This window comes from Nodosilinea sp. AN01ver1 (genome assembly GCF_050565655.1).
Taxonomy (GTDB): Bacteria; Cyanobacteriota; Cyanobacteriia; order Phormidesmidales; family Phormidesmidaceae; genus Nodosilinea.
Map to the genome: position 1 here is coordinate 1 of NZ_JBNXVS010000012.1, position 114,259 is coordinate 114,259.

Sequence of the window (114,259 nt, forward strand, 5' to 3'; positions counted from 1 at the left end):
TGTATCGAGATCCACCGATGGGGTAGTCATGACCTGCCGAAGTTCATGCGATTCAGGTGCCGAGGTTCATGCGATTCACCTGCCGAAGTTGGCGCGATTCAGGTGCCGAAGTTCGTGCGATTTTGCAGTAGACACCCCGTCTACCGTTTCCTCAAATCTGTCTACCGTGTCTACCGTTGCCCGCCACTGCAGCCGATTCCCCATCCCCTGGGTCTCCCCATACCCCATCGCCTCTAGCTCCAAGAAATGAGCCCGAATCACCTCCACCCCCGCCTTCCGTAAACTGCGCTCATAGTTCCGCACATCCTTTGCCCGCAGCCAGCCCCGCACCCGCGACAGCTGAATCAGCTTCGTATAGACCGGCTCCAGCGCCCCATCTACCGTGTTCCCATCCGCATAGAGCAGCTTCACCTGACCAATGAACCAGCGTCCCAGCTTAATCACCGCCTGCATCTGGCCCACATCCACCGCATTATTCGGCAAACGCCCCTCCACCGCTGCATTCAGGCAATGCAGAATCAGCGCCAGCCGCCCCGTGTAGCCCTGCATCTTGGAATACACCGCCTGCAAGCCTGGGTGCGTCTCCGTCACCCGCAGCTGATCCAACTGGTCATACCAATCCGCAAATAATGCCTTAGCCTCAGGGCTCAGCCGGTAACACTGGGCCGTCAACCTCTCCAGCTGTTGGTAGAGACTATAGAGCCGCTCCGACACGTCATGGCGCACCGTCCGCCGAGGAAACGGCGCAGGCTTCAGGGGCAGCAGACACCACAAAAACCTGGCCCACTGGCCACTGGCATCCGAGCAATCCCCCATCATCTCCCGCAGAATATCGGGCTGAATCGTCCCCGTCAGGCTCAGACTGGTGCGCGGTAGGCTGATGCGCAAACCGCTGGCCCGATCCACCTTTAGCCCCGAGCCATCAAAGGCGGTCAGTAGCGACTCCTTATCGTTACCCCGACCATTGCGGTACTGGTTCTGCCCCTTAAATAAGCCCGCCAGCTCATCCGGCGTCACCAAAATGCCCCGCTCTGGTTGCTGGGACTGGATGCGGGCGATCGCCTCCCGTGTCGCATCCGAGGTGTGATACTCCCGTGGCATTGGCTTCCTCGGGCGAATGCCCCTATCCTCAGCCCTAGTCTGCTCCCAATCCCGCAGGTCAACCTCATACTCCGAGGCAGCATACTCATACTCCTGATCCGCCTCCGCCTGAAGCAGTGAAAGCGGCCCCAGAATCTGCCGCTGAATTGGGCTCTTCTTACTGCCCGAGGGTGCCACCAGCCCCGTAAATACAATCGGCGGCACCGAGAACCCCATCCCGGCATCAATCTCTAGCTCCGTACCCACCCGCAGCAATGACGCCGCCACCGGCAGCAGCGTCACCAGCATCGCCGCTGGCGTCGCCCCAATCCAGTCAGCAATTTGCTCTAGGGGTTCTGCCAGGTCGGCATGGAGATACTCCCCCAGGCACAGCTGGTAGTCGCCAATTTTGAGCAGCTGGTGAATCTCAGCTCGGCGATCGTCCCGTTCCTCAGTCTGCTCCAGCTCCGCCTGCACCAGGGTGACCAGGTTACCAATATCCCTGGCTGATATCCCCGTCTCCTGGTGCCATTGCACTACCTGCGCCGCCAGAGCCAGTTCGGTGGGGCTGGTGACTAGATAGGTGCGAATCTGGTCTTGCAAGGCCTGCACCGACAGTCGCTCGGAGCTTTGAGTAGAGCTGACCTCCAGCTGCCGTCGGTCTTGCACCGCCGCTCGAATCTGCTCCGCTGTAGCCCCGTCATGAATCCAATCTGCCACGTCCAGCCCGCCATGCTTCGGCAGGTTGTGCCAGCGCAGGCTATCCGGGTAGGGGTAGCACCACTGGGCCGAGGGAAAGTCCTGGGCGACTTCTTCCATGTGGGCAATGCCGACCTGGTCGCGATCGGGGCACAGCACCAACTGGGCCGTCTGCAAATCCTCAGCGTAATCGCCATAGCTGCGGTACTTCTTCGAGCCCCCCAGGGTAGTGGTCGAGGGAATGCCGATCGCCCACAGGGCATCGGCGCAGCCTTCTCCCTCCACCATCCAGATAGGTTGACCGATGGATATGGCATTCTGAACATCCCGGTAGCGGTAGATCGGCACCTGGGCTCTAATCTCAGGGGTCAGACCCTTGGCCCACTGCTGCCCGTTCCAGTGGTACTGCACAAAAAACTTTGCACCGTTGCCCCGATCTACCCGCATCACCTTTACCAACGGTTGCCCGGCCCGGCTGGGATAGAAGTAATCCTGCCGCTGCTGGGGGCGAACCGACTTCTCGGGAGAGGCGGTGGCTGCAAAGTATTGCCCCCACATGCCATCGGCTGTCGCGCCTCGGTAAACGTAGCCGTCTACCGCCCCATCCCGGTCTACATGGGTGTGGCAGAACACCACCTCCTCATTCCAGCGGCAGTCTTGGTCTTTAGTGCGTCCACAAATAGGACAGGGGCGCGATCGCCCTGAGTAAACATACTGTGCCATGGTTAGCTCCTGAGGTTAGGAGCCGGGCCACCATAATTAACCTGCTACCGGGCTCAGTCAATTGCCCAATCAGCTTCGTAGTCTTGGACATTGCCCATGACTTTGCTATAGTTGGAAGCACGTGTTTCAGTAGCAGGGTAATGAGTGAAGCGGTTCTGACCAACCACTTCAAGGTGTTGATTAACCCGGCTGTGAAAAATCAAAAAAAGAAACTCGACACCCTGGCTAGCAAGTAGTTGGGGTGTTTTTCAATCAAGCTTCAGATCAAGAAATGAGGGTAGAAAGCTATCAACAACTTGATTAAACTCTGACAGCTCTATTTGCTAGTTTTCCGCTTCGGCAGCTTATTTCGAGTACTGGGCTGTGATGGCTTTTTCCGATTGCTCAACAAGCTGGCCTGGTAAATTCTGATAGCTCGCTGGTGAGCAACTGGATCATGGCGGTTGTGCAGCCAGTCTTGCATCAGCTCCAGATTGTAGCGAATGCAGCGACTGTTAATGCGCACCCAATGAATGCCCTCGATCAGCACCCCCTGCAACCGATAACGCTTCAGTGTCGTATCGCTGAGCTTGAGGTATTGGGTAGCCTCCCGCTTGCTGATGAATTGGGCCATGATTTACTCTTCCTCGCTTATATCGCTGGGGCCAAATCTCATGGGGAGGCAGGCCAAGTTTGCTCGCCACCACTTGCTCGATACGGCGCGATCGCTGTCGAGTCAAGGCATGGGAGACTGCCGAGGTGCCAATATTCAGTTCTTTCGCAATGCTGGTCAGAGTCCAGCCCTGCTTGCGTAGAGCTGCTTTAATGTCTTCTACATGCATAGAATTGTCTTAGCTCCATCAATATATCGATGAAGCTAGCAACAAATAAATTGCATGTCAAGTGTTATAATTTGCATCTGCAATTAATGTAACCCTTATGACTAATCCATTACCTGATGAGGCGCAGGCGGATGCCAAGGATGTTGATCAGTTTCCAGTCCGTTTAAAGCAGGCGGTTGGAGACAAGAGCGTAAGAGGCTTTGCCAGAGACTGCGGCTTTTCTGACACTGTGCTCCGCCAATATCTTAATGGTCAAAGCGAACCCACCCGACCGGCGCTGCTCGCTATAGCCCGCACGGCCAATATCAGCGTAGAGTGGCTGGCAACTGGACAGTCTAGGACGGCTCCTCATGACTCACCTCAAGTGTTAGCTGAGAAGTACATTCAGAAGGATCCGCTGGCCTTTGAGACGGCTTGGCTACGGACAGAGTTCCCTGATTCGTTTGAGCACCTGATGCTGACCCAGGTGGCCGATGACAGTATGGAGCCAACCCTGCCGGTAGGAGCGCTGGTGCTGGTAGATACTACAGACCGAGATCTGGAGGCGGTGACCCATGGCATCTATCTACTCAAGCTGGATGACCGAATTTTGGTTAAACGCCTGCAATATGTTGCGGAGAAGACGATTCGAGTTCTGAGTGATAATGCAGCTTATGAAGCTTTCTCCCTCGTCTTGCCGAGCCAAGCCAGTGGATTAAGCCTTATGGGTAGGGTTATTTGGGTTAGCCACAAATTACATCTCGTATGACCTTTGTGAGGATTGGCATTTACTTGCTGATGCCTGTCAGGCTGGATATTATTCCTTCTAGTTCTGCCAAGCTAAGATCTTTTGCAGTGCGGTATTGGCTTCGGATTGTGTCACCTTAGGCAGACGATTCTGAACATAGTCTTCAGAGATTCCCGTTTGATTGGCAAACTCCTCCTCAATGCCATCTAGCAACTGAGGATGGTTGTAGGTGACCTGCCAGTCGCGATCCCAAAAGATGCGATCAGCCAGCTCATCAATGCAGTTTTCCCATTCCAGCGAGTCCTCACAGTCCACCTCAATGGGCAAAATGTCCTCCTCCTCCTCAAACTCAGCTTCTAAAACCTTGAGCATTCCCAAGGCGTTCAGAGTTTCCCAAATCAGTCTTCGCCAGTAAAACGGATCGTCATCCTGCTTAATACAGTCAGCGAAGGCAATTTCATCCTCCACCCGTTGGGTCAACCAGGCGAAAGGGAAATAGGCTGCCGCTTCTAGCACATTGGTGAGGGGTGGCACCAGCACCTCTGGCTTGAGTAACGCCTCCAGGCACCGATGCCACAACACCACCCGTTGCTCAAAGCTGGCGCTGTCGAAGATGCGATCTCCAGTGATAACCTCTACCTCGTCGAATTCAACCGCTTCCTGGCTGAACTCAACCGCCGCCTGGAGAATGTGCAGGTAAAACTTAGCCTCTGCCCCCTCCAGCACGCGCTTGCCAAAATTGGTGTTCCAGGCCATGACAAAGAGCGCTCCTCGACAACTACCAACCCCTAAAAGAACGTGGGCACCTCGATCTGACTAATCAGGCCAGCATAGTGCTCCAACAGAACTTTAGGATCATGGCCGGTCAGCTTGGCCACCTCAATCACCGACATCCCCTTCGCCAGCATGTGGCTAATGAACGTGTGTCGGGTGTTGTACTGGGTGCGATACAGCCCGTTTTCTTGAGTCATGCCGCACTTCTTCAAAATGCTTTGCCAGGCCCGGTTTAAGAAGTTCGTCGCATCAATCGGTTTGCCCTTGGGGCTGGGGAAGACCAGGGTATCGGGCTTGTAGTCTTCAGGGCGAATGGCTAATAACAGGTTCTGTAGGTCAACATTGCACGGGAAGAACCGAGCCCGATTCGTTTTGGTGGCTTTTCGCAGGCGAGCCGTGCCGGTGCCCTTACGCACCAGGGTTTCGTTAAACGTAATCCCGGTACAGTCGCGACGAATATGCTTCCACTGGAGGCCGATGGCCTCACTGGTTCTACAGCCCGTCATAAACAAGAACCGCACATAGTCGGTGTAGTGGGCGTAGTAGCGATCGTCGCGAAAGGTACCGATAATTTGCTTAATTTCCGCCTCGCTGAAGGGAGGTACTTTGATCGGCGGTACCGGGTGGCACATCTCCGTCAGCCCGGTAAACGGGTTTTCCCAACCTGCGTCCACCAGTTTATTCTGCTGCACCCAGTTGCCAAAGTCATTCAGGATGATTATCTGTTTCTTAATGGTGGCAGGAGAAGCACTTTGCAGCATAAACGTGACGAACTCTTGGGCCTCCCGACGGCCAAGGATCTTGCGCCCGAAATTACGCACTTTCTTGGGAATCGGGTTGTACATGCTCACGATGGTGAAGGGGCTCTCTAGCCGCTGCCCCTTATCCTCCACAAACTCATCCCAGTGCTGCTTAAAGACATTGGTATAGCTCTGAGATGTCTCAGACCCAGCTGCAACCACTGGAAGTGGATCCTCCGGCTTGTATTTTTGCAACGTGGGGTCAAAATTGCCGCTCAGCATGTCTAACTCGATCTGCTGAGCCTTTTGCGTTGCAACCCTGCGGTTGATAATGCTGTCTGGCAAGCCAACCGACAGGCAGTAGCGCTGGCTCCGGTGACTCCACCGCAACCGCAAGCGTTCGGAATAAACTTCGACTTTAACTTGTCCTTTAGCCATAGTTCGGAGTGGGGGTAAAGTACATCGCCTGCACCCTTGCCGTCATCTACGGTTATTCCAGACCCCATCAATCCGCTTTTCGTGCCCGGAGGTTTATACCAATTTCGTACCAGTTTTTACCCCCAAACTGCCCCAAAGTGACCCAACGTCAAGGCCACTTTGCCAAAAAGTAATCAACACTTTGATGGCTGAATCCCTTTCCGGGAGAGCGTTTGAGGCTGAATCTATTGAAAGCGGGTGATCGGACTCGAACCGACGACATTCAGCTTGGGAAGCTGTGAATCACTTCTTATTCAGCAAGGGTTTCAAGGCCATGAATTTAGCGTTACCCCAAACTTACCCCGATTTGGACATGGTTAAGAATTCCTACGACCTTATCTCTGGGGTGCTGACGGTCGTCTGCTGGATAGGAGCTGATCCAACGACCTTCAAGCTGCGCCACACTTGCCCACTGCTACAATTGAGGCAAGCTTGCCTAAAACCTTTCGTCCTGTCTTCTATGGATATTCGGCAACGAGCGATTTCCCTGATTGAGCATCTGCCTCAGAACAAGCTTGGAGGTCATGGTTCAGTTGTTAGAGGTCTTAGCGGAACCCGTCCATCAGGCGTCAATGCCGCCTGAGTACGATCGAGGGCCTCAACAACTCAGACGAGAGGTAGCTCAAAGAGCTCAGCACCTTGTTCGCTAGCCATATGATGATGGGGCCACCTGACCATGACTCAAGCAACGGTAACCACGGATATCTATCCCGACTCCGATGGTCAGCCCATGGCTGATAACACGAAGCAATACCGTTGGATTGTGCGGTTGGTCAGCAATCTAAGAAATCTCTTGCAGGGCCAAACAGCTTTTGTCGCAGGGGATTTGCTCTGGTATCCGGTTCAGGTGGATGCTCCCCCCGTTCCTTCCCAGGCCCCTGATGCCATGGTGGTGCTGGGGCGTCCGGATGTTGACCGTGGCAGCTACAAGCAGTGGAAAGAGGACAACATCCCGCCCCAGGTAGTTTTTGAGATTATCTCTCCCAGTAATTCAGCCACTGAGATTTCACAAAAGCAAGCGTTTTATGACCGGTATGGGGTGCTGGAAATGGTCTTCTACGACCCCGACAATTTTGAGTTTTGGGGACTGACGCGCCAGGCCCCAGATGAACGGCTAGTGCTACTAACCCGCCTCAATTTGCCCTGGACATCCCCGACCCTAGGGGTCACATTTGACATGTTTGAGGATGGACTGGCGCTGTTCTATCCCAATGGGGAGCGCTTCAAAGACCCTGAGGAGCTGTACCAGGAACGGAACCAGACCCAGCGCAAATTAGATCGGGCTATGGAAAAACTACGGGAACTGGGTATCGACCCTAGTGAGTTGGAAGAATAGGTGGGGGTTTAACATCCTATTCGATTCACAACGTCCTCACAGCTTATGAATGATGCAATCCTAGCTGAACAACTGAGCAGAACAGGCAACCTGATGGACTTGCTCAATGATGAGGATTGGGTTCGGGAGGCAGATGTCGATCGCGCCAGTGAGGAAGGGAAGGTTGAGGCTGGTCTAGGTCTACAGCCGTATGTGGAGTTACTCAAGGAGGTTTCGCCGGAAGCTCTGCAGCGGCAGCGGTGGACTGTGCGAGTGCTATCCATTTTGTTACCGGAGTTGCAGGGGTGGTTAGAGTCGTGGCAGCTCGGGCGGAGTCTAGAGGCTGTCTACATGGAGGCGCAAAAATGCTTATACGGTCACCTGAGGTATCTCACCCCCGAACAAACGGCATGGATTGAGGCGCTGTTGGCAGAGGAAGAGCAGGCGTTACCCAACGAACAGAAGGGGGTTCGGGCTGAGGCGATCGCTATACTCGCTCAGATGTTCACTACAGAAGACTGGCAGAGCGTTGGCGTAGCCGCCCCAGAGGGGCATCGCGAATGTGGCCTCTCAAACAATGGCGAAAGACATTCTACAAATGGGACAAGAAGCGGTGGTTCCTACTCTCACTATCCAGGTCTAAGCCATTAGATAGGGTTGAGAACGGTATGGTGCTTTTCTCTCCCCTCAGGCAAACACCTCCCCATGCCCCTCGGGAGTGAAGCAGTGGCTGGATGGAGCTGGATCAAACATAACGGTGTACTGAGCTGAGGGGCTCAGCCGCTGCATAGCCCTCAAATGGGCATCAGCATCATTGCGCCGTCGAAACCGCGCCACCGTGCGCCGCTGCATGTGGGGGAGGAGTTGAACAACGCACCAGGGATGGAGCAGCTGGTTGTAGGCCGTAGGAGCTTCCACCTCGTAGGCCGCATATGAAGAGTACTGCTGGCGCTCTAAACGGTGAGTCTCCTGCTCGCTGACAGCATCCATTGGGTAAGACTGCACGCTCTCTCCGGCACTGGCCGCGCTGGGCTTCAATGCCTGCTCAATCTTGCCCAACAGTTCAGAAGCTTCTCGATCTGGGGGATGCAGCGTCCAAGCGTTAATCGGGGCAGGCTGGAAGGTTAGCCGGTAGGTTTTGCTGTTTCTACAGTGAACTAGCCAAACAGCCTGCCGAGGAAGCTTTTGCAGACGGTACGAGCCCTGCCCTGGCGTTGCCAGCGCCGCCCGGATACGTTTGATATCGGCCATGATTCGGTGCCCTTGGCTCATTTGACTGTCCTCCCTGATGCTTCGATTCAGTGCAGTTGATGCCACCCTATCTGGGGGAGATTTACCAAAACAGAGCACGGTGATATTGACAATTTCGGGTTAGGTGTGATCGTCTTCCTGCTCGGTGGTGCAGAGGGCCTGCCGTAGGTCTGCCGGAATCTGGTCAAAGTTGTCGAGCAGAAAATCCATTAGGGCCAAATGGCGCAGGTCTACAGGGGTGGGGCGACGATAGCTGCGACCTTTGCGAAACCAGCCCCGCACCGTCGAAACTGATCGGGAGCAGATCGCCGCCATGTCTTCCTGGCTCACCTGCCACTTGGCGTAAAAACGCTGGGGCGTCATGCCCAATTGGCAGTAGCTGTACCGCTCGATTAGGCGCTGCTCGCGGGGAGAAAGGGGGCGAGGATTCATCGGATAGGCTCCTCATCAAGGGGTTCGAGGTCGCCTTCCCAGGCGATATCGGCTCTGACCCAGGTGGCACTGGGGGAAGCAAGATCGAGCCAGATCAGGTAGCACCACTGCCAGCGGCGGCTGTGGGGAGCGTAGCTGTAGAACTGGCCAATAACCAGGCCCCAATCGGTCGCGTTGCCATAGGGAATCCAGCAGAGGCGATCGCCGTAGTGAAAGCGGGGCGCTTCGACCTGGGGGAAGGCGGCGGGCAGGTTAGTGGTTGGTGGGAGGTGCAAGTGGCCAGGGTTAAGGGCGTACCCAAAGGCTCGATAGATGACCTGAAGCTGGCGCGATCGCTGTTTTGGAAAAGGTTGAGCCATAGGGATAGCACCTCCTGGGCGCTGGCGAAGGTCAGCCTGGCCGCTAAAAAAGCTGAGGTGGCTTGAACTAGCGAATATATCTATCTGTATTAGATTAATCTACTCTAACCTAGAGTAGATTACCCTTGAGCGCAATGCTTCACCTAGGCTTGCTCTAGAGCTAAATAGAGCGGCTATGACTACCCAAAAGCGTCAGACCAGCATTTACCTGCCAGACCCGATGAGGGAAGCTATTCAGGCGATCGCAGACAGAGAGCAGCGATCGTTTACGTTCGTGGTTGAAATGCTCTTGAGGGAGGCGTTAGAGGCAAGGGAGTCCGCTGGGAAGAATGGCTAGATAAACCCAGCAAGGACTTTTATCGATGCCTGCCATCATGATCAAGCTTGAAGAGGCTAAGCGTGCGATCGCGTTTCCTGATTTTCACAGTGACGAGTTACTTAAGATCGCCCTTACGGATCCCTGCACTATCAATGAGTTGGGACTGCCGCCCAGCCAACAAGTCACACTCAAGCAAGAATACCGTCGTCTTGCTTTTCTAGGTGACATGCTGATAGACGCTATTCTGGCGGATTTTCTCTATGGCACCAGGCGCGAATTAACTCACGAAGGTTTTGATAACTATCGGCAAAATTTAGTGAATAGACCGTTTTTGGCTAACTTTGCGATCGCCCTTGGCCTACCCGAGATTAGCTCTTCTTGGAATCGGAAAAACCAGAAACCTCCTGAAGATGAACCTGGCGTCTGGGGAGAAATGTTTGAGGCGGTCGTAGGGGTACTGTTTTTGGATGCTGACCGCGATTTTGACAAATTGGCTAAGTGGCTTTGTAACCGATTTCTTTGGGAAGCTGTTGATGACTATGAAGAAGACCCCACGCTAGTGACGGGGGACGATTATGCCGAGATACAAGGTCTACCAAGTTCTTTCGGCATTTTGTTTTCAACTAGCGATGGCAATGACTAAGCTAGGATTTTGGGTTACTTGCTATTCCAGGAGAAATTCACCGCAGCAGGCTGAGCGTCATTTTTCCTACCCCAGCCGTGAGCTTGACAGGGCAGTGTTGCAGCAGTTCGTCACCCTCTGGGGCCTATCAGTGCTTTTTGCTCTCCGGGGTATTTCCCAGTAGCTTTTCACTCGATCTGTCTAGCCTGTGCCAGAGCTACCCCCTAGGTATATCCTCTCCCAGAAGATTTCTTCCCATCAAATGTCGATCTTCGCCCTGGTAACCCAGGCACCGGAAACGATTTTCACCCCGCCGCATCATCCGTTGGCCCAAAAAAGGACGCCAACCCCTCAACTGCCAAGACAACCACCTCCTCGATCGCCTCAGGGTTCAGCGCATCCCCGATCGCAGCAGCACCGGCTTCAGTCTCAAACTCGCAGATTTTACCTCCCACGCCATAGCCCGCCTCCGCTTCCAGCACGCTGATGTGGGTAATCGGAACCAGCTGATCGACCTCGCCCGGCTCAGCGATATTCAGCGCCAGGTGGCAGCCTTCGCGAAAGGTAATTTTCTCCAGCAAGTCCTGCACTCGTTTGGGCGCACCTGAGCGCCACGCTTCTGGTTCGCTGTCCTCGGCTGGATGTGCCCCCAGTAAATGCCCCTGCCCCAGAGCCTCCACAATTCTGTGGGCAATGGCCGGGGTCTGTAAGTGGGGCGCGACCCAATAGGTCTCCAGCTCTCGCCTGAGATCCTTCCAGGGCTTGAGCTGTCGTTGGCTTAGCCCCATGTCAAAGTAGGCTGGAGCAATGCCGACGGTTGCTTGGATTTCCTGATTTTTGAACTGCAACTCCAGAACCGCCGCATCGGGCAATTCAGGATGGGAAGAAGGCAGACTGATCAGCCAGTCGTGATCTTGAAACAGGCGATCATCCATCAGGTAACTTTCAATCAAGTCTTCCCATTTCTCGATGTCCGTTTCCTGGGGTGACTTCGGGATCCAGGGCAGAAAGTCTAGATAGGTTTTCTGGTCAATCGCCTCTTGCGCCCGAGCACTGCACGATTGAATCAGGGCTTCAGACAGTTCACCCGGCTCACCGGCCTCTTCATAGAGAATGCTCTCAACCATGTCTACCAACGACAAGCCATGGAGAGCGTAGAAAAAGAGGAGCACCTGCCGCCGCCAGAAGTCGCCCCATTTTGAGAGGCCAGGCTCCACAGACTCAAGCTCCTGGGTCGTTTCAATCTCCATGACAATGAGACCTTTCATGCACTCAAACGGAATCGCCCCCGCTTCGGCAAGCAGGGCATTTTGCCCCCCAAGGGAAGACAACGGATCCATAATCGCGATAGCCGATTCACAGACTGCCGCTAGCTTTGTTTCGCTAGGTAGGGCATCAAACTGCTCGGTGGCATCGATACACTCAAACGGATCGTCAACGTCGAGGTCGCGCAGCTCGTCAAATTTCTCAAAGAATGCTGCTACAAAGTTGGCGTACATCCACCGTTCGATTTCGTTGGCATAGGGTTGCCCGTGTTTGACTGGCCACATGATGAATTCCCCCTTGGGAAGTTGATTACAGCACGTCAATGATGCAAACATGGTGAGAGCAAGTACTAAAATCTTTGTGCCTCACGGCACTTCTCCAGCGCGACTCGGAGATACTCCCTGGAGCACCAACAGCGACTCCATCACCCGTTTAACCAGAGGAGCTGCTACCGTCGAGCCGTAGGCGTTCTCGCCAGTGGGCTCATCAATGACCGCTAACACCACATAGCGGGGGGCTTCTACGGGCGCAATGCCTACAAAGCTAGTGATGCGGGCAGAACTATAACCGGTTGAGTTGTTAACTTTTTGGGCTGTGCCCGTTTTTCCAGCAACCCGGTAGCCCTCAATTTGGGCAGGTTTACCGGTTCCCTCAGCGACCACTGCTTCCATCATGGCGAGCACCTGTTGGGTGGTTTGTAGGGAGAAGACGGCTTTAGGATCGGCATGTTCGGTCTGCCACAGATAGGTACCGTCTTCTGCCACCATACCCTCGACAATGTGAGGAGTTACCAGGTTCCCACCATTGGCTAAGGTGGCCAGCAGTTGCAGCATTTTTACCGGTGTCAGCGCAAACCCTTGACCAAATGAAGTAGTGGCCGTTTCGACCTGACTGTTGATGAATTTGTCTCGGGGTTTCATTTGCCCAGAGGCTTCCGACGGCAAGTCAATCTCTGTAGGCTGCCCCAGGGTCAGGCGTTCTAGCCAGCTAAAGTAGTTGGAAGCCGCCATTTTTTGCATGATTTGCACCATGCCTACATTGCTGGAATATTTGAGGATATCGGTAATTGAAATGGGGCCTCGGGCACCGACCTCGCCGTAGTCGCTGTTTTTAATCAACCACTTACCAAACTGCATACGTCCGCTGTCGTTGATGACGTCATCAGGGGAAATCACTTGATCTTCTAGGGCGATCGCAACATTGATCGGCTTAAAAGTCGAGCCGGGTTCGTAGGTGTCGCTCACTGGCCAAGTGCGAAAGGCGCTGATGTCGGCATCGTAGTAGCGATTGGGGTCATAGGTGGGCACGCTGGCCAGGGTTAAGATTTCTCCAGTTGGGGCGTCCATAACCATTACGGTGCCTCGCTGGGCGTTGTATGCCTGAACCACCGCCTCTAGTTCTTGCTGGGCAATGCGCTGTAGGCGGCTGTCAAGCGTCAAGCGTAAGCTTGCGTTTGGGGATGACCCACGCGCTAACGACGGCACCGCTGGATCGACAGCTGGGGGCGCGGCGATCGCGAGTTGTTCGGCGTAGGCCATCTCTAACCCGGCCTGGGGTTTCCCATCGAGATTGATGAACCCTAGGATCGGGGCAAAGAGTTCCTGCTGGGGGTAAAACCGCTGCTGCTGAGGCACCAACTCTAGGCCATCGATGCGTAAGGATCGAATGCGATCGCCCTCCACCTCTGACAGTTGACCCGGAAACCGAATACCGGTGGATTGCTGGTTAAGTAAAGCCAAGAGTTCATTCTGTGGCATAGCCACCACAGAGGCCAATGCCTCGGTTACCTCGGCGACAGACTGCTTAAACAGCTTGGGATGCATGTAAAGGGTATAAGCAACCTGGTCAGTCGCCAGCACGCCACCGAAACGATCGACAATTGGGTAACGAGCTTGGCGAATCAGCGTCGGTAGTGTTCGCTGCTGTTCGGCTAGAGCGCTCAGGGTCTCCCCTTGCAGCAGCTGTAAGTAGACCAGCCGCCCGCCAATTCCGACTAAGGCCAGCACCAACAGCAGCCAGACGACAACGATGCGCCGCCACGCCACCACCTGCATTTTGGCGGCCAACAGTTGACGTTGCTGAACTAGTCTCTGGTTGCGCCGAGCAGAAGCACGATTAGGGGTGGCCATCGCTGCAAAGGGGAAAGGGCTTTTGGACATGACAGATGCTGTAGCCAGGGCACTAGCTGGCGTTTGGCTGGGCCGGGCGGAAGGGATAGTCGGCGGGAGCCGCTGCGCCACTGGCTTCACCAGCGGTACCCGCTCCCAATGCCTGCAAGGGGTTGTTGATAACGTTGAGCAGGTCAGCAATGCCGTCGTCTAAGATATCTTTGGCATCTGCTGCTATCCAGCCCTGACTAGTTAGCTGGCGGATTTCAAAGTGCAGGTTTGGGCCAGTCGCCGTGCCGGTGCTGCCCACCAGACCAATAACCTCCCCTTGCTCAACCCATTCTCCAGCCTGCACGGCCAGCTTGGACAAATGGGCATAGCGAGACTCCAAATCCCCATCATCGTGGCGCAGAATTACCGTTAGGCCATAACCACCAAGGTAATCGGCCACCGCAACCTTGCCTGAGCGGGTGGCTAAAACCGGGGTGCCAGCAGGAGACCCCAAGTCGGTGCCAGCGTGAAATCGCCAGTTTTGATGGACGGGATGCATCCGCCAGCCGAACAGCGAGGTGATTGGGGCTGGAATAGACAGGGGGAAAACATATTCCTCATTGCCGCGACGGAGGATGTTTAAGGGCCGCAGTCTTTCATTTAACTGGGCTCGGCTAACGATGGTGGTATCGCCCAAGCTAACACCGCGCGAGCTGATAGTAACAGGCCCCACTTGAATGCCATAGCCACTATCCGCAGGTGGGCTGGTAGAGTTTGGGGCGGTTGCTTGACAGGAAGACTGGGGAGGGGTTTGCGACCCTGCTACGGTGATTTGACAGCCCGTTGCTCGTTCTGCAAACACGAGATTAGGAGAAGCCCCTCCTGGAGCCGCTGTCGCCCCAAGGCTGTAATCAGTTGGGTCAATAAAGACGCTGTTATAACCAGCCGGAACAGAGTCATTAGCAGGCACTTGATTGGGTACAGTCCGTTCGGGCGGTTGAGCAGGTGCGCTAACGCTTGCACTGGGTAACGCTTCTACCGAACCCTGTATTGAAGCAGGAGCAGGAGCTTGGGGTCCGCTTTCGACTCCGGACGGACTGGCTGCGGCAGGGAGCAACGACTCTGCTGAAATGGGGGTTGATGGGTCTATCTCAGTTGTGGCCAGGGCTGGTACAACCGCCAACCCGCTGCTTAACCCACCCACAAGCAGGACAACACGCCCTAGCTCTACCAGCCGCCTAGAGTAGCTGTACCCCAAGAACGGGTTAAATTCCCTTTTGCTACTGTCAGTCGCCATAGTTCAACGTTCCGTAGTGCAGCAATGTGGTTATCGGCGGAGTTTGTGGAAAGTGCAGTCTGTTTAGCTTGGGCAGGCTACGACGATTGGAGTTTTTGCAGCAGCTCGTCAACAATCTGGGCGTCTTCACCGTTTTCTTGCTCCAGGAGTAACGTCTTTGCCCGTTGCAGCGCCGCGATCGCTTCTGCCCGGCGGCCCCGCGCCTCTAGCGCAACGCCTAGATGGTAGTAACCAGGGGCGTGGTCGGGGGCCATCTCGAGCACCTCGCGATGGGCGACGATGGTCATCAGTACCTCTTGCTGCTCGAAGTAGAGATCGGCGATCGCATCGTGGGCAATCACCGAGTCGGGCTGAAGCCGGGCTGCCTGCTGATAGCTTTCTAGGGCGGCGTCTAGATTCCCCTGCTGCCAGAGCAGGTAGCCAATCTGCATGCGAATATCGGCGTTGCGGGGCTCTTCTGCCGCTGCCGCTCTAAACGCAGTTAGCGCCGAGGCCATATTCCCTGCTTTGAGGTGGGCAATGCCCAGGTTCAGCTGAATTCGGCTGGCCTGGGGGGCCAGGATAGCGGCTCGTTCTAAGGCGGCGATCGCCGCATCGGTATTGCCTTGCTGGAGCAAAATCAGGCCGATAGATTCGGCGGCTTGTAGGTTGTTGGGGTCTTGCTGCAAAAGCTTGGTGTAGATCGCCAGAGCCTCTTCAAAGGCTGCGGTTTGAAACAGCGCCGCGCCTAGCCCCAGTTGAGCCGCCTGGTTATCGGGCTGCAATCGTAGGATTTGCCGGTAGGCATTGCCTGCCGCTTCATACTCCCCCAGGTTGCTATGGGCATGGGCCAAACCAAAGTAAACAGCCAGATTGTTAGGCTCTAGCCCAATAGCGGTTTGAAAAGCGGCGATCGCCGCTTGAAAATTGCCCTGGCGAGCCTGAAGGTAGCCAATGGCCGAGAAGATTTTGGCATTGTCCTCAGCTAGACCAGCCGCGTGCTGGTAACGAGCGAGCGCCTCAGCCAGATCACCGGCTTCGACTAGCTCTGCCCCCGACTCTAGCAAGTCGGCCAGTTCATCGCGCTGGGCCTGCTCGCTCAACGCCTGGCCGGGGCTGTGAGCACCCGCCGGAGTGGCCACTATTAGCAGCCCTCCCATCGCCATACCCGCCAGGCCCAATAGTTTACCTGTACCTCTCAAGGGATTCTCCTTCGCGCTAAATTGAATTTTGAAATGTGGTGGGGCCGGTATAGCCCGAGAGCTGGGCAAGTTCCTCTAGGGTTTGTGTCCCCGACAGGCGCTCACCATTGATTTCCCAGGTGGGATAGCCGGTAATGCCAGCTTCCTGACACTCGGGGGTTTGCTCTTGCCCCTCGGGGGTAGCGCACTCTACGTAGGGCATAACCTGGCTGGCTTCTTGGCCAAACAGCTGCTTTTGGTCGTGGCAGTGGGGGCACCACCAGGCTCCGTAGAAAATAGCACCAGTGTCGGCCAGGTGCTGAGCCAAAGCCATTTCAGCCGGGCCAGATTGGGTGGTGATGGCAGGCCCCAGCTGATCGCCCGAGCCCTCGGCAACTGGGTTGTTGACATTGGCATAGACGCCCAGGGTGCCCACCACCACCAGAAATGCTGTAATGCTGCCAATAAAGAAGGGTTGAGATAGATCAGACCAATTTTGGCCGATGAGGGCAAGCAAAAACAGGCTGGTAGAGAGGAGCGCTGAGCCGATGCAATAAAGACAGGCCGCCTGGATTTCTGCGGTAAGCAGATACATGAGGTAGCCGCTAAAGACCATCATGGCGGTGCCGCCGATCAGCAGCAGGGGTTGGGTCAATCGGGTGAGTTTATCCCTGAGGTCTTTTTGCCCAGACCCATTGACCAGCAGGGGGGCGATCGCCATCACTGCCATACCCACGTAAGCCAAAAATCCAAACAGGGCCAGCGGCTGGCCAAACACCGTGGCATAGGGGCTAGAGAGCACGATGTCACAGCCCTTGGTAGGGCAGGCCGTGGCGCTACCCGTGAGCTTGTTGATCGTTAAGTAAGCGGTGACGACAGCGCCAACCGCCGCTAACCCCGCCATCAGAGGGCGGGCATAGCGATGAATCCAGGGAGTTGATTGTTTACGCGGCATGACTACACATCAATAAAAAACGTCAAAAAACCCAGAACTACGAGGACTAGACCTGTTGAGGTATGGCCACTGAGATTCCAGGTAGGGATTGCGGCAGACAACGATTTTGCCCGCTGCCAGCTCCAGTTCACGACCAACACCATGCCCAGTACCGTAACAACGGGGTACACCCCGGAGACCAGGGCAATGCCTTGCCATCCGAGCGCCCCTGCGGATAGGTAAAATGCACCAATTTCGAGGCACGGTGAGAAAAACATCGCGCTGGCAATGGCTACGACCGCTGCTACCTTACTGCGGCCAGAGGGGCTAACTGTGGCTACAACAGGGTGAGATTCGTCCGGAGAGCAGCATGGGACGCAGCGTTGACGCAGCGGTTTACTCAGGTAAACCAAGCCCAACCCAATCAGCACCGCCGGAGCGACCAGGTGCGTCACGATGTCGTAGTAGTCGGCAAACTGGTAGCCCAATAGCCCTACGGCCACCCCAATTAGGAGAGTGCTAACGGTGTGGGCCGAGCCGGTTAGGGCTGTAATCCATAGGGTTTCTTGCCGCGACCATCCTTCGGCCTTGCCCAACGCTACGAACGGTAGCCAGTGGCTGGGAATTAGCGGATGAATCAGGCTCAGGGCTAAGGTGCCCAGCACGATTTGAAGGGAGGCAGACATAACTAGAAATGGGTCTCGGTCAGGACATGAACTAGGGTGACATCCTGTGACGAATTGCTCAGATGAGGGTTTTGCCCCCACCTGAAAGCTAAGATTAGAGTATAAATACTCAGCACATAAGGAGGATGCCATGACACGGATTTCTATGGTTAGTGCAGTTGTCGCCGCTACGATCGCGATTTCTATGCAAGCTGTTGCATGGGGGCAGGGTAATCCTGCTGCGGTTAACTCCTCAGACATCGCTGATACTGTGATAGTCAACCACCACAACGGCACTCACGGCGGCCACCACCACGGCGGGTGCTGGTAACGGGGGGACGCTGCAATTCTCCGGAGAATGCTCATCTCAACCCGTTATCGAGGGTTCCGAATAATTCGACCCGCATTTAAGATGGCGAGCAGGGCAACGCCTACATCGGCAAACACGGCCTCCCAAAGGGTGGCCAAGCCGATCGCCCCCAGGGCAATAAAGAGGGCTTTGACGGCCATGGCAAGACTGATGTTCTGCCAAACAATGCGCCGGGTTTTGTGGGCGATTTGAACGGCTTCGGCCACCTTTGAGGGCGCATCGGTCATAATCACCACGTCGGCGGTTTCGATCGCCGCATCGGAGCCCAGCCCGCCCATGGCAATGCCCACATCGGCCCGAGCAATCACTGGGGCATCATTAATGCCGTCACCGACAAAAGCGACTTTTCCCTTGACTTGCTTGGCTTGATGGAGAAACGCCTCCAATGCCTCTACTTTGTCTTCCGGCAGCAGCTCGGCTCGATACTCGTCGAGGCCGAGCTTTTTGGCGATGCTGTCGGCCACTGACTGACTATCGCCAGTGAGCATGGCAGTGGCAATGCCCTGGGCATGGAGCGCCCGGATAGCTTCGACAGCATCCTCTTTCAGCTCATCGGCGATGATGATGCGGCCACTATATTCGCCATCCACGGCCAGGTGGGCCACGGTGCCGTCTACCACACAGACATCGTGGGGAATGGCTTCGCGGTGCAGGAGCCGATCATTGCCCGCCAGCACCACCCGACCGTTCACCGTGGCACGAATGCCGTGACCCGCAATTTCTTCGTAGTCTTGCACGCCGGAGGTATCGACGGTCTGTCCGTAGGCTTGACGAATCGACTGCGCCACCGGATGGTTAGACTGCGACTCGACCTGGACCGCTAACTCCAGTAGTTGGTGCTTCTTCAGGCCGTTGTGAGTCACCACATCCGTTACGCGAAAGTTGCCCTGGGTGAGGGTGCCGGTTTTGTCGAACACAACCGTTTTTACCTGGGCCAGGGTGTCTAAATAGGTGGAGCCTTTGACCAAAATGCCGCGTTTGGCGGCACCGCCCACCCCGCCAAAGTAGCCGAGGGGAATGCTGATCACTAACCCGCAGGGGCAGGAGATCACCAGCAGCACCAGGGCGCGATAGACCCACTGGGCCTGGGTAGCCCCCTCAATGAACAAGGGCGGCAAAATCGCCACCGCCAGAGATAGAAACACCACTACAGGGGTGTAATACCGCGCAAAGCGGGTGATGAATTTTTCAGTGTCGGCTTTTTTGCTGCTGGCGTTTTCGACCAGTTCCAAAATTCTGGCGATCGACGACTCACCAAAGGGTTTGGTCACCCGTACCGTGAGCAGCCCCGACTGGTTGATCATCCCGGCCAGCAAAGTTTCACCGGGGGCAACGGTGCGAGGCACCGATTCGCCCGTTAAAGCGGAGGTATCAACTAGGGATTTGCCCTCCAGAATGTCGCCATCCAGGGGCACTTTTTCGCCGGGGCGCACCACAATCACATCCCCAACCCGCACGGTCTCGGGGGCAACGGTACGGATGTCGCCGTCAACACTGAGGTTAGCGGTGTCAGGCCGCACCTCTAGCAGGGCTTTGATCGAGCGGCGCGATCGCCCCACCGAGTAGCCCTGAAATAGTTCTCCCACCTGGAAGAACAGCATCACGGCAACGGCTTCGGGAATTTCATGGATGGCGATCGCCCCCAGAGTTGCGATCGTCATCAGAAAGTTTTCGTCAAAGACGCGCCCCCGCAAAATGTTGCGCCCCGCCGTGGTCAGCACAGTCCAGCCGCTGATTAGATAAGCCGGAATCAGCACCGCGTATTCAGCGATGGCGAAGGAGGTGTTGTGCAGCGCCTCGTTGAAAATTAGCCCGATGAGGAAGAGAATGGTGGCGATCGCGATCGGCGTCAACTCTTGCCGCAGGCTGAAGTCACTTGAATCTTGGCTGTGGCCGTGGTCAGACCCACAGCAGTCGTCATGGGCGTTTACCGCAGCTTTAGGGGTGGGGCCGGGGCTGTCGCAACAAGCCTGGGAGTGAGAGTCTGCCATAGCGGCACCTTTGAAAAGCTATTGAACATCTGAAAGACTATTCAGATGGTACAGTAAGTATCGTACGCTGTCATGCTCTTTGCAAAAGGCTAGTCTTAGAGGTAAGGCACCCGTCGTTCCCGGCAGGGATGGAAACATCTGACGTAGACCCACCAGCCGTTAGGATTAACTGGCGAGTGTCTCCCACAAAATTTTCTGTACGCCCCGATGAGTTCTATTGAGTCAACGGTTACAGACCAGTACAACCAGATCGCCAATGTCTACGATCGGCGCTGGAAGCGATATGTCACGAATACGCTGAACTTTTTCAAGGCATGGGCTGAGATTGCCCCGACGGCAGCAGTATTAGATATTGCCTGTGGCACAGGTGAGCTAGAGCGTTTGCTTTTACAAAACAACCCAACTCAAATCATCACTGGCATCGACATCTCTGAGCAAATGTTGGTTCAAGCCCAGCAAAAACTCGAACGCTATCCAAACATTACCTTTAAAGAGGCATCAGCATCGGATTTACCGTTTCCAGCTCAGTCGTTCGATGTTGTAGTTTCTGCCAATGCCTTTCACTATTTTTCAGATCCACAGGCTGCTTTAGCTGAGATGAAGCGCGTGCTCAAGCCAGAAGGAAAGCTAGTAATTTTAGACTGGTGTAGAGACTTTTGGTTTTGCAGACTGTGTGATTGGGTACTGCAAAGAATTGACCCGGCCCATCAGCAATGCTATAGCGAGGCTGAACTGCACACTCTCTTAGAAAATGCCGAATTTTGTATATCGCGTGCTCAACGAGTGCGATTTGATGTAATTTGGGGCCTGATGGCAGTAGCGGCTCTGAGCGCTTCCCCAGTACAAGAACTTTAGTCTGCCTCGAAAACCAAGGCATCGAGAGACAAACTGTCGAGGATCTGAGACACCGACTCAACTTGATGCATAATTGGGCGATAAATAGGCCGTTGACTGTGCCTGTGCAGAGGAGATATGTCGTGACAGCATTGAGCAAACTGGGTCATCTCTGGCGTCGTGCGAGGTTTTTACGGATAGCGTTTTGCCTCGGCCTGGGGCTCTTTCTGACCCTGCACTGGCCTGGTTCATCGGCTCCTGCCTTCGCCCAAGACACGGTTGCGTTTTGGCGGCAGGCGTCCTTCCCCGTCGAAAATTTTCAGGCTTACACCTCCGCATTTGGCTATAGAACTTCTCCCACTGGCGGCGGGGAATCTCAGTTTCACTACGGGCTAGACCTGGCCGCACCCCAGGGCAGCTTTGTGCGCAACTGGTGGAACGGCAAGGTGATCGAAGTCTCTGACCACACCACCTGTGGCACCTCTGCCGTCATTCGGTCGGGCCAGTGGGAGCATCGCTATTGTCATATGAGCGGTCGGGTCGAAGTCTCAAATGGCAAGCGCTATTTGGTTGATCCAGACGGGGGCATTCGCTATGAGCAGGGGCAAGACTTGTCCACTGGGGCACGACTGGGCCGCGTCGGCATGACGGGGCGCACCACCGGCCCACACCTCCATTGGATGCTGAAATACGACGGCAATTGGGTTGACCCTGGGTTGGTGCTAAGGGCCATGTATGACGCTCAGCAAGCGGGTTAAACGGGCACCTTTGGCATGATTCAACTGCATAAGCTGGTTCACTATCCTGCCCCGGTGAGGATTTTCTGCTTTCTGCTACTGCTAGCGCTAGTTTGGGTGCCCATCGCCCTACCTCTCTACGCGTGGCTGGGCACTGATGGCTCCCTGAGCGTTATTCCCTTAGTTTTGCTCTACGTCTTGTTTATGGTATGGCTGGTACCGTGGGGTCGCCGCGTGCATGGCCAAGCTCAACCGCTGCGCACCCACGGTCTAGGGGCATCGGCCCGCTATGGGCGAGAGCTGGCAATTGGGGTAGTTGTGGGCCTGGTGAGCCTGGGGCTGCTATTTACCCTAGAGGGCGGGTTGGGTTGGCTGACCTGGCAACCGGCACCGCCCACCCTAGGGCGAATTGCCCTGGAGGGGTTGCTGGTGGGCCTGGGTGTTGGCCTGGCCGAAGAGCTGCTCTTTCGTGGCTGGCTGCTGGATGAACTGCGCTACGACTGGGGCTTTACTCCGGCACTGTGGGCCAGCGGCACGATCTATGCGGCGCTGCACTTTATCAAACCCTGGGAGGCCATTGTGAAAGAGCTGCCTAGCTTTCCGGGCCTACTGCTGCTGGGGCTGACCCTGGGCTGGGCACGCCAGCGCACTGCCGGACGCCTGGGGCTGGCCATTGGGCTGCATGGGGGGCTGGTGGCGGGCTATTACCTGATCGATGTGGGCGATTTAGCGATCTACACCGGGCGAGTGCCGGAATGGGTGACGGGTCTGAACCAAAACCCGCTAGCCGGAGCAATGGGAGTTCTGTTTCTTGCCCTGATTAGCGCTGGTATTCGGTACATTCCAAGCGCTTCCCGATGAGGCTTTCGCTATTGTGCTCTTACCGCCCGTGGGCCTGGGCTCTGCCGATTGTAGAGCAGGATAAAATCCGCTGGGGTTTGGGCTTGCCCGAATGAACGGCTGCAAAACTGCCTACCAATATCTCAACTCACCATGAGCTGGAAATCTCGCCTGCTGCGTCTAAGTCTCTGGGGATTGCCCCTCCCTCTAGTAGTTCTCAATGGCTAGGCGCTACTGCTGCTATTTGACTACTTTCGCAACATTGTCACCGTGGTGATAGTACAACTGCCTCTATACGAGCAAAAGAAGCTAAAACGTAAATTAGCATTGACCTCTTGATCTAGGCACTGAAGCTAGCTTACTTGCTTAACTTCTCAACAGGCGCAAACCACTGAGGGTGACGATAACAGTAGAGCCTTCATGGCCCAACACGCCCATTGGTAGGGTGATATGCCCGCTCAAGGTACCCGCGATGAGTACCCCAATCAGCCCAAGGGCAAAGCCGATGTTTTGTCGCACGATCGCCCGTGCCCGCCGCCCTAGGCCAATAGCGTGTTCTAGCTTTTCTAGGCGATCGGCCATGAGCACAATATCGGCGGTCTCTAGGGCCACATCGCTGCCCGCAGCGCCCATGGCAATGCCGACCGTGGCCAGAGCCAGGGCGGGGGCATCGTTAATGCCATCGCCGACCATCGCCACGCTGCCATACTGCTGCTGCAATTGCCGTAGAACCGTGACCTTATCTTCAGGCATTAAATCGGCATGCACCTGATCTACCCCCAGCTGTTGGGCCATACTGTGAGCCGTGCGGGCATTGTCACCCGTTAGCATTACCACTTGCTCAATGCCCAGGTGCTTAAGGCGGGCGATCGCCCTGGCCGCCTCTGGACGCACTCGGTCGGCCACCGCAATCAAGCCCAGCACTGGGCCGCCGTGGGCCACCCAAACCACGGTTTTGCCCTCTGCCTCCCACTGCTGGCTTTGCTTCGCTAGATGAGAGGAAACGGCCTGCCCACGAGCTTGAACCTGGGCACTAACAAAGGCTGCTTTACCTACCACCGCAGACCGCCCAGCTACCTCCCCTGTGATGCCCTGACCTACCTGGGCTTGTCCGTTAATCGCCGCTGGCCAGGTCAGGGCTCGGCGCTGCGCCGCTTGCACAATCGCCGCACCAATGGGATGCTCCGAAAGGCTCTCGAGGGCGGCGGCCACGGTGAGCAGCTCATCCGGATCGTCAGCCAGCACATTCACCACGTCGAGCTGTCCGGTCGTGAGGGTGCCGGTTTTGTCAAAGGCGATCGCTCTGATTTGGCCCATCTGCTCCAGCTGCGCCCCATTTTTGAATAAAATGCCCTGTCGCGCCCCGTTAGCAATACCAGAGAGCAGGGTCGGCATGATTGAGGCCATCAGCGCACAGGGGGAGGCCACGACCAAAAACACCAGGGCGCGGTAGATTGTTTCCTCCCAGCCCCAGCCCAGCAGCAGGGGCGGCAGCGTGGACAGCAAAACGCCCACCGTCACAATCACCTGGGCGTAGCGACGCTCAAACCGCTCCATAAATTTTTGGGAGGGAGGCGCTTCGGTTTGGGCCTGCTGCACTAGGCGAATCACGCGTTGAATCAAGCTGCTTTCCGGCGGCTGGTGGAGCGTTAGGCGCAGCGCACCGTAGCCGTTGAGGGTGCCCGCCAAAACCTCGTCGCCCACGGTTTTCTCTACAGGAATAGATTCCCCCGTAATCGACGCCTGGTTCACCGTGCTGAAGCCTTCGGCCACGACCCCATCGGTAGGCACCAGTTCCCCCGGTTTGACCAAAACCTGATCGCCGACTTGCAGCGCTGAGATTGGCATGATCTGCTCTTGCCCCTGGCGAATCACCGTTGCGGTGTCAGCCGTCAGGCTCATTAACCCTTGAATATTTCGCCCCGTTCGTCCCATGGCATAGCCCTCTAGGGCACCACTAATGGCAAAAATCAGAATCAGGACGGCCCCATCGACAATTAAGTTGTACTCCCGCTGCCACAGACCCAGGCTGGCGGCCCCGAGGGCAGCGATAATCATTAGCAGGTCTACATCCAGCTCTTTTTCCTGCACCAGCGTGGTCAAGCCCTCACGGGCGCTCTCAAATCCACCAATGACGTAGGCCGCCGCTAGAAACAGCAGGGCACCCCCCACCCAGCCCAGGGCCAGGGTTTGCCAGCCCAACCCCACTAAAACCGCACAGGCGATCGCCGCCACCGCCTCGGGGTGCTCGTCAAACAAACCTTTGCACAGGTGGCCGAATCGAGACTTCGACAGAGCATTCAACGGGGCAGTAGACACCATAGGCCAACCTGAGAAATCTTCACTCTGTCAGGCTAAACCTTGACATTGACACCAATGTCAAGGTTTAGCGTAAGCTAAGCCTATGACGACTGAATTTCTGACCATCAAAGAACTCACTGATGCGGTAGGCGGAGGCGTCACCCCTCGCATGGTGCGGCACTATCACACCCTGGGGTTACTGCCTCCCGTTCCCCGCTCAGAGAGCAACTACCGACTTTACACCCAGCGGGATATACAGCGATTACAGCGAGTGATAGCGCTTAAACAGCAGGGCTTTCAGCTCTCTCACATTGGGCAAATTCTAGAGAGTGACTCTGAAGCCACCGCAGACGCGAGCCTAATGACCCAGCTACAGCAGCAGTATCAGGCTGTGATGCAGCAGATTGCCCGCCTGCGCCATACCGCTTCGGCCCTGGAGGGGCTGCTGGGGCGCGATCTAGATTGTCAACGCACCCAGGCTCAAGCTCTGGCTCAGCTCAAGCAGCTCGATGTAGACACCCAGGCGGGTCTAAGCCAGATCGATCAGCTCTGGGCTAGCCTCGATGCCGAAACCACCGCCCACCCCGAAGCCTTTCAGGAATCGCTTCAGCGCCTGCTGCCTAACCTCTCGCACTATTCTGAAATTACCCAGCATTTGATCCAACAGCTGGTGCTGGCCTGCGGTGATGTGAGCTTAGTTAACCTCATCCAAATTAGTGGCGATGCGATCGCCGCAGCACGCACCGCTCTCAGCAGTGGGTGTGAGATCATTACCGATGTGCCTGTGGTAGCCACGGCGATTGATCAAACTCGGCTAGCCGCTTTGGGCTGTCCGGTTACAACCTTGATTGACGATCCTCACATTACCGCCGCCAACGAGGCTGAACAGGCTTTTTGGCTCCAGAAACGCTGGCAGCAACCATTACATGACTGTCTATCCGGTAGTGTGCTGGTCATTGGCTATGCCCCTTCAGTGCTGCTCACCGTCTGTCAGTTAATAGAGCAACAGCGTTTTCAACCGGCTCTGGTAATTGGTATGCCTATTGGCTTTAATCACGCCCCTGCTGCCAAGCGGCGACTGATGGCAACATCCATCCCTTACATTACGATTCAAGGAAGCCTTGGCGGCGGGCTCTTGGCTGCTGTAACTTTGAACGCCTTAATCGAAACACTGCTTGAGAAGCCAGATTGCCACTGCTATCTGACTCGGCCCTAAAAGCTATAGATAGCCCTAAGCAACGATACTTCGTTTAGTTTTAGTACTCATGCTTAGAGCGTCTACAACAGATAAAGGGGCATAGGACAGATCCTGATCGCTACTGCTGCGTAAACGCGTTTAACTGCTGTAGGCTTACTCAGTAGAGCTTGGCTTCTCTGCTGCATTCAAGATTTACCATGGGAAACCGCTCGGCTCGGTTTTACACGCTGCTCTCCATCGGGGCTGCTGTTTTAACAATTTTGCTGAAAACAACGGCCTACCTGCTGACTGGTTCGGTGGGACTACTGTCTGATGCTGCTGAATCGGTGGTGAACCTGGTGGCTGCGATCGTCGCGACCTGGGCCGTGACGTTTGCGGCTAAACCGCCGGATGAAGACCATGCCTTTGGGCATTTCAAGGCGGAATATTTTTCTAGCGGCGTCGAGAGTGTGTTGATTTTGGTGGCGGCGGGCAGCATTGCCTTTGCTGCCTGGGGTCGGCTGTTTGACCCGCAACCCCTAGAGCAGGTGGGCATTGGCTTAGCCCTATCGCTGGCGGCAACGGCGATCAATGGGACGTTGGCTATCGTTATGCTGCGGGCCAGTCGGCGGCTGCGCTCTATTACTCTGCGGGCAGATGCACACCATCTACTGACCGATGTCTGGACATCGGTAGGGGTCGTGGTGGGGGTAATTCTGATTCCCACTACGGGTTGGCTAATTCTTGACCCGATTATTGCCTTGGTTGTCGCGGCAAATATTGTTTGGGCGGGGCTGAGATTGCTGCGCGAAACGGGAATGGGTCTTTTAGATACGGCCTTACCGGCTGAGGAGCGTCAAATTGTTGCCGATACTTTGCAGCCTTTTGAGGCTGAGGGAATTCAATTTCATGCATTAAGAACTCGGGTGGCTGGTGCCCGGCGGTTTGTCTCGGTACATGTGTTGGTGCCAGGTAGTTGGACGGTCAAACAGGGACATGACCTCTGTGAAGTAATTGAGCTGGCGATCGCCCGCTCTCTACCCGGCACATTTATATTCACCCATCTAGAACCTTCAGAAGACCCGGTTTCGTGGGCAGACCAGTCCTTGGAACGTTAACCACTTGAGGTTTAACCGACCACGCTAGCCTGCCTAAAACTGTTTTCATCACCCCTCTTCCGCATTCAAACAACTATGGAAGAGGACTTTTAACTTTTACTTATTTTGCTTCATCAACCATCTGGATAGTTCTTTCTTCAACCTCTTCAGCAATTCGAGTTAATTCCGGATCCTGAGACAGAGCTGCAAGCATTTGGGCAGGCTTGATCAAACCGATCTTCGTTGTACCTTTTTCGGTAAAGACCGAGATCCGACAGGGTAATGCCATATTCAGTCGCATATCCGTTGCCATGACGGCGGCGGCTTGCTGCGGATTGCAAACCTCAAACACCTTGCACTGCGCTTCAAACTCAATGCCTTTACCACGCAGTGTTGCCCCCAAGTCGTGAATATGGAGAACGCCAAAGCCATGATGCTTAACGGCCAATTCAAGATCGGTGGCGGCCTGTTCAAAGGGTTTTGTCGTTTCGACTATGTAGTACATGAATACTTGCTTGGGGGTGAGAGTGAACATTTTTGCCTACAGATCGTAGTGAAGTCACCGTGACTCGATAACCTTCAAAAGAGGGATTACGTCACTCATCTAGGTGCGCGGCGACTTCCCGGTAGAGGGACATGATGTGATCGTCAGCCAGGCCATAGTAGACGTTGCGGCCTTGGCGACGGTAGGTGACTAGACGCTGCGATCGCAGCACCCGCAGTTGGTGCGACACCGCCGATTCACCCATTTTCACCGCAGCGGCCAGATCGCACACACAGAGTTCTTGCTGAGCTAGAGCCGACAGTAGCTTGAGCCGGTGGGGGTCAGAGAGGGCGCTAAAAAACTCCGCCATCCGCTGGGCCTTTGCGGTGCTGAGCACCTCGGGCTGAACCTGGCGAACGTTGTCTAAATGCACCAGCGACTCGTCACAACTGACGTCACAACTGGGGGCATCAACGGCTTGAATTGTAGAGTTCTCTGTAGAGCGAGAATGAGCCATCGATTAGGTTTCCTGGCTTTTTCTCTATGATACTGAGAATCGTTACCACTGAACATCTGTTCAGAGGATTGAGGGCGTTGACCTCACGGGGTTTGCTCACTCCCCTGCTGCACCTGCTGCATGAAGTACAGGGTTTGCTGATAGCCTTGGCGATCGCCCTGGGCCTGAAACAGCGCCGCCGCCTGGCGCAAGTCGGCCATGGCGGCTTGGGAGTCGCCGAGCTGGTACTGCAAGATACCGCGATTGCCGTAGGCTTCAGCTAGCTCAGGGTTGAGGCGGAGCGCGGTATTGAAATCTGAGAGGGCGGCTTCGCCATTGCCCAGCTCGGTATAAATTTTGCCTCGGTTGTAGTAAGCATCGGCGTTGTCGGGGGCCAGGGCAATTGCGGCGTCTAGGTCGCTGAGGGCCTGGGGTAAGTTGCCGGTGGCGGCCAAGACAAGGCCGCGATCTAGATAGGGCTGGACAACATCAGGGGCTAGCGCAATGGCCTGGGTCAGATCGGCGATCGCCGCCTCGGCATTGGTCATGTGAGCGTGGGCTTCTCCCCGGTTGTACAGGGTTTCTGGATGGTCGGGGCGAAGCTGAAGCGCTCTGGAAAAGTCAGCGATGGCGAGCTGATAATCGCCCAGGTCGTGGTAGGCAATGCCGCGATGGAAATAGGCATCAGCACTGCTGGCATCGGCTTGAATCGCCTGGCTGTAGGTGGCGATCGCTGCCTCTAGCTGCCCCTGCTCCGCCTGCTGGCGGCCTTGATTCAGGAGATTGACGGCAACTTGCTCTACCGCGTGGGCAGGCCTTATCCCCACAGCACTTCCAGGGGCTACCACAACGGCCATTCCTAGAGCGATCGCTAACATTCTTTGGATCTGCATGGCTTCTCTCCTAACCGCACGACTGAGCTATGGGTCTTAACCGTGAGCCTGTACCGTAAGGCCCAGGCACGACTGCAAACCAGCGCCTTGTGACGCTTTACAAGCTGAGCTAACCCCATGAATCCGAGCCCCCATGAATCCGAGCCTATGGCGTTTCTGAGGCGAACCTTCACGCTTGGGGTAGAGCCTGCCTCCTACAGTGTAGCGACCGTTTTGAGGATGAGATTTTCTCTGAAACAAGATGAAAGGGGCGATCGTGATGCCGTAAAATCAGGCAAAATCAAAGGCTGACCCAGCGCACTGTGAGATGCTGCATGAAACAATACCGACCTCTGGTGAGCCTAATCGGCATGGTAGGTGGGCTACTGCTGGCGCTTCCAGTCGAAGCCGCTCAGTTTAGAACCTGGCGCTTTGACCCTCAGCAAAACCGGCTAGAGTTTTCGACCGATGCCGCCGTGCAGCCCAGGGCGCAGCTTCTCTTTAACCCCACCCGCATTGTGGTGGACTTGCCCGGCACCACCCTAGAGCAGCGGACGATTAACCAGGCCGTTGGCGGCGCTGTTAAAGCTATTCGCATTGGGCAGGTTGATGCTCAAACTACCCGGCTGGTTATTGAGCTAGCCCCTGGCTACACCCTTAACCCAGACCAGGTCGTGGTACGGGGGGAAACGCCACAGCAGTGGGTAGTGCAACTGCCCCCGCCCCAAGGTGTAACGCCTCCTCAGGCTACCCCCAGCCAAGTCAATGCCACCCCAGTCGCTGGAGCCGCTACCCAGGTTGAAGGCATACGCACTACCCCCGATGGCTTTTTCATCCGCACCTCTGGGGCAAGCCCAAGGTTGACGGTCGTGCGCAGCAGTGGCACTCAGGTAGTGCTTCAGCTCGAAAATGCTGCCGTGGCGGCAGCCCTAACCGGGCAAACTCTACCCGCCAATCAGTTTGGGGTCACCGCTTGGGATATTCAGCCGGTGAGCGCAGCGGTGCCGACTCTGCAAATTACCCTCACGGTGCCCGCCAACAGTGCCGAATGGCAAGCCTCGGTGAGCAACGGCAGCGGCATTGTGATTTTGCCGCCCAGGGGAGTCGCGATCGCCGCTGTCCCAGCCAGCCCAGTCGCGGCATCGGCTCAGGCACCCGCAGCTGTGTCGCCCCCCATTGCCGTACAACCGCCGTCTCAAGCTCCGGTGGTGCCCCCCCAGCCTGAGCCCATGATACCGGCTACCCCAGCGGTGCCCCCACCGAGTAGCGGCATTCCCAAGCAGGCGGTCACCATTGTGATCGACCCAGGCCATGGCGGGCGAGATCCGGGGGCGATCGGCGTGGGTGGCCTGCGCGAAAAAGATGTGGTCTCGGCGATTGCCTACGAAGTCGCCAGAATTTTAGAACAAAGCGGTGCGCAGGTGGTTCTGACTCGCTCCGACGATCGGGAGATGGACTTAGCCCCTCGGGTGCAAATTGCCGAGCGGGCCAATGCCGATCTCTTTGTCAGCATTCACGCCAACTCCATCAGCCTGAGTAGGCCCGAGGTAAACGGGCTTGAGACCTACTACCACAGCTCAGGGAATCGTCTCGCCCAGGTGATTCATCAATCTATTTTGCGTCTGGTGACCATGCCCGATCGCGGGGTGCGCCAGGCTCGTTTTCATGTTCTCGTAAACACCTCTATGCCATCGGTTTTAGTCGAGACCGGGTTTGTCACTGGGGCTCAAGATGCCCGTAATTTCAACGACCCGGCCTGGCGCAGCCGCATGGCTCAGGGCATTGCCGCAGGCATTTTGCAGTACGCCCAGCGATCGCTCTAGCTCTCAACTCTCCCTGCTGCGGGGCAAACCATCGCCAGGGCGAGAGCGCAGCAGCAGATGGGCCACCAGCGCCATAATCGGCAGCTCTAGCAGCGGGCCGATTACCAGGGTTAGGGCAATCAAAGGGCGATCGCCAAAGGCTGCTGCTGCCACCGCCAGCGCCACCGGAGAATTCCGCGCTAGGGTCGTGCAAGTCAGGCAAACTACCTCTGGATACGCCAGCCGCAACCGCCGCCCCAGCCATTGAGCCAGCACGAAGTTAATCACAAAAAACGAACCAATAGGCAGCAGCAACCACAGCAGCAGATCTAGACGCTGAAGTAACGCCTCGCCTTCGGCGGCAAAGATAGCCACAACGGCCAAGTTCAAACAGAGGAGCTGTACCATCGCCACCTGCGGCAGCTTTTGGTGGGGCCTGGTTGGCCCCCTTAGCCAGCTTATGCCGTAGCGAGACAGCAGCGCCAATGCCAGCGGAATCAGCAGAACGGTGGCTATTTTGCCCGCCAATACCCCAAGATCGAGTGAGACCAGCGCCTGGGCAAATAGGGCCAGATAGACGGGCAACAGCACCATCTGCAAGACAAAGTTCAGCGGTAGTAGAGCCGTCGCGAGGCTGACATTGCCCTTGGCAATGCCGGTAAACACCAGATACCAATCAGTACAAGGGGTCACCATCAACATCAGCAGGCCCACCCGCAAATCGGGCGCATCTCGCAGAAACAGCGCCCCCAAACCCCAAGCCAGCAGGGGTGTCCAAACAAAGTTGACCGCCAGGCTGGCAAGGGTCACACGGTAGTTGCCAAAAGCTCTACCCAGGTGCCGCAGCGGAATTGGCAGAAACGCCGCGTACAGCATCCCCATCAACAGCGGTGTAATGAGATGGTCTGCCAGGGCAGCAACGTCGCCAATCTGCGCCAGACCTAGCCCCAGTAGCACCGAAAGCAGAATTAGCAGGGGCTGCGATCGCTCAAACCAGGTCATGGTTAGGGTATCTGTGGTTGCAATTTTGCGGTCGATTAGTGATTATGCCGCAGTGACTCCTGCATTTCTCCCGTGGGGTCATCGCAACACTCAGACCAAACTATCTCATCTACAGGAGTCTCACCATAACGCGTAAGATTCCCCATAGCAAAGAAACCTGTATACCTCATTATCATGAGCCTTGTAATATTCTCAGCGACTCTCTTCCAGAAAGGTTAGCAACTATGTACTTCACCATGAATCTGGGACAGTATTAGTTATCCTTCGCTCTGGTTAAATCTCGAACGATTGGATCTGAATGTTATGACCTTACAGGCTGAATTTGACGCCTGGCAAACCAAATGGTGAGCGGAGGCACTAGAAACCACATTGACAATGGCACTAACCCAGTGCCTAAAATCGGAATTGTTGGCATGGACTCGGCATAAGTCCACCGATTGAGGGGGCCAGTAGCCAAGGCTTCGGCAACAACGGTGATAACCACTCCTACGAGGATAAAAACACCCATTTGGCTACGGTTTGGGTAACGTAACCATTGACGAGACTTCGATAGAGCTGCAACGGCCCAAAATGCAATCAATATAATTACGACATCTCCGACTGTAGCGAGGGTGCAATTTCTGACTATATCGAAGTGGGAGTATCCAGCCGGAATTTGGTAAAACCGCATTTGCTGAATTTCCCAAAAGAAAGACAGCAGATAAGAGAATATGGCAATATTGACCTCGGGTAAATTTAGCCAATTCGAGGGACTATAATAGTTCATGGCTTTAAGCTTATTTGTAATAAATTAGGCTTGATCGGACAGTTTCTCAAATAGCCTCTAGACAATTCAGAGCCAGGCCCACTTCTTCAATCAGGCTGCAAATTTTAACGTCGGATGGCTTGTCTAGAGGACGGGCGGCCCAGCTCGTGCGGTAGGTTTCTAGCATGGTTTTACGGGCGGTGGCCTGCTGAATTTCTTGCTCCAGGGTCGCAATTTTGCAGTCGATTAGCGTTTTAACCAGGGTGCAGACCGGCTCCCCCTGCTTGCGAACATCAAACACCTGCTGAATTTCTGCCAGGGAAAACTGCAATGTCTGGGCCTGCTTAATGAATAGCAGACGAGTAACGGCTTCGTCATCGTAATAGCGATAGCCATTCTCAGCTTTGCTCACCGATTCTAGTAGGTGCAGCGACTCGTAGTAGCGAATGGTGGCTACCGTCACGTGGGCCTGTTTGGCCAGCTCGCCTATTTTGAGGAGTTTCTTCATTGTCTGAGCAGGCCATCCTTTTAGAAAAAGACCGATTGGGGATGCGCGACCATTGTCGCTAGAGCTAGCTTAGTGCAAGTTTGGGGGGTTGACTCTCAAGCCAACCTCAGGGTTTACCTTATGGAAAGTCTCGTCTAGAGGCCGTTTGATTCACCATTCTTACCAAAGAGGTCAATTCCGATGCTCAAAGTTCCTCAGATTAAGAGGCTCTCCCTGGCGGCTGTTTCTGCCCTTGTTCTGACCGCTGCCGTGGCTGGCGTTGCTGCTGCCGCCCCCTGCCTGTTCCCCACCCCTGATTGCCCCCCCTCTAACTGCGACTAAGCTAAAGACGATAAGGCTGTTTTAGAGACCAGATAGCCTCTCAAGCCGCCCGCAGTGCCCATGCTAAAAGCGTCTTTCCAGCTTGGGCAGTACACGGACTCATACCTGTACCAGCAACCTAGCCCACACCAGATCTAACGCGCTTGTAGCGCTCAAACAAGTGGTGGCTAGGTTGTCTGGCTAAAATTTTACCAGCAGCGCGGTGCTGTACATCACAAGTAGCCCGGTCGTAAAGCCAGCCAAACTCAGCCCTGCCAAGCCAGAGAGGCTTGACCGATGCAGTTGCTGCTGTAGGTAAGTGCCTAGTTCTACAATCACCTGCAAAATCGCTCCTGCACCAATGCCCAAGAATAGGGCCGCCCAATGGGGAGAAAAAGCAAAAGCCCCCACCCACAGCCCCACTACAGCAGGGAGTCCAGCCAGGGCGGCCAGCGCCACACAGGTCTGCCAGCGCAGTTTTTGCTTGAGCAGCGGCGCGACAATGCCCAGTCCTTCAGTCAGGTTGTGGAGCGTAAAGCCAATCACCAGAAATGAACCCAAGGCAATTTCCCCCAGGGCAAAGGCGGTGCCGATCGCCAGCCCTTCGCCCAGATTGTGCAGGCCAATACCTAGGGCCATGTAGGTAGAGAGCGCAGAGCCTTCGGGCGGTTTGCCTCGGCGTCGGCCCACGACAAATAGGGCCAGACCAGCCACTGTAGCTGCAAACCAGACCAGGGCTTGGCCTTGAAACGCGATCGCCGCCTTTCCGGCCAGCTCCAGCCCTTCCTGCAAGGTGTCTACCAGCAAAAAGGCTAGCATCCCCAATGTCAGGGTTAAAACAAAGGTCAGCCCCCGCTGGCCCAGCACTTTCAAATAGGGGTAGCACAACATGCCTAGCCCCACCGGCACCAGGCCCACATAGAGCCCCAGCCAGCCATAGCCCAGCAGCGTTGCCAGAGACAGAGCGGGTGTAGGTAGAGCAACGTCAATGGGGTGGGCAACGACAACACCCGTGTTGGTCAAGAACTGAACGTGATGCGCTTCACCCTCTACCCAGGGGTATGGAATTTGCACCGTTGCCGTCGCCAGTCTCCGGATCGGGCCAGGAGGCTGCTGGGTAAATGCCCAATAGGCACCATCCACTTGAACCTGGGCAATGGTCATGGGAGCTGAACCCTCCGCCCGCACCTTGAGGGTGATGCCCCGATCATTGAGCACGGTACGCTCCACAATCAGGGACTCCAGCGGCGGTGCATTCAAGTTGAGCAACCGGGCCGGGCTCAGGGTCAGCAGCAGGGCTGCCAGCCCGGACAACAAGAGGGGCGGCAACACCCAGCGCCAGGGCAAAGCCTTCATGCCACCACCTCAAAGGCACTCATCCAGCCCAGTTCGGCAAATTCGGCTTGGTGAGCGTGAAACATATAGAGTCCTGGCTCAAAGTCTACAAAGGAGCATTCGATGATGCCCCGCTGCGCCTGACAGAGCATGACGGTATCAACGGTGCGGTGGGTAGGGGTTAGGGTGGTGCCATGGTCGTAGTAGTCGAAGAAATTGGCGTGCAGGTGAAAGGAGTTAATCGGGTCAAACTCGGTCACGTTAATTAGATAGACGCGCACTGGGCGATCGCGCTCAATGCGAATCGGCTGCTTCATATAGGCGTGGGGAATGGAATTAACCGCGTAGACTTCGTTCTCCTCATCAAAATTGGTGTCAAAGGCGTTCATCACCATCATCAACTCCTGCCAGCGCTGGTTTTCTGGGGAGCCCAGCAGGCGCGATCGGGCAACATCTGCCTGGTCGGGGTGCCACTGAGGGTCAGGGTCAACGATAAAGGCCCCGTAGAGCCCTTTGTGGAGATGGCGCTTAAACGGCACAGAATGACAGTGGTAGAGGTGGCAGCCAAAGGGTTTTGCATCAAACTCGTAGGTCACTGTTTGCCCCGGCGCAGCCTCCATCACTCCTGGAATGCCATCCTGCCTGGCTCCATGAATGCCGTGAAAGTGCAGGGTGTGTAGGTGAGTGCCCTGATTGGTAAAGCGAATGCGAATGCGATCGCCCTCCGTGACCCGAATGGTTGGCCCCGGCACTTGGTCGTTGTACGTCCAGGCGGGATAGAACACCCCCGGAGCCACCTCAATTTCTCGCTCGACGGCAGTAATGTCGTACTCTCGCAGTCGCTGCCCAGTAGGCAGCATTGAGACATGTCCTCCATTCCACTGGGTCAGCAGTACGTGAGGGTCAAAGCCATTTCTAAGGTGATCAACCTCGCCTAGGGTAGTCATGCCCTGGTGATGAAGATCCGGAGCAGTCTGGGCACGCTCCTGAGCCAGTGCCGGTTGGCTAAACCGTCTACCCAACCAGGTGCCAGCCCCTAGAAGCCCGGCTCCAAGGAGCGATCGCCGCTGTACATGCCAATCCATTGCTTTTCATAATTGTTTCATAATCACAAGCATAGTGGATGGCGAGGACTTTTCATATTTATTTCATAATTGAGACGCCGCAGTCGCTAGGTTAGGGCTGCGGCTAGCTCTGGGTTATCGGCGATGGCTCTCTACCGCGTCCATCCTGGCATGGCAGCCCATACCGGTGGAGCCGCCAATTAGCGACATACCGAATAGCGCGACCAAAATTACTGCCGCCATCGCACCGCCCTTAGCTAGCCAAGAGAAGCTGGCAGGGCGTAATGTCGCCTGAATCTGTTGTGATTGAATCTGTTGCGCTGCCTGACAAATATACTCCGGCCCAATGTTAGCCTCGGCTCCTGTGTCAACTAATTCCTCCAGGGAGTAGCTGCTTTGCTGCTCAGCCTGTAGTCGTGCTGCCAGCGCCAACACTTCTGAGGCCAAGTCTGCTGAGATTCTAAGATCTGAAGGGTTTATATCCAAAGGATCCACAATAGAGGCCTCGCATCAGTTGCCGCATTAACCGTCATCTCAGGCTAAACCCTAAAGTCGTTAGAGAGTCAAGGGCGTTTGGTAAATTGTCATACCGAATCGGAGTTTAGCCTCCCCCTTGACCTTGAAGCTAGGTTCAAGGTTTAGAGTGAACACAACTTCCAAGGTAATGAAATGACTCAACGACAAGTTGAAATTTTTGTAGCCGGTTGCCCTCGGTGCGACGAGGCCGTGGCTCTGGTGCAGCAGATGAGCTGTACAGCCTGCCAGATTCAAGTTTGGGATGTGCGCAGTGAGCAAATCACGGCCACCGCTCGTCAAAAACTGGAGGACTACGGCATCCATCGGCTTCCCGCCGTGGTGGTCGATGGCGAATTGGTGGACTGTTGCCGTCAACAGCAGCCGATTTCCCGCGACGCTCTGGCGGCGACGGGGATAGGGCAGGGGTAGAACCACCGTCATGTTAATTCGCGATCTGAGTCGGGCCGCTGGGGTGCCCGCTTCCACCATTCGCTATTACGAGCAGCTGGGGCTGCTGCAAGCCCCCCAGCGCAGCGCGGCTCAGTATCGCCTCTACGGAACTGCCGATGTGGAGCGGCTGCGCTTTATCCAAAAAGCCAAGCGGCTAGGGCTATCGCTGACGGAAATTGGTCAGCTGATTGCGTTGCGTGCCGGGGGCACAGCGCCCTGCCAACAGCTTAAAGCGATGGTGTCCAGCCATCTCCAGCAGCTCGATCAACAAATTGCCGAGCTGCAAGCCCTCCGCCAGGAACTGGCTACCTACTACGCTAACCTGGCGGCACAACTTCCCGACGATGCTACTGTTCCAACCGAAACCCTTTGTCAGGGAACCATCTGCGGCTTTATTGAACAGGTATCCCATGCCCCCTAGAAACACCTTGATCGCTAGTCTAATTGGCACCGTAGTGGTGGCCCTCTGCTGCTTTACACCGATGCTGGTGATTCTACTCAGTCCCCTAGGATTGGCGGTCTGGGTAGGCTATCTCAATGTTGTCCTGCTGCCGCTGTTGGGCGTCTTGATTGCTCTAACAGTGGTGGCCTATCGACAGCATCGCCGCTGCTGTGCGAAGTAGATCAATTCAGGAAAAGTCCATTTAGGAGACCACTGATGAGCGACTGTTGTACTGACCAACCAACTACCGCCACGCAATCCCCTCAACACTGCCCCCGCAATAGGGCTAAGGGCAAACCCGTGCCGCTGATTACCCTTAAGAGTTTGCTGGTGCCCAGTGCTCTGGCGCAGCTCAACGCCCAGCAGAGCTACCGATTTTGCGCTAGCCCTGACTGCCCGGTGGTTTACTTTGGTGCCGACGGGCAAACCTTTGAAACCGATCGCCTCAAGGTGCCGGTCTTTGCCAAAGATCCTGGCCCGGAAGTGCCGGTGTGCTACTGCTTTGACTGGCGACGGCAGCAGCTCCGCAATCCGACCAACCGACGCGCCCTTGACGACATTACGGCCCATATTCAAGCCCAGCGCTGCGGCTGCGAGGTGAACAATCCCCAGGGACGCTGTTGTTTGGCAAATGTGCGATCAACAATGGCTGTATCAAGTGAAATGGATTCTGGATCATGACAGAGTCCTGTCATTTTGCTCAGACCTGTTCCATTTCACCCGCATTTCATTTTTGAGTGTCAAACTTAGAACCGACAGTTGTGCCGGGCGCGTCAGCGCGCTTGAAAGCGAGCAATCGCCTTTGTGATGAAAAAGAGGTTTGACATCCGATGACTCTGAGACGACTATTAGCTTCGTGGATAGTAGTGGGCGGACTGGTGTCCCTACCTGTAATGGTGAGCGCGTGCGGCACGTCATCCCCGGCACCTAAAGAATCAGACTCTGCCGCTATGCCCATGGGAGATGAACCCATGGCCGACCATTCCATGATGATGGATCTCGGCCCTAGTGACGAGGAGTTCGACTTACGGTTTATTGACGGCATGATTTTGCATCACCAGGGTGCAGTCATGATGGCTGAATCGGCTTTGCAAAATTCGCAGCGTGATGAAGTCAAGCAGTTGGCAGAGGAGATCATCGCCGCTCAGCAGGTCGAGATTGACCGCATGCAGCAATGGCGACAAGCGTGGTACCCAAATGCCAGCCAAGAGCCCGTCATGTACCATGCAGCCATGGGACATTCCATGGCTATGACGCCTGATATGCAGGCCACCATGATGATGAGTGGCGACTTGGGCGCTGCCGATGATGAATTTGACCTACGTTTTATCAATGGCATGATTCCCCACCATGAGGGGGCATTAGCTATGGCGCAAGATGCCCTAGAGAAAAGTAGCCGACCAGACGTTCAACAACTCGCCCAAGATATTGTATCGACCCAGCAGGTCGAAATTGATCAAATGGAGCAGTGGCGAAAAGACTGGTACGGCCAGTAATTTCGTTGACGAATAAAATTTGGCAGGCCTCACTCCAAAAACTGAGGCCTGTTTTTCATGGAATATTTTCTGGCCTTAATTTTTAGAACTCAACAAGCAAAAAACTGTCGATGTGACTAAATAATCAGATGCGGGAAACCTATTGCAGCACCTTATCTAGATGCCATCTGGCCAACAATACTAAGCTTTTTCCGCAATCGCCTTAATCGCAACGACTGGACGAGACAAAAAAACACTTTCTGAATTGAGTAGAGTTTTCACGTTCATTTCATTTTTACTTGCCATACTGTAGCGACAAACACTGAAAGACTCAGAAAGCTTGATGCTAAGAGTGTTAAGAAGAGCCTATGTTCTAGCGCCTAGAATAGGCTTTATTTTGCCCTGCTTTCTGGTGCTTTCACTTTAGAGAGTGAGGTGGGTTTATATGGCCAAACATATTCTTGTCATAGAAAATGAATCTAGCTTTTCTCGTTTAATTGAGTCCGAGCTAATCCAAGAGAGCTACCTCGTCAGTGTTTATCAAGATGGTTTTAGCGGCCTTGTCAACGTTCGCCAAATTGAGCCAGACGCGCTAATTATTAGCTCGTCTATTTCTGATTTAACAGCTATTGATATATGCAGAAGGCTAAGGACTACAGGCAATCCAATTCCCATTCTCTATATCGATAAGGACACTACTCCTCAAAAGCAAGCGGCTGTTCTAGAAGCAGGGGCTGATGCCTATGTCACTACACCCATAAGTCTAGATTTAGTTTTGGCTCACATTAAAGTTTTTTTAAGGAGAAACAATAGCGAAGATGCATCGAGAATACTTGTCTTCTCTGATGTGACACTCAGCCACTACAGCCGGACGGTATATCGAGGCGGTCATGAATTAACCCTGACAGCCAAGGAGTTCGATTTACTGGCTTACTTTCTTGAGCACCCTAAGGAAGCGCTTAAAAAAACACAGATCATTGATGCTGTTTGGAGCTACGACTGCGATCTTGGCCATGAGAGCAACGTGCTCCAGTTTTACATTTGCTCTCTGCGAAAAAAGATGGAAGACGGTCAAAAAGAACGGCTAATCCACACCATTCGAGGGTTTGGATACATTCTCAAGACTGCTGCTAGGGGGCGATCTAGAAATTCCCTCTCTCTAGCTTTGGCGTAGTTTATTTGTTGATTTAAGAGCACTCATTTCTTTGTTAAACATGCGTCAAAATTGTCGACTTTCTACATCTACCCTAGCCAGTCTGGCCATGGTGATTGCGTTGGATGTTGCTCCCCTGACTGCATCTAGAGCCCTTGCTCAATCTTTGCCTCAGCCAGGAGAAGATACCTCACGACTTGACCGTCTTTCCCCTGAGCCTAGTCCGCTATTTTTGCCAACTCAGCCAGAAGTTGTTGAAATTACTACGACAGAGACTCTCTCTATAGAAGAAGCTTTTGAGCTAGCATTGCGCAACAACGAAGATCTTCAGATTGCCTTACTAGAGCTAGAACGCAGTCAGTTTGCCCTTAGAGAAGCTAGAGCAGAACTGTATCCAACCGTTGGTTTAGCATCAACATTACAAAGTAATAGCGAAGAGAATGACAACCAAACGACTTTAAGAGGAGACCTTGAGGCCCTTTATGACTTGGGCTTGTCAGGGGGTAGACAAGCCAGAATACAAGTAGCCGAAGAGCAAATTCGGGTCGCTGAACTAGATATCAACCGGCGTAGGGCTCAACTGCTGCTCGATACCGCCAATGATTATTACGCCTTACAGCTGACCGTTGAGCAAATTCGGATTAGCCAGGCCTTTTTAGATGAAGCGGAGCGCAATCTACAGGACACAATTTTAAGAGAGCGTGCTGGCGTAGGCACTCAGTTTGACGTGCTACGGGCAGAAGTGCAGGTGGCCAATGCCCGCCAAGACTTGACGCAGGTTCAAAGCCAACGACAAATTGCGCAGAGACAACTATCACGCAGGCTAAATTTACCAGCTTCAGTAAATGTTGAGACGTTGCCTGTCGAAATTGCTGGAGGCTGGCCGCTGACCTTAGAGGAAAGTATTGTACTGGCCTATCAAAGTCGCGTTGAGCTATCGCAGGTTTTGGCCCAACGCACGATTGCCCAACGCCAGAGACAAATTGCCCTGGCAGCGGTAAGACCTAACCTTAGCTTAGTTGCCAACTACGGCCTTCAGCAGGCTTTGAGCGGCAATTCAACGGCACTGAATGATGGGTTCAGCGTGGGCGCTAGATTACAGTGGCAACTCTTTGATGGGGGTGCTGCTTCAGCATCGGCGGCTCAGCAAGATAAGGAGTCTGAAATTGCAGAAACTCAGTTCTCCCAAACTCGCAACAGTATTCGCTTGGAAGTTGAAGATGCTTATTTTAATTTAACGGCTAATCAAGAAAATATCACTACGGCTACTGTAGCGGTACAGCAAGCGCAGGAGGCACTTCGATTGGCCAACTTGCGGTTTAATGCAGGTGTAGGCACTCAACTAGACGTATTAAGTGCCATTGGGGATTTAGCTGAAGCAGAAGGCAATTTAGCAAACGCCATCATAGACTACAATCGGTCGTTGGCTGCAATACAAAGAGCAACTGAACAACCTTATTTAGACTAGTTTTTGCAGATCTGCTCAAATACCCCGGTTAGACTTTTTCTGAAATATAAAGTAAATTAAAGTCAAAAAAAAGCCCATCGTAGCGTTAATCTACGGTGGGCTTTGCAGTTTTTAGAGTGAGTAAGGTAACTTGAATCTGTCTGTGAAGAGAAGCTGCCCCCTGAAGAAACTAAAGAGTCATTACTCTTTTTGCTTTTCTCAAAGGCGATCGCTGACTATTTCCCTCTGTATTCAGCGTTGTGAAACCTAAGTTCGCCAAGGGAGACAATGCCATCCCCATTCAGATCAGCAGATAAATCATTAAGATTTGTCTGTCCTGAAGCACTTGCCACAGGCGATAGCACCATTGAAGCCATTGCAATTGTCAGCACGGAAAGAAAGTACTTTTTCATTTTATTCTCTATGAAAGCAACTAGATTTCGCCTTGCATTCATCAGCGAAACTCCTATCATCGTAGATCTTCTGGTCAAATATTGGCTGATAATTGCATAAGCTAATAATGAAAGTTTTATTAGAAAAATTAGAGCAAAGTTTATGGCCATTAAATCATATAGCACACCCTACTCTAGTGAGGTGCGAATCAAGAGATAAGGCTGCCATGCAGCAAGATTTTCAATTTTCTGCTGTGCCTCACTTGATTAAGAGGGGCTATATAGTACTTTGCTTGTTAGATCTTCTTAAACATAACGAGACACTATATGCTTTTCCAAAAAAGCCACCAGGCTTTTGAGCAATGGTGGCTTTAGAGTCTATTGAGATGAGCGACATCTTGATGAGTGATAGCGATTTGAAGCGCTATCACTTAAAAAAAGTCTATGAACCCCTATAATCACGGTTATGCTGAATAAGTTCACTCATGGTTACAGGTCTGCCTTTTTCGGCAGCTAAGCCACGGAGGTTAGTTTGGCTAGAGGCACTGGCCACAGGAGCAAAGGCAATTGTAGCTAGTGCAATAGTTAGTGCAGAAAGAACATATTTTTTCATTGTCTTCTCCTTGAGAACTGCTAGGATCCGCGCTTGGTTATTGGCGGAAGTTTTGTCATAGTAGATCCCATTTCAGCTAATTTGGTGATAGCTACCTAAGTCAAGAATGAAAGTTTTGTTAGAAAAATTAGAGTGCATCTTTTCACTTAGAAACTTTATGAAGTTTTTAAGCTTTTTGAATTAGAGTAGAAGCCTAATCTTATTCGCCATAGTCTTTGCTTAGACGTACTTTTAGCGCGATTCAGCTTGAACTTTTGGGGGATTTTCTCTGCGCAATCTATTGATTGCTCAATTAAAGCTACAAATTTCATCCTGATTTCATTTTTCTGTGGGATGTTTGGGGAACGATGGCATTTTTCTCCAAAGACTGTAATTGAGTGGTTCAAGGGCACGCCTATGACAGCTATCTTTGATCGCTTTTGTATCGCGGCTAGAGGGCGATCGCTCCCTGTAGCCGTCTTGCTGATGCTCTTGCTGGCCCCGGCCGGCGAGGTCTTGGCCCATGCTGGCCATGGAGATGAGTTTCAGGGGAGTGGAGCTGGAGCATCTCCAACCGGCATTGAGGTTGATTCTGAGATTGCTGACCGTATTGGTCTGACTGTAGAGCCCGTAAAGCGCCAGGTTTTAGCTTTTGGCGTAAAGGCAACGGGGCAAATTGAAGCCTCGCCGGGGCGACAGGTATCGGTGACGAACCCCGTCGGCGGTACGGTGACTAAGCTGCTGGTGGAGCCAGGGCAGCGCGTGGAAGCGGGCCAGGCATTAGCCGTCATCACTAGTGGAGAGCTGGCTGAATTGCGAGTGACCGCCCTGGAAAACTCTGCTGAGCGACAGGGAGACGTGCAGCAGGCCGAGGCCAATTTGCAGCTAGCTCAGCAGACCTATGCCCAACAGCAGCAGATTGCCCTAGGGGCCATTGCAGAAGCCCAAACCGATCTGCGGGTGGCCCAAGAGCAATACGATCGCGACTCGGAACTAGCCGCGCAAGGGGCGATTGCCCGCCGGGAGCTGCTGGCCTCAGAGGCGGGGCTGGCCGACGCCAAGCGGGCCTTAACCGAGGCAGAGAGTCGGTTAGAGGTGTTGAATGCCCGTACCGAGGTGGCGCGATCGCAGACTGCTTTGAATGTGGCGCAATCTCGCGCTCAGTTGAGTACAGAGACCTACCAAACCCGATTGCAGCAGCTGGGGGCCACGGCTAACCCAGACGGCACCATCACCATCAAAGCGCCGATCGCAGGCACCATTGCCGATCGCGACGTCACCCTGGGGCAATCCGCCCAGGACGCAGGCGCGGTGCTGATGACTATCGTGGACAATCGCACGGTATTGGCCACCGCCAATATTTTTGAAAAAGATCTGCCTCAGGTATCCCCTGGGCAACGGGTGCGAATCACCGTAGCCAGCCTGCCCGATCAAATTTTTGAAGGACAAATTACCACGGTTGGTTCGGTAGTTGATGGCGAAACTCGGGTCGTACCTGTGCAGGCCGAGCTAGACAATGCCGATGGTACGCTCAAACCCGGTATGTTTGCGTCCCTGGAAGTGCTCACCGAGAGCACTTCTGAGGCCGTGATGGCCATTCCCCAGTCAGCGGTGGTAGAAGCCAACGGCCAACCCCTAGTGTTTGTGCGCAATGGCAATGCCTTTGAACCCGTTGACGTCACCCTGGGAAGAACGGCGGGCGATCAAGTCGAAGTGCTCAGTGGCCTGTTTGAGGGCGATGAAATCGTTACCCAGCGGGCTAACCAGCTCTATGCCCAGTCGTTGCGGGGCGGGAGTGCTGAAGCAGAAGAGGAACCCGCCGCCCCCGTCGAGGCGGCTGCAACTGCGGGCATCCCCTGGTGGGCGATGGGGCTGGGCAGTGGTGCGATCGCCATGACCACCTTTGCTGCCGGAATCTGGTGGGCCAGGCGACAGCGTCCGACCTATGCCCTAGCGATCGGTGACGAGGCGGTTTCGCCTTCAGCACAAGGGCATCCTCGCTACGGCACTGGGCCAACCCTTGCTGCTCCCCTGGTCGAAGAGGGAGAGCCTTCGCGTAAGTAGCTGTGGTAATGACTGGGAAGTGTCTTTCCAGATGGTGGGCAATGCCCACCCTACGACTACAACGGCCATGGTGAGCCACCTACCCTGCCAAATTTTGAACAACAGCGATGCTAGATAACATTTTGAAATGGTCGATCGCCCAGCGGTGGCTCGTGGTCATCGGGGCGATCGTGGTGACGTTTTTAGGCATTTACAACCTCACCCAAATGCCTCTGGACGTGTTTCCAGACTTTGCGCCTCCCCAGGTGGAAATTCAAACCGAAGCGCCGGGGTTGGCCCCCGAAGAGGTGGAGGCGCTGATTACCCTGCCCATTGAGAGTGCCGTCAATGGCACCCCAGGGGTCGAAACCGTGCGCTCATCCTCGGCGGTCAGTATTTCGGTCGTCAAGGTCATTTTTCGGTGGGGTACCGATGTCTACCAGGCTCGACAGCTGGTGACCGAGCGGCTCCAGCAGGTGCAGGAAAAGCTGCCAGCGGGGGTCGGCATTCCCCAAATTTCGCCGATTTCGTCGCCTATCGGCACAATTTTGATGTACGCCTTTACGGCGGAAACCACGCCGCTGATGGAGGTGAGGCGGCTGGTGGATCGCGATGTCACCAACCGGCTGTTGGCGGTACCAGGGATTTCTCAGGTGATTGCCTACGGCGGTGACGTGCGGCAGTACCAGGTGCTGGTGGATCCAGACAAGCTGGTGGCGTTTAATGTGTCGCTGCAAGAGGTAGCCGAGGCGACCGAGGCGGCCAACGTCAATGCCGCAGGCGGGTTTCTCAACACCCCCGATCAGGAGCTGATCATTCGGGGGGTAGGGCGGCTAGACTCGATTGAGCAACTGCAAGAGTCGGTGGTCGCCGCCCGAGATGGCCGCCCCGTAAAGCTGCAAGATGTCGCTGATGTGCGCATTGGAGCCGCCCTCCAGCGGGGCGACGGCAGCGTGGGGGGCCAGCGAGCAGTGGTGATGGTGGTCAACAAGCAGCCCCTCAACGACACGCCCACCGTCACACGGGCGGTGGAAGCCGCGATGGAGGAGCTAAAAGCGGCTCTGCCCGAGGATGTCGTCGTCACCGAAACCTTTCGCCAAGAAAACTTTATTGAGGCGTCGGTTGAAAACGTGCTGGGTTCTCTGCGAGACGGCATCATCATCGTCTCGGTTATTCTGCTGCTGTTTTTGATGAACTGGCGCACGGCGGTAATTACGCTGAGCGCCATTCCGCTGTCGATTTTGGTGGGCATGATCATTCTCAATGCCTTTGGTCAGGGCATTAACACCATGACCCTGGGCGGGTTGGCGGTCGCCATTGGCTCCGTGGTCGATGATTCGATTGTGGATATGGAGAACGCCTATCGCGGGCTGCGCAAAAACCAGCTGGCGGGCACTCCGGAACATCCCTTTAAGGTGGTCTATGACACCTCTGTTGAGGTGCGGGTGAGCGTTATTTTTTCCACCGTCATTATTGCGGTGGTGTTTGCCCCCATCTTTAGTTTGACCGGGGTGGAGGGCCGGATTTTTGCCCCCATGGGGGTGGCCTACCTGGTGTCGATTGTGGCCTCTACGCTGGTGGCGATGACGCTCTCCCCCGCACTCTGCGCCATTCTGCTGGCCCACTGCCCGCTGCCCAGCGATGAAACCTGGGTGACGCGATCGTCGCAACGGCTGTATCAACCGGCGTTGCGGTTTGTGATGGCCCGTGCCAAGTTGGTGCTGGCCATTGCCACTGCGGCGTTGGTAGCGTCGCTGGTGATGTTTTCGAGTCTGGGGCGGGTGTTTTTGCCAGAATTTCAAGAGCCCTCGTTGGTGAACGCCATGCTCCTGTACCCCGGCATGTCTTTGCAGGCCACTAACCAGGCCGGGATTGCCATGCAGGAGGCGCTCAAGGATGACCCCCGCTTTGCGACGGTGCAGCTGCGGGCGGGGCGAGCACCGGGAGATGCCGATGCCGGTGGGGTCAATTTGGGCCACCTCGATATCGAGCTGAGCCAAGCAGGATTGCGCGATCGCGAAGCCTCCATCGAAACCATTCGAGAAGAGTTTGCCCGCATTCCCGGCATTGCCCCCAGCGTGGGCGGGTTTATCACCCACCGCATGGATGAGGTGCTCTCGGGGGTGAGAAGCGCGATCGCCATCAAAATCTTTGGCCCCGACCTCGACCAGTTGCGCACCATCGGCAGCGATGTTGAAACCGCGATTCGCGATATCGATGGCCTGGTGGATCTGCAACTGGAGCCCCAGGTGCCCATTCGCCAGGTGCAGATTCAGTTTGATCGGCCCGCTGCAGCCCGCTACGGCCTCACCGTAGGGCAAATTGCCAGCGTGGTTGAAACGGCGCTCAACGGGCGCGTGGTGTCTCAGGTGCTAGAGCAGCAGCAGCTCTTTGATCTGCTGGTCTGGCTCCAAGATGACGCCCGCAACAACCTGGAGGCGATCGGCAATCTACTGATCGATACCCCAGTGGGCCAAAAAATTCCGCTAGCTCAGGTCGCTCGTATTGACTATGGCACTGGGCCAAACACCATCAATCGCGAAAATGTCTCGCGCCTGATTGTGGTGTCGGCTAACGTTGCCGGGCGCGATTTGGGCTCGGTGGTCGATGCCATTCAAGATCGCGTCAGCGCCTCTGTAGCGCTGCCGTCGGGCTACTACATTCAGTACGGCGGGCAGTTTGAGTCGGAGCAGCGGGCTAGCCGCAACCTGTTGGTGTTTGGGGGGCTGGCGATCGTCGTCATCTCTGTGCTGATGTATTTCGCCGTTAAGTCGGTGTTAGGGGTGATCATGATCATGGCCAACCTACCCCTGGCCCTGGTGGGGGGCATTGCCTCCATTGCGCTAGGTGGCGGGGTGGTGTCGGTGGCGTCGCTGGTTGGGTTTATCACCCTGTTTGGGGTGGCCACCCGCAACGGTCTGCTGCTAGTCGATAACTACAACACCAAACTGGCCCAGGGAATGCCGCTGCGCCAGGTGATTGTCGAAGGCTCCTCAGAGCGCTTGGTGGCCATTTTAATGACGGCCCTCACCTCGGCCCTGGGCATGGTGCCCCTGGTACTGGGCAGTGGGGCGGGCAAAGAAATTTTGCAGCCCCTGGCCGTGGTCGTTTTGGGCGGGCTATTTACCTCGACGGCGCTGACGCTGCTGGTGCTGCCATCCCTGTACGCCCAGTTTGGGCGACATCTGGTTCCCAAGGCGACGGATCTGCAATCGCCCGCAGAGCTTGAACCTGAGCCCCGCGATCCTGCTCTGGTGCAGTAGCTCACTCTTATAGGGCAGCCCAACGCTGCCCCTAAGCAACATCCTGTTTTCTTTTTTGAAGGAATAACGCTATGACCGTTAAGAAGACCCTGACCTTTTCCGCAGTAGCCCTCGGCCTGTCTCTAACCCTAGGTGCCTGTGGCAGCAGTGGAGAGCAAAGTAGTGCTCCCGCAGCGCCCGTTGCCGAAGCACCCGCTGTTGAAGCTCAAACAGCCCCCGAACCTTCCGCTGGAACGCAAGCTTCCCAAGGGGGACAGGTGGTTGAATCTGGCCCTTACCACCTAGAGCTGATCACCTCCAATGAGCCGACCGGGGTTCACCTAGATTTCTTTTTACAAAAGGGCGACACCCACGAGGCGATCGCCGATGCCAAGGTAGTGGCGCAAGTTCAGTCTCCCGACGGCACTCAGGAGTCTATCGAGTTGAGCTATGACCCTGACGGCGCACACTACACAGCTATGCTGCCAGCCACCGCCACCGGGGAGTATAACGTCGCTATTTTGTCGGATATCGGCGGCGAGAAGGTGAATGGCCGATTTTCCTTTATGAAGTAATTCGCGTTGACCAGAAACGCGAGTGGCTCAGCCATAGGTAGCCGCTCGCGTTTCCGTTTGCGCTCAGGCGGGCTGAATATCCACAGTGCCCATCATGCCAAGATCTTCGTGGTCAAGGATGTGGCAGTGGTACACCGTTTTACCTGTAAAGGTGCGAAATGGAATGCGGATGCGCACGGCTTCGTTGCCTTTTACCAGTACCGTGTCTTTCCAAGCCTGGTAGGGTTCAGGTTGTCCGTTGCGGCTGATCACTTGAAACGGGTTGACATGTAAATGAAATGGATGATCCATCCGGTCAGGATCGACGTTGGCCAATTCCCACTCTTCGATGGTGTTGAGTGTAGGAGTAATGTCGATCCGCTGCTCATCAAAGGTTTTGCCGTTGAACAAAAACGCCATACTCATACCTGGCCCCATCGCCATCGATAGTTCGAGGCGGCGGGTCACTGTGGGTTCTGGCAGAGGGTCTACACGACCTAGCTGTTGGGGTAGGGGTAGGGCCGCAACTGAACCGTCATAGGTCAGGGTGGCCAAAGGTTGGGCAGTGTCACCACCGCTCTGATGCGGCATATTCCCCATGCTGTGATTCATGCCGCCCATGCCACCGCCACCCATACCCATGCCACCCCCCATCATCATGCCGCCGCGATCGTAGGGGAGGTTAAGCAAACGATATTGGCCCGGTTCGCGGTTGCCCTGCACCAGCACTTCGGCCCGCTCGCCAGGGGCCAGCAAGAGTTCAGATAGCTCGATGGGAGCGGCGATCGCCCCCCCATCCGTCGCCACCAGGTGCAACGTATGCCCCTCCAGCTGCAATCGATAGAACCGGGCCGGAGACGCATTGAGCAACCGCAGCCGCAAAAGCCCGCCCTGGGGGATGGCTAACCCTGGATTGACCTGTCCATTCACCGTCACTATCGGCCCCTCGCGACCCATCATCATTGCCATCGGGTTAGGGGCGGCGATATCGCCAGCGCGGGTGATGTCAAAGTCTTGCAGCACCATAAACGCTTCTTGAGCAGCTTTGATTTCAGGCAGCTCATCCAGCTCGCCCCGGACGATAAACAGCCCGGCCAGCCCGCCAAACAACTGCTCGGCCACATGGCCGTGGTGATGAGGGTGATACCAAAACGTACCCGCCGGATGATCGGCTGGCAGGGTAAATTCGTAGGTCAAACGCTCCCCTGGGGGCACGCTGAGGAAAATGTTGTCTGCGTTGCCCTGGGGAGTAACGTGCAGCCCATGGTAGTGCAGATTGGTAGGTTGATTGAGCCGATTGGTGAAGCGAATCTGCACTGTGTCGCCGGGTTTGGCCTCTAGCCGAGGGCCGGGCATTTGACCGTTGAAGGTCAGCAGGTTGGCTCTGCGATTACCCAGGGGTACTGGCTGAACATTCGCTTCTAAATCAAGGCTTAGTAATCCTCCTTGGCTGTTGATAACTCGCCCTGGCAGCAGAGTAGGGCTAGCCGTAGAGCCTTGTGTTTGTGCTTTGGAACACTGAGAGAGCAGGATAGCTGCTGTAGCTCCCGCACTTAAACCCAAAAATTCTCGTCGTTTGATAGAGCGCATAGGTGCTTAAATTTCAACAACTCACTCAGGTAGCTGCCTTAAACAAGAGCTAATTTCTCACTACCATGACGATAGAGATTCTAGTAAACTGTAGAGTCAAGGCAGCGAAATAATACTTAGCGTTTCTCATAGCCATATTATGACTGAACTATGAAACGCCAATGAAATACAGGCAATATGAAAAATAGTTGATTGTCTAAATTCACTACCATCAACTTATGAAATCAAGATGAAATTACCCTATTCAATCAGGAAGGCATTAATCTTCATGCCTTGGAAAGACGTGAATGAAAATGTTATTGATGACTTGACTCTATAGCCGACTAGAGACTCTAGTATGGCAATAGTCACAAAATCGTTCCCGTCTTAAACAAGAGCAACACGATGAAAACAAAATTCAATGCCTTTGGCATGTGTTTTGACTGGAGAGTATTGGTGGGGCTAGTAGCCATTGGCATTGCTATTGCGATATTGGCACCGCAACTAACGCTGAGTGCATTACCATTACTGTTGCTAGCAGCCTGTCCGCTTTCAATGTTTTTGATGATGGTGATGATGAATCGAATGGACAAGGACTCAACTCCTGCTCCATCACACCGATCAGCGAGCCATTTACCCGCCAGTACACCCCTTAACCGAGATGTGCAACTGGCTCAATTGCGAGAACATCTTCAGCAATTGCAGACGCAGCACGAAGCGATCGCTCACCAGATTAATACATTAGAACAATCTGAACAGCGATCATCCAGCAGCTCTTCACTTAAGGCAGATCGTCATCTCAAGGAGTGAACTGTGTCGGATGAGATGAGAATCCTTGACATATCGGTGCTCGTTAGAGGAATTAATTCAAGCCGGAGCCGCCGCTAACATTCTACCCCAATACATAGAACAAGCGGTGCAAGAGATTCGGTTGAACCAAGTCCAAATGGAGAGACGAAAATAACAGCTCAGAGACTCTTTCGTTAGTGCAGAAATGGCGATCGCCCTACTGAGCGTTTGGAACCTCAATCAGTTCCAACCCCAAGCTTTGATCAGCCGCATAGCGACCCCTTGGCAGCATGATGGTATGAGGCAGTAACCCAAAAACTACGATAAGGACATTATGAGTCAGCCAAATTCAAACGAGGGAAAAGCTACAAAATGGTTAGCTTATGTTGTTCCTGCAACAATATTTCTCCTAATCTTGGGAGGCACAGCCTGGTTGTTTAGCCGTACCAGCCAGCCTACCGGCGGCAATTTGTCCAGTGCTGTATCTCAATCGCCATCGAACCAAGCAGATAGCGCACCAGCACCCACTACTTTAGAAGCATCTCTAAAACCAGCCGAAAACTGGCAAACAAATAATCACATTCACGGATTAACCGTCAGTCCTGACGATCCTCAAATTATTTATATTGCTAGTCATAGTGGGCTTTTGAAACGATCTGAGACGGGTCAGTGGTTTTGGGTAAAAGAGCAGTACGATTACATGGGGTTTATCTCGCACCCCACTGATGCAAACCGCTTCTATGCCAGTGGACATCCGCCAGAGGGTGGTAACTTAGGTTTTCAAGTGAGCCAAAATCAAGGGTTAGATTGGCAAGAAGTTTCCATGCGAGGGGTTGATTTTCATGCCATGGCGATCGCACCTAGCAACCCTGATACCATTTACGGCTTAGCTACATCTGGGCAACAAGGCTTTTTTGTATCAAACGATGCGGGTCAAACCTGGACAAAACAGCCTGCCAGTGGTTTAGAGGCAGTACCCTTTAGCCTTAATGTTGATCCTCTTAATCCAGAACGAGTGTTAGCAACAACACAAGCGGGGCTATATGAAAGTCAGGATGCAGGCAAAACATGGTCACTGATTCCCAGTACAGCCACTGCTCCAATCGCCGGATTAGCACTACAAGCAGAGGGCGATCAAACGACGATGTTGGGATACCGTATCTCTTCTACGGATGCTGGATTGTACCGTAGCGTGGATGGCGGACAATCCTGGGGACCCTGGAGCGATGAATTAGAGGGCACAATTTTATATATGGCTGCTGCTCCTACTAACGCCCAAGTTCTCTATGCTGTCAATGAGAACAATGTTGTCTTTCAATCACAAGACGGTGGCAAAACATGGAATGAGCTGGATTCGTAACCGTGAGTCAAATAATGCGATCGCTCTCACTGCTTGGAGATATCTAAAAAAGCTAGACAGCTGCGATCTATCCGCTGTGAAGGCGCTCCATAATGCTAACACTGCCCGTACACCAGAATGTTACAACAGGCAATCCCCTGGTTAGTCTTTTTATGAAGCGTAAGCGACTAGGGAAGCAGCGATTTCTCAATCGGCAGAATGCGATCGCCCTCAGCATTCTGTTGCTGTGCCTACTAATTTGCAGCTGGATTTGGGTTCAACCAGACTTTGATTTATTCTCTGCACAAGGTTTGGAGCAAGCTATTCAAAGCTGGGGATGGTTAGGAGTACTAGCCTACATTGGTATTCTAATTTTGTCTGTTGTCCTTAGTCCCATTCCAAGCGCTCCTCTGGCGGTAGCGGCTGGTATGGTTTGGGGGCCAGTTTGGGCAGGAATCTATAGTATCATTGGTGGCTTCTTAGGTGGTTTGCTGGCGTACTTTATTGGATACACCTTAGGGCGATCGGCTGTTCGTGCATTGACGGGCAAACTCATCTACTTTTCTAAAAATCGAGGAGAAGTTTATCTAGGTTGGGTAATCTTCATCACGCGCCTGCTTCCTATCTTGTCATTTGACCTAATTAGCTATGGGGCCGGTATCACAGGGCTTTCGCTGCCAATTTATGCCACTGCAACTCTACTTGGCATGATTCCATCAACCTTTTTTCTAACTTTTATGGGCTCAACTTTTGCAGTTAGTCTACCGTTTGGGATTGTTCTTTCTGTTTTGTTTCTGACTTTTTTGATTGGCTTTCCGTATGGCATTCATCGATATAACTGGTTTAACATGAGAGACATCATTCATGTGAAATAAGTGCTTGTCATAGTATTTCAACCGATTTAGAGGCAGAGCACAGTACCATCAACTTATGAAATCAGGATGAAATCACCCTATTCAATCAGTAAGAAATTGATCTTCATACCCTGGAGAGGTGTAAATGAAGGAATTCTAATCTAAATTTCTATTGTCAAATAGAAATTAATGGAGAATGATCATGCTTCTCAATCACGAAAAATATCAATCTAGCTTCGATGAAGCCATGGCTTGTGTAGTGGAATGTGAGCACTGTGCTGAAGCCTGTATGGGACAGGCAGAAATGGTGAAGTGTGCTCGGATGTGCCTGGATACTGGTGATAGCTGTCGCACGCTAGCAACCTTTATGGTACGGGGTTCCTACTTCATTGCCCCCTTAGCGAATGCCTGTGCCGAGATTTGTGAAGCTTGTGCAACTGAGTGTGAGAAACACGACATGGAGCACTGTCAAAAGTGCGCTCAGGCTTGTCGTACCGCAGCTAATACTTACCGTCGGATTGCCAATACAGCCGTAGCAACGAAATAACCACAGTTTTTGCTGCATTCTAAGTATTGAAATCCTGACTATCGCCAGTAATTTTTACTGGCTTTGATGGCTATCGCACAGATAGAATGCTCCGTTGAGCTTGCTGGAGTTGATAGCCAAGATTAGAGTTTAGGACAAGCAATTAAGCCTATCTCATCAACACTTCAAACCCCAATCATAAGGCTCATTAGGCGCATCTAATAAGGAGTATTAAACGACATGTCTACTCAAAAAGCGATGAAAAACGAAACAATGTTTATGGGAAAGTATGGAAGATTTGCCGCAATGGTGGCAACATCGACCGTTGCAATGTTCTTTCTGATGTACTTGAATGTTTACCGGCTAGATCACATTTACTTCAGTGAGACGCGAGTCTATATGGCTCTAATCATGGGAGCAGTCATGGCTGGTATCATGCTTGGCTTTATGCTAAATATGTATGGCAACCGAAAAGTAAACACAAGTATCTTTGTGGGCAGCATTATAGTATTTGCCCTGTCGCTATGGCTTGTTCGTAGCCAGACCACTGTTGGGGATATCGCCTGGATGAAGGCGATGATTCCGCACCACTCAATTGCAATTTTAACGAGTGAGCGGGCTAATCTCTCAGATCCGCGTGTTCAAGAGCTTGCCGGAGAGATTATTGAGTCCCAGGTTAGAGAGATTGATGAGATGAAGGCACTAATTGAGGAGCTTGAGAATAGATAATCACATACCAAGCTCAGTTCAGTATCTGAATTTTTCTACAGCCAAAATTTAGACTTCAATCTTAGTTGCATAGAAATAACCTCTAGGCTGGATGAAAATAAGATGTGTTGCTGCTCGGGAGTGATTTCATCCTGATTTCATACTTCTCTCGTAAATCTGTTCGTAAGTATCTTGGCGTTGGGTTCTCCTGGTCACTCAGGAAAAAGACCTACAGACAGATCCCCTGGTACTCACGTCAGTCAATAAGGGCGCAACCATGAACCACGACCACGCGACACAGCATGATCACTCTGGAATGCATCATGGCACTTCAGAGCATGGTGCTGTTTCTAGCCACGACAAACATGCGGGGCACAGCCCTGGGATGTTCAAAAAGAGGTTTTGGGTCTCCCTGCTGCTAACCCTGCCAATTCTCTACTTCTCGCCGCAATTGCAGGGCTGGCTAGGCTACGAGGCGATCGCCTTTCCCGGCTCAACCTGGATTAACCCAGTCCTTGGCATTGCCCTCTACTTCTATGGGGGCTGGCCCTTTTTGCTGGGGGCATGGCACGAACTGACAAGCCAAATTGGCATGATGACGCTGATTGCCCTGGCGATTACGGTGGCCTTTGTCTACAGCCTGGCGGTTTCCCTGGGGCTAGACGGTATGCCCTTTTATTGGGAACTGGCCACGCTGATTGTGATTATGCTGCTGGGCCACTGGATTGAAATGGCCTCAGTGCAGGGGGCCAGTAAGGCTCTAGAAGAACTCTCGACCTTAGTACCCAGTGCAGCCCACCGCATGCGCAACGGCCAGATCGATGACGTTCCCGCCAGCGACATTCAGGTAGGCGACATCATTCTGATTCGCCCTGGCGAGCAGATTCCCAACGATGGGGAAATCATTGAGGGCAGCACCAGCGTCAATGAGTCGTTTTTGACCGGCGAGTCTAAGCCGGTACACAAACAGGTGGGCGATGAGGTGGTAGCAGGCTCCATCAACACTGATGGCTCTGTGCAGGTCAAGGTCACACGGGTGGGTGAAGACACGGCGATTAGCCAGATTATGCGGCTAGTGGAAGAAGCGCAGTCGTCGCGCAGCCGCTATCAGGTGTTGGCTGACAAGGTGGCCTACTGGCTCACCCTGATTGCGATCGCAGCGGGCACCCTGACCTTTATTGTCTGGCTCACCCTGAGCGACCTGGTGTTTGCCATTAACCGAGCGGTAACGGTGCTGGTCATTACCTGCCCCCACGCCCTGGGCCTGGCCATTCCTCTGGTGATTGCCAACTCGACCGGGCTAGCCGCCCGCAATGGAATTTTGGTGCGCAACCGCGACTCGATGGAGCGGGCCAAAGATATCAAAATCATGGCCTTTGACAAGACCGGAACCCTGACCCAGGGTAAGTTTGGCGTGCAGCAGATCGCGGTAGACGGCATGTTAGAAGATGAGGCCCTAGCGATCGCCGCTGCCCTCGAAAATCCCTCTGAACATCCCCTGGCCAAGGCCATTGTTGACTCGGCCCACCAGCGTCAGCTTGACGTGCCCCCCATGAACGACTTCCAAACCATCACCGGACGCGGCGTGGAAGGTCAGGTCAATGGGCAGACCTACCGAGTGGGTCGGCCAGAATGGGTACAGGAGCAAAACCTGGCTTGGCCAGAGCCCCTGCAAGCAGCGCTCGATCGGGCTGATGAGCGGGGCGAAAGTGCGGTGGTGCTGATGGCGCTCGATCGGGCGATCGCGGTGATTTCGATGGCTGACCGGGTGCGCGACAGCGCCCGCACTACTATCGATCGCCTGCACCAGATGGGCATTCAGGCGGTGATGATTACCGGCGACGCCGAGGCGGTAGCCCGTGCGGTGGCTGAGGATTTGGGCATCGATCGCTACTACGCCCGCGTACTGCCAGAAGACAAAGTCAACCGCATTAAGGAACTGAAAAAAGAAGCCCCCACCGCCTTCGTTGGCGACGGCGTCAACGATGCCGCAGCGTTACTGGAGGCCACGATGGGGCTAGCCATTGGGGCCGGAACAAACGTGGCGATCGAGTCGGCTGACCTAGTACTGATCGAAGACGATCCGCTCGATGCCGTCAAGGCGCTGGTCTTGGCCAAAAAGACCTACCGCAAGATGATCCAAAACTTGTTCTGGGCTACGGGCTACAACATCTTTGCCATTCCCCTAGCGGCGGGGGTACTGGCAACCTGGGGAATTTTGCTGTCCCCAGCGGTGGGTGCCCTACTGATGAGCCTTTCGACTGTGATTGTGGCGATTAACGCGGTGCTGCTGCGACGGGCGAAGCTGGCCTAGGGGTGTGCCTGAACTGGCGAGGGGGAGCTTAATGGTAAAGGTGCTGCCCTTGGAGACGGCACTTTTGACGTGAATGCTGCCGCCATGGGCCTGGGCGATCGCCAGCGCGATCGACAGCCCCAGACCCGCTCCACCGCTCTGGAGTAATCGATCTTTCTCGATGCGGTACGGTATTTGCACCGGCTCCAGCGCCACCCTCACCAGCCACGACCCCACCGCCGCAATCAGGGCCAGAGCCAGGGTAACCCTAAGGCCATCCCTGGGCCGGGCCATCCATCGTCTAAGGAGCCCGAGCCGAAGGGATAGAGATTTTCACCGTCATTTAGTTCAGGCGCTCACCGCCCGAGGGGTGCAGGGACAGGTAAAGGGTGAACCGGCACGTGTCGGCAGTCGCCGCCTACTGCAGGAGGCCGGGATCTCTTCTCAATCCCTGGAAGCAGCCCTAGCGGAACTGAATGCCTAGGGCAAAACCGCCGTGGCCATTGGCAACCAAGCCGCTAGGGTGATCGCCATTTCGGATACTGTCAAGGCCGATTCTAAAGCAGCCATTGCTACCCTCAAAGCCCAAGGCACTCAGCCAATGATGGTCGCGGGCGACAAAGTGGACGCCATCAGGCACCTACAACGCAAACACGGCAAGGTGGCCATTATGGTGACAACATTAACTACGCCCCGGCACTAACTCAGGCAGCTGTGGGCATTGCCATCGGGGCTGGGGCTGATGTGGCCATTCAGGCCGCCGATGTCACCCTGGTGCAGGAGGAACTCTCCAAGGTGAATACCGTGCAGAACCCGTTTTGAGCATCTATTTACAGTCTGTTAACGATTCCCATAGCGGCTTTAGGTCTGCTGCATCCGGTAATTGGGGTGGTGGCCATGGTCGTTAGTTCACTCTCGGTGATCGGCCCACTCAATGCTGGTGAAGCGACTGTAATTTGAGAAGTCATAATGAATCTCCATGCTGTCTACGGCACCCATGGGTGAGCGCTGGGCACGGCTTAGGTCGTTGAGTGATCGAGCGATGGATTTAGACAAGCAATGGCTGCTGGAGGGCATCTGGAGCGGAGCTTAGGGAGAGGTCTAATTTCAACAAAAAAGCCTTGCCATAGAGGCAAGGCTTTTTTGTACTTGGCAAACCTAGGTAGCGAAAATCGCTAGCCTCTCAACTTAGAACCGGAAGGTGGCGCGCAGGACACCCCAGAAACCAGTTTCATCGGTACCACCCAGGTTGGTATCCCCATAGATGAGGGCAGGAGTGATAGTTAGGAATTCGTTAAAGGGCACCTCGTAGTAACCTTCAATAAGAGTGGGGTTGTTGGTGGTACCACGCACCTGGGGTAGCTGACCACCGTAAACGCCTAGCTGAGCACCCTCAGCCAGGAAATCGTTGATGCCAAGACCAGCGGTCCAGCTAAAGTCGTTGCCGCCGTTGTAGGTTTGATACGCACCATGGCCAGCGATGAAGAATCTACCAAAGTCAAGGTTCAACAGACCAGCATAGGTGTCAGTACCACCGGGTAGACCACCTTGGAAGGTGATAGACCGGTCGTTGTGTAGGTAGGCAATACCAGCATCTAGAAAACCATCGCTCAGGAAGCTAAGCTGAGCAATGTAGCTCTGGTTGGCAGCAGCAAAGATACCAACCGCAGGACTGGTAGCCTGGGGATTAGTGGCTGATCCGTTGCCAGCCGTGTAACCAGCATCAAAAACGATGCTGTCAGTCAGGGCGATGCTGATACCAACACCAGCACCGTTGGAGCTACTGCCGCCGCTGGTATAAAAAGCTGGTTCTCCATATTGGGCGACAGAGGGGCCATCAAAAGGAACGATGGTGTCGGTGACCCAGTCGTCGCCCTGAAGACCACGGGCAGAAGCAGTTAGAGTGATGCGGTTACCAACGGGGAATCGGTAGTAGAAGTCGTCAACGGTTACGTTGTAGTCGCTACCCCGAGCGTTGGCCAAGCCACCGAGCACACCTGGGGAAATGGCGTTACCATCACCAGCCTGCAGGCGAATACGCAAGCGATCGTCGCCAGTGAAGCTGGAGTCGAAGTTTAAGCGAGCGCGGTTGGCAACGCTGGTGTTTGCTTCACCGGTAATGCCGTCAAAAGGGGTAACCAAATGAAAGTCAGCTTGCCCCCGCAGCTTGGTGGTGGTGGAGAATTGCTGAGCGCGCAGGGCAGCGGTTTCAGCTTCGAGAGCATCGACGCGACCACGCAGGGTAGCCAGTTCAGCCTGGAACTCTTCTTGCAGGCGACGGATGGTAGCTAGATCGTCGGGGTTGATGCCCGACTGAGCGATTAAGGTGGCAATGACATCCAAGCAGGAGTTCAGACCAGCAGCGAACTCGAAGCGCGTGAGGCTGCGTTGACCACGGAAGGTGCGGTCAGGGTAACCCTGAATACAACCGTAATTCTCCACCAGGCTTTGCAGCGCCTGGAAGGCCCAGTCGGAGGGCAGCACATCGGTCAGATCCGACACGCTGGTGATCTGAGCCAGTTGAATCGAGTCTTGGTTGAAGCTGTCCACTTGAACGGTGGCCGACTCAGCAGCGACAGCTGTACTAGAAACAGCCACAGCAACACCCCAGGCAGCGGGTACCGCTAGCAAAAATCGCCACATTAGTTTAGTCATTCGGGAATATCTCCTCACACTGGATAAAACTGGATAGCGTCGGTGGGTGGCATAGAGCCTCTCAATTTCGACGTATAGCTGTGGTCACCGAGATTAGGACAATCAGAAAACGTTCCACCATTAAAACGTTTCAACCTCTAGAGAGGTCATGCCTTAACTAGACTGGCCACAGCTATACCAGAAACATATAGGAAATCTGCGGCGGTAAAATGAGAGCCACTTGGAAAATAGCTGAGTGTCTAGTAAAGGCTGAATTAACGGATTAACAAGACGTTAAGAACCTATTTATAAAACCGTCAGAACAATATCTGTTTAACGCCATAAAACACATGATAAAAAGGTTATGCAAATCATAATGTGGGCGTGAGACTTATAAGAGGGGATCTAAAAATGCGGCTCTGAGACGATGGTGCAGTATGTATCATCGGCGTCGAATTTCTATGGCAAGACTCAGGCGGGCTCATAGCATATGTTGGATGTCCAGCGGAACATCCATAATTGGCTGAGGCAACAATAAGGATTAGGGAAGCGGGTAACTCCGACGATAGCGATAGGCCTTTGCTCTCACCCCTTATTCACCCAGAAAGTCAGCATATCCTCTGTATCAGAGGGTTTCGATGCATCTTCTCTTAACGAACCGGTGCCGCGAGCGGTAGCTTAATACTAAAGGTGCTGCCCTTTGAGACGGCGCTTTTGACGTGAATGCTGCCGCCGTGGGCCTGGGCGATCGCCAGCGCGATCGACAGACCCAGACCCGCTCCGCCGCTCTGGCGAGACCGATCTTTTTCGATGCGGTAAAAGCGATCAAAAATTCGGGGTTGATCGTCGGGGTGAATGCCCACTCCGGTATCTTCTACCGTAATCAGAGCGTGCTTATCTACGGCTCTAAGGCAAAGAATGACTTTCCCGTTGGCAGGGGTGTGCTGTAGGGCATTGCTGACCACATTCAGCACCAGACGGTAGAGCTGCTCTTCGTGACCAATCACCACCAGGGGCGGGGTTGCAGGCTGATCGAGCACTAGGCCAATGCCCTTGGCCATAGATAGCGCCGCCATCTCTTCCTCAATATCGCTCAGCACGTCTTGTAAGCAGCAGGCAAAGCCAGGGGTAGCAGTTTGGATATCGAGCCGCGACAAGAGCAGCAGATCGCTGACTAAGAGGGTTAGGCGATGGTTTTGGCGAGCAACCACCTGGAGTGTATCTCGCGCCTCCGCATCGGAGATGTCTGGCAGCCGAATCACCGACTCGGTGGTGGCTTGAACCGCCGCCAGCGGGGTTCTCAGCTCGTGGGCGGCATCTGCCGTAAACTGCTGAATGTTGCGGTACGACATTCGCACTGGCTTTAGCGCCACCCCCGCCAGCCACCACCCAGCGATCGCCGTGAGCGCTAGAACAATGGGTAGACCTAACGCCATATTCCAGCGAACCGTGGCGAGGTAGGCGGCAAAGTCATTGAGCGAACGGCCCACCACGACCCGGCCCACCAGTTGTTGATCATCGAGGGCATACAGGGGCAGAATAATCTGGCGGTAGGGCTGACCCGACCCATCGCGCAGGCTTTGCCAAAGGGCAGAAACATCAGGGCTGGGTAGTCCTGGGGGGTAGTCACCAGCGGTCGCAACTAATGCCCCATTAGTGCCTAGCACTCGGATATAGTAATTGCCGGAGTATAGGTCGCCGGGGTGATAGTGGTTCTGGCTGTGCTCAAAGGGGGCCAGGCAGGGATCCCCAGTTAGACAAAGGCTCGGCAGCAGTTCAGAGGAACCGCTCTCAATCTGATCGCCAGAGGTGAGAGATTTCTCTAGGTTGTCGTGAACGGCTTCAGCGACCGATTTTAGCTCGCGATCGGCGGCTACCCGATGGGCGTGGGCGATCGCCTCGTACATGCCCAAAGCACTGATCGCCAGCACGACGGCCATGACGCCGGTATACCAACCCGTGAGCTGCCAGCGGCTGCGGCGAAACAGTCTATTCAGCTTTGAACCGGTATCCCATGCCATAGACGGTTTCAATCATATCGTCATAGCCATACTGCCCCAGCTTACGGCGCAGCAGCCGCACCTGGGCCGCCACCACGTTGCTGATGGGCTCTGCGCCAAATTCCCACAGCTGGTTGAGCACCTGCTCTTGGGTGAGAATTTGGTCGGGGTGCTCCATCAAATATTGCAAGAGCTGAAACTCTTTTTGGGTCAGTTCAATCGCCTGCTCGGAGGCGGTATCACTGTGCAGCAGGGCAATTCTGCGATCGCAGTCCAGCGTCAGCGGCCCAACGTGAATCTGAGCTGGCTTGAAGTCAGCGGGGCGGCGTCTCAAGGCCCGCAACCGGGCCAGCAGCTCATCCATGCTGAAGGGTTTGACCAGATAGTCATCGGCCCCGGCATCGAGCCCGGCAATCCGGTCTTCGATGCGATCGTTGGCGGTCAGCATGAGAATCGGCAGCGCATTCTGCCGTGCCCGTAGCCAGCGACAGATCTCTAGCCCCGTTAGCCCTGGCAGCATCCAGTCAAGTACTCCAAGCACGTAGGTGACAGTGCTGCTCTCCAGATAGGTCAGCGCTTCATCCCCAGACTGCACCCAGTCCACCACGTAGGCTTCTTGAGTTAGCGTGCGCTTAATCGCTCGCCCCAAGTCGGGCTCATCTTCGACCAGCAAAATACGCATTGATAGTGCTCAAGCTACCGAAAAAAGGGTGGCAGCCAGTGGTTATCCTCTCCAATCTAAGACCGTAACATCTGACTATGAAACCAGGATGAAATTACTATGCCAAAGAGCCTGTCACCCCGGCGGCTCATTTAGCCAATCTCATAAAGCTCTGATTGGAGATTGTGATGAAAGTGAAGATGGCTGTGAGCATCTCTAACCTTTTGATTGCGCCTGTGGCGATGCCAATGCTCTTCATCGTGGAAGTGTTGATGGTCGTGCCACAGCCCACTGGGCCACTCGGGCTGTGCAATGGGTCGGAAAACGAGTTGAGCAATACTCCAAACCGCTACACCAATTAGACTGCTCCCCAAAAAAGTAGCCGTAGAAAAATGGCTCCCCATCCATCCTGCCAGGGGATAAGAGAACGCCCACCACAGATGGCTCCAGGCAAAGTGGGCACCGTAGACTCGACCTTGAATATCGACAGCTACCCGATCGGCAATTAAGGTTTGGGTCGGCACATTCACCAGGGTTTGCCCTGCCCCGGCGACAGCCCACAGCAGCAGTAGCCCGCTCAGGCTAACCCAATTTGCGGGTAAAAGAGCCAGGGTAATCAGAGCCGCCCCCAGGCCAGTGAGTACCGTCTGTTTCGGCCCAGGGTTGACGGTGCCTAGACCAATGGATGCCAAGGTTGCCCCTATACCAAAGGCGGCCATAACCCAGCCATACTCCAGCTTGCCCATTTGAAGAGTGCCCTGGACATACCCGACGGTGTTGACCAAGATGGCAGCCCCGGCGATCGCCGCCACCAACTGCATGACTAAGGCATATCTAATCATTGGATCATTGAGTAGACAGGTGGTGCCCAGGCGAATATCCTGGAGCGTCCTGCGAACTGTTCTAGCCTCCTGCGGTTGCTGCGTGACCATCAGTTGCCCTGGCAGAGTAACGATCAAAATGGCAGCGGTCAGAAACGTGATGCCATCTAGAAAAAATACCTGCCGGGTACCCACAAAGGCGGCAACGCTACCGGCTAAACCGGGGCCAAGTACGCCTAAAAGCTGATAGGTAGCACTGGAAAGGGCGATCGCCCTGGGGTACTCCTCAGATGTCGCGATCAAGGGAATAGTGGCGGTGTACGTGGGCGTAAAAAAGGCAGAGAACATGTTCAGGGCCAACACGATCGCGTAAATTTGCCAGATCTGGGTGACAAAGGGCAGCAGACACACAATTACCATCCGCGCCAAATGGGTGATGACCATAATGCGTTTGCGGTCAATGCGATCAGCGATCGCCCCCGCTAGCGGCGACAGCACCACGTAGGCCACAACTCGCAGGGTCAGCGCTCCTGACAAAATCAGCCCAGCGTTTTCGTTTGCCAACTCAAAGGCAAGTAGCGCTAACCCCAGCCAAGTCAGGGCATCACCAACCAGGTTAATGGTCTGGGCCGCGTAGAGGCGAGCAAAGGTAGGATTTCTAAGACACTGTAATAACCGAGGAGTTGGAATCATGGGGCTTAAACAAGCTCATAAAGCTTACGGCAAAACTTGGATTACAATTCTAGGATATCCCCCCTGGGGGCATTTTTTAGGAGTTGAAAGATACATTCATGATGGCGAGCATTTCATCATTCTTTCATCGCCTGGAAAAGCAATTTAAAAGTCCAAGCGAAGTCATCCGCTTTAGATCTGAAATTCAATTCCGCAGCTCTTCACTGAGTAGCTGTCGATAGAGACTAGGCAAATAAGGTGTCATCGAGTTATCCTCAATGCCGTTGCCCAGACTTGTCCAAACATTAGATAGTTCAGTCAAGACTTCTTCAACTCGATCTTCTTTAAGCAAAGCTAAAATATCAATATTCCATTGATGATGATCACTGAGCCAGCGATATACCACAATATCCTGATACTGTGGCTCGAAGCTGTAGGTCATTCCATGATTAGTCTGGTGGGGATGTGGGTGATACTTGACGGCTTTCTCTATCCAGGTAGAAGTCAGGAATTGATATCGCCCAGCCGCCGTTGAGCACTGACCTTGGTTTGGGCCAGTTTTAATTGGCCTACATTGGTTGGGGTGTTGTCCTAAATCATGGACATGTTTACTGCCATACAAAAGAAAATAAGAATTTTTGCTATTTGACTCACTGGCCGAGATAGTTAACATCAGTGCTCGAATGTACGGATCACCGTCTGACATAGCTAAATCAGGTAGCTGCCCGAGTAAAGGTGATTGAAACCGAAGATGACTCCCCGGCTGTTCCAGAACAAGACCGATAATGAGGAATAATCCCAAAATAGGGAAAAGGGGCCAATATTTTTTAAGGCTAGAGGATTGAAATCGAAATCCTCTCTTTTTAAGAGGCGATGATTTTGTTGTAGGTAAAGAGCTGTCTTGTGTCATAAATTTTTGGCTCAAACAGTTTGAAGTGATGAGTAAAAAATGCGCGATCTCATTTTTCGACAAGGTGACGAGATCGCGCATCTAGCTCATCTTCACTAACTACTGCCTTGCCCCTATGGTAGAACCCGCCGCCGCATTGACAGCGATCGCAACCTCCAAGGCAGTTTGCTTTCGTTTTGGCATCAGCCACTTACCAAACTTGGCGTAGATCGCCGGGATCACCAGCAGCGTCAGAGCGGTGGAGGTGAAGAGGCCACCCAGCACCACGATCGCCAGCGGTTGCAGAATCTCATTCCCAGCCCCGCTGGCGATCGCCAGGGGCAGCATCCCCAACGCCGAGGTCAGCGCCGTCATCAAAATGGCGTTGACCCGGTCAAGCGATCCACCAACTATCACCTCCTTGAGCGGTAATCCCTGGGCGAATTTGCTGTTGTAGTTATCGACCAACAGCAGGCCATTGCGCACGGCCACACCGAACAGGGTAATGAAGCCAATCAGCGAGGCGATGGACATCACGCCGCCGGTCAGCAGGATGGAGATAATGCCCCCCACCAGCGCCAGGGGCAGGTTGATCATGATGGCAACCGTAGCGGGCAACGACTTAACCGAGAAGAACATCAGCACGGCGATCGCGATCGCCGCCAGAATGCTGTAAATCAGCAAGCTGCTGGTGGCCCGCTGCTCTGACTCAAACTGGCCCCCGTACTGGATGAAGTAACCGTTGGGCAATTGCACATTCTGCTGAATCTGGGCTTGAATATCGCCCACCACGCTGCCCAGGTCGCGCTCGGCCACGTTGGCCGAGACCACAATCAGCCGCGACACATCTTCCCGATTCACCACATTCGCCCCCATGCCGTAGTCAACGGCGGCCACATCCCCCAGAGAAATCGTCTCGCCCGTGGGAGTAGCAATGGGGATAGCGCGAATCGCATCCAGGTTGTTGCGGGCCGACTCTTGGAGACCGACGGCAATATTGACCAACTGCTGGTCTTCCGGCACCTGGGAGACCACCCGACCGTTCAGCGCCGTTTCTACCACATCGGAGATCGCCGCCATGCTGAGACCATAGCTCGCGGCTGCGGTGCGATCGTACTGGATCTGCACCTGGCGAATGGGCAACTGCGGCTCTAGCTGGAGGTCAACGACCCCTTCAATCGGTTCAATAGTGTCGCGTACTTGCTCCCCAATGCGGCGCAGTTCTGCCAGGTCGGGGCCAAAGATTTTGATGGCGATCGCACTTCTCACCCCCGACAGCACCTCATCCATGCGGTGGGAGATAAACCCGCCAATGTTTGGGGCTACCCCCGGCAGCGCCAAAAACGCCTCCCGCAGTTGTTGCACACTGGCCTCCCGGTCTTCCAGGGCCAGGTCGCTGAGTTCAATATCGACGTGGGCCATATTCACCCCCGCTCCATCGGCATCACCAGGGGCGCGCCCCGCCCGCACCTGCACCCATTCGTAGAGGGGGTTATCTTGCAGCGTTGTGGCCAGCGCTATCCCCGCCCGATGGGTGATATCCAGCGACACACCAGGGAACAGCACCATGGAGTTAACCAGGGATTTTTCCTGAAATTCCGGCAAAAACACCCGCCCTAAGGACGGCACAATTGCCATAGCTGCCACCAGCGCCGCCAGCGCCAGCGCCAGAATGAGCTGGGGTGCCCGCATCGACAGGTTTAGCAGCGGACGGTAGAGCCGCTCCGCCCAGCGCGATACAAACGTCCCCTCCTGGGGCAGGGTTTGGTTAGCCAGCAAAATGGCACAGAGGGCGGGCGACAGGGTCATCGCCACCAGGGTAGAGGCAGCAATGGAAAGCAGATAAGCCAAGCCCATCGGCGCAAAAATTCGCCCTTCTACCCCGGTCAAACTAAAGATCGGCGCAAACACCACCACGATAATCACCGTGGAAAAAATTACTGCCAGCCGTACCTCTACCGAGGTGTCGTACACAACCTGGAAGGGGTGCTTGGGGTTGCCCTGGGCCTGGTTAGTGCGCAGACCGCGATAGCAGTTCTCCATATCCACAATCGAGTCATCGACCACCGAGCCAATGGCCACCACCAGACCGCCCAGGGTCATAGTGTTGATGCCCAAACCAAAGGCTTTCATGAACATCAGGCCAATCAGCAGCGACAGGGGAATGGCACTGAGGGTGATGATCGCCGTGCGCCAGTTCATCAAAAACAGCAGCATGATGACTGACACAATGATGATGCCCTCAATCAGCGAACCGCTGACGTTGCCAATAGCAGAGTCGATAAAGTTTGACTGGCGAAAGGTGCGGGCCATCTGCACGTCGGTCGGGAAGGTGCGCTGCAAATCGGCAATCACCGCTTCCACCGCCTGAGTCACCGTGGGTGTATCCACGTCCGGCTGCTTGTTGATCATCAGCACGATGGCGGGAGCACCATTAAAGCTGGCATCGCCTCGCTTCAGAGCGGCCCCGGTCTGCACCTCGGCCACGTCTTGCAGCAGAATGGGTTCGCCATTTTCGACCTTGACCACCGACTGCTGAAGGTCGTCAATTGACTGCACCTGGCCCAGGCCGCGCACCAGCAGCTCTTGGCCACCGCCGATCAAAAAGCCGCCAGGGGCGTTGGAGTTCGCGCCACGGGCCGCGTCGGTGACCTCATTGAGGGCCACATTGCGATCGCGCAGCTGCTCCGGATTCACCAAAACCTGCTCCTGCCGTTCGTCACCGCCGTAGACGGTCACCTGCGTCACCCCCGGCACCGACAAAATCTGCTGGCTGAGGGCACCGTCTACCAGGCGGCGCAGATCCAGCATTGAGGTCTGGCCCTGGCCATTGAGCGTAAAGGAATACATCAAAATCGTGCCCAGGGGCGAGGCCAGGGGCGATAGCTCGGGGGTGTGAGCACCCGCTGGCAGCTGGCTGCTCACCTGTTGCAGGCGTTCGGTGACCAACTGCCGCGCCTGGGCAATATCGGCCTCTTGGTCAAACACCACCTGCACCATCGATAGGCCCACTTTTGACGAGGAGCGCACGGTGGTTACACCGGGCAGGCCGTTCACTGCGCTTTCGATGGGCACGGTAATTTGGGTTTCCACTTCTTCGGGGGCCAGGCCAGGGGCCTCGGTATGGATATCGACCTGGGGCGGCGCAAACTCGGGAAACACATCCAGCGGCATTTGGGTGAGGCTGAAAATGCCCCAGATTGTGACCGCAATGGCAGCGGCCACGATAAACCACCGCTGGGCAATGGAATTTTTGAGGGTCTGGTTCAGAAGTGAGTTAAACATCTAAGTAATATCTGAGAAAAAGATACCGTCCGTCGCACCAGCGCATCTGTTGCATGGCAACCCCGATGGCGAGGCGACAACCTCCTGCTGGGGCATTGATTTGGAGCAGCAACCTGCGCTAGTAGTCCCCTCTTTTGCCGGAGTAGGTGCCATCAGAAAAGCGGCTCTTCTTTTTGCGACCGCTACTTAAAAAGGTCATTGCCCCAGTTACTACGGCAGCCGCTGATGTGACTCCGACTACAAGCGCCCACGGAAAGCCTCTGGAGGGTGCAACGGTTTCACTCGCTTGAGCTAGATCACCATCTGGGGGGGCCGTTTCACTGGACTGAGCGAGATTGCCAGTGGCATCGTGGCTGTGGGGAATGCCTTGGGCATCGGCCTGGGCATGGTTTTGAGGGGTAACGAGTGCCTCGGGGCTGGTAGCTGCATCAGCAGTTTGGGTTTTGCGTGATTCGGCATAGAGCGAGAGGCTGCCCTGGGTGACAAGCTGCTCCCCTACCGATAGTCCATCGGTAATTTCAATTAGGTCGCCCTGGGTCGCACCAGTCGTTACCGGCACTGGCTCATAAAAATTCTCGTACTGCACAAAGACAAGCTGTTGACCGGCATCGTCCACCAGGGCCGTCACCGGAATCAGTACGGCGGCGCTGCCATCGGCAGCAGACTTAATGGAGTTAACCTCGATCCCCAAGAGGGAGTCGGTCTCGGCCTTGACCTCGACCCGGTTGACGCCGCCTTCGGCCTGGAATTCATCGCCGTGGCCCACGTGGGAGATTGCGGCTTTGGGTACAGCTAGAAACAGAACGGTAATTAGAACGGCTTCTAGAAAAGGCTTTTGGGTGTAACGCATGGTTCCTCACTCCGAAATTTGGGTACGGTCGGTCGTAGTCTGCCAGAGACCAGATGAAATCGAGGTGAAACGGCGGGTCGTTCTGTAAGATCAACGTCGTGAACTGTTGTACCCCGACGCTATGCGAATTTTGCTGGTGGAAGATGAGGAGGATTTGGGACTGGCGATTAAGCAGGTTTTGATGGGTGAGAAGTATGTGGTGGACTGGGTGACCGATGGTGCCCAGGCCTGGTACTGCCTCGAAAACCAGTGGACGGACTACACCTTGGCCATTGTTGATTGGCTGTTGCCCGAGCTGTCTGGGCTGGAGCTATGCCAGCGGCTCAGGGCATACCAAAACCCTTTGCCGGTGCTGATGCTGACTGCCCTGGGCCAGCCCGAAAATCGCGTCACTGGGCTAGACGCCGGAGCCGATGACTATTTGGTTAAACCCTTTGTGATGGAGGAACTGCTGGCGCGGCTGCGGGCAATTCAGCGGCGATCGCCCCAGCTCCAGCCTCAGCAGTTGACTGTGGGCGCTTTTACCCTAGACGATGCCAACACCCAACTACAGGTTGAGCTACCCGGTCAACCTGCCCAGACCATTCCTCTCACTCTAAAAGAGTTTCAGGTGCTGACCTACCTGATGCAAAACTGCGATCGCATCATTCCCGGCAGCAAAATTCGCTACCAGCTGTGGGATCTTGACGACGAGCCAGTGAGCAATGTGGTGGCCGCCCAAATTCGCCTGTTGCGCCGCAAGCTGGCCAAGCATGGCTGTGCCTGCCCAATCGAGACCATTCCTGGCCAAGGCTATCGTTTCAACTCATCCCTGTAGCTACCCATGAATAGCCAACAACTCTTTCGTCGCAGTCGCACCCGCTTGGCCCTCTGGTATGCCGGGGTCATGGCGATGATTTTGAGTCTATCGGGGCTGGGGATCTACCGGGCGCTGATTCAGTCAAACTGGGCTGCCCTAGAGCGAGAAATTGAATCGATCGCCGGGACGCTCCACGACAGCCTAGAACCCATGCTGCCCCCGTCGGCAGACCCGACCGTTGTTTTGCAGCAAATTTTTCCGGATCTGTGTGTGGCAGGGCAGGTCTGTGTGCCCCAGCCTACCGTGATTCAGCGCCATACCATTGGCATTAGCGATCGCAGCAGCTACTACATTCGCCTGTTCAATCACCATGGCGAACTTTTGGCCTTTTCGCCCAATCAGCCCTTGCCCCTGCCCCAAACTGTGAACCCTGCCCTGTGGCAAACTCTACAAAGCGACAATGGCACTCGCTACCGCCAGTTCACCACCATTTTGCACAGTGCCGATGCCCATCCCACCAATACTGATGGCCATGATCATCCCTCCTGGGGGCACATGCAAATTGGGCGCACCCTGGCCCCCTTTGATGCTGAGGTGAAGCGTATTCAGTGGGTGTTAGCCATAGGGTTGCCCCTGGCTTTGGCCCTAGTAGCAGCCTCTAGCTGGTGGCTGGCGGGTCTGGCCATGCAGCCGATTTACCAGTCTTATCAACGGCAGCAGCAGTTTACCGCCGATGCCGCCCACGAGCTCAGGTCGCCTCTGGCCAGTTTGCTAGCCACGGTAGAAGCGATTCTGCGACTGCCACCAACCCTCCAGCAGGAGGTTACACCCATGCTCCAAACCGTAGAGCGCCAGGGCCGTCGCCTCAGCCACTTGGTCGGCGACTTATTGTTGCTGACCAGCCTGGAACAGGACGCCTCACCCAAATCGTTTAAACCCTGCTGTCTCAATGATTTGGTCGCTGATTTAACCGAAGAATTCTCGGAACTGGCCACCGTCTCAGATATCCACTTGACCAATCAAATTCCCGATGTCGAAATTTACGTTTTAGGACATGAATCTCAACTCTATCGACTCGTCTCTAACTTAATTGCCAACGCCATTCAGTACACCACCCCAGGCGGGTCGGTGCTGGTGAGCTTAGAGACTCGCGATCGCACTGCTATTGTTGCCGTCAAAGATACCGGGGTTGGTATTCCCCTAGCTGAACAAAACCGTATTTTTGAACGCTTTTATCGGGTCGATAGCGATCGCTCTCGCAAGACTGGCGGCACTGGGTTGGGGTTGGCGATTGCCAAGGCGATCGCCAAGAGCCATGGGGGGCAGTTAACCGTTGCAAGCCAACCCAGAGAGGGCAGTGTCTTCACCTTGCGATTAGCCCCTATTTCTCACTAGCAGAAGTTCCGAAGTACTGATAGACAGCAATTGGTTAAGGCTGTAGTGCCAGTTCAGGTTCAAAGTAGGCTGCCAAGACTTGTTTTACCATTGGCCCCGCGATCGAGCCACCGCCACCACCAGAATTTTCAGCAAAGGCTACGACAACAATTTCAGGGTTGTCAGCCGGAGCATAGGCCCCAAACCAGGCATGAGACTGACGCGGCGGGTCTTCGGCAGTACCGCTTTTGCCCGCAATGGGTGGCAGAGAAGAACTGTTTAACGCTTGACCCGTGCCCCGCACAACAACTGCCCTCAGTCCCTCCTGAATTACCTGTAACGTCTCGGTACTAAGATCGACAGACTGGCGCTGAGTCGATGCCTCTGAACCCTTTTTCAGATGTGGCGTAACCCGAGCACCACCATTGGCAATAGCAGCGAACATGACTGCCACCTGGAGTGGTGTCGCCTGAATCGCCCCCTGCCCTAGGGAGAAATTGACCGTGTCACCTGGGTACCAATCTTCGTTAAAAATTTTCTGCTTCCACGCCGCATCTGGCACCAATCCGTGCGCCTCTCCGCCCAGCTCAATGCCTGTCTTTTGCCCTAAACCAAACTTTCGTGCCCATCGAATGAGGGTCGTTTCACCCACACCCATACCTACGCTGCCAAAAAAGGTATTGCTACTGTTTGCCATCGCGCCAACAAAATCTAGTTGACCAAATCCCGATCTATTCCACTCCCAAAACTTGATGCCACCTAAATTAAGGTAGGGTGAAGTTTGCAATACAGTACTTCGAGAATAGCGACCCGACTCTAAAGCTGCTGTAGTAGTGACAATTTTGAACGTACTAGCAGGCGGATAGCCTTGCAAAGCACGATTGACAAAGGGAAATTTTTTGCTTTGAAGCTGCTGCCACTGGGTTGCGTTAATCTGGCTTGTAAACAAATTAGGATTAAACGCAGGATGACTAACCATAGCTAAAACTTCGCCTGTTTCGGAGGCAAGCGCAACGATCGCTCCTTCTCTATTTCCTAAGGCAGATTCCGCTGCTTTTTGCAAATCCAAATCTAAAGTAAGCTGTACGTCTTGCCCTGGCCGAGCCAATTTTTCGCCTAAAACGCGGACGACCTGCCCCGTCCCATCAATTTCAATCTGCTGCCCGCCGCGATCGCCACGCAACTGTTGTTCAAAGGCGGCTTCTACACCCATCTGCCCTACAACATCACCCAGGCGATACCCCTCATTGGTACGTTGTTGCAGTTCTTCTCCAGAGATTTCGCCGAGATATCCCAACGCATGCGCAGCCAATTCATTATTGGGGTAGTAGCGTACTGTTTCAGTGTTTACCACCACACCAGGAAGATCTGTCATACGTTCTTGAAATGCTGTTACTTGGGCAGGGCTAATATCCTGAGCAATACGAAACAAGAATGGAGATTCTTGATCGACTTGTTCTAACCGTTTTTGAATTTCAATTTCAGAAATACTAAGCAGCCGAGCAACCTGTTTGCGAGTATTTTCCCAGCTCGGCTCACGAACTGCAAATGCCCATACATATACTGCGTAAGATAGGCGACTTCCTGCTAGTTCCCGTCCATCACGGTCTAGAATTCTGCCCCGAGTAGGCTGATTAGAAATCAGGCGAATTCGATTATTAATAGCAAGTTGGTGGTAGCGGCTGCCTTCAACCAACTGCAAATAAAACAAACGGCCACCAATCACGCCCCAAAAAACTACAGAGAGAATCAAAATGATAAGCAGTGATCGAGGATGACTACCAACCCTGCGGCGTTCAAAGGAAGGGATTGTGTAACCCTTAGAGGTTTTACTATTGCGGGAGGTCAGAATCATACAGGTGAATCTAGTTGTCAGGATGAGAATCAGCTTTTCATTTTGTCAGTTGTGCGATGAAAACGAGATGAAATGCTGGTTCTTAAGCTCAACTACGAATAAGCAATCCGCACATTCTGGGCGTTAATATAGGAAATGATGTTGTCAGAAGGACAAGGACACTGGCGTGGCTGAAGTCAAGCTTTTAGATCAGGCACAGGCACCTGTCGAAACGCGATACTACGCCTGGCATTGGCATCACCAGTCAGCCACTATAGCCTACGACCTGCGCGGGGAAGGGCCGCCTATACTCTTGCTACCTGCCCTCAGCAGCATCTCTACCCGTGTCGAGCTCAATACTGTAGCGGCAACGTTGGCTCAGCACTATGAGGTGGTTACCCTAGATTGGCCAGGGTTTGGGGAGTCTGATCGCCCAGCCTGGCGAACTCGCCCAGCGATTTACCACGCCCTGCTGAAGGATTTTGTTCAGGATATCGTGCCAGGGTTGGCCGGGTTGGTAGCGGCTGGCCATAGTACGGGGTACGCCCTGGCCCTGGCTACCGACGGAAGTACCATACCCCAGTTACGAGCGATCGCGCTGATGGCACCAACCTGGCGTGGGCCACTGCCCACAGCGATGGGCAATCATCGCTGGGCCTATAGCCTGCTGCGTTGGTTAGTATGGTGCCCGGTGGTGGGGCAAGCCCTGTATGCCTTGAATGCTCACCCAACTTTTTTACGATGGATGATGAGTCGCCATGTCTACAGCGATGCCGCCCACATTACCCCAGAGCTGATGCAGGCTAAGCACCAAACAACCCAAACTAAGGGAGCCAGATTTGCCTCCGCAGCCTTTGTAACAGGGGGTCTCGACCCAGTGCAGCAGCGCACTGACTGGCTAGATTTGATGCAGGTGGTGACGGTACCTAAGCTGGTCATTGTTGGGCAACAAAGCCCACCCAAGTCTAAAGCCGAGATGGAGATGCTGAGCGCTATGGCCGGAGTGAAGTCTGCCATGGCACCAGGCTCTTTGGGTTTGGGAGAAGAATATTCGGAAGAAGCACTGGCCATTCTGCTGCCGTTTCTAGCCCGGCATTTGGCGGACTAATCTAATCACGCCTTAACGCCGTATTGAACGACATTTAGCGAGGGTGCTTCCATTATTTATGTGCTTTCTCAAAGAAGAATATACCGAGTCAGAATAGACATGACCTCGCCAGGATTGGGGGTAGGTAGGAGCGGGCTCCATATTCCCACTTCGGCATAGCCGAGCCCATAGAGATTATGGATGGTGCTCGTAACACCCCTCGGGGAGCCAATCAGCAGATGCCGTAACGGTTCTCGACCAGACGGAGCATCTTCAACCGCAATTGGTAAAAGAGCAGAGTGAGGATTCTGCGGGTAGTTTGCCGGAGGTCGAGTCATTGTGGTTCACCAAATGAGGAGTTATGGAGGGCGTTGAGAGAACTAAGCGCTCCAGGATGCTCAACGACCTTTGTCGCTTCAAGACCACAATAACTACAAGGTTGCTGTTAGGGCAACAAAATAATGCACGAGTGACAAGATTTAGTCTCGTTTTCGCTTCCGCTTTCGTTCCCAAATCTCTCGGAGGTGGGAGGGCTCATTCTCAAACTGACTCCAGAGAGCATGAACTTCGGCCAGCCGACGCTTATCCGCTTCGGATGGCTCGCGGCGATGCTCTCCCTGCGAGAACCAGTGGGCCACGGTGCTCTTAGAGCGCCCGCATAATTCCGCTAATTCGTCGTAGGTGACAACCCAGTACTCTAGGAACTCTTCCGGCTCCATTTGTCTCGAAATCCTAGCCTTGTAAGCCTTGAACAGTTCCCAGTGTCGTCTGGTTGGGGTTTTAGCGGCTATCATGGCAAGAACGTGAGCATGCACGGGTGACAACATTCAGGTTATAGTACGTCAATTTAGAACTGATCCGGTAGTTTGCCTTGAGGATATTTGGCTATTCCCTAGATCTTTGTGTAGCTCCTGCCGAATCAGGGCGAACCGCTGCACATCTGCCTGGGTTAGCCAGGACTCAATTTCGTAGAACGTTTGCCCACCCTGTCGCTGAGTCCGCAACGTGAGAATCGTCTCCGGCAGGTGGTGGGCATCGCCCCTGAACTCGATATTCAGATCGCGCCCCCGCTCCACAATTGTGTAGAACTGCTTGCCCTCAAACACTCGCTGCCCCCGGTGCTGCCCCTGGCAAAACCGCTCCAGGAGCAGCACCGCCGTCCCCGCAATCTGCTCCTGAGTCTGGCGGTCAACAACGGTCGGTGTTCTGGGGCGCGGTGAGGTCAAGTCAAGTCATTGATGAAAGGGTTGAGCCCCGCCATGATGGCGGCATCGTCGCCCAAGAACTCCCGCAGGGGCTGATCCACCGGCCCTGCGGCGGTCACCGTTTTGATGGGTGCTGCTGGGGCGGATGCCATAGAGCCATTAGCCGATGGTAGATGTCGTGGGTATGGCTTACCCAGTGGGAGAGCTGTCTTGGGTGGAGTTATCGAATCATCGAAGGCTTCCCACTCCGGCAGAAACCGTTCCTTGATCTCTAGAATCTGAGTCGTCAACTGCTGAATTGATCGCACAGCCTGCCGCCGAATTTCATCCTGGGGAGATTGAATGGCTGCCATGGCAAAAGGGCCATAGCAGCCATTCAGCGCCGATCGCATACGGGCATGGAGGTCGTGGCGAGACTTTCCCCGGCAATAACCAATCACCGCCACATCCAGCTCATCTCGGCTGGAGTACTGAATCCGGGCCTTTGTTTTGGAGGTTTGGGTCATTCCTTTGAGTCCTTATCGTTGCTGCGATTGGGTAGAGTTTGGCGCTAGCGGGTCTGGGTTGGATTGGCGCTGTACATGAACGTTTTGAACAACCCATAGACATCGGCCCAGCGGACGCTGGTGATCAAGTCGGGTTCTGCCGTACCCTCCTGGCCTCGCAGCACGTCGGTCATCTCCTGTCGCAGGGCCTCGGCCCAGGTGATCTGCTGAGTAAGCCCGCGCTGGTCAAAAAACTGCTCCAGCTCTGGCCTAATAAAGTAGGCGGCACCCCCGCCGACAATTACCTCTACTTCAGCCGAGGGCAGCCACTCCACCAGAAACTGATTCACCCGATCTAGATAGAACTCCCGAGCATAACTACAGGCCCTGGTCAGATCGAGAGCTTCCTTACGGCCTGGGACGTGGAAGGTAGGATGGTCTTGAAGGATTGCTTCCAGCAGAGCCGGATCATCAGGAGCGACACCCGGCAGTTCGGTGGCACACTGCTTTAGGTATTCCACGAACCCTGGCCCCTGGGAGGTGCTGTTGGTTTCCTGGGGTGTGCTGCCCTTCTCGAAGGTGAGGATAGAGAGATTGCGGTGGCCGAACATGAGGACGACGACGGTAGAATCGCGAATTCCCACCCCAGCCCTCGCTAGCTGTAATCCCTTCGCCAAGTAGAGCCCAGCTCCTTCTGGCTGCATCTCAACGCGCTCTAGTTGCCCAAACAGAGACCGGCCCCGAAAGCTGAAGTCTGAAATAGCTCCCAGAATCTGAGCCTTCAACTCCTTGCGGTCTTGCCAATATTCTTCCAGCGGCAGCAGCAGACCCAGCTGAGCGGTGAACTCACAACCCGAGGTGTCGAAGTCCTGGGTGACCAAGGTTTTCTCAGCGATGACGCCGAGGGTAGCCAGGATTTTGTAGACAGCGCGATCGCGCTTCGGCAGAGCCAGACCCGAGTCACCTTTTTGGGCGATCGCCAACGCCCCAATGGCATAGGCACTATTGCCCACCATCACATAGGCACTGTCCTCGGGTTCCTGGCTGGTCAACCCGCCCAGCATTAGTCGATCAAGCCGCGCTGGGTTCAACCGAGCCACCTGGGGGTCGAGGTGCAGCAGGTAGGGCTGGCCCTGCCAGTAGAGACACTTGGTGGCAGAGCTGCCCATGTCGATATAGGTCTGGATGATCTGGGTCATAGTTTGAATGCCAATGACAGCGTTTAATCAACATCCTGAAGAGCAAAGAGGGCCTTCAATTCTGTTGATGAATATCTGTATTCTGAATCGCCGGTTTTATTCACGACTTAATAACGACTGAATTGTTATCTTCAGCAAAATCCATCATCGTTTTGATGACTGAAGAATTTCATTCACGACTTATTCACGACTTGATAACGACTTGATAACGACTTGTCTAGCTAGATTCTGGCAGAACTCTAGAATCACTGAATCATTCACGACTTGATAACGACTTAATCACGACTTGCTGGTTGGGGTCTTTCTATAAGAGACGAAAACCAATCACCTAAGTGATGAATAAAAACAAATTTTGCTGCTTGTTGGATTGATCAGAACTGGCAATATCTGTGGGCTACAACAGAGACTATTGCTCCCCCTCCCTTAGCACAAATGCCCCGGCAAAAGCCTGATGGGCTGCCCTGGGGGCTACGCCACTCCACTGCGTTTCGTCGCTCCGCGTTTCACACACCACGCCCAGCCCTGGGCCAGGGGGTTGCAGAAACCCAGCAATATCAAGGGTTCCAGGTATGGGAGCCAATGGCCGGTCGTTTACGAATTACTAACGAATTCACGGAAAAGCTCATGGGTAAAGGATTTAGCGTCTCGCTGCCCCTCGAAGAGGCGGCAATCGTCGAAAAAGAGGCCAATCGGCTGGGCCTACCCGCCGCCAGCATCATTCGCCTGATGATGCGCGACGGGCAGCAGCGCCGCGAACTGGAACGACAGGTGGATGATCTGAAGGCTCGGATGGAGCTGCTGCAAGTGCAGTTTCAGGGGCTCCAGATTTTGCTGGAGACCATCGCCCTAGAGCAGGCTAATGCTCGGGGGCCGCAGGCGCTGGAAAATCGCAAGGCGCTGATTCAGGAAATCCGCAAGCGCCAGGGTTTAGTAGAGGGCTAGGAGGTCAGCCATGCTCAGCCTGACGGTGATCAGCGCCAACCAGGGCGAAACATACTACACCGCCGAGAATTACTACACCAATGAAGAGAACCAGGCCCACTCGGGTTGGTGGGGCCAGGGGGCCAAGAGCCTGGGGCTATCAGGCCAGGTGCAGGGGGCCGACTTCAAGAACCTGCTCCATGGCTCCCATCCTCAGGGGCACCAAACTCTATCGGGTCGAAAGATTGACCCAGATCGTCATCGAGCCGGGCTGGATTTAACTTTTAGTGCGCCCAAGAGTATCAGCCTGGCGGCCCTGGTCGGGGGGAATGAAGCGATCGAGCAGGCCCATCGCACTGCTGTTACTCGTACCCTGGCTATCATCGAGGAGCGCTATGCCCAAACACGGGTGCGGACACCGGAGGGAAGGCAGGCAGTTGGCACCGGCAACCTGATCGTCGCCCAGTTCCACCACGACACCTCCCGCGAGAAGGATCCGCAGCTGCACACCCATTGCGTGGTGATCAATGCCACGCAGCTGAATGATGGTCGCTGGCAGTCGCTCCACAACGACACCCTCTTCAAGCAGCAAAAGCTGTTGGGGATGATTTACCAAAACGAGCTGGCGGTGGAGGTGCAGCGCCTGGGTTACGGCATTGAGCCCAGGGCCAACGGTCAGTTTGAACTCCGGGGGTATCAAGCCGAAGACCTCCAAACTTTCTCCAAGCGGCGGGAGCAGATTCTGGCAGCAGTAGAGGAGAATGCGACGGCCCAGGCGCGAGAGCTGGCGACGCTGATGACCCGAGCACCTAAGGGCAAGGAAATCCCCAGAGAAGAACTGCGCACCTACTGGCAGCAGCAGGCCCAGGCGCTGAAGCTGGAGCACCCTCAACCCCAGTTGATGGACTGGCAGAGCCAGCCGAAGCGGGCCACTCAAGCCGGGCTGACCCACTGCGCTGAGCGGGAGGCAGTGTTCCATCGCGAGCAAGTGGAGCGGTTTGCCCTGGAAAACCATCTGGGGCAGCAGCTCTTTGATGACGTGCAACAGACAGTGGACACCGATCCGGAAGTGATTCACACCCATGACCAGCGGCTGACTACCCAGACGGCGGTGCTGCGGGAGTTGGAGACCATTCGCACGGTATTGGATGGCCGAGGAGATGTGGGGGCGATCGCCTCGCCAGACTTGGTGGAAGCAAATCTGCGCAATCAGGGCCTGACCGAGGGCCAGGTGCAGGGGGTGATGTTGGCGGCCACCACCCGCGATCGCGTCATCGCCTGGCAGGGGGTGGCTGGGGCGGGGAAGAGCTATGCCCTGAATCAGTTTCGCCAGATTGCGGAGGCCCAGGGCTACACCGTTCGGGGCTTTGCTCCTAGTGCGGAGGCGGCGAAGGCCTTGGGCGACTCGGCTCAGATTCAGCCGGTGGAAACAGTGGCAGCATTGCTGTGTGCTCAACCAGTGGAACCGAACCCGGCTCAGCCTGAGGTATGGGTGGTAGACGAGGCGGGGCTCTTGAGTGCCAAGGATGCTTTGGCCCTGGTGACCAAAGCCCAGGCGCAGCAGGCCCGAGTGGTTTTGGTGGGAGATACCCGGCAGCTGTCGGCGGTGGAGGCGGGGAACCCGTTCAAGAGTTTGCAGCAGGCGGGGATGGCGACGGCCTACCTCACCCAGTCGTTGCGGCAGAAGAACCAGCAGATCAAGGCGGGGGTTGACCTGATTGCCGCTGGGGAAATTGCAGCGGGGGTGCGGCAGTTGAAGCCGTACATCCACCAGGTGAGTAGTCAGGAGGCGAGGGCAGCGGCGATCGCCCGCGACTATCTCGCCCTGGCTCCAGATGAGCGAAAGAAGACCTTGCTCTTGGCAGGCACCAACCAGGAGCGATTGGCGATTACCCAGCTGGTGCGAGAGGGCATGAAGGCAGAAGGCACCCTAGGCCAAGGTCTGACGGTAAAGCGGCTGAAGGCGAGGGATTTAACGGAGACCCAGGCCAGCTATGCCCACCATTTTCAGCCGGGGAATATGCTGATTCCCCAGGCCAGCTACAAGCGGCTGGGGTTAGAGAAGGGGCAGCGCTACGAGGTGCTGACGACGGATAGTCACAGTAATGGGCTGACGCTGCGGGGGCAATCCGAGGGAGCGTTGCAGGTGGATCCAGCCCAGATCCGGCGGAAGTCGGTCTATGAAGTGGAGGAGATGGAGATTGCGGTGGGCGATCGCCTGCGGTGGACGTGCAATGACCATGCCCTGGGGCGTCGCAATGGCCAGGAGTTTGAGGTGGTGGGGCTTGAGGAAGGGCAGGTACTGATGCGTTGGGGGCAAGGGGAGTTGGGATCCTTTGAGGGTTCGGAGCTAGCGCATCTGGACTACGCGCTGGTCAGTACTACCTATGCAGCCCAGGGCAAATCGGCGGAGCGGGTGATTGGGGCGTTGGATCGCCATGTGGCGCGCGCGAGCTTTTATGTGGCGGTGAGCCGGGTGAAGCGAGAGCTGCGGCTATATGCCTCGGAAGATTTGGATCGGCTGATCGAGCGGGTGGAGCGATCTAGGGCAAAGGAAAACCCTGGGGAGGTTACGGGTATCAGTAGTGGCCGCTCTCAGCCCACTGATTTGCCGCTACCGACCAATTTGAACAATTTAGTTGCTATGGCCAGCCAACAGGCAAACCTGGCCCACACAATGCATAACAACAGTTCCAACAAACAAGATGGAAGCTTGGAACGATAGGGGATTGGCCGAAGCTATCGGTCAGCCTCAAAAATCTGGCTTGCTTTCAGAGTGAGATCTGGAAACTCGACTGAGGCAATAGCCCTCTGCAAACCAAATACTCCAACCTCTTGATAGGTCTCACCAGCTAGCGACAGCACCATGACGGTTTGGGCTACGGGGTCAACTAGCCAGTACTCCGGCACCCCAAGGGCTGCGTACTGAGCCCGTTTGGAGACATAATCGCGGTCTCGATTGGTTTTGCCAGGGCTGACAATCTCAACCACCAACCGAGGGGGTGGCATATCACGGGTGATCGTTAACCGCCTCTGGGTCAGTTCCAGATGCTCAGGGCAAAGCACCACCAGGTCGGGGTAGCGGTTGGCCGCATCGTTCGGTTGCAAGACCGGCACTTGCAGTTCTAACGCATGGATTTTGATTAACCGCAGGGGAGCGACGTTGGCCGCGACCAGCAGAAATTGCAGGTAATTAGCCAGCCAATTATTCGGTTCTGACTCGGGTGGCAATTCGACTAACTCCCCACGCACTAATTCAAAACGCCCCTCTAGCGGCGTCTCATTACTGTAGGCAAGATACTCCTCAAAGGAAGCGAGCTTTACCTTTGCCTGGGTCATAGCCTTTTCCCCGCAGACGTTGTTCTCATCCTAGCGTGCTGCATGGCTTTACCTAACCCCTGGACTGCCCTGCCTACCCCCCGCATAAAAAGCTTTTAGTTAACTCGGCCCAAATGACCCAATATTCAAAGATCCAAGCCAACCTACGGCAGACGTTCATGGTCTACTTAACCAAGCAATAACGTAGACTCAACGCTCCTGACCTTGATGAGAAATCGCTGGAGCCGTTGCACAAGGGCGATGGCGTTGCTGAAGTCGCAACATTTCAGCCTGAAACCGCTTCAGATCAACTATAGTCAGGTTTTCCAAGGTGACAGTATCACCCTGAGCCTGCAAGATAGCGCCCCGTTCACGGGCCTCTACAGTCAGCTGCGGCCCCTCAGCGGCTATTCGATAAATTTGCCCCTGTACCCAAACTTTGGGATCTACTGTCGAACGTTTAACGGACACGTTTCCTCGCTCTGTCTGATAGGCGTGGGCCAAGATACTCCAAGCCTGGCGTACAAACGCTTGAATCTGATCCGCTGAAATTGCAGGATTATAGACTGCTGGAGCCTGGACACCTGCGTTTTGTTTCTTTTGAGGTTTGCCCCCGGTCAGGACGTGATGGTTCTCACTAGCTATAGTCTGGATAGACTGCTTCATATTGCTAGGACACAGCTCTTCATACACCTGCCGGTCTAACTTCCACACACGCTTCCAAGCGCTGGTCTCCCCCCCAGTAAAAACTGCCGCCGGGGTGCAACTGGCCGGATCAGTAATGCTCTCCATAATTCGCTCCACCCGCTCAGCGTCAATTCCCAAAGCAGCCCCCGCCGCTCGCACCAACTCCTCGGCATTGCCGCTAATCAGTACCCGATTTTGGGCGGCCCAGTTCTCCCAGCCATAGAACTCACGCAGGGCGTAGGTTAGCGAGTGCGATCGCGATTCTAATGGACTATCCCCATGCAGCACCGCCTGGGCCTTCGCTGTGGCCAAATCCTCCAGCCGTAAGACTCCCGGTTGAGCAGGCTGAGACTGGATTCGAGGTCGAGACTGGCGGAATAGGCCTTGCTCTCTTCGACCACTCACTGGGTACAAGCCGACCGCATCCAACCGCTCCACCCAAATTGGCGGCACCCGCTGCACATTGACATAGGCATTCCCACTCGGGCCAATCGTCGGCGCGAGCACCGTGAAGTGTCCCTGCCCTAGAGCCTCTCCCATGTGCTGTCCACCCACCCCATCCAGTGAGAAATTGGTAAAGCTCTTTTCGTAGGCTCGCACTGCCAGCCGCCAGCCGCCGCTGTGGGTGCGCTCGGTAAAGGTTTGCTGTAAGAGCGGGTATTGGCCCAGCCAATCGGCGATCCGCTGGTCACAGGCCTGCTGCGAGTCAAACTGCTTCACATCCACATCAATCCAAACGATGTTGTGCCAACCGCCCAGGGTGCCAATGCCGTTATCGGGGTTAGCAAACCAGGTCTGAAGCTCAGCCTGAGTCGGCATCCGATTTTGATACTGGGTGTGCCGGATCAGATGGGGAATTCCACGGCTGTCCACATAGCTAGGATTCTTGCCGGTAAAGGCAGGCACCAGAGCCCCTTCTTTGTCGCGCTTTAGGCTGCCATCCCGGTTTCGGGCCGGGTAGCGAGTCGGGTCTTGGGCTGGGGCAACGGACAGCGGTGGCAGCCCCTGCGATCTCAGCCAGTCAAACGTGGCGCGAAGGGCTGGGTTCATCGGCTTGACCCGCTGGGGTTTGAAAAATCCATTCCATAGGGTGAACAGTGCCCGTGACCAGTTCCAGACGGTTGACTGTGAGCTGCTGGTTCACCAGGGCATAGACCAACACCCCATCCCAAAACATCTCCAGGCGATCGGGTTCGTGCTCCGCCGTCCACTCCACATCGAGCTGCATTTCGTCGCTCTCCACATACACGGCCTTTTGCCCATCACACAAAATCACGATGGACTGGGGGCGGTAGTCGGCGGGCAAGGGGGCCAGGGTCATCATCGTTCAAGTCCTGCTGAAGTCGGGGTGGGAACACGGTCTGATTCTAGGCGCTGCACAAATCGCTGAAACCGCTGGCAGTCTTCAGCCGTCACCACCGTGCGTTGAATTTTCCCCTGGGCGATTTCCAAAATGGTCTGGGGTTGAGGCGTCATTCTACGGACGGTCAGCCGGTCGGCGGTCTGCTTCAATTCATAAACCTTGCCGCGAAACTGAGTATGGGGGCCTCGGGTCTGCCCGATCGCCGACAAGATTTTCTGGGAGGCTTGGGCCACATATTTTCCCCGTTGCTGCAATGCCTGATATTGGGCCAGATCTTGAGCCATCGCCTGCTGTAGGTTTGGCGCGAGGCCAACACCGTTGCCATTGGCTTGTTTGGTTGAGAGGCCCAACTGCTTGATCTGTTCTAGGTGTAGCGGGTCATGACCTAAATCGCGGGCGGCGCGGTACCAATCGCGCAAGGTGTCTAGGGCTGAACGCGGCAATGGTTCGGGCACAGTCTCCAGTGCTGCATCATCGACCTGTTGTCCCTGAAGGGCTATTGCTGGAACCGTAGGCGCTGGCAATGATCCTGTAGGCTGCGCTGTAATGACCTCTGATGCTGGCGCTGTTGGCTGAGGTTTTCCTGCCGAGTCAGTCCAGGCTGGATCGGCGGTCTGACGACCCTTGTGTCCATTTTGATGCGCCCTGTTGAACTGGTCGAGGTCAAACAGATTTTGCACCTGAAATTCAGGCTCCTTAGACGCTGGTGCGGGGGGCTGGGGTGGAGGAATCGGCTCAACAGGGGCTTGGGTTGGTTCTTCTAGGGCTGTTGGTTCGGGGGGATGATGGGGGTGGATGGCGATTGTCCCTTCTACCTCCGCAATCACCACCTCCCCCTGTTGGGTCAGCCTATCCACATACTTGTGCAAACTCTGCACCGGAAACCCTGCCACTCGTACCCGTCCGAGTTCCTCCACCCCAGACTCCATGCTGGTACCGATCATCTCCAGATGCTCGATCAAGGGCTTAGCCCCGTCGAAAAACGCCTCATAAAACCGCTGATCTGGCGACTGCACCAGCACGATCGCATCGGGATACTGCTCTTTCACCTCCAGGTATTGCCGCATATCGCTCGGCATCTGCGATCGCTCATCCTCCGGTTCTTGTGGGGATACCACTTCTCCTTCAGGCTCTGCCTGGGCTTGAATCTGGGCGGCTTCCGCAAACCCCTGCTGGACAATGTTCTTGGAGAAAATCTGGGCAAAGGCGCGATCCGGCAGCCTCGACTCCCCACCCCGCAGACTCTGCACCGCCGTCTCCTTAAACTCGATGTGGCCCTCAGCCCGCACCCTAAACACCATCTCCGAGTCGATGAACATATCGCCGTTTTGGGTCAGGTAGTGGGTCAGATATAGCTCATCCCCCTGCCGCTCCACCACCAGCGGAATAAAAGGCTCATTCTCAATCCGCAGGTGAAACTCCTGGGATGTCATTACGTCCTGCTCAATCCCCGCATTCCTCAAAAACCGTAGAATCCGCTTCTCCAGTTGGCCCATCGGGGGCAGATTGGGTATAGATGGGGACAACGGAGCTTCAGCCACAGATCTTTCTACTGCTAGTTCTGGCTTGGGTTGACTTGCAGCAGCAGCAGGCACAACCGGCTGAGAAACAACCGGAGGCTTGATCGCCTCCGCCTCTACCTTCTCCAGCGTTGGTAGCGACACCCCCATCAACTGCCGCGCCACCTCCTTAAACTCAAAGGCCGCCAGCGTGTAATTTCGCTGATGCATCACCACCCCCAGCACCCGCTCTAGTCGTTCTGGCGGGATAACGACCTCCATGCGATCGGCTACCGAATAAAAATCCGACCCCGCTGCCGCAATCAAGTCTTCATCCAGGTAGTACCGCCCACCCGACTCCTTTGATTTCGGCGCTTGCAGAATAAACCCCTCCCCCGCCTGCTGGGGCTTTAGCAGCAACAACTCATCAAGGGTCTTCACCGTCCCCTGCCGATTCGTCAGCTCCGTCAGGAACCGAAACACCTGCTGCGGCTCCTTAAACGCCACCGGCTCTTTCGTCAGCTCCGACTCAATATCAAAGCCCTTGGGCATAATCAGCCCCTGGCAAACCTCGCCCTGGTAGTCGGTATAGTTCACCAACTTGCCGTTGGAGTACTTCTCAAACGCCTTGATCAGGTTGCCGGTGAAGATCTGCCGGTTGACCCGCCCCGCCTCCTGCTGCATGTCGAACAGGGAATAAACGCTATTGCCAAACCAGTCTTCGGATTGAACCGTGGCATCGAGCGATCCGCTCCGACCCGTGTTGAACTTCGAGAACGGCACCGTGATTTGCCGTGCCGAATCGGCCACCAAAATCCTCAGCTTCCAGCGATTGGGTGCCGCTGGGCTCCCAGAGCGCTTTTTGGCATCAGCCCCCGCAACCACGCCATAGAGAATGGTCTTGCTGGCTGGGGTCACTAACCGCAGCGGTGTCCCCGGTACAAAGGTTTCGAGCGTGCTGGAGACATGCATGAACTGCTGCTCAATTCGGTCGTTGAGCTTCTCAATCGCCTTACTGTCTTGCTTTTGGGCGATCGCCGCCTGTCGGTAGCGGTTGGTCGCTGCTTCCAAATCAGTTATCGTAGCTGTCACTTGCTGAAGCGCTTTTGCCGCCAGAGCATCCGGATCGTGGGCCTCAACCGACGCTACCTCCGCCAACCCCACCGACTCCCGCACCGCATTGATCGCCTGAAGCTGAGTCAGTGGTTTGCTCTCACTCTTCGCCTCCACCAGCTCCAGATATACCGGCCCCGTAAACTCGCTGGCGGTTTCGCTGTCATCGGCCATCACCTCCATCCGCGCCAGAGGCCGAGCATCGAGATCCAGCTGATCCGCCTCCAGAATGTTCTCCCCCATTGCTCTGGCCTGATCCACCAGGTCGCAGTACTCCGACTCAATCAGGCTGTAGACGGCTTCTTGTTCAGTAATGGGCAGTAGCGGAATCCGACCCGTCACCTTCTTAATCAGGGCAATATCTGAAGCCCCGCTATCCCCCTGGGCAGATGGGAAATCCAGCTTGGCATTGAGTTCTGGATCATCGGCCAGCAGCTCCGTTACCACCTGCTCGCCGTAGGGATTCATAAAATCCACCACGGTGTTGAGCGAGATATCGGTCTCCCGTGCCGCTGTAGTGTTGGCATTGAGATTGGCCATCTTGCGACAGAGGATCGCCCCCGGTCGTTTTTCCGCTGGAAGGTCGCCCATCAACAGCGTGTAGTTGGGCAGCGCTACCTGCCCGGTACGATGCACCCGGCCCAGCATCTGCATAAACACATTGATATCCCGCTCCGCCTGGGCCACAATCATGTGGCGAGGCCGCTGGTCAGCAAACTTCTCCGAAGCATGGAGCGAAATCCCCGTGGAGCCCGAACAGTTGAGCAGAATGACATCGGCATCCCCGGCATTGAACTGGGCCACCGCATCAATCTTGCCCTTAGCGGTGGTCTCCTCCCCCAACCGCACTTTGTAGGCCATGGATCCATCGGCCCCATATTCAATGCCCGACTTTCGCCCGGTGACTTCAGTAACCCGGTAGCCCGCTCGCTCTAACTGCTGCTCGATGTAGTCAATCGGGCTGATGGGAATACCCGTGAAATCACTCTCGCGAATACAGTCCAGGGCTTCTTCGTAGACCAGAACCCCCTCAGCTCCGAGTTGGTCATCGCTAAGGCGCAGCCGGGTGGAGTGACCCCGATAGTCGGTCACCACCACGTCTCTAGATCGCTCCAGATACCGTTCCAGCAGGTCCCCAAAGGACAAGTTCATCCCGTCCCCAGGGCTCAAATCTTGGGACTCCGCATAGGCCTCGATGAAGCTGCCCATGGTGTTGGCCACCGTAATCACGGGCTTTTCACCTCGGTTCAGGGCCGCAATGGCTTCTTCCACCGTCGCATCTGCCTTTTGGGCCAGCAGACTCTGCTCAATGCAGTTGTGCATCAACGAGGTGAAGTTGGTACTCCTGGCTCCCAGATCGCCAATCGCTCCATCCTGCCCCAGGGCCTTCGCTTCTGCCTTGGCCTGATCACTAATCGCTTTCACCGCCTTCTGCTTAGCCCGGTCAAAGTCCTTAATGGCTCGCATTGCCGCCGAGAAGTCATCGGCTACCTCCCGATCCACCGGCACCGTTTTGGCTTGAAACGAAATGCCCTCATAGGAGCGCTCGCGGCGCAGCATCTGCCCGGAGGCGACAAACTTGCTGGCCACAATTTGCTGAAGCGGTACCCCACCCCGCGTCAAGATATTCTCCAGCGCCGTCATGCTGCTCACGCCCAGCCGCAGGTCAGTGCGCCGAGCATAGAGATCCATCACATCGGCCCGTTTGGCGTAGGTCGCCGACGAGTAAAACACTCCCGAAGACAGGTCGATCAACTCCCGCACAAAATCCGCCCGATCCGGTGGCCCCGCTTCTTTCCATCCCCCTTTACTGCCCCCTGCCTGGTGGGCCTCGTCCAAGATCAAGATGGCATTTGGAGCCATCCGTCTGAGGAACGTGCGCCGTAACGGTTCCTTCTTTCCTACGGTCTGAAGCTGGCTGTAGGTGGTGAACACCGCGCTGTAGCGGCCCAGGTTCCCCCGCTGAATCATCGCCTGCATTTCCGCCTTCTGCTTGGCGGCCCCGGCAGTTTTCAGCGCCGCCCCATTGGCTAGCGGAATCTCGGTGCCGCTATCGGTGATGAAGGGCGAAAACCGCCGCATCCCGATATCCCCTACATCGCGCATCATGTCGGCATAGAGGGGTTTGTCCTTAGTTATGAATAGGGCGATCTTCGCCTGCTGCTGGGCATAGCGCATGATGCTGGCACAGATGCGGCCCTTGCCAATGCCGGTCTGGTCGCCCGTGATGAACCCGGCTCCCCGCTCGATATTGCTGATCGCCAGTGCCGAGGCATCCACCTGCTCAGCGCTGAAGTATTGATGCAGCTCCGCCACAGAACCATAGCCCAGGCGGGTGACCAAGTATGTATCAATATCGCCCTGCTGCTGCTCAAATCGCTCCAGTGCCTGCTGCGCTGCACTGGCCATATTGAAAGGGATCAGGGTCTGGGTCGAAAAGCCCTTGCTTTTGGGCACATAGGCCACTTGCCGGGGCTGGACATCATACGTGTCTGCTGACGGAGCCACAGCCTCGCCGGTTGAAAGAGGAGTATTCATGGTGATTTCCGAGTGAGGTTCTACAGGCTCAGTTCGGCCAGCCATGCCTCTAGCGTGGTCTCGTCGTGCAGGCTGATCCAGTCCAGGTAATCCGGGTAGCTGGGGGTTACGGGTGTTACCGGAAAGCTCCCCCCGTAGTGGCGCAATCGTTCCTGAAACCGCCAGTTCCTCCGAATCAAGGTCTCCGCCCACTGCTGCCGCCAATACTCCAGGTCGTCGTCTGGCTCCAGTATCGGCGTGTGCTGAACCGGGTCCAATTCGCTGAGGGTCGTGGCCAGCCCTTGTTGCGTCTCGATTTGGGAGGTTTCCGAGACCGAGTCCTGGATCATTCTGTCCAACCGGGTTTGCATCAGCTGCAGGTAAGTCGCTTCGTTCAGCTGTTCCAGCTGTGGCGGCACCTTGACGATGAATAGCGTTCCCAGGCCCTCCAGCGTCCAGAGGTTGGGAAAGCTGGGGTACTGGCTGATCATGAACGGATACGTCCAGGGAGATACGGGCGTGGTGGATAGGTTCATGGGGAATCAACTCCTTAAGTTCAGCAAACGACTTGTAGATAACCGGGACATCAGCGGCAGGTAACGGGCGTTCAGACCGGCCTCGGCCTTCAATCACAATCAAATCAATCGGAAAACCCGCGCCCTGTTTGCGGTACAGGTCACCCCAAATGGAAATGTGTTGGGTAACGGCGTACTGCTGGTACAGGGCATAAAAGAAGCCTCGACTTTCCAGGGTGTTGTAGCGCTCAGACCGCAGCTCTGCGTCTACACCTAGCTTGCCGCCCATGATCAGAACGGCGCGACCATCGTCCTTCATCGCTCCTAGAGCTTGGAACGAGATCGCCTGATCAATCTGAGTCGTCCCCCGCAGGTTGCCCGGCAACCTGAACCGTTTACGCTGCCCTTGTGCATCTCGCACCACGCCAAAGGGTGGGTTGGCGATCACCACGTCATGCAGACGATCCGGCTGATACTCCGCTGCATCCCACTCCGTGACGCGGTACCCCTGAGCCTGCAAGTCAGCGGCGCGGTCTGGATTAAGTTCATTGACGCTCACCTGGGCAGGGTCAGTTCCCACCAGCAATGCGCCGTGCCCAGCCGAGGGTTCGTAGACGGTGGTTTCGGGAGTAATGCCCGCCAGTGTAGAGGCCAAAAACGCGATAGGAATCGGCGTACTGTAAGCTTGCTGCAACACACTGGTTGAGGAGCGGACGTTTAGGGCTGGCTGGCGATCGTGCAACTCGATCAGCCGATCATAGGTGTCGTGAGTTGTGGCCGAGGTTTGAAGGATGCCCTGGGCTGCTCGCACCACTGCCCCCTCCACCGCTTCATCCACCTGCTTCGCCAGGGCTGTACCAGGGTTGACTGGCGTGCCCAACACCAGCGCCGCCTGTTGTCGGGCGGCGGTAATCGTCGTAAACCCTTCACCCCCCAGAAAGTGGGTAGTGAAGTGGTTCACCATCTGCTGTTGGGCGTCTTCTACCATTCCTACTCACCCATGGCCATGCCCACGGCGCGGCTGCGTTGTCGGCTGTTTAAGGGCGTCACTTTAGCCGGTTGGTGCCGCTGCAAATCCTGGCTGAGTTCCCGGTCGATAAAGCGAAAGTAGGCCACATCCTTGGACGTGAGATTAGACCTGATTTTGCCGTTGTCGATGCTGAGAATCTGACCCCGCTCCCCCGCCTGAATTTTCAGGCTGTTGGGGGTCTCCTCAATCCGGTACTGGCTGCCCCCTTGGAAGACCCGCTTGCCCTGTACGTTGGGACGGCTGCCGGTGACATCGAGCAGTTTGCGGGCGGTTTTCGCTAGCGCCAGGGCCGTGAGATCACGGGTGATGCCCATGTCGCCCGCTGGTGCCAGGTTGCCCAACTGCCGTACCCGCATAGGAGGATCTGGGGACAGACCATCAATCCCCTGAATCTGAATTTGCTGGCGGGCTTTCATAAAGTCGGCCTCTTGGGAGGCCACCATGTCGTTTTTAAGGATGTCCAACCCCCATCGGGTTTTGCGGGCCGTCATCAGTTCAATGCCCTCGCGGTCTGAAACGGTGACCATGCGCCCCTTGGAACTGATCACATAGTTCTCCGCCACATAGAAGCCTCGACCAGGGCTATAGGCGGTGCCGTACTTCTGAAGCAAGTCCACCGCCGTGGAGGCGACCTGCCGACTGCGGATATTCGCTGCCAGGGCTACCACCCGTTCGGTCAGCTGCTGGGATGAGCGCTGCATCACCCGAGTGGTCTGCTGCATCCATTTCTGGGTAGCTTTTTCGACCACCTGCTGGTTCTGGCGCTCCATCACGTCGAGGATGGAGACTACCCTGGGTGAGGCCATAGCCAGAGGCTGAGCTGCGACTCGGGTGGGCGCAGGCTGACTAGCCGGTGGTAAGTTTCCTGGTCCTGGCTCTAGAGAAGACTGGGCAGGCTTGACCTCCTGTAGTAGAGAAACCTCAGGTTGCTCTGCTGCTTTGATCGGAGACACGGGCACAGGAGCGGGAGACACAGCATCCCCGGCTCCAGGCGGAACGGCTGCTATTGACTCCTCATGGGAGGCTTCCGCCTGAGACACTTCCGCCTGAGGCACTTCCGCCTGAACAACTGGATCGGGCTCTAGTCGGTTGGTCTCAACTGACCCCTTGCTCATCCGATAAACCAGTTCATCTCCAGCCTTGATATTGATCGTCCCTTTGGCTCCAGTGGTCGCTTCAGCGCCCGCCTGCGGAGGCGCATCTACCGCCGCCTGGAGCAGCTTCAGCGTATTGGCATTGAGCTTGTTGACGGAGTCTTTATCGGCATAGCCTTCGCGGTAAACAATCTCGCGGCCCATCTTGATCTCGATGGGCTCAGCGGCGGATTGGGGCAAAGCTACGGCATCCCCAGGCTGAGCATCTGGGGCATTACTCTCAAAGTCTTGCTCCTTTTGCCGAGCCGCCTGGAGCCGCTCACGCAGCATCTGAATAAAGGCCTGTACAGCCTCGGCGGTTGATTGAGCCGTGGCCGCTGCCATTTCGCTAGAGGCCAGGGTGGTGTGAGCATAGTCCTGCTCGATTTGCTTGGCTTCTCCGGGGTTCACTACAGCTTGCATGGTTCCTCCTTTAGGGGGTCTAGTCCTTCTAGCTCCATCAGGGGCATGATTTTGATGCGGTTAATCACCTCCAGCCCTTGAACCGAAAAGTAGGCGGTGTCGCCATCGATCAACCACTCCACCAGGGTTGGCGTGTAGTCGATCTCCACATCGGCGCACTGGGCTTGAATCCGGCCATCCCGCCAGTGCAAAACCGTCACATCGTCGTACAGCACCTCAATCTCGCGGGGCACATAGTCCGCACCCAAGGTCGGCTGATCTAATACCAACGCCAGATCAGCAGCGATGTTGGGGTAAGCCAACAGGGCGGTGACCGTATCGACAGGCAGCCTCGCCCGCAGGGTTTGGGCCAGCATGAGATCAGGGGATTGAATTGTTGTCGTCATCAGAGGTCTCCTAGAGCAAACTGCTGTACTTATCGATCAGGCCAGCGGGGTCAGGGTAGGCCGAGTTGACCGGGGCCTGGGGCTCCGGCAGCATGGCTTCTACCATCTGTCGTCGCTTTTCTAAATCAGCGGCAGTGGGCATCTGCTGGGGGCTGCGGCGCACCAGGCGAGCATGGATCTTGGTCCACAGAGCTTCGCTGCCCTCGCTGGCTTGAATATCGGCCTTGGGAATTTTGATCGCCTGTTGGATAGGAATCGCAGCTTCCCCTCGGGAGGTAAAGCCAGGGTTGATCAAGATGCATTTGCCCGGTGGTAGGCGGAGAAACTGGCTGGGTTCAAACAGCTTGCGGGTGCGCTCCTGGTCGGAGATGGTGGTGCTGGATTTGCCCCCGCCACGATTACGCGACTTTTGCTTGTGCTGAATTTCTTCGTCCCCCAGGAAGTCGGAGAACATACGGGCCGCTTCGTATTCCTGGGGGTTGAAGACCGCTTTGGTGGCGCAGGCTCCCAAGATGGCGCGGGCTAGCTCGCGACCGTAGGTTCTCTCCAGCTGAACCAGGTTTTGGAAGCCGAGGATGACCGCCAGCCCATCCTCTCGGTTCTCGTTCAGCCACTGCACCAGGGTGGGCAGGTAGAGGGTAGGCAATTCGTCAATCGCGACAATCAGCGGATCTTGCCGCCGCTGGGCCACATTGCGGGTAACTAGCATGTGCAGCACCGTGGCTACCAGCGGCCCCACCACGTCCCGCCGCTCCCGATCCATCCCTAGAATCAGCAGCTGCCTACCGGTCAGGTCTAAGGGTATGGAGGTTTGACCGCAGAAGGCTCCCAGCACTCCTTCTTTCATAAAGCGGGTAAAAGTCTCACTGGCGCTACCCACAATGCCGCTAGCGGTTTTCTCGGCATCCTTGACCCCAATCAGCTGGTTGAAAGACACCCGAATCCAGCTATTCATGCCGTGGGCCGCCGCCACTCGGTTGCCTAGGTTAGTCAGGCCCAGTACGGCCTGGGCGGTCATGATGTCGGGATACTGGGTGGACTTGGCCAGCATTAACAGCGCTTCTGTCAACTGATCGCCAGCGGCGGCGAAGAAGCCATCCTCGGTGCTCTGGGTCATCAGCCGAAAGTTTTTGTTCAGCACCGTGGCAATTTGCCGCGCCATCTCGGCATCGGACTCGCTGCGCAGAAAGTCGATGGGGTTGCACACCTCGGATTCAGGAAAGCCAGGGGCTAGCACTCGCACGTCGTAGCCCAGTTTGGCGGCGTAGGCGGCATGGCGAGCACTTTGGGTCGGGTACTTAAAGTCGTACATTGCTACCGGTAGACCCTGGTCAAGGGCGGAGCGGATCAGCGGATCGATGACGCTGAAGGTTTTGCCGGAGCCTGGCCCACCACAAACGGCGATGCCCCGCTGGAGGTCGGGCAGGTATAGAGACCGGGCATCTTGCTTGCGGGTAGGCTTGCCAATGTAGAGGGAAACCGCGTTGCGCTTGCGCTCTTGAATTTGCCGCACCGCACGCTTGCGGGCGGCGGATTTTTCTTTGCTGCCACCAAAGCGGCTGGTGGCAAGCTTACCTTTCTTGCCTTGGCTCATCAGCGAGAAGGCGGCAATCAGAACGACACAGCCGAGCAGGGTGAGCCCTTGGCGGGACTGGAGTGAGGTCACCAGCTGAGAAATGGATTGAGTAGAGGTGGAATCCACCTGACCCAGAATTGAGGGGTGTTCGGTGTAGTAACGCATCAGCGCAGCACCTCATAGCTATTGGGTGGTAGCTCAATGCCCAGTTGCTCCAGTGCCCAGAGGTATTCCTCAGGAAACTGGCTGCGGGTGCCCTCGGGTGCCGCCGTTAGATACTCGGTCAACTGCTGCTGGTAGGCGTCGCGTCCGCCCTGTTCTTGCAGCACTTGGGTGTAGCGCTGAAGGGCTAACTCGCGAGCAAGGTTCAGCGGGATATAGTGACTAAGCACCGGGTCATCCTCCGGCAGCAGCGACCGGCAGGCAGCTTGGGTGTCCAGGTGAATCAGCACTTCCTGGTAGGTCTCGCCTTCACCGGCCCCGATTAGGAAGTAGCTGCCGGAGGCTGTTTCAACTAAGCCCCATAGTTTGGTGGCCTGAGTCTGGGGGGGCAGGCAGTCGTAGACCGCTTCGGGAATGGGGTCTGATGCCCGAGCCAGATTGAGGCCCACAACAGAAATTAGACCGACCAGCAGGAGACAGAGGCCTGCAAGACCAGCAAATACAGCGCGGTTAAGTCTCATCGCTAAACTCCTTAACTGAGATAGTTCATGGGGTTTTGGGGCTGGCCGTTCTGGCGCATCTCAAAGTGCAAATGCGGCCCTGTTGACCAGCCGGTGCTGTTGGCACGACCGACCGGATCGCCTTGGGCGATGATGTCGCCCGCTTGGACAAAAAAGCCTTGTAGATGGGCGTAGTAGCTCTCTAAGCCATTGCCGTGATTGACGATAACGAGCCTGCCGTAGCCGCTGGTAAGGGAACCGCTGATGCCAGCGAAGGTGACTTGTCCGCCGTCAGCCGCTCGAATGACGGTGCCGGTGGGAGTGCCAAAATCGGTGCCGCTGTGGAGACGGCGATCGCCATGAATTGGGTGAGTGCGATAGCCAAAACTACTGGTGATGCCATAGCCCGGTGCGGGGTGAATAAACCGTCCAGTAGCAGTACCTGGAGAGCCTGAAGCTCTTACGACAGGTGCTGGGTTGGGTTTAGGTTCGCCGGTCTGCGGGTCAATCCCTTTCGCCGTAGCGGCGTCGGCTGAATCGGTGGTCGAAAGGCCTTCCTTGATTTGTCCCAAGAAGACCATGCCCTCTTCCTGCACCGGTAGCCAGGGAATGGGGCCGATGAAGTAGGGAGTGCAGCCCAAGTCCACAAACAGGTTGCGAACGCACATGCGAAAGTACAGCCCGGTTTCAGCGGTGCCGGAGGCCTCATCGGTGTCGAGCACCGCCACTTTGAACGCATTGCCAAAGGGATGGCGACCGGTAGGTTCAACCCCACCGTTGGCGGCGGCCAAGGCCCCGCGTCCGCCGCGCACCTGCTGGTACTTGCCAGAGACCCACTGGGTGCCTTCCACCAGCGTGGGCTGACCAATTTCCAGGTGGGCGCAGTCAGCCTCACAGGGGACATTGAACCCCTCCACATAACTGCCGCTGATCGTGTTGGTGCGGTTGCCTTCCGCCGCGCCAAACACCACATCCACTTGGCCTACCACCACACCCTGCTCCACGATGGGGTTGGGGAAGTCGGCGAAGGGGACATCGGCGAGACCTGGCACCTGGTCGATAACGGACTGCTGCCAGTCGCGGAAGCTCTCCAGCGGAGCCTCTATCAACCCTGGAATATCCCCTAGTCCGTACTGCTCCAGGTCGAGGTCTCCCAGGCTGAGCCCAGCCAAGGCTTCATCTTGGAGCACCTCGGCGATCGTAGTTTGCGGGTCTACTTCCCCCTTGAGCAGGTCAGCGATCGGGGCCACCGACTCTACCGGGAGGTTGGCTAAATCCGGCACAGCTTGCACCAAGTCCCCCAGGGTTTGCCAGGCCACCAGGGCAAAATCTGCCAGTCGTAGGGCAGGCCAATCCAGCCCCACCAGGGCGGCGATTTCATACAGCGAGAACTGCTGGAGCTGGAAGCTCTCCTGAAAATCACCCAGCTGCATGTACTGGTCAGCTGTTTGACCAGCCTGCCAGACCCGCGATGGGTCGTAGCCCAGCAGACGGATTAGATCTGCCGGAGCCTCGAAGGAGCCCGACTCTAGCACCGCAGGTAGGGTGCGTAGGGTAATCTGCGCCCAATTAGGTTTGGTGCCTAGAATTTGATCCTGAATCATGGGCACAGGTGTTCCCGGTTGGAGGCTGGAGTGGGCCGGTTGCACCCGCCAGCTATGGAGCGCGATCGCCAAAATTAGAACAAGAATTCCGATCACAGGCCGCCATGGCTGCCTGCGCCTGAAAGAATATGAGGTCATGGCTTTAACCTGAGTAGAGAACCTAGAGAGCGGTAAAGTTCAAAGGCGGATCGTCACGGGCATTAGCCCCCCACTCCGCCAGGCGGGTAATCACCTCAGGGGAGACTCCGGCTTGCTCGGCGGCAGCAGGTACGGCTAGGCCACCTTGGGCCAACCGCAGAAAGTTTTGTAGTCGGTTCCACAAATCCTGGTTTTGCGCGATCAGTCCTCTGGATTCAGCCACCTGAAGCCCTCGGCGCACATCCCCTGGCCCCAGCAATGGGTGAATGGGAGAAGCAGAGTTCACGACGACGGTGTGATAGTCGGGCTCGCCGGTACCGAAGGCGATGCGAAATTTGTAGAGGCGGCGATTGCCCCCAGCCGTCTCGGTAATTACGGTCAGCAGCGTGCCGTTGGCCCTGGGCAAATTCTCAAAGGTCAGCCCCTGAATGCGTCTCAGATGAACCACCGAGGGACGACCCGAGACACAGCCTGAGCCCGCAGCGGTAGAGCAGAGCGGTTGATCAAAATCGAGGACTACTCGGGACGGATCATCGATCCATACCCGCACAATGCTTTCGTTCGTCGGGATAAAGCTCAAGTTGGTGCCATAGCCGGGCCAAAGGTGAATGACAGGAGCCTGACTGCCGGTTAGCCCTTGGGCATGGCTGGCAGAAACGGAATAGGCTGACTGAGCTTGAGCAGGGTGGGATGAGATACTTGCAAGAGAAAGTGCCCCGGCCACAATCCAGGGAGTCCAAGGTGTTTTCATAGCGCCACCGTTTGATTCACGTACACGTCGACCTCAGTGCCTGGTGGCAAATACCAGACGATGGGGCGATTCAAAATTTCATCCAGGGCCGCCTGATTTCGCGACTCCATCTGCCCCGACAGCTGCTCAAACGCGCCTTCGAGAATCCCGGCTAGAAGATTGGGCTCTCCGGTGTCCTGGGTGATCGCGCTACCTCCAACAGAGGTGATAACCGAGGATGTTTTGGGTCGATTCACCAACCCTGCCGCCCGAGATAACCCGGCCATGGCCGCCATCGTGGCATCCATGCGAGCGATATCCATCCCTGGGTCGTCGTACTTCTGAGCGATCAGGGGAGTGCCCTCTACCCCTCGCAGTTGAACGGCTCCAGCGGACAGCGGGATCTCTTGACCGGCCTGAATGAACGAGACCACCGCGAGCTGCACCAGGCCGCTGTCCGCTACCGATGTCACCTGTACCACTAGCGGTGTTTCTGCTGGTAAGCCGATCTCTCCACTGGCGCTCAGCAGAGGCTCGGTCAGCTGCACCACGAACTGAGGGCTGTCTGTTTCTGCAGCCCCTGCTGACCAGATCAAAGGTGTTTCCAACACAGCGGGGGCTTGGGTGCCGGTCAGCAGCAGGGGCGATGTCGGGGGCAAGGCCACCGGCTGGCCCTGGAGAATGGCTGCCTCTTCGGCATGGTTAATGTCACGGGGTGAGGGTAGGGTGCTAACTTGAGCCACTGGCGCTGGAGCCTCCGTGACTAGCGGTGCAGAGGTTTCCTGCGGTAAGGGACTGCCCTGTCCGTAGCTCCCCAAATGGGACAGTGCTAGCCATCGTTCCGTTGGATCGACGGCGGGTTGATCCGCAGATTGGGAAACGACGGGACGGGCTGAAACCGCAGGGGAGACGGGGGCTGGTCGAGGCAGTGTTGGTGCTGGCGTGGGTCGCGCCGCTACAGGTTGGGGAGGCCGTGCCGGGGGTGGAGGTGTGGGAGAAAACTCTGGGCCTTCTCTGGCGGTTGGCGCTTCCGGTTGAGCCGTAGGCTCTTCATCGGCTAGAGCTTCCAGTTCAGCCTGCTGACGCCCCATCGCTAAATCGGTGAGCAGCTGGCCCCGGTCATCAGTAGCACTCAGCTCAGTTTCCTCAACCATAGGCTCTGGAAAATCGGCTTGCACCTCTTCAGCCGGTGGAGAGTCGTTCTTCATTACCCCGCTAGTGAAGACGGCTAAGACGCCAATCACCAGACCGGTTCCAGCTGCGACAACGCCCAGCTTGGTAAAGGGGTTAGCCGCCAGGGATAGCTTGGGCTTTGGATCGCTTAAGGCCTGCCCATCAATATCCTCAGCATCCAGAAGGGGTTCTGGGTCCAGAGGGGTGGCGGGTGAAACTGGATAAGCATCCTGTGCTTCGGTGGCGACAGGTTCTGGTAGGTGGAGACCGACCAGGTCGGCCATCTCTTGGTCATCCCACAGATTATTGGGTGTTGTCACTACAAGTCCTCCCGTTCAAGTTCACGGATGGCGTAGATTTGCAGGCCAGTTTGGCGAATGCTGTAGATAGCCTGCTCCAGCGGAGTTTCGCCATCGGGCACGGCTGGCGCGGTGACGGCCTCGACAAACACCTCCCGATTAAAGGGAATCGCCTGGCCCAGGGCATTGGCATCGTTAAAGACATAGAGATGAGCCACCACCGCCACCTTCCAGCGGCCCTCCCCAACCACCTCAGGGCTGCCGACATGGTTGATTACCATCACCACCTGACTCGTGCCGGTGAAGACTCCCGGTGGGGTCAGTTCGGCTACCCGCTTCAAAAAGTCCTGGCGGAAGTCTTCAGAAAAAGCAAAGCTGGCTTGCCAACTGGCGGTGGCAATATTGCGTCTGCCGCGTTCCACCTCAATCGGTAGGCCAGGGTCGGCCCTGGGCTGGCTGGCCTCTTCTGCCGTGGTGGCAGGCAGGCTGCCGCTCCAGTTGAACATCAGCACCAGAGTGTCATTGACGAAGCGCCGAATGGTTTCTGGAGTGCGCTCCCGAGAGCCCATAGTGCCGACTCGAATCGCCTGCCCGTCCTGCATTTGCACCAGGGTGGGGGCATCCTGGCGGCTGATGCGGCTCAGGGCACCGGCCTGAAGAAACAAAACCACCAGCATTACCAGCTGCAACCCCACGCTGCCCAAGACAAACAGGGGTAGGTAGTTTGTGTTGCGTTTCTCAATCAACTGCACCATGGGACATGTCCTTGTGAGTGAGGTCAGCGACGGACGCGGTAGGCCCGACGTCGGGCCGAGTAGCCAGGGGCACGGGCAATGCCACCCATGGCCCCCGTCCCTGCGATCACCCCAGCGGTACTGGTGAGGGCTCCAAAAACCGTCATGCCACCGCCCGACGCCAGGGCCAGAGAGAGAATGGGAGCCAGCAGACCGAGAAAGAAGGGGGCAATCAGGGGATGGGAATCCCCGGCATTGAGTACCGCCAGGGAGACCAGGCCCGAAAGGATGTTGAAGCTGAGTTTGGCGATCGCCAAAGAGAAGAACCCCGTCAGCCAGGCGAATAGTGGTTTGGCCCCCACCGGCAGCAACGATCCGCCCACGGCGAGCGGCCCCAGGGTGGCGGTCAGCAACAAGGAAGCTTCAATCAGCCACTGAAAGGCAATATGCAGCGCCATCAACAGACCTCGGGTCACGGTCTGAAAGCCCGAACCCATTAGCGCTCCTCCAAACCGCAGGCCCGAGTCGAGGGGATTGTCCCCGGCCTGAGCCGCCTCCAATGCACGGGATAGGGCATTGGGATTGCCGGTTCTAGCGCGGTAGTCTTCGATAAACTCGTGGGCTTCAATCGCCGCCAGCTCAATGCAATTCGCCCGTTCTTCGGGGTTTTGCAACTCATAGCACTGGTTGCGGCGCTGAATGATGGTCTGCTCCACCGAGCCTTCTAGAACCGCCGCCTGATAGGCCTCTTGCAGGCGGATATCAGCAGCCGTGTAGGACAAGACATCCTGGTTGACTTGGTTAATGTAGTTGCGGATGTCCAGGGTGATGGCCGCCAGGCGATCGCCGTTGTTAGAGAGCAGCACAATCACCAGCAGCGGCCAGATGAAGTCGGCGTAGGCGCGGCTGCTTTCCCCTTCCACCATCTGCCGCGTCCACTGGGTCATAAAGAGGAGCAAAGTCGCGACAGCGAACAAGACCCCGACCCGAGCCAGGGCAAAGTAAAGGCCCCCCTGAAGCACGCTCTCCCAGAGCTGGTTCCAGCTTTCAGCCACCGCTTCAGACGCGACAGCGCCGCCCTCAATGATGTCGGCGGTATCGCGGGGTAATTGGGCGATCGGTGAGATGGGCCAATCCAGCAGCATGGGGGTTCACATCTAAATTGACGTCATGACAAACAGACGTCTAGAACAAACGGGCCTGGGCGCTAATTTGCAGGGTGTCGAGGGCATTGCCCAGCTCTTGCAGGCGGCGGGCACGGGCCTCTTGATCCAGGTTCTGAGACATGTTGGCCAGGTTGAGGTTGGTCAACTGGGCATCCTGGCGAGATTGCAGCAGTTCTGACTGCACGGCCCCGAGAATTTCTGACTGACGCGCATTTTGCTGGGCCATCTGCTTGATCGCCGCCTGGGTGGACACAGCGGTCTGAGCCGAGTCGGCGTGCTGCTGCACCTGGCCGATGGTGTCCTCAATCCAGGTGATTTTGTCGCGGGTGGCGGCTTGCCCGCTCTGGCCCAGCACCGCATCGACTTGGGCGCGAGTGAGCTGCCGGTCAACTTCATTGGCGGTTTCAAGCCCCGCATAGATGCTGTCGGACTGGGCTAAATCGCCCTCCAAGATGGTCGCCAGTTCCGTCGAGATTTCGGAACGTACCCGGTTGGGGTCAACCAGGCCCAGATCGCCCAGGACGTTTTGAATCACACCCTCCAGATCGCCGGGCAGCGGCGTGAGCAGGCCAGAGAGGGTTTGCTCGATATAGGTTTTGCTGGTCTCGAAGGCCTGGCGGAAAATGCTGAAGATATCAGTAAAGGCGGTATCGACCTGGGAGGCGGCGGCAGGTTTGATGGGTGCCACCAGCAGGGTAGTGGCCAGGATGGGAAGTAGGGCAACGCGAAGGCGCGGGTTCATGAATGACCTCCAGTGGGTAGGGAGTTGAAAGAAGACAGGGGAACTTCAGGATGGGGATTGCGCTCGGCAAACCAGCGCTCGGTGATCACTGAGAGGGGTTCACCGGATTGAATCGAGAGCACCAGTAGCCGGGCGAATTCTGCCAGGCCGGTGAAGGTATCGGGGGCATGGCGCAGCACTAAGTCTCGGGTCGTCTGCTCATCGGGGTTATTGGCCACGGCGGCCAACTGGGCGAAGGCGGGATAGTAGCGGCAGTAGGTATAGAGGCCGTTGTTGTCCAATAACCACTGGCTGTAGATGCCCTCCCGTTTAGGAAAGAAGCTCTCGCTGGCATTGCGGCTGATGACAGACTTGGGATATTTGAGAATGCGCTCAAAGCTGTCTACCGCCATGGGCTGAATGCGACCAATCAGGCGAGTGGTCAGGTTTTGAAAGATCTTGGCGCTGGCGGGCGATTTATGGACGGTATCGGGATCTTGAGCCGAGATAATCACCCGAATCCCGGCCTTGGCTCCGTTGGCGCAGAGTCGGCCAATCAGGGCTCCAATTTCGTCAAACTCAAACAGGATGGGGGCTTCATCGATGAAGAAGATAGACGCTGGGGCTTCTAGGGCTCGCCGCAGGGCAGCGGCATAGGCAGAAAGGGCAAGCACAGCGGCATCTTCTTCGTTGGATAGATTGCGCAGGGCAAATACCAGCAGTTGAGCATCGGTCGGAAAGCTGGAGGGAGCCGAGATCGCCCGCCCCACCCGGCTGGAGAGCCAAAACCTGAGCCGTAGATCGATCATGTCCAGAGCCTTCGCGATGTTGCCGCCCACCTGGTTCAGATCCAGCTTTTCTGGGGTGCAGAAGTCGAGAAAGTCAGCTAGGGTCGGCATACTGCTCCAGGCCGCTGAGCCTAAGCGACCTTCCATCGCTTCCAGATAGCGCCGCTGAATCGGGGCATCGGCGAAGAAAGCATTGAGGGCCAGCACTAGAATCGAGCGAATGGTCTGGGTCATCACCGAGCTATTCGCTCCCGAACCCACAATCATGGTCAGCAGCGCCGACTCCAGGAATGACTGAAAGTCGTCGAGGCGTTCTTTGCGCTCGTCACCCGGCAGGTGACGCAGGTCAGGCAGCTCGAACAGGTTGTTAGACTCGCGGGAGATGTCGAAGTAGGCCCCCCCCACCAGTTGGGTGTAATCGGTGAAGGTCGAGGAGCCATCGGGCTTGGGAAAGTCGAGCGCGACTACTGGGAAGCGGTGGGCCAGCGCCTGGGTGAGGATGCCAGAGACCAGGACAGATTTCCCGGCTCGGGTGGTGGCAAACAGGCCCAGATTCTGGTGCTGGTTGAACAAATCCAGATGGATGGGTTGCCCCCCTTCTTCAGCAATCAGCTCAAAGCCACTCCTATCGCAGGGCTGGGTCACCACCAGCGGCATTAGCCCCGGTGCTTCGCCAGTCAGGTAGAGCTGCCGCCGTCCAAAGGGGGTCGCCATCAGCGCTTCCCAAACAATCGGCAGCGTCTGAAGCCACACTTTCCAGGCGTAGTCTTGCTCGCGCTCTACCCAGGCCGGGCGGCGAAAGCAGCTTTGGATATAGCGACAAGCTTCATCTAGCTGCTCCAGATCCGGTCGATGCACCAGAAATACAACAGCCGTGTGAATGGGTAGGGCACCCTCGAAGAGTTCCTCCTGGGCCTCAATCGAGCGCTTCATCTTCAACTCAGCGGCCACATCTACCGAGTGACTGTCTTCAGCCAAAGTGGCCGTCAGGTTTGACTGCTTCAGCATCCGCTGCACGGTGGTTTTCACCAGGGTTTCGTTGGCCCGCGTCAGCTGGCAGAAGATTTCGGTATCGGCCACCGTCTCGCGGGAGAGGATCTCCCACAGGTAGCGGAGCTGGGCCGATTCACTGGCCCAACCCCCAGGCTTTTCGAGGAACGTTAGCGGGGCTGCATACTGGCCCTTGACCTTGACCCAGGTTTTCCCGGCGGTGGGCACCCCGGCTCGCGTCAGCAGTGTGGTGCTGTGAATGTCGGAGTTGACCTGCTCGTGTAGGCCATCAGAATCCAGGATGATTAGTTGGGGAATGTTGATGGGGTTACTGGCGTTAAAGCGGTTCCACAGCAGTGCCCACAGATCCGATTCGCCAAGAGGTTTGACCGAGAGACCCATCTTGGTTGAGAGCACCTGCTCCCAGAGCAAAAAGCCGTCGGTAAAGGCCTTGGTGATCACCGTTTGCAGGCGCTGGTTTTTGGCCTGGCGCAGCTCACCTGTGAACGACTTCCACAAGGTTTCGCCTCTGCTGATCACCTTCTCGATGATGTCCTGGGCTCCTTCGGTACCGCTCTGGACGGTGTAGGTGACGTACAGCCGCAGGAACTTGGGTTTGCGCAGGCCCTGCTGAGTGAGTTGTTGGACTCGGGCGCGTTCAGCGGTGAGCAGGAACTTTAGAGCTTGGTTGGAGGCGATCTGGGTGAGTTGGGCTAAGGCCTGTTGGCGATCGCAGTCTGCCGAAAACGACCCCAGATGAATCGTCAGCCGCTCGCCGTTGGGCAAATCCTTCAGCCCCGATTCCAGCTGGTCAAAGACCGTCTTGACCTGATCGTCGGTCAATGTATTGTGGATGCCCCGGCAGTCGAAGCCAAACACAAAGCAGAGGTGCTCCCGGTTCTTGCCCTTCGTGAGAACGTAGGCTCCAACCTGCCGCCCCCGCAGTTCAATTCGCAGCATAGCGGCGAGGTTGAGCGCATCTTCAAAGGGCGTCAACGTGCTGACGAACTGGTTGCCGAGCTTGAGTCGGTGTTTGCCGATGGTCTGTTTCATCGTGAATAAACCTCAGATATCGGGCATAGCCGCGACTCCAGGTGGGAGTCGGCACAAATTTTGCGGTGAACTTCCAGCTCTGCCCCCCGGTGAGAATCCACCAGGTAGACATGCCCCAGGCGGCAATGAATCCAATCGAAATCCAGCTGAGGCTGAACCCTCGGCCTAACAGATAGGAGGCCCCCGTGATGCAGAACCAGGGAATGATCTGGTCGGCTGGAATGGGGCCTAACCGGGGTTGCGCTCCCAGGATGGTGTTAACGGGACGAAATTGAGATGCCATAAGCCGCTACTGGTGCTGAAAGGACGGTGTAGAGCTGCACCCTCGATCTGAATGGCCGCACAGCGACAACTAGCCGGTGATCAGCGTCGTTAGAACATCGCCAGCGGTGACGGCAATGATGATAATTAGCGGTGTGCGGGCAATAGTTTGCCAATCCTCGTCGTTGCGAGCGCTGTTGATCACCCGCACCAGCGAGATGCCGACATAGAGCAGAAACAGGCCCCGCAGCACGTTGAAGACCAGGGGAATGGCGTCGCCCGCAGCGGTGCCAAAGTTGGTAGTCATCCAGGTTTCAGCCCCACCAAAGAATTGGGCTTGGGCGGGATAGGCCAGCAGGGTGATCAGCCAGAGCAGCCCTAAACCCAGGAGCCGCCCAGCCTTTCGCCTAAAGCCCTGGGCCTTAGATGCCCGTCTGGATAGGGAACGGGAGGGTATTATGTCCCACCTCCAGGCAAGGCCTGTCAACCCTGCCATTACCAGCACCACGAGTAAGGCGGGGCCATGGATGAGGACATCTAGAGCGAGACATAGGAACGCTACGGCGAGTAGCGGCAGGTCTGGAAGCGGATTCATTCGACCTACCAGTCGTTCCACCAACGGAAAAATGTAGAGAGTTTTCATGGCTCAAATGAATTGAGTCTGACTGATGATTGAAGTCTCCTGAAATCAGTCAGATGACATGACTCGCGTGCTCACCAATGAGTGACCTATGTCACTTGAATTGCGTAATTTTTCGATCAATATAGCAATATTTTCTGGTGGTGGGGAAATGTCAATCTAAATTGTGGACTTAGACTCAGATAGCCCATAGTCACGCCTAAAGCCTATACAAGATGGTAGATATCGTGGCTGATTCTGTAATCTTGCGTCATGTTAATCAAGCTATTGAGCAATCTCTACTGATACTTAAGCAAGAAGATATTTTTTATACTTAGGTTATACATAATTCCCATTTGCCGGAATTTCTGCCGTCAATTATTAACGCAATTTACGGCGCACAAGAACTCTATGGTTACAGTCGAAATTGATCTATAAAAAATTTTTGAAAGCGACGCAACGGCATGTTATTAGGTTCCCTTTTGCCACAGATGTTTTCAACTCAATAGTTAAGGTTTAACTGACAAAATGACACAACAACTGATTTACAGACACAAAACAAGCTTATTGACGTCAATACGTCTTGATGTCTCTAAATTCACCATCTTAAATGCGGCAGGGGTTTGGGTAAGGCGAGCCTTGTAGAGGTGATCAGGAGCTGGGCGTTATACGAGGAGTGAAACACAGCTATGAAGACGGTAAGTTGTTTGTCGCTCTCTGGGGGGCAAGGGAAAACGTCGGTCTCGCTGCTGCTGGGACGGCTCCTGGCGAACCGGGGCCAGAAGGTGCTGATGGTGGATGCTGACCCGCAAGCGAATCTCACCTTTTATCTAGGCCATGATGTTCAGGCAAATGAACCCACCCTGCTGGAGGTGCTGAAGGGCCAGGTGGAAACAGCCGATGGGATCTATCCGCTGGCAGCGGCCAATCTGTTTTTGATCCCAGCTGATGAGGGGCTGCATAAGGCCCAGGAATACTTGGCCACCATCGGGATGGGAGCCATGGCTTTGCGCCATGCCCTGGAAGCAGTGGGGGATCTGTTTGATGTTTGCATCATTGACTCGCCGCCCCAGCGCACCCAGATTTGCTTATCGGTGGTGGGGGCCTCGGAATGGGTGCTTATTCCAGCGGAGGCCTCGACCAAGGGAGTAAATTCGCTGCTGTGTAGCCTGGAACTGCTGGAGGAATTGGGGCGCATACGGGCGTTTAAGGGCCAGGTGCTGGGGGTGCTGCCGTTTCGCGACAAATGGTTTGGTCGATCTCAGGCGACGGATAGTCGAGAGGCCATAGCGGCTATGCAGCAGGTGGCAGGCTCAATCCCGGTGCTGCCGTCAATTGTGGAGAGTGAGCGCTATAAGCAAGCGATTCGGCAGGGACAGCGGCTGTCAGAGATTGGGTACGGGGAGTTGGAATATCCGTTATGCAGGGTGATTGAGGCGTTAGAGCAGGGGCAAGGGAATGGCTGAGGATGCGCTGGAACGGTTGATGCAGCGGCAGCGCCCGAGTGTACCGCCCCGTGCCGATGGGTTGGGGGCAGAGTTACCTGTGAAGTCTCCTCAACAGGTGACAGTTGAGGGCAATGGGTCGGGATATAGTGACTCTAGCGAGTCTACGAGTGTTGACGTCAGTATGTCTGTTAGCCAAGATGATGAGGCGGAGTTACCGCAGCTAGTGCGGACAACGACCCGGTTGGAGGAAGAGATTGATAAGGCCCTGCGCCACCTCTGTATGGATGAGAAGATCACCAAAGAGGTGTGGTTTGAGGCGGCGTACCTCTACCTGGCGGAGCACCCAAAGGCGATGCAGGCGGTGAATGGGGTGGCAAAGGAGCGCTACCAGCGCCGGAAGCGGGCAGCGGATTTGAGGAAGCTGGAGACAATGCAGAAGCGATTGAGGGGTTAGACGATTGCGTCGGAGCTTGTTAAGCGAACGAATTGGGGCCAACCAATCGTGGTGACTTTAGAGTTTGGGGTTTTAATTACCCCAGGGCAGGGGGAGGTGATGAGCGTTCTAATGCGCTGGTGACAGGCAATTTAGGCAGCATTGAATCTCGTTGTTAGGTATGTTCGTTCCAACAACATGCCTAACAAAGCATAGATACTCAGTCTCACTAGAACGATTATCAGTCAAGCCATTGAAATGGCTTGAACCTGTAAAGTTGTCAAAAAGCCTGCAATTCTTGGATTTTGGAAAGCTAAGAGCTTGTAGAATATTGGGTATTTTATTACAGTAAAAGCTCTAAAGACTAATCCTTATGGCTCAGCAACAGCAAGATAGTGTTAACGAACCAGCGAAATATACTATGACGATTTCGCGCCTGACAGTAGATAAGTTAGGCGTGAAACTTTACGATAGAGTCTCTGCGGTGATTGCTGAGCTAGTATCCAATAGCTATGACGCAGACGCAACCGAAGTTGAAATCACTGCACCAATGGGAGAATTTCTTGCGACAAAACCTAACAATCAGTTAATAGATAAAGGCTATACAATTGAGATCTATGATAACGGAATCGGGATGACACCGGAGGAAGTAAATAACTTTTATCTCTGCGTTGGAGCAGATAGACGAACTGACAGCAAAAGAGGAGATGAATCCAGAGAATTTAAGCGAAAAGTTATGGGAAGAAAGGGGGTAGGGAAATTAGCGCCTTTCGGAATTTGTGAAAGAATAGAAATCTTAACCTCTGGCGGAGAAATGGTGAAGGGTGAGGATGAGAATGGACAAGAAGTTCAAGGATATTTGACTGCTCACCTAATTCTTGATCGAAGTGAAATCTTGCAAGAGACCGATTCCAATTACGAGCCAGAAGTTGGTGAACTAGATGGGACTGTAAGCTTAAAAACTGGAACATTAATAAAATTGAGTAAATTTTATAAAAGAGAAGTTCCTGACATAAACATACTCGAAAGACAACTGTCTCAAAGATTCGGAATTTCTTCACAAGACTGGAAAATTATACTTTTTGATTCAACTAAAACTGAAGACGATGCCGATTACTGTAGAGAGGTAGGAGCGTTTGATATCATTACAATGCCAGATACAAAGATAACGTTTAGTGAAGATAGAAATGCTTATAGGTTTGATGGAAATATTTTTTCAGATCTTAAGGCAGGATTTGAGCTTAACGGAGAGTTTTATCCCATTACTGGTTGGGCAGCATATTCTAAGGATCCATACAAAGATGATTTAATGGCAGGTATCCGCATATATTGCCGTGGGAAAATCGCAGCACAAACCACTGTATTTAATAGAGGCGCAAGTTTCTCAGGTGAGTATAGTATTCGTTCTTATTTGGTAGGTGAGATTCATGCAGATTGGCTAGATGAACAAGAAGAAGATCTAATTCAAACTGACCGAAGAGATATTCTTTGGTCTCATGAGTTAGGTCAAGAATTTGAGCAGTGGGGGCTGGCATTACTCAAAAAAGTTGGCAATATGTCTCGTAACCCAGTCAAGAAAAAGACATGGGAATTATTTAAGGAGAATTCAAACATTGAAGAGAGAATTCAGCAAGCATTTCCCAGAGAAGAGCAAAATAAAATACGTGAAGAAGCAATGGATTTTGCTCAACTAATTGGCCAAAAAATGCGTGAGGATGAAGTTTCTGATCCTGCTAGGACAGAAGAAATTGTTCAACTTAGTTTAACCTTCGGCCCTCATGTAACTTTGGATCGCAAGCTACGTGAAGCTGCGGATGATACTGAGGGAACCCCTATCGCTGTCGTCGCAGAAATCTTAAAAATTGCTCGAATTGCTGAGCTTTCATCTTTTGGTCGAATTGCTGATGACCGGGTCAGAGTTATTAATAGAGTAGAGACTCTAAAGGATGATAAGCAAACGCTTGAAGCCGCCTTTCAAGATCTTATTGAGCAAGCTCCTTGGCTTATAGATCCTCAGTGGTCTCCAATTACGCAGAATCAATCTTTTACAACATTAAAACAAGAGTTCCAGAAGTATTATGTAGAAAATACAGGCGAGGATATTCAACTTAAGGATTTTACAGATCCTAACAAAAGGGCAGACTTTGTGCTTTCAAATGAAGAGAACGTTATTCAAATCATAGAAATAAAACGCCCAAAACATAAATTTGAAAATCCTGAAATGGAGAGATTGAATAAATATGTAGAGCAGATGACAAGCTTTTTGGCTGAAGAAAGTCATAAGGACTTTACTAAGGTATTTAAGGGCTTTCACGTTACACTTGTGTGTGATGATGAGAAGTTGACAGGTGTTTATAAGACAGCATTTGAAGGCTTGAGAAAAGATGGGACTTTAACATATATTAGCTGGACATCCTTCCTCAACAGAACTAGAAAGATGCATCAGGATTTCTTAAATGAAGCTGAAAGACAAAAGAGATATGCAGCACAGGGTTCGTAGCCTACCTCAGCCAACAGCAATAGATATTTTCGCTGGGGGCGGCGGATTAACAGTAGGATTAAAAAAAGCAGGTTTTAGGGTAGTCGCTGCTGTTGAGATTGAGCCGCATGCATTCTCAACCTATAAAGCCAATCACCCAGAAGTACGTGCATTTAAACAAGATGTACGTACAGTTAAAGGTAAAAGTCTGTTGAAATTTTCACCTACTGGAAAAGTTGATCTTCTTTCTGGATGTCCTCCATGTCAGGGCTTTTCCGCTTTAACTTCCAAGAAAAAAGTTGATGCTGATCCACGGAACCAACTTGTTCTAGAAATGAGTCGCCTCGTAGAAGAAGTCAAGCCTAGGATTGTTATGATGGAAAACGTCCCAGGTTTGCCAAAGAAAGGTAAAGTGCTGTTTGATGAACTGCTACAAAAACTAGATTCTTTAGGCTATGTAATTAATTATGATGTCCTTCAAGTTGCAGATTATGGAATCCCTCAAAGTCGTCAAAGACTTGTCCTCTTAGCTGGAAAAGGGTTTTCAGTAGAGTTTCCAGAAAAGACTCATGCTAAAGCGGGAGAAGGCGATCTTCTGCCCTGGAAAACTTTGCGCGAAACAATTGGTTCAATGCCAGAGCCAGTGGTTTTATCTGACATCAAGGATAATAGCAGCCCACAACAGTACAACTGGCATGTTGTTCGTTCCATATCTCCAGAAACTTTGGCAATACTTAAGGCAGCTCAACCTGGCGAAAGTAGATTAAAACTTCCAATGGAATTACGACCTCCATGTCATAAAAATAGAAAGGATGGATTTAATAATGTGTACGGTCGTTTGTCTTGGGAGCAAGTCTCATCAACAATAACCGGCGGCTGTACAACTGTTAGCAAAGGTCGATTTGGCCATCCAGAGAGAGATAGAGCAATTTCTGTTCGAGAAGCCGCATTGATACAGACATTTCCGAAAGACTATATTTTTGATACACCATTCATCGACCATGTCTGTGAAATAATCGGAAATGCGCTGCCATGTGATTTCGCTGAAGTTCTTGCTCATCAGTGCTTTAAAGCGTTATCTCAGATAGATGAGAACCTGTCATAAGTAGGTAGACCTAAGTAATCAGCATACCGATCATGACACAGCAAGGCTTCTAGCAATTCAGGGCTACGTTTAATTAGCCTCACCTACTTAACTTGTTTAGACAGTGTTGCGATTAAGACAACCAGACTAGACGACCCTTGAACCAATCTACCGGCAAGTAACGCAAGTCTAGCTGCTCGAACAGGTTGTTTGACTCGTGGGGGATCTCAACGTGATCATTTCCTATCGTTAGAATTGAAGTCAAAAGTAGTTGCTTTCTTTCATCTTTCATGCAAATTGTCCTTCCTCCTGAACTAGAACAACTCATCCAACGCCAGCTCGCTGCTGGCAAATACCAATCTGCCCTAGAGGTCATCACAGCAGGCATACACCTACTCGACCAGCAAGACGATATCTATCAAGGGCGACTCCCCGAACTCCAGCAAGACGCCCAGATCGGCTGGGAAGCAGCCCAGCGCGGCGAACTCGTTAAAGGCCCCACCGCCATGGCCCAGATTCGAGAAAACCTGCGGTCTCGCCACGCCTCCGCTGAATAATGGCACCTCAGTTTTACCTAACCCAACCTGCCATTCAAGACATCGAGGCCATTGCAGACTACATCGCCGGTCAAACAGGGCTCCAGCAGGCCGAGCGTTTCCTTTCAAAGCTCGATGCCAAATTCGCCAGAATCACCCAATTCCCTAATCTGGGGCGGCCACGCGACGAAATCCTCCCTGAACTGCGCAGCCTCTCAATGGAGAGCTACCTCATTCTCTACACCGCAACCGAATCTAAAGTAGACATCTTGCGGGTCGTCAGTGGTTACCGCGACCTGACGAGCTTGTTCACAGACGACGAAGAGTAATCGATTTTTGGTAGACACGGTAGACGCCCGGTAGACACTCTGTCTACCGGGCAAAAACCTTTATCCACAGGCTATTCAGCCATTTCGGTAGACAGTAGACACTTTCCTCGCAATTCCCCATTGGCAAACCCTGTCTACTTGTCTACCGTTTCGCTATAACCCTTACCCATCAGCACTCTCAGCGGTAGACAGGGTGTCTACCGTTTCCTCAAATCTGTCTACCGCGTCTACCGTTGCCCGCCACCGCAGCCGATTCCCCATCCCCTGGGTTTCCCCATACCCCATCGCCTCCAGCTCTAAAAAATGAGCCCGAATCACCTCCACCCCCGCCTTCCGTAAACTGCGCTCATAATTCCGCACATCCTTCGCCCGCAGCCAGCCCCGCACCCGCGATAGCTGAATCAGCTTCGTATAGACCGGCTCCAGCGCTCCATCCACCGTATTCCCGTCCGCGTAGAGTAGCTTCACCTGGCCAATGAACCAGCGCCCCAGCTTAATTGCCGCCTGCATCTGGCCCGTATCCACCGCCTGGGTCGGCAAATGCCCCTCCACCGCCGCATTGAGGCAGTGCAGAATCAGCGCCAGCCGCCCCGTGTAGCCCTGCATCTTGGAATACACCGCCTGCAACCCTGGGTGGGTCTCCGTCACCCGCAACTGATCCAACTGGTCATACCAATCCGCAAACAATGCCTTGGCCTCAGGGCTGAGCCGATAGCACTGAGCCGTCAACCCCTCCAGCTGCTGATAAAGGCCATAGAGCCGCTCCGATATGTCATGGCGCACCGTCCGCCGAGGAAACGGCGCAGGCTTCAGCGGCAGCAGACACCACAAAAACCGCGCCCACTGGCCACTGGCATCCGAGCAATCCCCCATCATCTCCCGCAGAATATCGGGCTGAATCGTCCCCGTCAGGCTCAGGCTGGTGCGCGGCAAACTGATGCGCAAACCGCTGGCCCGATCCACCTTTAGCCCCGAGCCATCAAAGGCCGTCAGCAGCGACTCCTTATCGTTACCCCGGCCATTGCGGTACTGGTTCTGCCCCTTGAACAGACCCGCCAGCTCATCCGGCGTCACCAAAATGCCCCGCTCCGGCTGTTGGGCCTGGATGCGGGCGATCGCCTCCCGTGTCGCATCCGAGGTGTGATACTCCCGTGGCATCGGTTTTCTGGGTCGAATGCCCCTATCCTCCGCTCGGGTCTGCTCCCAATCCCGTAGATCAACTTCATACTCTGAGGCGGCATACTCATACTCCTGATCCGCCTCCGCCTGGAGTAACGAGAGCGGCCCCAAAATCTGTCGCTGAATCGGGCTCTTCTTGCTACCTGAGGGGGCTACCAGTCCTGTAAACACAATTGGCGGCACCGAGAACCCCATCCCCGTATCAATCTCCAGCTCCGTACCCACCCGCAGCAATGACGCCGCCACCGGCAGCAGCGTCACCAGCATCGCCGCTGGCGTCGCTCCAATCCAGGCAGCAATTTGCTCTAAGGGTTCTGCCAGGTCGGCGTGAAGATACTCCCCCAGACACAGCTGGTAATCGCCAATTTTGAGCAGCTGGTGAATCTCGGCCCGGCGATCATCCCGTTCCTCGGTTTGCTCCAGCTCCGCCTGCACCAGGGTAACCAGGTTACCGATATCCCTAGCCGATAGCCCCGTCTCCTGGTGCCATTGAACCACCTGCGCCGCCAGGGCTAGTTCGGTGGGGCTGATGCCCAGGTAGGTGCGAATCTGGTCTTGTAAGGCCTGCACCGACAGTCGCTCGGGGCCTTGAGTAGGGCTGGCCTCCAGCTGCCGCCGGTCTTGCACCGCCGCTCGAATCTGCTCCGCTGTGGCCCCGTCATGAATCCAATCCGCCACATCCAGCCCGCCATGCTTCGGCAGGTTATGCCAGCGCAGGCTATCCGGGTAGGGGTAGCACCACTGCGCCGAGGGGAAGTCCTGGGCGACTTCCTCCATATGGGCAATGCCGACCTGGTCGCGATCTGGACACAGCACGAGTTGGGCCGATTGCAAATCCTGACGGTAATCACCATAGCTGCGATACTTCTTCGAGCCCCCCAGGGTCGTGGTAGCGGGAATGCCGATCGCCCACAGAGCATCAGCGCAGCCTTCCCCCTCCACCATCCAGATGGGTTGACCGATGGCGATCGCATTCTGGACATCCCGGTAGCGGTAGATCGGCACCTGGGCTCTAATCTCAGGGGTCAGCCCCTTGACCCACTGCTGCCCATTCCAGTGGTACTGGACAAAAAACTTTGCACCGTTGCCCCGATCTACCCGAGTCACCTTCACCAGGGGCTGCCCAGTTCGGCTGGGATAAAAGTAATCCTGCCGCTGCTGGGGGCGAACTGGCTTCTCGGGTGCGGCGGTGGCTGCAAAGTATTGCCCCCACATGCCATCGGCTGTTGCGCCCCGATAAACGAAGCCGTCTACCGCCCCATCCTGGTCTACGTGGGTGTGACAGAACACCACCTCCTCATTCCAGCGGCAGTCTTGGTCTTTGATGCGTCCACAAATCGGACAGGGGAGCGATCGCCCTGAGTAAGTGTACTGTGCCATGGTTAGCTCCTGGTTTTAGGAGCCAGGCCACCACAATCAACCGGCTTTTTTAACCCTTAGCGGTGCTCAGTGTGGACATTTTCAATGTCTTTGCTATAGTGAGAAGACACCACTTCTAGCAGCAGATTAATGCCCTGGCTGGTTCGGCAAAAACCACATCAGGATGTTGATTGGCCTGGCTTAGAAAACAAACGAAAAGATTCAGCACCCTCGCCAATCAATGGCTGGGGTGTTTTTTCATAGGTTTTAGAGCTGAGATTTTAAGCCAGATTCTTAATCACAGACTTGATTGAGCTTGAAGCCCTCGACTTGGTTCAACGATCTTTTAATCGATGTCCAGATCGTTTATGAATCTTGCGCTGGTTGCTCAACAAACTGGCCTGGTAGATCTCAATGGCCCGTTGGTGAGCTACTGGGTCATGGCGGTTGTGGAGCCAGTCCTTGATCAGCTCTAAGTTGTAGCGAATGCAGCGACTATTCACTCGAACCCAGTGAACACCCTCGATCAACAGCCCCTGCACTCGATAGCGTCTCAAGGTGGTACCGCTGAGCTTCAGCGACTGGGTAGCTTCCTGCTTGCTGACAAATTGAACCATGGTTCATCCTTCCTCGCTTATACCGTTGAGGCCAAATCTCATGGGGAGGCAGGCCAAGTTTGCCCGCCACGACCTGCTCGATACGCCGAGATCGCTGTCGAGTCAAGGCATGGGAGACTGCCGAGGTGCCAATATTCAGTTCTTTTGCGATGCTGGTTAAAGTCCAACCCTGCTTGCGTAGAGCTGCTTTAATGTCTTCTACATGCATAGAATTGTCTTAGCTCCATCAATATATCGATGAAGTTAGCAATAAATAAATTGCATGTCAAGTGTTATAATTTGCATCTGCGATTAATGTAACTCTATGACTAATCCATTACCTGATGAGGCGCAGGCGGATGCCAAGGAAGTTGACCAGTTTCCAGTCCGCTTGAAGCAGGCGGTTGGCGACAAGAGCATTCGAGGCTTTGCCCGAGCCTGCGGCTTTTCTGACACCGTGCTCCGCCAATATCTCAATGGCCAGAGCGAACCCACCCGACCAGCGCTGCTCGCTATAGCCCGCACAGCACAGGTCAGCGTCGAGTGGCTGGCGACCGGCCAGCCTGTAGCGGGGGCTAAGGATTCGTCTAAAGCGTCAGCCGAAGATTATGTTTACAAGGATCCGCTGGCCTTTGAGACGGGCTGGCTCCGAGCAGAGTTCCCCAGTGCCTCTGAAAATTTGCTGCTCACCCAAGTGGTCGATGAAAGCATGGAACCGACCCTTCACCAGGGGGATTTAGCATTGGTGGACACCAACGATCGTGACTTAGAAACCGTGAGTCACGGTATCTACCTGATCAAGCTCAATGATCGACTGTTGATCAAACGCTTGCAGTACATAGCCGATAACACGCTGAAAGTGCTCAGTGACCATCCAGCCTACGAAGCCTTCTCAATTCAAATATCTGGGTCACCCAGTGGTCTAAGTCTGATGGGGAAAGTGGTTTGGTTCGGGCGCAAACTATGAAAGCAAGGTTATTAACCCAAACCTTATACCAATAAAAGATGAAAATGCACATAATTCAGGCTGCCCTTTGAAATGCGGTTTGAAGTAGGGCATCGAGAATGAAATCAAAGGAGGTGAGAGATTGCACGTGCTCTGGACTCAACTGGGCTAGCGCCTGATCAACCCGCTGCTTTAAGGCGTCAAGGGACGGGAAGTTTTCCCCCTTCCACGTAGCTTTGAGATGCTGCCAAAAGCGTTCAATCGGATTGAGTTCAGGCGAATGGGGCGGTTGAAACAGGGGAATGAGGTTTTCCGGCCACTGGATCGCCTTGGCCCGATGGGCTGGGGCTCGGTCGAGTTGCATCACCGCCACCGTGTCGCCGAGGGACTCAGAGAGGTCATCGAGAAACTGTTGAAAATTTACCTGGTTGAGGTGGGTATAGGTCTGACTCCAGTGCCATCCGCTCAACGGTTCTACGACTCCGTAGAGCCAGAATGCCTCTCGCGGCCAGTCTACTTTGGCAATCGGTTTGACCCCTTTGGCGGTAATCACCCGC

At 55.0% G+C, this 114,259-nt stretch carries 103 protein-coding genes, 1 tRNA gene and 1 pseudogene (1 of these 105 cut by a window edge); 42 read left to right on the plus strand and 63 right to left on the minus strand.

What is annotated here, in order from left to right; translation table 11 throughout:
* Positions 1-75: 75 nt before the first annotated feature.
* The 3 genes from ACQ4N7_RS11685 to ACQ4N7_RS11695 all read right to left on the minus strand — a co-directional run bounded on the left by ACQ4N7_RS11685 (position 76) and on the right by ACQ4N7_RS11695 (position 3,323).
* Positions 76-2,502: a DUF3987 domain-containing protein gene (locus tag ACQ4N7_RS11685; RefSeq protein WP_430711776.1), complete on the minus strand. Its 2,427-nt coding sequence runs from the start codon at positions 2,500-2,502 to the stop codon at positions 76-78.
* Positions 2,503-2,818: 316 nt separating this feature from the next.
* Complete coding sequence (locus tag ACQ4N7_RS11690; RefSeq protein ID WP_106866661.1) at positions 2,819-3,115, minus strand: hypothetical protein; 297 nt, start codon at positions 3,113-3,115, stop codon at positions 2,819-2,821.
* Positions 2,997-3,323: a helix-turn-helix domain-containing protein gene (locus ACQ4N7_RS11695; protein ID WP_106866662.1), complete on the minus strand. Its 327-nt coding sequence runs from the start codon at positions 3,321-3,323 to the stop codon at positions 2,997-2,999. Before ACQ4N7_RS11695 ends, ACQ4N7_RS11690 begins: the two co-directional genes overlap by 119 nt.
* Before the next feature lie 97 nt (positions 3,324-3,420).
* On the opposite strand from ACQ4N7_RS11695, the gene ACQ4N7_RS11700 reads away from it, so the two are divergent.
* Complete coding sequence (locus ACQ4N7_RS11700; protein WP_106866663.1) at positions 3,421-4,071, plus strand: XRE family transcriptional regulator; 651 nt, start codon at positions 3,421-3,423, stop codon at positions 4,069-4,071.
* A 57-nt stretch (positions 4,072-4,128) separates the two neighbouring features.
* Here ACQ4N7_RS11700 and ACQ4N7_RS11705 read toward each other — a convergent pair whose 3' ends face one another.
* The 3 genes from ACQ4N7_RS11705 to ACQ4N7_RS11715 form a co-directional block, all read right to left on the minus strand.
* Positions 4,129-4,806 carry a hypothetical protein gene (locus ACQ4N7_RS11705; RefSeq protein ID WP_106866664.1) on the minus strand — a complete coding sequence of 226 codons (678 nt, stop codon included), beginning with the start codon at positions 4,804-4,806 and terminating at the stop codon, positions 4,129-4,131.
* 32 nt (positions 4,807-4,838) lie between these two features.
* Positions 4,839-6,002, minus strand: coding sequence for a tyrosine-type recombinase/integrase (locus ACQ4N7_RS11710; RefSeq protein WP_106866665.1), 1,164 nt, complete (start codon positions 6,000-6,002; stop codon positions 4,839-4,841).
* Positions 6,003-6,233: 231 nt separating this feature from the next.
* Positions 6,234-6,348 (minus strand) — tRNA-Ser (locus ACQ4N7_RS11715).
* A gap of 369 nt (positions 6,349-6,717) precedes the next feature.
* On the opposite strand from ACQ4N7_RS11715, the gene ACQ4N7_RS11720 reads away from it, so the two are divergent.
* Together ACQ4N7_RS11720 and ACQ4N7_RS11725 are read left to right on the plus strand one after the other, a co-directional pair.
* The gene (locus tag ACQ4N7_RS11720) at positions 6,718-7,377 is read left to right on the plus strand and encodes a Uma2 family endonuclease (RefSeq protein ID WP_035985503.1); all 660 of its coding nucleotides are present in this window, start codon (positions 6,718-6,720) and stop codon (positions 7,375-7,377) included.
* Between the two features lie 45 nt (positions 7,378-7,422).
* Positions 7,423-8,007: a hypothetical protein gene (locus tag ACQ4N7_RS11725; RefSeq protein ID WP_035985504.1), complete on the plus strand. Its 585-nt coding sequence runs from the start codon at positions 7,423-7,425 to the stop codon at positions 8,005-8,007.
* A 36-nt stretch (positions 8,008-8,043) separates the two neighbouring features.
* On the opposite strand, the gene ACQ4N7_RS11730 is transcribed toward ACQ4N7_RS11725, so the two are convergent.
* From ACQ4N7_RS11730 to ACQ4N7_RS11740, 3 genes are all read right to left on the minus strand, one after another.
* Complete coding sequence (locus ACQ4N7_RS11730) at positions 8,044-8,628, minus strand: hypothetical protein (protein ID WP_035985506.1); 585 nt, start codon at positions 8,626-8,628, stop codon at positions 8,044-8,046.
* Positions 8,629-8,727: 99 nt separating this feature from the next.
* Positions 8,728-9,039: a hypothetical protein gene (locus ACQ4N7_RS11735; RefSeq protein WP_035985507.1), complete on the minus strand. Its 312-nt coding sequence runs from the start codon at positions 9,037-9,039 to the stop codon at positions 8,728-8,730.
* Positions 9,036-9,398, minus strand: coding sequence for a hypothetical protein (locus ACQ4N7_RS11740; RefSeq protein ID WP_225885242.1), 363 nt, complete (start codon positions 9,396-9,398; stop codon positions 9,036-9,038). The genes ACQ4N7_RS11735 and ACQ4N7_RS11740 overlap by 4 nt, the downstream gene beginning before the upstream one ends.
* Positions 9,399-9,573: 175 nt before the next feature.
* On the opposite strand from ACQ4N7_RS11740, the gene ACQ4N7_RS11745 reads away from it, so the two are divergent.
* Together ACQ4N7_RS11745 and ACQ4N7_RS11750 are read left to right on the plus strand one after the other, a co-directional pair.
* Positions 9,574-9,735: a toxin-antitoxin system HicB family antitoxin gene (locus tag ACQ4N7_RS11745; protein WP_106920408.1), complete on the plus strand. Its 162-nt coding sequence runs from the start codon at positions 9,574-9,576 to the stop codon at positions 9,733-9,735.
* A 25-nt stretch (positions 9,736-9,760) separates the two neighbouring features.
* Positions 9,761-10,360: a ribonuclease III domain-containing protein gene (locus ACQ4N7_RS11750; protein WP_035985508.1), complete on the plus strand. Its 600-nt coding sequence runs from the start codon at positions 9,761-9,763 to the stop codon at positions 10,358-10,360.
* Between the two features lie 284 nt (positions 10,361-10,644).
* Here the strand turns inward: ACQ4N7_RS11750 and ACQ4N7_RS11755 are convergent, their stop codons facing one another.
* The 6 genes from ACQ4N7_RS11755 to ACQ4N7_RS11780 form a co-directional block, all read right to left on the minus strand.
* Positions 10,645-11,889, minus strand: coding sequence for a hypothetical protein (locus ACQ4N7_RS11755; protein ID WP_035985509.1), 1,245 nt, complete (start codon positions 11,887-11,889; stop codon positions 10,645-10,647).
* A gap of 81 nt (positions 11,890-11,970) precedes the next feature.
* Entirely contained in the window at positions 11,971-13,734 is a 1,764-nt protein-coding gene (locus ACQ4N7_RS11760; RefSeq protein ID WP_035985510.1) for a peptidoglycan D,D-transpeptidase FtsI family protein, read from the minus strand.
* Positions 13,735-13,786: 52 nt separating this feature from the next.
* Positions 13,787-14,401, minus strand: a complete 615-nt coding sequence (locus ACQ4N7_RS11765; protein ID WP_430711777.1) for a M23 family metallopeptidase — start codon at positions 14,399-14,401, stop codon at positions 13,787-13,789.
* 677 nt (positions 14,402-15,078) lie between these two features.
* Positions 15,079-16,182 carry a tetratricopeptide repeat protein gene (locus ACQ4N7_RS11770; RefSeq protein ID WP_146150513.1) on the minus strand — a complete coding sequence of 368 codons (1,104 nt, stop codon included), beginning with the start codon at positions 16,180-16,182 and terminating at the stop codon, positions 15,079-15,081.
* A 16-nt stretch (positions 16,183-16,198) separates the two neighbouring features.
* A complete protein-coding gene (locus ACQ4N7_RS11775; RefSeq protein ID WP_035985512.1) occupies positions 16,199-17,116 on the minus strand; it encodes a vitamin K epoxide reductase family protein in 918 nt (305 codons plus the stop codon).
* 2 nt (positions 17,117-17,118) lie between these two features.
* Positions 17,119-17,781, minus strand: coding sequence for a hypothetical protein (locus ACQ4N7_RS11780; protein ID WP_035985513.1), 663 nt, complete (start codon positions 17,779-17,781; stop codon positions 17,119-17,121).
* A gap of 130 nt (positions 17,782-17,911) precedes the next feature.
* Between ACQ4N7_RS11780 and ACQ4N7_RS11785 the strand changes: the two genes are divergently transcribed.
* Positions 17,912-18,091, plus strand: coding sequence for a hypothetical protein (locus tag ACQ4N7_RS11785; RefSeq protein WP_430711778.1), 180 nt, complete (start codon positions 17,912-17,914; stop codon positions 18,089-18,091).
* Positions 18,092-18,135: 44 nt separating this feature from the next.
* Here ACQ4N7_RS11785 and ACQ4N7_RS11790 read toward each other — a convergent pair whose 3' ends face one another.
* Entirely contained in the window at positions 18,136-20,121 is a 1,986-nt protein-coding gene (locus tag ACQ4N7_RS11790; RefSeq protein WP_035985515.1) for a heavy metal translocating P-type ATPase, read from the minus strand.
* A gap of 207 nt (positions 20,122-20,328) precedes the next feature.
* Between ACQ4N7_RS11790 and ACQ4N7_RS11795 the strand changes: the two genes are divergently transcribed.
* The 3 genes from ACQ4N7_RS11795 to ACQ4N7_RS11805 all read left to right on the plus strand — a co-directional run bounded on the left by ACQ4N7_RS11795 (position 20,329) and on the right by ACQ4N7_RS11805 (position 22,553).
* The gene (locus ACQ4N7_RS11795) at positions 20,329-20,976 is read left to right on the plus strand and encodes a class I SAM-dependent methyltransferase (protein ID WP_035985516.1); all 648 of its coding nucleotides are present in this window, start codon (positions 20,329-20,331) and stop codon (positions 20,974-20,976) included.
* A 131-nt stretch (positions 20,977-21,107) separates the two neighbouring features.
* Entirely contained in the window at positions 21,108-21,713 is a 606-nt protein-coding gene (locus tag ACQ4N7_RS11800; RefSeq protein ID WP_035989010.1) for a M23 family metallopeptidase, read from the plus strand.
* A 15-nt stretch (positions 21,714-21,728) separates the two neighbouring features.
* The gene (locus ACQ4N7_RS11805) at positions 21,729-22,553 is read left to right on the plus strand and encodes a CPBP family intramembrane glutamic endopeptidase (RefSeq protein WP_035985517.1); all 825 of its coding nucleotides are present in this window, start codon (positions 21,729-21,731) and stop codon (positions 22,551-22,553) included.
* 345 nt (positions 22,554-22,898) lie between these two features.
* Here the strand turns inward: ACQ4N7_RS11805 and ACQ4N7_RS11810 are convergent, their stop codons facing one another.
* The gene (locus tag ACQ4N7_RS11810; RefSeq protein ID WP_035985519.1) at positions 22,899-24,854 is read right to left on the minus strand and encodes a heavy metal translocating P-type ATPase; all 1,956 of its coding nucleotides are present in this window, start codon (positions 24,852-24,854) and stop codon (positions 22,899-22,901) included.
* Between the two features lie 82 nt (positions 24,855-24,936).
* Here ACQ4N7_RS11810 and ACQ4N7_RS11815 point away from each other — a divergent pair, with 82 nt between their 5' ends.
* Positions 24,937-26,049: a precorrin-8X methylmutase gene (locus ACQ4N7_RS11815; protein WP_035985521.1), complete on the plus strand. Its 1,113-nt coding sequence runs from the start codon at positions 24,937-24,939 to the stop codon at positions 26,047-26,049.
* A gap of 179 nt (positions 26,050-26,228) precedes the next feature.
* Entirely contained in the window at positions 26,229-27,128 is a 900-nt protein-coding gene (locus tag ACQ4N7_RS11820) for a cation diffusion facilitator family transporter (RefSeq protein WP_035985522.1), read from the plus strand.
* A gap of 100 nt (positions 27,129-27,228) precedes the next feature.
* Here ACQ4N7_RS11820 and ACQ4N7_RS11825 read toward each other — a convergent pair whose 3' ends face one another.
* From ACQ4N7_RS11825 to ACQ4N7_RS11835, 3 genes are all read right to left on the minus strand, one after another.
* Complete coding sequence (locus ACQ4N7_RS11825) at positions 27,229-27,612, minus strand: DUF302 domain-containing protein (RefSeq protein WP_035989013.1); 384 nt, start codon at positions 27,610-27,612, stop codon at positions 27,229-27,231.
* A 91-nt stretch (positions 27,613-27,703) separates the two neighbouring features.
* Positions 27,704-28,108 carry an ArsR/SmtB family transcription factor gene (locus tag ACQ4N7_RS11830; protein ID WP_035985523.1) on the minus strand — a complete coding sequence of 135 codons (405 nt, stop codon included), beginning with the start codon at positions 28,106-28,108 and terminating at the stop codon, positions 27,704-27,706.
* A gap of 83 nt (positions 28,109-28,191) precedes the next feature.
* Positions 28,192-28,980, minus strand: coding sequence for a tetratricopeptide repeat protein (locus ACQ4N7_RS11835; RefSeq protein ID WP_035985524.1), 789 nt, complete (start codon positions 28,978-28,980; stop codon positions 28,192-28,194).
* Between the two features lie 314 nt (positions 28,981-29,294).
* Here ACQ4N7_RS11835 and ACQ4N7_RS11840 point away from each other — a divergent pair, with 314 nt between their 5' ends.
* Positions 29,295-30,782, plus strand: coding sequence for an N-acetylmuramoyl-L-alanine amidase (locus tag ACQ4N7_RS11840; protein ID WP_035985525.1), 1,488 nt, complete (start codon positions 29,295-29,297; stop codon positions 30,780-30,782).
* 3 nt (positions 30,783-30,785) lie between these two features.
* Here ACQ4N7_RS11840 and ACQ4N7_RS11845 read toward each other — a convergent pair whose 3' ends face one another.
* The 5 genes from ACQ4N7_RS11845 to ACQ4N7_RS11865 all read right to left on the minus strand — a co-directional run bounded on the left by ACQ4N7_RS11845 (position 30,786) and on the right by ACQ4N7_RS11865 (position 36,162).
* A complete protein-coding gene (locus ACQ4N7_RS11845; protein ID WP_035985526.1) occupies positions 30,786-31,763 on the minus strand; it encodes an arsenic resistance protein in 978 nt (325 codons plus the stop codon).
* An 812-nt stretch (positions 31,764-32,575) separates the two neighbouring features.
* On the minus strand, positions 32,576-33,016 hold the full coding sequence (locus tag ACQ4N7_RS11850; RefSeq protein WP_035985527.1) for a MerR family transcriptional regulator: 441 nt from the start codon (positions 33,014-33,016) through the stop codon (positions 32,576-32,578).
* Positions 33,017-33,517: 501 nt separating this feature from the next.
* On the minus strand, positions 33,518-34,672 hold the full coding sequence (locus tag ACQ4N7_RS11855; RefSeq protein WP_035985528.1) for a ZIP family metal transporter: 1,155 nt from the start codon (positions 34,670-34,672) through the stop codon (positions 33,518-33,520).
* Positions 34,669-35,736, minus strand: coding sequence for a multicopper oxidase domain-containing protein (locus tag ACQ4N7_RS11860; RefSeq protein WP_035985529.1), 1,068 nt, complete (start codon positions 35,734-35,736; stop codon positions 34,669-34,671). Before ACQ4N7_RS11860 ends, ACQ4N7_RS11855 begins: the two co-directional genes overlap by 4 nt.
* 114 nt (positions 35,737-35,850) lie before the next feature.
* Positions 35,851-36,162: a hypothetical protein gene (locus ACQ4N7_RS11865; RefSeq protein WP_106920037.1), complete on the minus strand. Its 312-nt coding sequence runs from the start codon at positions 36,160-36,162 to the stop codon at positions 35,851-35,853.
* Positions 36,163-36,384: 222 nt separating this feature from the next.
* On the opposite strand from ACQ4N7_RS11865, the gene ACQ4N7_RS11870 reads away from it, so the two are divergent.
* The 7 genes from ACQ4N7_RS11870 to ACQ4N7_RS11900 all read left to right on the plus strand — a co-directional run bounded on the left by ACQ4N7_RS11870 (position 36,385) and on the right by ACQ4N7_RS11900 (position 41,219).
* Positions 36,385-36,660: a thioredoxin family protein gene (locus tag ACQ4N7_RS11870; RefSeq protein WP_072016006.1), complete on the plus strand. Its 276-nt coding sequence runs from the start codon at positions 36,385-36,387 to the stop codon at positions 36,658-36,660.
* A 10-nt stretch (positions 36,661-36,670) separates the two neighbouring features.
* Positions 36,671-37,102: a heavy metal-responsive transcriptional regulator gene (locus ACQ4N7_RS11875; protein ID WP_035985531.1), complete on the plus strand. Its 432-nt coding sequence runs from the start codon at positions 36,671-36,673 to the stop codon at positions 37,100-37,102.
* The gene (merF, locus tag ACQ4N7_RS11880) at positions 37,092-37,304 is read left to right on the plus strand and encodes a mercury resistance system transport protein MerF (protein ID WP_035985532.1); all 213 of its coding nucleotides are present in this window, start codon (positions 37,092-37,094) and stop codon (positions 37,302-37,304) included. Before ACQ4N7_RS11875 ends, merF begins: the two co-directional genes overlap by 11 nt.
* 35 nt (positions 37,305-37,339) lie before the next feature.
* The gene (locus ACQ4N7_RS11885) at positions 37,340-37,804 is read left to right on the plus strand and encodes a putative iron-sulfur cluster-binding metallochaperone (RefSeq protein ID WP_035985533.1); all 465 of its coding nucleotides are present in this window, start codon (positions 37,340-37,342) and stop codon (positions 37,802-37,804) included.
* A gap of 212 nt (positions 37,805-38,016) precedes the next feature.
* Complete coding sequence (locus ACQ4N7_RS11890) at positions 38,017-38,619, plus strand: DUF305 domain-containing protein (RefSeq protein ID WP_263970561.1); 603 nt, start codon at positions 38,017-38,019, stop codon at positions 38,617-38,619.
* Positions 38,620-39,043: 424 nt separating this feature from the next.
* Complete coding sequence (locus tag ACQ4N7_RS11895) at positions 39,044-39,772, plus strand: response regulator transcription factor (RefSeq protein WP_052049938.1); 729 nt, start codon at positions 39,044-39,046, stop codon at positions 39,770-39,772.
* Positions 39,773-39,860: 88 nt separating this feature from the next.
* On the plus strand, positions 39,861-41,219 hold the full coding sequence (locus ACQ4N7_RS11900) for a TolC family protein (RefSeq protein ID WP_197064784.1): 1,359 nt from the start codon (positions 39,861-39,863) through the stop codon (positions 41,217-41,219).
* Positions 41,220-41,434: 215 nt separating this feature from the next.
* Here the strand turns inward: ACQ4N7_RS11900 and ACQ4N7_RS11905 are convergent, their stop codons facing one another.
* Together ACQ4N7_RS11905 and ACQ4N7_RS11910 are read right to left on the minus strand one after the other, a co-directional pair.
* Entirely contained in the window at positions 41,435-41,761 is a 327-nt protein-coding gene (locus ACQ4N7_RS11905) for a hypothetical protein (protein ID WP_146150485.1), read from the minus strand.
* A gap of 271 nt (positions 41,762-42,032) precedes the next feature.
* Positions 42,033-42,203 carry a hypothetical protein gene (locus ACQ4N7_RS11910; RefSeq protein ID WP_156119688.1) on the minus strand — a complete coding sequence of 57 codons (171 nt, stop codon included), beginning with the start codon at positions 42,201-42,203 and terminating at the stop codon, positions 42,033-42,035.
* Between the two features lie 396 nt (positions 42,204-42,599).
* Here ACQ4N7_RS11910 and ACQ4N7_RS11915 point away from each other — a divergent pair, with 396 nt between their 5' ends.
* The 3 genes from ACQ4N7_RS11915 (at position 42,600) to ACQ4N7_RS11925 (ending at position 48,042) form a co-directional block, all read left to right on the plus strand.
* On the plus strand, positions 42,600-44,246 hold the full coding sequence (locus tag ACQ4N7_RS11915; RefSeq protein ID WP_197064785.1) for an efflux RND transporter periplasmic adaptor subunit: 1,647 nt from the start codon (positions 42,600-42,602) through the stop codon (positions 44,244-44,246).
* Between the two features lie 107 nt (positions 44,247-44,353).
* Positions 44,354-47,488: an efflux RND transporter permease subunit gene (locus ACQ4N7_RS11920; protein ID WP_072016009.1), complete on the plus strand. Its 3,135-nt coding sequence runs from the start codon at positions 44,354-44,356 to the stop codon at positions 47,486-47,488.
* Positions 47,489-47,559: 71 nt separating this feature from the next.
* Positions 47,560-48,042 carry a hypothetical protein gene (locus ACQ4N7_RS11925; protein ID WP_035985536.1) on the plus strand — a complete coding sequence of 161 codons (483 nt, stop codon included), beginning with the start codon at positions 47,560-47,562 and terminating at the stop codon, positions 48,040-48,042.
* 63 nt (positions 48,043-48,105) lie between these two features.
* Here the strand turns inward: ACQ4N7_RS11925 and ACQ4N7_RS11930 are convergent, their stop codons facing one another.
* Positions 48,106-49,611, minus strand: a complete 1,506-nt coding sequence (locus tag ACQ4N7_RS11930) for a multicopper oxidase family protein (RefSeq protein WP_052049945.1) — start codon at positions 49,609-49,611, stop codon at positions 48,106-48,108.
* 384 nt (positions 49,612-49,995) lie between these two features.
* On the opposite strand from ACQ4N7_RS11930, the gene ACQ4N7_RS11935 reads away from it, so the two are divergent.
* From ACQ4N7_RS11935 to ACQ4N7_RS11960, 6 genes are all read left to right on the plus strand, one after another.
* Positions 49,996-50,400, plus strand: a complete 405-nt coding sequence (locus tag ACQ4N7_RS11935) for a DUF2933 domain-containing protein (RefSeq protein WP_106920036.1) — start codon at positions 49,996-49,998, stop codon at positions 50,398-50,400.
* Between the two features lie 313 nt (positions 50,401-50,713).
* On the plus strand, positions 50,714-51,739 hold the full coding sequence (locus ACQ4N7_RS11940; protein WP_072016011.1) for a F510_1955 family glycosylhydrolase: 1,026 nt from the start codon (positions 50,714-50,716) through the stop codon (positions 51,737-51,739).
* Positions 51,740-51,891: 152 nt separating this feature from the next.
* Positions 51,892-52,593, plus strand: coding sequence for a TVP38/TMEM64 family protein (locus ACQ4N7_RS11945; RefSeq protein WP_035985537.1), 702 nt, complete (start codon positions 51,892-51,894; stop codon positions 52,591-52,593).
* 181 nt (positions 52,594-52,774) lie between these two features.
* Positions 52,775-53,119, plus strand: a complete 345-nt coding sequence (locus ACQ4N7_RS11950; protein ID WP_072016134.1) for a four-helix bundle copper-binding protein — start codon at positions 52,775-52,777, stop codon at positions 53,117-53,119.
* 258 nt (positions 53,120-53,377) lie between these two features.
* Entirely contained in the window at positions 53,378-53,827 is a 450-nt protein-coding gene (locus ACQ4N7_RS11955) for a DUF305 domain-containing protein (RefSeq protein ID WP_035989030.1), read from the plus strand.
* Positions 53,828-54,083: 256 nt separating this feature from the next.
* The gene (locus tag ACQ4N7_RS11960) at positions 54,084-56,120 is read left to right on the plus strand and encodes a copper-translocating P-type ATPase (RefSeq protein ID WP_035985538.1); all 2,037 of its coding nucleotides are present in this window, start codon (positions 54,084-54,086) and stop codon (positions 56,118-56,120) included.
* On the opposite strand, the gene ACQ4N7_RS11965 is transcribed toward ACQ4N7_RS11960, so the two are convergent.
* Positions 56,049-56,393, minus strand: coding sequence for an ATP-binding protein (locus ACQ4N7_RS11965; protein WP_072016012.1), 345 nt, complete (start codon positions 56,391-56,393; stop codon positions 56,049-56,051). The two genes, ACQ4N7_RS11960 and ACQ4N7_RS11965, sit on opposite strands and share 72 nt — an antisense overlap.
* A 190-nt stretch (positions 56,394-56,583) precedes the next feature.
* Here ACQ4N7_RS11965 and ACQ4N7_RS11970 point away from each other — a divergent pair.
* A pseudogene (locus ACQ4N7_RS11970) lies at positions 56,584-57,059 on the plus strand (heavy metal translocating P-type ATPase); the annotation flags it as partial.
* A 228-nt stretch (positions 57,060-57,287) separates the two neighbouring features.
* Here ACQ4N7_RS11970 and ACQ4N7_RS11975 read toward each other — a convergent pair.
* The 4 genes from ACQ4N7_RS11975 to ACQ4N7_RS11990 form a co-directional block, all read right to left on the minus strand.
* A complete protein-coding gene (locus ACQ4N7_RS11975) occupies positions 57,288-58,754 on the minus strand; it encodes an iron uptake porin (RefSeq protein WP_035985541.1) in 1,467 nt (488 codons plus the stop codon).
* A 629-nt stretch (positions 58,755-59,383) separates the two neighbouring features.
* Complete coding sequence (rppB, locus tag ACQ4N7_RS11980; protein WP_035985542.1) at positions 59,384-60,754, minus strand: two-component system sensor histidine kinase RppB; 1,371 nt, start codon at positions 60,752-60,754, stop codon at positions 59,384-59,386.
* A complete protein-coding gene (gene rppA / locus ACQ4N7_RS11985; protein WP_035985544.1) occupies positions 60,723-61,415 on the minus strand; it encodes a two-component system response regulator RppA in 693 nt (230 codons plus the stop codon). Before rppA (ACQ4N7_RS11985) ends, rppB (ACQ4N7_RS11980) begins: the two co-directional genes overlap by 32 nt.
* A gap of 131 nt (positions 61,416-61,546) precedes the next feature.
* On the minus strand, positions 61,547-62,908 hold the full coding sequence (locus ACQ4N7_RS11990) for an MFS transporter (RefSeq protein WP_035985545.1): 1,362 nt from the start codon (positions 62,906-62,908) through the stop codon (positions 61,547-61,549).
* Between ACQ4N7_RS11990 and ACQ4N7_RS11995 the strand changes: the two genes are divergently transcribed.
* The gene (locus ACQ4N7_RS11995) at positions 62,907-63,056 is read left to right on the plus strand and encodes a hypothetical protein (RefSeq protein WP_156119689.1); all 150 of its coding nucleotides are present in this window, start codon (positions 62,907-62,909) and stop codon (positions 63,054-63,056) included. The genes ACQ4N7_RS11990 and ACQ4N7_RS11995 overlap by 2 nt on opposite strands.
* Positions 63,057-63,092: 36 nt before the next feature.
* On the opposite strand, the gene ACQ4N7_RS12000 is transcribed toward ACQ4N7_RS11995, so the two are convergent.
* The 3 genes from ACQ4N7_RS12000 to ACQ4N7_RS12010 form a co-directional block, all read right to left on the minus strand.
* Complete coding sequence (locus ACQ4N7_RS12000; protein WP_225885246.1) at positions 63,093-63,878, minus strand: glycoside hydrolase family 24 protein; 786 nt, start codon at positions 63,876-63,878, stop codon at positions 63,093-63,095.
* Positions 63,879-63,896: 18 nt separating this feature from the next.
* Positions 63,897-67,061, minus strand: coding sequence for a CusA/CzcA family heavy metal efflux RND transporter (locus tag ACQ4N7_RS12005; RefSeq protein WP_035985546.1), 3,165 nt, complete (start codon positions 67,059-67,061; stop codon positions 63,897-63,899).
* A 118-nt stretch (positions 67,062-67,179) separates the two neighbouring features.
* Positions 67,180-67,911, minus strand: coding sequence for a cobalt transporter (locus ACQ4N7_RS12010; RefSeq protein ID WP_035985547.1), 732 nt, complete (start codon positions 67,909-67,911; stop codon positions 67,180-67,182).
* A 121-nt stretch (positions 67,912-68,032) separates the two neighbouring features.
* On the opposite strand from ACQ4N7_RS12010, the gene rppA (ACQ4N7_RS12015) reads away from it, so the two are divergent.
* Positions 68,033-68,728, plus strand: coding sequence for a two-component system response regulator RppA (gene rppA / locus ACQ4N7_RS12015; protein ID WP_035985548.1), 696 nt, complete (start codon positions 68,033-68,035; stop codon positions 68,726-68,728).
* A 6-nt stretch (positions 68,729-68,734) separates the two neighbouring features.
* Entirely contained in the window at positions 68,735-70,105 is a 1,371-nt protein-coding gene (gene rppB, locus ACQ4N7_RS12020; protein WP_035985549.1) for a two-component system sensor histidine kinase RppB, read from the plus strand.
* A 34-nt stretch (positions 70,106-70,139) separates the two neighbouring features.
* Here the strand turns inward: rppB (ACQ4N7_RS12020) and mrdA are convergent, their stop codons facing one another.
* Positions 70,140-71,939: a penicillin-binding protein 2 gene (gene mrdA, locus ACQ4N7_RS12025; RefSeq protein WP_052049946.1), complete on the minus strand. Its 1,800-nt coding sequence runs from the start codon at positions 71,937-71,939 to the stop codon at positions 70,140-70,142.
* 166 nt (positions 71,940-72,105) lie between these two features.
* On the opposite strand from mrdA, the gene ACQ4N7_RS12030 reads away from it, so the two are divergent.
* The gene (locus ACQ4N7_RS12030; RefSeq protein ID WP_035985550.1) at positions 72,106-73,026 is read left to right on the plus strand and encodes an alpha/beta fold hydrolase; all 921 of its coding nucleotides are present in this window, start codon (positions 72,106-72,108) and stop codon (positions 73,024-73,026) included.
* Positions 73,027-73,094: 68 nt separating this feature from the next.
* Here ACQ4N7_RS12030 and ACQ4N7_RS12035 read toward each other — a convergent pair whose 3' ends face one another.
* The 5 genes from ACQ4N7_RS12035 to ACQ4N7_RS12055 all read right to left on the minus strand — a co-directional run bounded on the left by ACQ4N7_RS12035 (position 73,095) and on the right by ACQ4N7_RS12055 (position 75,894).
* The gene (locus tag ACQ4N7_RS12035) at positions 73,095-73,343 is read right to left on the minus strand and encodes a hypothetical protein (RefSeq protein ID WP_072016013.1); all 249 of its coding nucleotides are present in this window, start codon (positions 73,341-73,343) and stop codon (positions 73,095-73,097) included.
* 141 nt (positions 73,344-73,484) lie between these two features.
* Positions 73,485-73,724: a hypothetical protein gene (locus ACQ4N7_RS12040; RefSeq protein WP_035989033.1), complete on the minus strand. Its 240-nt coding sequence runs from the start codon at positions 73,722-73,724 to the stop codon at positions 73,485-73,487.
* Between the two features lie 123 nt (positions 73,725-73,847).
* A complete protein-coding gene (locus ACQ4N7_RS12045) occupies positions 73,848-74,231 on the minus strand; it encodes a hypothetical protein (protein WP_106920034.1) in 384 nt (127 codons plus the stop codon).
* Positions 74,228-74,716: a hypothetical protein gene (locus tag ACQ4N7_RS12050; RefSeq protein WP_035985552.1), complete on the minus strand. Its 489-nt coding sequence runs from the start codon at positions 74,714-74,716 to the stop codon at positions 74,228-74,230. The genes ACQ4N7_RS12045 and ACQ4N7_RS12050 overlap by 4 nt, the downstream gene beginning before the upstream one ends.
* Positions 74,717-74,760: 44 nt before the next feature.
* Positions 74,761-75,894: a ParM/StbA family protein gene (locus ACQ4N7_RS12055; protein WP_035985553.1), complete on the minus strand. Its 1,134-nt coding sequence runs from the start codon at positions 75,892-75,894 to the stop codon at positions 74,761-74,763.
* Between the two features lie 624 nt (positions 75,895-76,518).
* Here ACQ4N7_RS12055 and ACQ4N7_RS12060 point away from each other — a divergent pair.
* Together ACQ4N7_RS12060 and mobF are read left to right on the plus strand one after the other, a co-directional pair.
* Positions 76,519-76,836 carry a hypothetical protein gene (locus ACQ4N7_RS12060; RefSeq protein WP_035985554.1) on the plus strand — a complete coding sequence of 106 codons (318 nt, stop codon included), beginning with the start codon at positions 76,519-76,521 and terminating at the stop codon, positions 76,834-76,836.
* A 10-nt stretch (positions 76,837-76,846) separates the two neighbouring features.
* Positions 76,847-79,540 carry a MobF family relaxase gene (gene mobF, locus ACQ4N7_RS12065; RefSeq protein ID WP_430711779.1) on the plus strand — a complete coding sequence of 898 codons (2,694 nt, stop codon included), beginning with the start codon at positions 76,847-76,849 and terminating at the stop codon, positions 79,538-79,540.
* Positions 79,541-79,554: 14 nt separating this feature from the next.
* Here mobF and ACQ4N7_RS12070 read toward each other — a convergent pair whose 3' ends face one another.
* The 17 genes from ACQ4N7_RS12070 to ACQ4N7_RS12150 form a co-directional block, all read right to left on the minus strand.
* Positions 79,555-80,154: a Uma2 family endonuclease gene (locus ACQ4N7_RS12070; protein ID WP_035985556.1), complete on the minus strand. Its 600-nt coding sequence runs from the start codon at positions 80,152-80,154 to the stop codon at positions 79,555-79,557.
* A 189-nt stretch (positions 80,155-80,343) separates the two neighbouring features.
* Positions 80,344-81,870: a bifunctional DNA primase/polymerase gene (locus ACQ4N7_RS12075; protein ID WP_035985558.1), complete on the minus strand. Its 1,527-nt coding sequence runs from the start codon at positions 81,868-81,870 to the stop codon at positions 80,344-80,346.
* Positions 81,842-82,144, minus strand: a complete 303-nt coding sequence (locus ACQ4N7_RS12080) for a hypothetical protein (RefSeq protein WP_035985560.1) — start codon at positions 82,142-82,144, stop codon at positions 81,842-81,844. Before ACQ4N7_RS12080 ends, ACQ4N7_RS12075 begins: the two co-directional genes overlap by 29 nt.
* Complete coding sequence (locus tag ACQ4N7_RS12085) at positions 82,141-88,815, minus strand: strawberry notch C-terminal domain-containing protein (protein ID WP_430711780.1); 6,675 nt, start codon at positions 88,813-88,815, stop codon at positions 82,141-82,143. Before ACQ4N7_RS12085 ends, ACQ4N7_RS12080 begins: the two co-directional genes overlap by 4 nt.
* Positions 88,816-88,817: 2 nt before the next feature.
* The gene (locus ACQ4N7_RS12090) at positions 88,818-90,413 is read right to left on the minus strand and encodes a hypothetical protein (protein ID WP_156119691.1); all 1,596 of its coding nucleotides are present in this window, start codon (positions 90,411-90,413) and stop codon (positions 88,818-88,820) included.
* On the minus strand, positions 90,401-90,799 hold the full coding sequence (locus ACQ4N7_RS12095) for a hypothetical protein (RefSeq protein WP_156119692.1): 399 nt from the start codon (positions 90,797-90,799) through the stop codon (positions 90,401-90,403). The genes ACQ4N7_RS12090 and ACQ4N7_RS12095 overlap by 13 nt, the downstream gene beginning before the upstream one ends.
* A 10-nt stretch (positions 90,800-90,809) precedes the next feature.
* Positions 90,810-92,540: a type IV secretory system conjugative DNA transfer family protein gene (locus ACQ4N7_RS12100; protein ID WP_081972543.1), complete on the minus strand. Its 1,731-nt coding sequence runs from the start codon at positions 92,538-92,540 to the stop codon at positions 90,810-90,812.
* The gene (locus ACQ4N7_RS12105; RefSeq protein WP_106919981.1) at positions 92,540-93,058 is read right to left on the minus strand and encodes a hypothetical protein; all 519 of its coding nucleotides are present in this window, start codon (positions 93,056-93,058) and stop codon (positions 92,540-92,542) included. The genes ACQ4N7_RS12100 and ACQ4N7_RS12105 overlap by 1 nt, the downstream gene beginning before the upstream one ends.
* Before the next feature lie 11 nt (positions 93,059-93,069).
* Positions 93,070-94,737, minus strand: a complete 1,668-nt coding sequence (locus tag ACQ4N7_RS12110; protein WP_430711781.1) for a M23 family metallopeptidase — start codon at positions 94,735-94,737, stop codon at positions 93,070-93,072.
* Between the two features lie 64 nt (positions 94,738-94,801).
* Positions 94,802-95,530 carry a hypothetical protein gene (locus ACQ4N7_RS12115; RefSeq protein WP_156119693.1) on the minus strand — a complete coding sequence of 243 codons (729 nt, stop codon included), beginning with the start codon at positions 95,528-95,530 and terminating at the stop codon, positions 94,802-94,804.
* Positions 95,527-97,002 carry a TrbI/VirB10 family protein gene (locus tag ACQ4N7_RS12120; RefSeq protein ID WP_081972545.1) on the minus strand — a complete coding sequence of 492 codons (1,476 nt, stop codon included), beginning with the start codon at positions 97,000-97,002 and terminating at the stop codon, positions 95,527-95,529. The genes ACQ4N7_RS12115 and ACQ4N7_RS12120 overlap by 4 nt, the downstream gene beginning before the upstream one ends.
* Positions 97,002-97,736 (minus strand): hypothetical protein, encoded by a 735-nt coding sequence (locus tag ACQ4N7_RS12125; RefSeq protein WP_035985570.1) that lies wholly within the window; start codon positions 97,734-97,736, stop codon positions 97,002-97,004. The genes ACQ4N7_RS12120 and ACQ4N7_RS12125 overlap by 1 nt, the downstream gene beginning before the upstream one ends.
* A gap of 23 nt (positions 97,737-97,759) precedes the next feature.
* Complete coding sequence (locus ACQ4N7_RS12130; RefSeq protein WP_052049954.1) at positions 97,760-98,860, minus strand: hypothetical protein; 1,101 nt, start codon at positions 98,858-98,860, stop codon at positions 97,760-97,762.
* Between the two features lie 40 nt (positions 98,861-98,900).
* A complete protein-coding gene (locus ACQ4N7_RS12135; RefSeq protein ID WP_035985571.1) occupies positions 98,901-99,623 on the minus strand; it encodes a hypothetical protein in 723 nt (240 codons plus the stop codon).
* Positions 99,620-102,433 carry a hypothetical protein gene (locus tag ACQ4N7_RS12140; RefSeq protein ID WP_197064787.1) on the minus strand — a complete coding sequence of 938 codons (2,814 nt, stop codon included), beginning with the start codon at positions 102,431-102,433 and terminating at the stop codon, positions 99,620-99,622. Before ACQ4N7_RS12140 ends, ACQ4N7_RS12135 begins: the two co-directional genes overlap by 4 nt.
* Positions 102,363-102,716: a hypothetical protein gene (locus ACQ4N7_RS12145; RefSeq protein ID WP_072016015.1), complete on the minus strand. Its 354-nt coding sequence runs from the start codon at positions 102,714-102,716 to the stop codon at positions 102,363-102,365. The genes ACQ4N7_RS12140 and ACQ4N7_RS12145 overlap by 71 nt, the downstream gene beginning before the upstream one ends.
* Positions 102,717-102,785: 69 nt before the next feature.
* Positions 102,786-103,337: a hypothetical protein gene (locus ACQ4N7_RS12150; protein WP_430711782.1), complete on the minus strand. Its 552-nt coding sequence runs from the start codon at positions 103,335-103,337 to the stop codon at positions 102,786-102,788.
* A gap of 665 nt (positions 103,338-104,002) precedes the next feature.
* Between ACQ4N7_RS12150 and ACQ4N7_RS12155 the strand changes: the two genes are divergently transcribed.
* The 6 genes from ACQ4N7_RS12155 to ACQ4N7_RS12180 all read left to right on the plus strand — a co-directional run bounded on the left by ACQ4N7_RS12155 (position 104,003) and on the right by ACQ4N7_RS12180 (position 109,622).
* Complete coding sequence (locus ACQ4N7_RS12155; RefSeq protein WP_035985572.1) at positions 104,003-104,779, plus strand: ParA family protein; 777 nt, start codon at positions 104,003-104,005, stop codon at positions 104,777-104,779.
* Positions 104,772-105,215: a hypothetical protein gene (locus tag ACQ4N7_RS12160; RefSeq protein ID WP_035985573.1), complete on the plus strand. Its 444-nt coding sequence runs from the start codon at positions 104,772-104,774 to the stop codon at positions 105,213-105,215. The genes ACQ4N7_RS12155 and ACQ4N7_RS12160 overlap by 8 nt, the downstream gene beginning before the upstream one ends.
* A gap of 352 nt (positions 105,216-105,567) precedes the next feature.
* Complete coding sequence (locus tag ACQ4N7_RS12165; protein WP_052049957.1) at positions 105,568-107,694, plus strand: ATP-binding protein; 2,127 nt, start codon at positions 105,568-105,570, stop codon at positions 107,692-107,694.
* Positions 107,651-108,778 (plus strand): DNA cytosine methyltransferase, encoded by a 1,128-nt coding sequence (locus ACQ4N7_RS12170; RefSeq protein WP_197064788.1) that lies wholly within the window; start codon positions 107,651-107,653, stop codon positions 108,776-108,778. The genes ACQ4N7_RS12165 and ACQ4N7_RS12170 overlap by 44 nt, the downstream gene beginning before the upstream one ends.
* A 269-nt stretch (positions 108,779-109,047) precedes the next feature.
* Positions 109,048-109,314, plus strand: coding sequence for a ribbon-helix-helix domain-containing protein (locus ACQ4N7_RS12175; protein WP_035985575.1), 267 nt, complete (start codon positions 109,048-109,050; stop codon positions 109,312-109,314).
* Positions 109,314-109,622 (plus strand): type II toxin-antitoxin system RelE/ParE family toxin, encoded by a 309-nt coding sequence (locus ACQ4N7_RS12180; protein WP_035985576.1) that lies wholly within the window; start codon positions 109,314-109,316, stop codon positions 109,620-109,622. Before ACQ4N7_RS12175 ends, ACQ4N7_RS12180 begins: the two co-directional genes overlap by 1 nt.
* 162 nt (positions 109,623-109,784) lie before the next feature.
* Here ACQ4N7_RS12180 and ACQ4N7_RS12185 read toward each other — a convergent pair whose 3' ends face one another.
* The 3 genes from ACQ4N7_RS12185 to ACQ4N7_RS12195 form a co-directional block, all read right to left on the minus strand.
* Complete coding sequence (locus ACQ4N7_RS12185) at positions 109,785-112,181, minus strand: DUF3987 domain-containing protein (protein ID WP_225885247.1); 2,397 nt, start codon at positions 112,179-112,181, stop codon at positions 109,785-109,787.
* A gap of 314 nt (positions 112,182-112,495) precedes the next feature.
* Positions 112,496-112,717, minus strand: coding sequence for a hypothetical protein (locus ACQ4N7_RS12190; protein ID WP_225885248.1), 222 nt, complete (start codon positions 112,715-112,717; stop codon positions 112,496-112,498).
* Entirely contained in the window at positions 112,656-112,985 is a 330-nt protein-coding gene (locus ACQ4N7_RS12195) for a helix-turn-helix domain-containing protein (RefSeq protein ID WP_072016017.1), read from the minus strand. Before ACQ4N7_RS12195 ends, ACQ4N7_RS12190 begins: the two co-directional genes overlap by 62 nt.
* Before the next feature lie 96 nt (positions 112,986-113,081).
* Here ACQ4N7_RS12195 and ACQ4N7_RS12200 point away from each other — a divergent pair, with 96 nt between their 5' ends.
* Positions 113,082-113,723 carry an XRE family transcriptional regulator gene (locus tag ACQ4N7_RS12200; RefSeq protein WP_035985579.1) on the plus strand — a complete coding sequence of 214 codons (642 nt, stop codon included), beginning with the start codon at positions 113,082-113,084 and terminating at the stop codon, positions 113,721-113,723.
* A gap of 55 nt (positions 113,724-113,778) precedes the next feature.
* On the opposite strand, the gene ACQ4N7_RS12205 is transcribed toward ACQ4N7_RS12200, so the two are convergent.
* Positions 113,779-114,259 carry the 3' portion of an IS630 family transposase gene (locus tag ACQ4N7_RS12205; protein WP_430711795.1) on the minus strand. Its footprint extends 89 nt past the window's final position, so only the last 481 of its 570 coding nucleotides appear in the window; its start codon lies beyond the right edge, outside the window — the gene reads right to left on this strand; it ends in the stop codon at positions 113,779-113,781.

Bases quoted from the DNA above. Each gene is read 5' to 3' on its own strand.
- ACQ4N7_RS12035 (WP_072016013.1), bottom strand. From the start codon at position 73,343: ATGACTCGACCTCCGGCAAACTACCCGCAGAATCCTCACTCTGCTCTT.
- ACQ4N7_RS11810 (WP_035985519.1), bottom strand. From the start codon at position 24,854: ATGGTGTCTACTGCCCCGTTGAATGCTCTGTCGAAGTCTCGATTCGGC.
- ACQ4N7_RS12150 (WP_430711782.1), bottom strand. From the start codon at position 103,337: ATGAAAACTCTCTACATTTTTCCGTTGGTGGAACGACTGGTAGGTCGA.
- ACQ4N7_RS12175 (WP_035985575.1), top strand. From the start codon at position 109,048: ATGCAAATTGTCCTTCCTCCTGAACTAGAACAACTCATCCAACGCCAG.
- ACQ4N7_RS11710 (WP_106866665.1), bottom strand. From the start codon at position 6,002: ATGGCTAAAGGACAAGTTAAAGTCGAAGTTTATTCCGAACGCTTGCGG.
- ACQ4N7_RS11895 (WP_052049938.1), top strand. From the start codon at position 39,044: ATGGCCAAACATATTCTTGTCATAGAAAATGAATCTAGCTTTTCTCGT.
- ACQ4N7_RS11860 (WP_035985529.1), bottom strand. From the start codon at position 35,736: ATGGATTGGCATGTACAGCGGCGATCGCTCCTTGGAGCCGGGCTTCTA.
- ACQ4N7_RS12200 (WP_035985579.1), top strand. From the start codon at position 113,082: ATGACTAATCCATTACCTGATGAGGCGCAGGCGGATGCCAAGGAAGTT.
- ACQ4N7_RS12195 (WP_072016017.1), bottom strand. From the start codon at position 112,985: ATGCATGTAGAAGACATTAAAGCAGCTCTACGCAAGCAGGGTTGGACT.
- ACQ4N7_RS11775 (WP_035985512.1), bottom strand. From the start codon at position 17,116: ATGCCGCGTAAACAATCAACTCCCTGGATTCATCGCTATGCCCGCCCT.
- ACQ4N7_RS11820 (WP_035985522.1), top strand. From the start codon at position 26,229: ATGGGAAACCGCTCGGCTCGGTTTTACACGCTGCTCTCCATCGGGGCT.
- ACQ4N7_RS11720 (WP_035985503.1), top strand. From the start codon at position 6,718: ATGACTCAAGCAACGGTAACCACGGATATCTATCCCGACTCCGATGGT.
- rppA (WP_035985548.1), top strand. From the start codon at position 68,033: ATGCGAATTTTGCTGGTGGAAGATGAGGAGGATTTGGGACTGGCGATT.
- ACQ4N7_RS11700 (WP_106866663.1), top strand. From the start codon at position 3,421: ATGACTAATCCATTACCTGATGAGGCGCAGGCGGATGCCAAGGATGTT.
- ACQ4N7_RS11990 (WP_035985545.1), bottom strand. From the start codon at position 62,908: ATGATTCCAACTCCTCGGTTATTACAGTGTCTTAGAAATCCTACCTTT.
- ACQ4N7_RS11785 (WP_430711778.1), top strand. From the start codon at position 17,912: ATGACACGGATTTCTATGGTTAGTGCAGTTGTCGCCGCTACGATCGCG.
- ACQ4N7_RS11955 (WP_035989030.1), top strand. From the start codon at position 53,378: ATGGGAAAGTATGGAAGATTTGCCGCAATGGTGGCAACATCGACCGTT.
- ACQ4N7_RS12155 (WP_035985572.1), top strand. From the start codon at position 104,003: ATGAAGACGGTAAGTTGTTTGTCGCTCTCTGGGGGGCAAGGGAAAACG.
- ACQ4N7_RS12165 (WP_052049957.1), top strand. From the start codon at position 105,568: ATGGCTCAGCAACAGCAAGATAGTGTTAACGAACCAGCGAAATATACT.
- ACQ4N7_RS12060 (WP_035985554.1), top strand. From the start codon at position 76,519: ATGGGTAAAGGATTTAGCGTCTCGCTGCCCCTCGAAGAGGCGGCAATC.
- ACQ4N7_RS11790 (WP_035985515.1), bottom strand. From the start codon at position 20,121: ATGGCAGACTCTCACTCCCAGGCTTGTTGCGACAGCCCCGGCCCCACC.
- ACQ4N7_RS11695 (WP_106866662.1), bottom strand. From the start codon at position 3,323: ATGCATGTAGAAGACATTAAAGCAGCTCTACGCAAGCAGGGCTGGACT.
- ACQ4N7_RS11835 (WP_035985524.1), bottom strand. From the start codon at position 28,980: ATGCAGATCCAAAGAATGTTAGCGATCGCTCTAGGAATGGCCGTTGTG.
- ACQ4N7_RS11850 (WP_035985527.1), bottom strand. From the start codon at position 33,016: ATGAAGAAACTCCTCAAAATAGGCGAGCTGGCCAAACAGGCCCACGTG.
- ACQ4N7_RS11965 (WP_072016012.1), bottom strand. From the start codon at position 56,393: ATGGCCCGGCCCAGGGATGGCCTTAGGGTTACCCTGGCTCTGGCCCTG.
- ACQ4N7_RS12130 (WP_052049954.1), bottom strand. From the start codon at position 98,860: ATGCTGCTGGATTGGCCCATCTCACCGATCGCCCAATTACCCCGCGAT.
- ACQ4N7_RS11795 (WP_035985516.1), top strand. From the start codon at position 20,329: ATGAGTTCTATTGAGTCAACGGTTACAGACCAGTACAACCAGATCGCC.
- rppA (WP_035985544.1), bottom strand. From the start codon at position 61,415: ATGCGTATTTTGCTGGTCGAAGATGAGCCCGACTTGGGGCGAGCGATT.
- ACQ4N7_RS12140 (WP_197064787.1), bottom strand. From the start codon at position 102,433: ATGAAACAGACCATCGGCAAACACCGACTCAAGCTCGGCAACCAGTTC.
- ACQ4N7_RS12145 (WP_072016015.1), bottom strand. From the start codon at position 102,716: ATGGCATCTCAATTTCGTCCCGTTAACACCATCCTGGGAGCGCAACCC.
- rppB (WP_035985542.1), bottom strand. From the start codon at position 60,754: ATGGCATGGGATACCGGTTCAAAGCTGAATAGACTGTTTCGCCGCAGC.
- ACQ4N7_RS12090 (WP_156119691.1), bottom strand. From the start codon at position 90,413: ATGCAAGCTGTAGTGAACCCCGGAGAAGCCAAGCAAATCGAGCAGGAC.
- ACQ4N7_RS11920 (WP_072016009.1), top strand. From the start codon at position 44,354: ATGCTAGATAACATTTTGAAATGGTCGATCGCCCAGCGGTGGCTCGTG.
- ACQ4N7_RS12010 (WP_035985547.1), bottom strand. From the start codon at position 67,911: ATGCGTTACACCCAAAAGCCTTTTCTAGAAGCCGTTCTAATTACCGTT.
- ACQ4N7_RS11690 (WP_106866661.1), bottom strand. From the start codon at position 3,115: ATGGCCCAATTCATCAGCAAGCGGGAGGCTACCCAATACCTCAAGCTC.
- ACQ4N7_RS11830 (WP_035985523.1), bottom strand. From the start codon at position 28,108: ATGGCTCATTCTCGCTCTACAGAGAACTCTACAATTCAAGCCGTTGAT.
- mobF (WP_430711779.1), top strand. From the start codon at position 76,847: ATGCTCAGCCTGACGGTGATCAGCGCCAACCAGGGCGAAACATACTAC.
- ACQ4N7_RS12040 (WP_035989033.1), bottom strand. From the start codon at position 73,724: ATGGAGCCGGAAGAGTTCCTAGAGTACTGGGTTGTCACCTACGACGAA.
- ACQ4N7_RS11815 (WP_035985521.1), top strand. From the start codon at position 24,937: ATGACGACTGAATTTCTGACCATCAAAGAACTCACTGATGCGGTAGGC.
- ACQ4N7_RS12135 (WP_035985571.1), bottom strand. From the start codon at position 99,623: ATGAACCCGCGCCTTCGCGTTGCCCTACTTCCCATCCTGGCCACTACC.
- ACQ4N7_RS12095 (WP_156119692.1), bottom strand. From the start codon at position 90,799: ATGACGACAACAATTCAATCCCCTGATCTCATGCTGGCCCAAACCCTG.
- ACQ4N7_RS11740 (WP_225885242.1), bottom strand. From the start codon at position 9,398: ATGGCTCAACCTTTTCCAAAACAGCGATCGCGCCAGCTTCAGGTCATC.
- ACQ4N7_RS11885 (WP_035985533.1), top strand. From the start codon at position 37,340: ATGAGCGACTGTTGTACTGACCAACCAACTACCGCCACGCAATCCCCT.
- ACQ4N7_RS11890 (WP_263970561.1), top strand. From the start codon at position 38,017: ATGGTGAGCGCGTGCGGCACGTCATCCCCGGCACCTAAAGAATCAGAC.
- mrdA (WP_052049946.1), bottom strand. From the start codon at position 71,939: ATGATTCTGACCTCCCGCAATAGTAAAACCTCTAAGGGTTACACAATC.
- merF (WP_035985532.1), top strand. From the start codon at position 37,092: ATGCCCCCTAGAAACACCTTGATCGCTAGTCTAATTGGCACCGTAGTG.
- ACQ4N7_RS11760 (WP_035985510.1), bottom strand. From the start codon at position 13,734: ATGGCCACCCCTAATCGTGCTTCTGCTCGGCGCAACCAGAGACTAGTT.
- ACQ4N7_RS12115 (WP_156119693.1), bottom strand. From the start codon at position 95,530: ATGAAAACACCTTGGACTCCCTGGATTGTGGCCGGGGCACTTTCTCTT.
- ACQ4N7_RS11975 (WP_035985541.1), bottom strand. From the start codon at position 58,754: ATGACTAAACTAATGTGGCGATTTTTGCTAGCGGTACCCGCTGCCTGG.
- ACQ4N7_RS11930 (WP_052049945.1), bottom strand. From the start codon at position 49,611: ATGCGCTCTATCAAACGACGAGAATTTTTGGGTTTAAGTGCGGGAGCT.
- ACQ4N7_RS12070 (WP_035985556.1), bottom strand. From the start codon at position 80,154: ATGACCCAGGCAAAGGTAAAGCTCGCTTCCTTTGAGGAGTATCTTGCC.
- ACQ4N7_RS11840 (WP_035985525.1), top strand. From the start codon at position 29,295: ATGAAACAATACCGACCTCTGGTGAGCCTAATCGGCATGGTAGGTGGG.
- ACQ4N7_RS11685 (WP_430711776.1), bottom strand. From the start codon at position 2,502: ATGGCACAGTATGTTTACTCAGGGCGATCGCGCCCCTGTCCTATTTGT.
- ACQ4N7_RS11845 (WP_035985526.1), bottom strand. From the start codon at position 31,763: ATGACCTGGTTTGAGCGATCGCAGCCCCTGCTAATTCTGCTTTCGGTG.
- ACQ4N7_RS11905 (WP_146150485.1), bottom strand. From the start codon at position 41,761: ATGGCCATAAACTTTGCTCTAATTTTTCTAATAAAACTTTCATTATTA.
- ACQ4N7_RS12005 (WP_035985546.1), bottom strand. From the start codon at position 67,061: ATGTTTAACTCACTTCTGAACCAGACCCTCAAAAATTCCATTGCCCAG.
- ACQ4N7_RS11940 (WP_072016011.1), top strand. From the start codon at position 50,714: ATGAGTCAGCCAAATTCAAACGAGGGAAAAGCTACAAAATGGTTAGCT.
- ACQ4N7_RS12050 (WP_035985552.1), bottom strand. From the start codon at position 74,716: ATGACCCAAACCTCCAAAACAAAGGCCCGGATTCAGTACTCCAGCCGA.
- ACQ4N7_RS11735 (WP_035985507.1), bottom strand. From the start codon at position 9,039: ATGAATCCTCGCCCCCTTTCTCCCCGCGAGCAGCGCCTAATCGAGCGG.
- ACQ4N7_RS11915 (WP_197064785.1), top strand. From the start codon at position 42,600: ATGACAGCTATCTTTGATCGCTTTTGTATCGCGGCTAGAGGGCGATCG.
- ACQ4N7_RS11900 (WP_197064784.1), top strand. From the start codon at position 39,861: ATGGTGATTGCGTTGGATGTTGCTCCCCTGACTGCATCTAGAGCCCTT.
- ACQ4N7_RS11950 (WP_072016134.1), top strand. From the start codon at position 52,775: ATGCTTCTCAATCACGAAAAATATCAATCTAGCTTCGATGAAGCCATG.
- ACQ4N7_RS11725 (WP_035985504.1), top strand. From the start codon at position 7,423: ATGAATGATGCAATCCTAGCTGAACAACTGAGCAGAACAGGCAACCTG.
- ACQ4N7_RS11855 (WP_035985528.1), bottom strand. From the start codon at position 34,672: ATGAAGGCTTTGCCCTGGCGCTGGGTGTTGCCGCCCCTCTTGTTGTCC.
- ACQ4N7_RS11825 (WP_035989013.1), bottom strand. From the start codon at position 27,612: ATGTACTACATAGTCGAAACGACAAAACCCTTTGAACAGGCCGCCACC.
- ACQ4N7_RS11745 (WP_106920408.1), top strand. From the start codon at position 9,574: ATGACTACCCAAAAGCGTCAGACCAGCATTTACCTGCCAGACCCGATG.
- ACQ4N7_RS12055 (WP_035985553.1), bottom strand. From the start codon at position 75,894: ATGACCCAGATCATCCAGACCTATATCGACATGGGCAGCTCTGCCACC.
- ACQ4N7_RS11750 (WP_035985508.1), top strand. From the start codon at position 9,761: ATGCCTGCCATCATGATCAAGCTTGAAGAGGCTAAGCGTGCGATCGCG.
- ACQ4N7_RS11870 (WP_072016006.1), top strand. From the start codon at position 36,385: ATGACTCAACGACAAGTTGAAATTTTTGTAGCCGGTTGCCCTCGGTGC.
- ACQ4N7_RS12160 (WP_035985573.1), top strand. From the start codon at position 104,772: ATGGCTGAGGATGCGCTGGAACGGTTGATGCAGCGGCAGCGCCCGAGT.
- ACQ4N7_RS11805 (WP_035985517.1), top strand. From the start codon at position 21,729: ATGATTCAACTGCATAAGCTGGTTCACTATCCTGCCCCGGTGAGGATT.
- ACQ4N7_RS12075 (WP_035985558.1), bottom strand. From the start codon at position 81,870: ATGAACCCAGCCCTTCGCGCCACGTTTGACTGGCTGAGATCGCAGGGG.
- ACQ4N7_RS12170 (WP_197064788.1), top strand. From the start codon at position 107,651: ATGAAGCTGAAAGACAAAAGAGATATGCAGCACAGGGTTCGTAGCCTA.
- ACQ4N7_RS12105 (WP_106919981.1), bottom strand. From the start codon at position 93,058: ATGAGACTTAACCGCGCTGTATTTGCTGGTCTTGCAGGCCTCTGTCTC.
- ACQ4N7_RS12080 (WP_035985560.1), bottom strand. From the start codon at position 82,144: ATGATGACCCTGGCCCCCTTGCCCGCCGACTACCGCCCCCAGTCCATC.
- ACQ4N7_RS12100 (WP_081972543.1), bottom strand. From the start codon at position 92,540: ATGCGTTACTACACCGAACACCCCTCAATTCTGGGTCAGGTGGATTCC.
- ACQ4N7_RS11730 (WP_035985506.1), bottom strand. From the start codon at position 8,628: ATGAGCCAAGGGCACCGAATCATGGCCGATATCAAACGTATCCGGGCG.
- ACQ4N7_RS11960 (WP_035985538.1), top strand. From the start codon at position 54,084: ATGAACCACGACCACGCGACACAGCATGATCACTCTGGAATGCATCAT.
- ACQ4N7_RS11875 (WP_035985531.1), top strand. From the start codon at position 36,671: ATGTTAATTCGCGATCTGAGTCGGGCCGCTGGGGTGCCCGCTTCCACC.
- ACQ4N7_RS12185 (WP_225885247.1), bottom strand. From the start codon at position 112,181: ATGGCACAGTACACTTACTCAGGGCGATCGCTCCCCTGTCCGATTTGT.
- ACQ4N7_RS11935 (WP_106920036.1), top strand. From the start codon at position 49,996: ATGAAAACAAAATTCAATGCCTTTGGCATGTGTTTTGACTGGAGAGTA.
- ACQ4N7_RS12085 (WP_430711780.1), bottom strand. From the start codon at position 88,815: ATGGTAGAAGACGCCCAACAGCAGATGGTGAACCACTTCACTACCCAC.
- ACQ4N7_RS11945 (WP_035985537.1), top strand. From the start codon at position 51,892: ATGAAGCGTAAGCGACTAGGGAAGCAGCGATTTCTCAATCGGCAGAAT.
- ACQ4N7_RS12000 (WP_225885246.1), bottom strand. From the start codon at position 63,878: ATGCGCGATCTCGTCACCTTGTCGAAAAATGAGATCGCGCATTTTTTA.
- rppB (WP_035985549.1), top strand. From the start codon at position 68,735: ATGAATAGCCAACAACTCTTTCGTCGCAGTCGCACCCGCTTGGCCCTC.
- ACQ4N7_RS11995 (WP_156119689.1), top strand. From the start codon at position 62,907: ATGGGGCTTAAACAAGCTCATAAAGCTTACGGCAAAACTTGGATTACA.
- ACQ4N7_RS11910 (WP_156119688.1), bottom strand. From the start codon at position 42,203: ATGAAAAAATATGTTCTTTCTGCACTAACTATTGCACTAGCTACAATT.
- ACQ4N7_RS12180 (WP_035985576.1), top strand. From the start codon at position 109,314: ATGGCACCTCAGTTTTACCTAACCCAACCTGCCATTCAAGACATCGAG.
- ACQ4N7_RS12125 (WP_035985570.1), bottom strand. From the start codon at position 97,736: ATGGTGCAGTTGATTGAGAAACGCAACACAAACTACCTACCCCTGTTT.
- ACQ4N7_RS11780 (WP_035985513.1), bottom strand. From the start codon at position 17,781: ATGTCTGCCTCCCTTCAAATCGTGCTGGGCACCTTAGCCCTGAGCCTG.
- ACQ4N7_RS11755 (WP_035985509.1), bottom strand. From the start codon at position 11,889: ATGTGGCCAGTCAAACACGGGCAACCCTATGCCAACGAAATCGAACGG.
- ACQ4N7_RS11925 (WP_035985536.1), top strand. From the start codon at position 47,560: ATGACCGTTAAGAAGACCCTGACCTTTTCCGCAGTAGCCCTCGGCCTG.
- ACQ4N7_RS11705 (WP_106866664.1), bottom strand. From the start codon at position 4,806: ATGGCCTGGAACACCAATTTTGGCAAGCGCGTGCTGGAGGGGGCAGAG.